The 111,961-nt window shown below is 65.7% G+C and carries 108 protein-coding genes, 1 tRNA gene and 5 pseudogenes (2 of these 114 running past the window's edge); 56 read left to right on the top strand and 58 right to left on the bottom strand.

All coding sequences use genetic code 11. The features are described 5' to 3' along the window. From ACNKFW_RS06240 to ACNKFW_RS06220, 5 genes are all read left to right on the top strand, one after another. Positions 1-552 carry the 3' portion of an adenine phosphoribosyltransferase gene (locus ACNKFW_RS06240; protein WP_024845068.1) on the top strand. Its footprint begins 12 nt before the window's first position, so 552 of the gene's 564 nt are visible here — the last part of the coding sequence; the start codon falls outside the window, past its left edge; its stop codon occupies positions 550-552. Between the two features lie 39 nt (positions 553-591). Further along, on the top strand, positions 592-1,542 hold the full coding sequence (ispH, locus tag ACNKFW_RS06235) for a 4-hydroxy-3-methylbut-2-enyl diphosphate reductase (protein WP_024845067.1): 951 nt from the start codon (positions 592-594) through the stop codon (positions 1,540-1,542). A gap of 77 nt (positions 1,543-1,619) precedes the next feature. Further along, positions 1,620-2,225 carry a glutathione S-transferase family protein gene (locus ACNKFW_RS06230; protein WP_024845066.1) on the top strand — a complete coding sequence of 202 codons (606 nt, stop codon included), beginning with the start codon at positions 1,620-1,622 and terminating at the stop codon, positions 2,223-2,225. Continuing rightward, positions 2,222-2,689 (top strand): ribonuclease HI, encoded by a 468-nt coding sequence (gene rnhA / locus ACNKFW_RS06225; RefSeq protein ID WP_024845065.1) that lies wholly within the window; start codon positions 2,222-2,224, stop codon positions 2,687-2,689. Before ACNKFW_RS06230 ends, rnhA begins: the two co-directional genes overlap by 4 nt. Beyond that, complete coding sequence (locus ACNKFW_RS06220) at positions 2,686-3,318, top strand: trimeric intracellular cation channel family protein (RefSeq protein WP_147428034.1); 633 nt, start codon at positions 2,686-2,688, stop codon at positions 3,316-3,318. Before rnhA ends, ACNKFW_RS06220 begins: the two co-directional genes overlap by 4 nt. A gap of 6 nt (positions 3,319-3,324) precedes the next feature. Here the strand turns inward: ACNKFW_RS06220 and ACNKFW_RS06215 are convergent, their stop codons facing one another. After that, entirely contained in the window at positions 3,325-3,648 is a 324-nt protein-coding gene (locus tag ACNKFW_RS06215; protein WP_147428035.1) for a VOC family protein, read from the bottom strand. Between the two features lie 48 nt (positions 3,649-3,696). Then, positions 3,697-4,098 (bottom strand): group III truncated hemoglobin, encoded by a 402-nt coding sequence (locus ACNKFW_RS06210; RefSeq protein ID WP_024845062.1) that lies wholly within the window; start codon positions 4,096-4,098, stop codon positions 3,697-3,699. 270 nt (positions 4,099-4,368) lie between these two features. On the opposite strand from ACNKFW_RS06210, the gene ileS reads away from it, so the two are divergent. Further along, positions 4,369-7,299: an isoleucine--tRNA ligase gene (gene ileS, locus ACNKFW_RS06205; RefSeq protein WP_147428036.1), complete on the top strand. Its 2,931-nt coding sequence runs from the start codon at positions 4,369-4,371 to the stop codon at positions 7,297-7,299. Between the two features lie 64 nt (positions 7,300-7,363). On the opposite strand, the gene ACNKFW_RS06200 is transcribed toward ileS, so the two are convergent. Further along, entirely contained in the window at positions 7,364-8,551 is a 1,188-nt protein-coding gene (locus tag ACNKFW_RS06200; RefSeq protein WP_147428037.1) for a hypothetical protein, read from the bottom strand. 331 nt (positions 8,552-8,882) lie between these two features. Between ACNKFW_RS06200 and ACNKFW_RS06195 the strand changes: the two genes are divergently transcribed. The 8 genes from ACNKFW_RS06195 (at position 8,883) to ACNKFW_RS06160 (ending at position 16,386) form a co-directional block, all read left to right on the top strand. Continuing rightward, positions 8,883-9,524 carry a CsbD family protein gene (locus ACNKFW_RS06195; RefSeq protein WP_407672829.1) on the top strand — a complete coding sequence of 214 codons (642 nt, stop codon included), beginning with the start codon at positions 8,883-8,885 and terminating at the stop codon, positions 9,522-9,524. 216 nt (positions 9,525-9,740) lie between these two features. Beyond that, positions 9,741-12,158 (top strand): endopeptidase La, encoded by a 2,418-nt coding sequence (gene lon, locus ACNKFW_RS06190; protein ID WP_024845058.1) that lies wholly within the window; start codon positions 9,741-9,743, stop codon positions 12,156-12,158. A 106-nt stretch (positions 12,159-12,264) separates the two neighbouring features. Further along, complete coding sequence (locus tag ACNKFW_RS06185) at positions 12,265-12,522, top strand: HU family DNA-binding protein (protein ID WP_231486843.1); 258 nt, start codon at positions 12,265-12,267, stop codon at positions 12,520-12,522. A 56-nt stretch (positions 12,523-12,578) separates the two neighbouring features. Beyond that, positions 12,579-12,653, top strand: a tRNA-Val gene (locus ACNKFW_RS06180). Positions 12,654-12,980: 327 nt separating this feature from the next. Beyond that, on the top strand, positions 12,981-13,445 hold the full coding sequence (locus ACNKFW_RS06175; protein WP_418024826.1) for an NAD(P)/FAD-dependent oxidoreductase: 465 nt from the start codon (positions 12,981-12,983) through the stop codon (positions 13,443-13,445). Positions 13,446-13,523: 78 nt separating this feature from the next. Continuing rightward, a complete protein-coding gene (istA, locus tag ACNKFW_RS06170) occupies positions 13,524-15,023 on the top strand; it encodes an IS21 family transposase (RefSeq protein WP_418024080.1) in 1,500 nt (499 codons plus the stop codon). Continuing rightward, positions 15,023-15,751: an IS21-like element helper ATPase IstB gene (istB, locus tag ACNKFW_RS06165; protein WP_062562743.1), complete on the top strand. Its 729-nt coding sequence runs from the start codon at positions 15,023-15,025 to the stop codon at positions 15,749-15,751. Before istA (ACNKFW_RS06170) ends, istB (ACNKFW_RS06165) begins: the two co-directional genes overlap by 1 nt. A 512-nt stretch (positions 15,752-16,263) precedes the next feature. Continuing rightward, a complete protein-coding gene (locus ACNKFW_RS06160; RefSeq protein WP_258553454.1) occupies positions 16,264-16,386 on the top strand; it encodes a hypothetical protein in 123 nt (40 codons plus the stop codon). Between the two features lie 213 nt (positions 16,387-16,599). Here the strand turns inward: ACNKFW_RS06160 and ACNKFW_RS06155 are convergent, their stop codons facing one another. Continuing rightward, on the bottom strand, positions 16,600-16,833 hold the full coding sequence (locus ACNKFW_RS06155) for a hypothetical protein (protein ID WP_028710934.1): 234 nt from the start codon (positions 16,831-16,833) through the stop codon (positions 16,600-16,602). A 42-nt stretch (positions 16,834-16,875) separates the two neighbouring features. Here ACNKFW_RS06155 and ACNKFW_RS06150 point away from each other — a divergent pair, with 42 nt between their 5' ends. The 4 genes from ACNKFW_RS06150 (at position 16,876) to ACNKFW_RS06135 (ending at position 21,710) form a co-directional block, all read left to right on the top strand. Then, complete coding sequence (locus ACNKFW_RS06150) at positions 16,876-17,091, top strand: type II toxin-antitoxin system Phd/YefM family antitoxin (protein ID WP_197029483.1); 216 nt, start codon at positions 16,876-16,878, stop codon at positions 17,089-17,091. Beyond that, positions 17,088-17,489 (top strand): type II toxin-antitoxin system VapC family toxin, encoded by a 402-nt coding sequence (locus tag ACNKFW_RS06145; protein WP_036765849.1) that lies wholly within the window; start codon positions 17,088-17,090, stop codon positions 17,487-17,489. The genes ACNKFW_RS06150 and ACNKFW_RS06145 overlap by 4 nt, the downstream gene beginning before the upstream one ends. Positions 17,490-18,249: 760 nt before the next feature. Continuing rightward, positions 18,250-19,167, top strand: a complete 918-nt coding sequence (locus ACNKFW_RS06140) for a hypothetical protein (protein WP_418024089.1) — start codon at positions 18,250-18,252, stop codon at positions 19,165-19,167. A 773-nt stretch (positions 19,168-19,940) separates the two neighbouring features. Next, positions 19,941-21,710: a recombinase family protein gene (locus ACNKFW_RS06135; protein ID WP_244314583.1), complete on the top strand. Its 1,770-nt coding sequence runs from the start codon at positions 19,941-19,943 to the stop codon at positions 21,708-21,710. Positions 21,711-21,978: 268 nt separating this feature from the next. Here the strand turns inward: ACNKFW_RS06135 and ACNKFW_RS06130 are convergent, their stop codons facing one another. The 12 genes and pseudogenes from ACNKFW_RS06130 to ACNKFW_RS06075 form a co-directional block, all read right to left on the bottom strand. Next, positions 21,979-23,283 (bottom strand): TRAP transporter large permease, encoded by a 1,305-nt coding sequence (locus tag ACNKFW_RS06130; protein WP_028710931.1) that lies wholly within the window; start codon positions 23,281-23,283, stop codon positions 21,979-21,981. Between the two features lie 5 nt (positions 23,284-23,288). Beyond that, positions 23,289-23,798 carry a TRAP transporter small permease gene (locus ACNKFW_RS06125; RefSeq protein ID WP_147428039.1) on the bottom strand — a complete coding sequence of 170 codons (510 nt, stop codon included), beginning with the start codon at positions 23,796-23,798 and terminating at the stop codon, positions 23,289-23,291. A 62-nt stretch (positions 23,799-23,860) separates the two neighbouring features. After that, a complete protein-coding gene (locus tag ACNKFW_RS06120) occupies positions 23,861-24,841 on the bottom strand; it encodes a TRAP transporter substrate-binding protein (protein ID WP_147428040.1) in 981 nt (326 codons plus the stop codon). A 46-nt stretch (positions 24,842-24,887) separates the two neighbouring features. Further along, positions 24,888-26,090 carry a pyridoxal phosphate-dependent aminotransferase gene (locus ACNKFW_RS06115; RefSeq protein WP_147428041.1) on the bottom strand — a complete coding sequence of 401 codons (1,203 nt, stop codon included), beginning with the start codon at positions 26,088-26,090 and terminating at the stop codon, positions 24,888-24,890. Between the two features lie 4 nt (positions 26,091-26,094). Beyond that, positions 26,095-26,865 (bottom strand): HpcH/HpaI aldolase family protein, encoded by a 771-nt coding sequence (locus tag ACNKFW_RS06110; RefSeq protein ID WP_322789442.1) that lies wholly within the window; start codon positions 26,863-26,865, stop codon positions 26,095-26,097. Next, positions 26,865-28,571, bottom strand: coding sequence for a hydantoinase B/oxoprolinase family protein (locus ACNKFW_RS06105; protein ID WP_147428042.1), 1,707 nt, complete (start codon positions 28,569-28,571; stop codon positions 26,865-26,867). Before ACNKFW_RS06105 ends, ACNKFW_RS06110 begins: the two co-directional genes overlap by 1 nt. Further along, complete coding sequence (locus tag ACNKFW_RS06100; RefSeq protein ID WP_147428043.1) at positions 28,564-30,687, bottom strand: hydantoinase/oxoprolinase family protein; 2,124 nt, start codon at positions 30,685-30,687, stop codon at positions 28,564-28,566. Before ACNKFW_RS06100 ends, ACNKFW_RS06105 begins: the two co-directional genes overlap by 8 nt. Before the next feature lie 90 nt (positions 30,688-30,777). Beyond that, the gene (locus ACNKFW_RS06095) at positions 30,778-31,683 is read right to left on the bottom strand and encodes a LysR family transcriptional regulator (RefSeq protein WP_147428044.1); all 906 of its coding nucleotides are present in this window, start codon (positions 31,681-31,683) and stop codon (positions 30,778-30,780) included. Positions 31,684-31,817: 134 nt separating this feature from the next. Next, positions 31,818-32,320 (bottom strand): annotated as a pseudogene (locus ACNKFW_RS06090) (IS5 family transposase); the annotation flags it as partial. Positions 32,321-32,568: 248 nt separating this feature from the next. Beyond that, positions 32,569-34,071 carry a UxaA family hydrolase gene (locus tag ACNKFW_RS06085; protein WP_147428045.1) on the bottom strand — a complete coding sequence of 501 codons (1,503 nt, stop codon included), beginning with the start codon at positions 34,069-34,071 and terminating at the stop codon, positions 32,569-32,571. Then, complete coding sequence (locus tag ACNKFW_RS06080; protein WP_147428046.1) at positions 34,068-35,150, bottom strand: mannitol dehydrogenase family protein; 1,083 nt, start codon at positions 35,148-35,150, stop codon at positions 34,068-34,070. The genes ACNKFW_RS06085 and ACNKFW_RS06080 overlap by 4 nt, the downstream gene beginning before the upstream one ends. Next, positions 35,143-36,135 carry a zinc-binding alcohol dehydrogenase family protein gene (locus tag ACNKFW_RS06075; protein ID WP_147428047.1) on the bottom strand — a complete coding sequence of 331 codons (993 nt, stop codon included), beginning with the start codon at positions 36,133-36,135 and terminating at the stop codon, positions 35,143-35,145. The genes ACNKFW_RS06080 and ACNKFW_RS06075 overlap by 8 nt, the downstream gene beginning before the upstream one ends. Positions 36,136-36,259: 124 nt before the next feature. On the opposite strand from ACNKFW_RS06075, the gene ACNKFW_RS06070 reads away from it, so the two are divergent. Beyond that, the gene (locus ACNKFW_RS06070; protein ID WP_147428048.1) at positions 36,260-37,162 is read left to right on the top strand and encodes a GntR family transcriptional regulator; all 903 of its coding nucleotides are present in this window, start codon (positions 36,260-36,262) and stop codon (positions 37,160-37,162) included. A 23-nt stretch (positions 37,163-37,185) separates the two neighbouring features. Next, on the top strand, positions 37,186-38,133 hold the full coding sequence (locus ACNKFW_RS06065) for a sugar kinase (RefSeq protein WP_147428049.1): 948 nt from the start codon (positions 37,186-37,188) through the stop codon (positions 38,131-38,133). A 55-nt stretch (positions 38,134-38,188) separates the two neighbouring features. On the opposite strand, the gene ACNKFW_RS06060 is transcribed toward ACNKFW_RS06065, so the two are convergent. The 6 genes from ACNKFW_RS06060 to ACNKFW_RS06035 form a co-directional block, all read right to left on the bottom strand. Further along, positions 38,189-39,460 (bottom strand): TRAP transporter large permease, encoded by a 1,272-nt coding sequence (locus ACNKFW_RS06060; protein WP_147428050.1) that lies wholly within the window; start codon positions 39,458-39,460, stop codon positions 38,189-38,191. Further along, positions 39,457-39,930: a TRAP transporter small permease gene (locus tag ACNKFW_RS06055; protein WP_167521771.1), complete on the bottom strand. Its 474-nt coding sequence runs from the start codon at positions 39,928-39,930 to the stop codon at positions 39,457-39,459. The genes ACNKFW_RS06060 and ACNKFW_RS06055 overlap by 4 nt, the downstream gene beginning before the upstream one ends. A 52-nt stretch (positions 39,931-39,982) precedes the next feature. Next, on the bottom strand, positions 39,983-40,960 hold the full coding sequence (locus ACNKFW_RS06050) for a C4-dicarboxylate TRAP transporter substrate-binding protein (protein WP_147428052.1): 978 nt from the start codon (positions 40,958-40,960) through the stop codon (positions 39,983-39,985). 21 nt (positions 40,961-40,981) lie between these two features. Beyond that, positions 40,982-42,256, bottom strand: coding sequence for an L-fuconate dehydratase (locus ACNKFW_RS06045; RefSeq protein WP_147428053.1), 1,275 nt, complete (start codon positions 42,254-42,256; stop codon positions 40,982-40,984). Next, positions 42,253-43,095, bottom strand: coding sequence for an ureidoglycolate lyase (locus ACNKFW_RS06040; protein WP_147428054.1), 843 nt, complete (start codon positions 43,093-43,095; stop codon positions 42,253-42,255). Before ACNKFW_RS06040 ends, ACNKFW_RS06045 begins: the two co-directional genes overlap by 4 nt. Positions 43,096-43,189: 94 nt before the next feature. Next, positions 43,190-43,927 (bottom strand): SDR family oxidoreductase, encoded by a 738-nt coding sequence (locus tag ACNKFW_RS06035; RefSeq protein WP_147428055.1) that lies wholly within the window; start codon positions 43,925-43,927, stop codon positions 43,190-43,192. A 147-nt stretch (positions 43,928-44,074) separates the two neighbouring features. On the opposite strand from ACNKFW_RS06035, the gene ACNKFW_RS06030 reads away from it, so the two are divergent. Further along, entirely contained in the window at positions 44,075-44,869 is a 795-nt protein-coding gene (locus tag ACNKFW_RS06030) for an IclR family transcriptional regulator (protein ID WP_147428056.1), read from the top strand. A 36-nt stretch (positions 44,870-44,905) separates the two neighbouring features. Here ACNKFW_RS06030 and ACNKFW_RS06025 read toward each other — a convergent pair. After that, positions 44,906-45,055: pseudogene (locus tag ACNKFW_RS06025) on the bottom strand (IS5/IS1182 family transposase); the annotation flags it as partial. A gap of 255 nt (positions 45,056-45,310) precedes the next feature. Between ACNKFW_RS06025 and ACNKFW_RS06020 the strand changes: the two are divergent. The 5 genes from ACNKFW_RS06020 to ACNKFW_RS06000 all read left to right on the top strand — a co-directional run bounded on the left by ACNKFW_RS06020 (position 45,311) and on the right by ACNKFW_RS06000 (position 50,240). Then, entirely contained in the window at positions 45,311-45,829 is a 519-nt protein-coding gene (locus ACNKFW_RS06020) for an NYN domain-containing protein (RefSeq protein WP_244314582.1), read from the top strand. Between the two features lie 326 nt (positions 45,830-46,155). Continuing rightward, the gene (locus tag ACNKFW_RS06015) at positions 46,156-47,655 is read left to right on the top strand and encodes a tripartite tricarboxylate transporter permease (RefSeq protein WP_147428057.1); all 1,500 of its coding nucleotides are present in this window, start codon (positions 46,156-46,158) and stop codon (positions 47,653-47,655) included. Positions 47,656-47,701: 46 nt separating this feature from the next. Further along, positions 47,702-48,706 carry a tripartite tricarboxylate transporter substrate binding protein gene (locus ACNKFW_RS06010; protein WP_208852076.1) on the top strand — a complete coding sequence of 335 codons (1,005 nt, stop codon included), beginning with the start codon at positions 47,702-47,704 and terminating at the stop codon, positions 48,704-48,706. Beyond that, entirely contained in the window at positions 48,703-49,173 is a 471-nt protein-coding gene (locus tag ACNKFW_RS06005) for a tripartite tricarboxylate transporter TctB family protein (protein ID WP_147428058.1), read from the top strand. Before ACNKFW_RS06010 ends, ACNKFW_RS06005 begins: the two co-directional genes overlap by 4 nt. Further along, on the top strand, positions 49,170-50,240 hold the full coding sequence (locus tag ACNKFW_RS06000) for an AbrB family transcriptional regulator (protein WP_418024088.1): 1,071 nt from the start codon (positions 49,170-49,172) through the stop codon (positions 50,238-50,240). The genes ACNKFW_RS06005 and ACNKFW_RS06000 overlap by 4 nt, the downstream gene beginning before the upstream one ends. Before the next feature lie 232 nt (positions 50,241-50,472). Here ACNKFW_RS06000 and ACNKFW_RS05995 read toward each other — a convergent pair whose 3' ends face one another. The 6 genes from ACNKFW_RS05995 to ACNKFW_RS05970 all read right to left on the bottom strand — a co-directional run bounded on the left by ACNKFW_RS05995 (position 50,473) and on the right by ACNKFW_RS05970 (position 56,009). Beyond that, the gene (locus ACNKFW_RS05995; protein ID WP_147428060.1) at positions 50,473-50,667 is read right to left on the bottom strand and encodes a hypothetical protein; all 195 of its coding nucleotides are present in this window, start codon (positions 50,665-50,667) and stop codon (positions 50,473-50,475) included. 180 nt (positions 50,668-50,847) lie between these two features. After that, positions 50,848-51,903, bottom strand: coding sequence for a 4-oxalomesaconate tautomerase (locus ACNKFW_RS05990; protein WP_208852075.1), 1,056 nt, complete (start codon positions 51,901-51,903; stop codon positions 50,848-50,850). A gap of 2 nt (positions 51,904-51,905) precedes the next feature. Further along, positions 51,906-53,603 (bottom strand): tannase/feruloyl esterase family alpha/beta hydrolase, encoded by a 1,698-nt coding sequence (locus ACNKFW_RS05985; RefSeq protein WP_147428061.1) that lies wholly within the window; start codon positions 53,601-53,603, stop codon positions 51,906-51,908. Beyond that, positions 53,596-54,267 (bottom strand): 4-carboxy-4-hydroxy-2-oxoadipate aldolase/oxaloacetate decarboxylase, encoded by a 672-nt coding sequence (locus ACNKFW_RS05980; protein WP_147428062.1) that lies wholly within the window; start codon positions 54,265-54,267, stop codon positions 53,596-53,598. The genes ACNKFW_RS05985 and ACNKFW_RS05980 overlap by 8 nt, the downstream gene beginning before the upstream one ends. 3 nt (positions 54,268-54,270) lie before the next feature. Next, on the bottom strand, positions 54,271-55,233 hold the full coding sequence (locus ACNKFW_RS05975; RefSeq protein ID WP_147428063.1) for a VOC family protein: 963 nt from the start codon (positions 55,231-55,233) through the stop codon (positions 54,271-54,273). Between the two features lie 47 nt (positions 55,234-55,280). After that, positions 55,281-56,009, bottom strand: a complete 729-nt coding sequence (locus tag ACNKFW_RS05970; protein ID WP_147428064.1) for a PIG-L deacetylase family protein — start codon at positions 56,007-56,009, stop codon at positions 55,281-55,283. Between the two features lie 280 nt (positions 56,010-56,289). Here ACNKFW_RS05970 and ACNKFW_RS05965 point away from each other — a divergent pair, with 280 nt between their 5' ends. The 4 genes from ACNKFW_RS05965 to ACNKFW_RS05950 all read left to right on the top strand — a co-directional run bounded on the left by ACNKFW_RS05965 (position 56,290) and on the right by ACNKFW_RS05950 (position 60,103). Next, complete coding sequence (locus ACNKFW_RS05965; RefSeq protein WP_147428065.1) at positions 56,290-57,261, top strand: TRAP transporter substrate-binding protein; 972 nt, start codon at positions 56,290-56,292, stop codon at positions 57,259-57,261. Positions 57,262-57,264: 3 nt separating this feature from the next. Further along, positions 57,265-57,765 (top strand): TRAP transporter small permease, encoded by a 501-nt coding sequence (locus tag ACNKFW_RS05960; RefSeq protein ID WP_147428066.1) that lies wholly within the window; start codon positions 57,265-57,267, stop codon positions 57,763-57,765. Further along, positions 57,765-59,069 (top strand): TRAP transporter large permease, encoded by a 1,305-nt coding sequence (locus tag ACNKFW_RS05955; protein ID WP_147428319.1) that lies wholly within the window; start codon positions 57,765-57,767, stop codon positions 59,067-59,069. Before ACNKFW_RS05960 ends, ACNKFW_RS05955 begins: the two co-directional genes overlap by 1 nt. 104 nt (positions 59,070-59,173) lie before the next feature. Then, the gene (locus ACNKFW_RS05950; RefSeq protein ID WP_208852074.1) at positions 59,174-60,103 is read left to right on the top strand and encodes an NAD(P)-dependent oxidoreductase; all 930 of its coding nucleotides are present in this window, start codon (positions 59,174-59,176) and stop codon (positions 60,101-60,103) included. Here ACNKFW_RS05950 and ACNKFW_RS05945 read toward each other — a convergent pair. Together ACNKFW_RS05945 and ACNKFW_RS05940 are read right to left on the bottom strand one after the other, a co-directional pair. Then, positions 60,070-61,230, bottom strand: coding sequence for a LysR family transcriptional regulator (locus ACNKFW_RS05945; protein WP_147428067.1), 1,161 nt, complete (start codon positions 61,228-61,230; stop codon positions 60,070-60,072). The two genes, ACNKFW_RS05950 and ACNKFW_RS05945, sit on opposite strands and share 34 nt — an antisense overlap. A 64-nt stretch (positions 61,231-61,294) precedes the next feature. After that, positions 61,295-64,129 carry an FAD-binding and (Fe-S)-binding domain-containing protein gene (locus tag ACNKFW_RS05940; protein WP_244314581.1) on the bottom strand — a complete coding sequence of 945 codons (2,835 nt, stop codon included), beginning with the start codon at positions 64,127-64,129 and terminating at the stop codon, positions 61,295-61,297. Positions 64,130-64,189: 60 nt separating this feature from the next. On the opposite strand from ACNKFW_RS05940, the gene ACNKFW_RS05935 reads away from it, so the two are divergent. Continuing rightward, a complete protein-coding gene (locus tag ACNKFW_RS05935) occupies positions 64,190-65,107 on the top strand; it encodes a LysR family transcriptional regulator (protein ID WP_147428068.1) in 918 nt (305 codons plus the stop codon). Between the two features lie 89 nt (positions 65,108-65,196). On the opposite strand, the gene ACNKFW_RS05930 is transcribed toward ACNKFW_RS05935, so the two are convergent. The 6 genes from ACNKFW_RS05930 to ACNKFW_RS05905 all read right to left on the bottom strand — a co-directional run bounded on the left by ACNKFW_RS05930 (position 65,197) and on the right by ACNKFW_RS05905 (position 70,868). Continuing rightward, positions 65,197-66,150 carry an amidohydrolase family protein gene (locus ACNKFW_RS05930; protein ID WP_147428069.1) on the bottom strand — a complete coding sequence of 318 codons (954 nt, stop codon included), beginning with the start codon at positions 66,148-66,150 and terminating at the stop codon, positions 65,197-65,199. Positions 66,151-66,211: 61 nt separating this feature from the next. After that, positions 66,212-67,720 carry a tripartite tricarboxylate transporter permease gene (locus ACNKFW_RS05925; protein WP_147428070.1) on the bottom strand — a complete coding sequence of 503 codons (1,509 nt, stop codon included), beginning with the start codon at positions 67,718-67,720 and terminating at the stop codon, positions 66,212-66,214. Between the two features lie 15 nt (positions 67,721-67,735). Further along, positions 67,736-68,164, bottom strand: a complete 429-nt coding sequence (locus ACNKFW_RS05920) for a tripartite tricarboxylate transporter TctB family protein (protein ID WP_208852073.1) — start codon at positions 68,162-68,164, stop codon at positions 67,736-67,738. A 32-nt stretch (positions 68,165-68,196) separates the two neighbouring features. After that, complete coding sequence (locus ACNKFW_RS05915; protein WP_147428072.1) at positions 68,197-69,153, bottom strand: tripartite tricarboxylate transporter substrate binding protein; 957 nt, start codon at positions 69,151-69,153, stop codon at positions 68,197-68,199. A gap of 32 nt (positions 69,154-69,185) precedes the next feature. Continuing rightward, the gene (locus ACNKFW_RS05910) at positions 69,186-69,869 is read right to left on the bottom strand and encodes an RraA family protein (protein WP_167521770.1); all 684 of its coding nucleotides are present in this window, start codon (positions 69,867-69,869) and stop codon (positions 69,186-69,188) included. A 12-nt stretch (positions 69,870-69,881) separates the two neighbouring features. Then, the gene (locus ACNKFW_RS05905; RefSeq protein WP_147428074.1) at positions 69,882-70,868 is read right to left on the bottom strand and encodes a hydroxyacid dehydrogenase; all 987 of its coding nucleotides are present in this window, start codon (positions 70,866-70,868) and stop codon (positions 69,882-69,884) included. Between the two features lie 111 nt (positions 70,869-70,979). Here ACNKFW_RS05905 and ACNKFW_RS05900 point away from each other — a divergent pair, with 111 nt between their 5' ends. Continuing rightward, entirely contained in the window at positions 70,980-71,867 is an 888-nt protein-coding gene (locus tag ACNKFW_RS05900; RefSeq protein WP_147428075.1) for a LysR family transcriptional regulator, read from the top strand. Positions 71,868-72,257: 390 nt separating this feature from the next. Here ACNKFW_RS05900 and ACNKFW_RS05895 read toward each other — a convergent pair whose 3' ends face one another. Together ACNKFW_RS05895 and ACNKFW_RS05890 are read right to left on the bottom strand one after the other, a co-directional pair. Continuing rightward, on the bottom strand, positions 72,258-72,563 hold the full coding sequence (locus tag ACNKFW_RS05895; protein ID WP_276330375.1) for an MFS transporter: 306 nt from the start codon (positions 72,561-72,563) through the stop codon (positions 72,258-72,260). Between the two features lie 119 nt (positions 72,564-72,682). After that, positions 72,683-73,054 (bottom strand): annotated as a pseudogene (locus ACNKFW_RS05890) (ATP-binding protein); the annotation flags it as partial. A 119-nt stretch (positions 73,055-73,173) separates the two neighbouring features. Between ACNKFW_RS05890 and istA (ACNKFW_RS05885) the strand changes: the two are divergent. Together istA (ACNKFW_RS05885) and istB (ACNKFW_RS05880) are read left to right on the top strand one after the other, a co-directional pair. Beyond that, the gene (istA, locus tag ACNKFW_RS05885) at positions 73,174-74,673 is read left to right on the top strand and encodes an IS21 family transposase (protein ID WP_418024080.1); all 1,500 of its coding nucleotides are present in this window, start codon (positions 73,174-73,176) and stop codon (positions 74,671-74,673) included. Then, complete coding sequence (gene istB / locus ACNKFW_RS05880; RefSeq protein ID WP_062562743.1) at positions 74,673-75,401, top strand: IS21-like element helper ATPase IstB; 729 nt, start codon at positions 74,673-74,675, stop codon at positions 75,399-75,401. The genes istA (ACNKFW_RS05885) and istB (ACNKFW_RS05880) overlap by 1 nt, the downstream gene beginning before the upstream one ends. 129 nt (positions 75,402-75,530) lie before the next feature. Here the strand turns inward: istB (ACNKFW_RS05880) and ACNKFW_RS05875 are convergent. Continuing rightward, a pseudogene (locus ACNKFW_RS05875) lies at positions 75,531-76,001 on the bottom strand (helix-turn-helix domain-containing protein); the annotation flags it as partial. Positions 76,002-76,278: 277 nt separating this feature from the next. Here ACNKFW_RS05875 and ACNKFW_RS05870 point away from each other — a divergent pair. The 11 genes from ACNKFW_RS05870 to ACNKFW_RS05820 all read left to right on the top strand — a co-directional run bounded on the left by ACNKFW_RS05870 (position 76,279) and on the right by ACNKFW_RS05820 (position 85,845). After that, entirely contained in the window at positions 76,279-76,461 is a 183-nt protein-coding gene (locus ACNKFW_RS05870; RefSeq protein ID WP_418024087.1) for a type II toxin-antitoxin system prevent-host-death family antitoxin, read from the top strand. A gap of 107 nt (positions 76,462-76,568) precedes the next feature. Then, entirely contained in the window at positions 76,569-76,892 is a 324-nt protein-coding gene (locus ACNKFW_RS05865; protein WP_111576407.1) for a type II toxin-antitoxin system HigB family toxin, read from the top strand. Then, positions 76,882-77,262, top strand: coding sequence for a helix-turn-helix domain-containing protein (locus tag ACNKFW_RS05860; protein WP_176024895.1), 381 nt, complete (start codon positions 76,882-76,884; stop codon positions 77,260-77,262). The genes ACNKFW_RS05865 and ACNKFW_RS05860 overlap by 11 nt, the downstream gene beginning before the upstream one ends. A gap of 13 nt (positions 77,263-77,275) precedes the next feature. Continuing rightward, complete coding sequence (locus tag ACNKFW_RS05855; RefSeq protein WP_418024086.1) at positions 77,276-79,042, top strand: recombinase family protein; 1,767 nt, start codon at positions 77,276-77,278, stop codon at positions 79,040-79,042. Between the two features lie 233 nt (positions 79,043-79,275). After that, positions 79,276-79,836, top strand: a complete 561-nt coding sequence (locus ACNKFW_RS05850) for a TetR/AcrR family transcriptional regulator (protein WP_223191456.1) — start codon at positions 79,276-79,278, stop codon at positions 79,834-79,836. Between the two features lie 3 nt (positions 79,837-79,839). Continuing rightward, positions 79,840-80,985, top strand: a complete 1,146-nt coding sequence (locus ACNKFW_RS05845; protein WP_147427918.1) for an efflux RND transporter periplasmic adaptor subunit — start codon at positions 79,840-79,842, stop codon at positions 80,983-80,985. After that, positions 80,982-82,115 (top strand): ABC transporter permease, encoded by a 1,134-nt coding sequence (locus tag ACNKFW_RS05840; protein ID WP_147427917.1) that lies wholly within the window; start codon positions 80,982-80,984, stop codon positions 82,113-82,115. Before ACNKFW_RS05845 ends, ACNKFW_RS05840 begins: the two co-directional genes overlap by 4 nt. 1 nt (position 82,116) lies before the next feature. Beyond that, positions 82,117-82,809: an ABC transporter ATP-binding protein gene (locus ACNKFW_RS05835; RefSeq protein WP_147427916.1), complete on the top strand. Its 693-nt coding sequence runs from the start codon at positions 82,117-82,119 to the stop codon at positions 82,807-82,809. 76 nt (positions 82,810-82,885) lie between these two features. Then, positions 82,886-83,368: a cytochrome b/b6 domain-containing protein gene (locus tag ACNKFW_RS05830; RefSeq protein WP_062562808.1), complete on the top strand. Its 483-nt coding sequence runs from the start codon at positions 82,886-82,888 to the stop codon at positions 83,366-83,368. Between the two features lie 96 nt (positions 83,369-83,464). Beyond that, positions 83,465-83,845 (top strand): hypothetical protein, encoded by a 381-nt coding sequence (locus tag ACNKFW_RS05825; protein ID WP_062562807.1) that lies wholly within the window; start codon positions 83,465-83,467, stop codon positions 83,843-83,845. Between the two features lie 59 nt (positions 83,846-83,904). Then, positions 83,905-85,845, top strand: coding sequence for a heavy metal translocating P-type ATPase (locus tag ACNKFW_RS05820; protein WP_418024085.1), 1,941 nt, complete (start codon positions 83,905-83,907; stop codon positions 85,843-85,845). A gap of 15 nt (positions 85,846-85,860) precedes the next feature. Here ACNKFW_RS05820 and ACNKFW_RS05815 read toward each other — a convergent pair whose 3' ends face one another. The 3 genes from ACNKFW_RS05815 to ACNKFW_RS05805 all read right to left on the bottom strand — a co-directional run bounded on the left by ACNKFW_RS05815 (position 85,861) and on the right by ACNKFW_RS05805 (position 88,787). Then, positions 85,861-86,511 carry a DUF924 family protein gene (locus ACNKFW_RS05815; RefSeq protein WP_167521776.1) on the bottom strand — a complete coding sequence of 217 codons (651 nt, stop codon included), beginning with the start codon at positions 86,509-86,511 and terminating at the stop codon, positions 85,861-85,863. 73 nt (positions 86,512-86,584) lie between these two features. Then, entirely contained in the window at positions 86,585-88,504 is a 1,920-nt protein-coding gene (locus ACNKFW_RS05810) for a heavy metal translocating P-type ATPase (protein ID WP_104494091.1), read from the bottom strand. A gap of 64 nt (positions 88,505-88,568) precedes the next feature. Continuing rightward, entirely contained in the window at positions 88,569-88,787 is a 219-nt protein-coding gene (locus tag ACNKFW_RS05805) for a heavy-metal-associated domain-containing protein (RefSeq protein ID WP_028714023.1), read from the bottom strand. 107 nt (positions 88,788-88,894) lie between these two features. Here ACNKFW_RS05805 and ACNKFW_RS05800 point away from each other — a divergent pair, with 107 nt between their 5' ends. After that, positions 88,895-89,800, top strand: a complete 906-nt coding sequence (locus tag ACNKFW_RS05800) for a LysR family transcriptional regulator (protein WP_028714024.1) — start codon at positions 88,895-88,897, stop codon at positions 89,798-89,800. Between the two features lie 33 nt (positions 89,801-89,833). Here the strand turns inward: ACNKFW_RS05800 and ACNKFW_RS05795 are convergent, their stop codons facing one another. The 8 genes from ACNKFW_RS05795 to ACNKFW_RS05760 all read right to left on the bottom strand — a co-directional run bounded on the left by ACNKFW_RS05795 (position 89,834) and on the right by ACNKFW_RS05760 (position 96,060). Further along, on the bottom strand, positions 89,834-90,307 hold the full coding sequence (locus ACNKFW_RS05795) for a hypothetical protein (RefSeq protein ID WP_028714025.1): 474 nt from the start codon (positions 90,305-90,307) through the stop codon (positions 89,834-89,836). 142 nt (positions 90,308-90,449) lie between these two features. Then, positions 90,450-91,442 (bottom strand): FAD:protein FMN transferase, encoded by a 993-nt coding sequence (locus ACNKFW_RS05790; protein ID WP_028714026.1) that lies wholly within the window; start codon positions 91,440-91,442, stop codon positions 90,450-90,452. Beyond that, complete coding sequence (locus ACNKFW_RS05785) at positions 91,423-93,630, bottom strand: PepSY domain-containing protein (RefSeq protein WP_147427914.1); 2,208 nt, start codon at positions 93,628-93,630, stop codon at positions 91,423-91,425. The genes ACNKFW_RS05790 and ACNKFW_RS05785 overlap by 20 nt, the downstream gene beginning before the upstream one ends. A 9-nt stretch (positions 93,631-93,639) precedes the next feature. Next, positions 93,640-94,110: a DUF2271 domain-containing protein gene (locus ACNKFW_RS05780; protein WP_147427913.1), complete on the bottom strand. Its 471-nt coding sequence runs from the start codon at positions 94,108-94,110 to the stop codon at positions 93,640-93,642. Positions 94,111-94,136: 26 nt separating this feature from the next. Beyond that, on the bottom strand, positions 94,137-94,517 hold the full coding sequence (locus tag ACNKFW_RS05775) for a PepSY domain-containing protein (protein WP_147427912.1): 381 nt from the start codon (positions 94,515-94,517) through the stop codon (positions 94,137-94,139). 111 nt (positions 94,518-94,628) lie between these two features. After that, entirely contained in the window at positions 94,629-94,931 is a 303-nt protein-coding gene (locus ACNKFW_RS05770) for a PepSY domain-containing protein (RefSeq protein WP_147427911.1), read from the bottom strand. Positions 94,932-95,120: 189 nt separating this feature from the next. Beyond that, positions 95,121-95,753, bottom strand: coding sequence for a cytochrome b/b6 domain-containing protein (locus tag ACNKFW_RS05765; RefSeq protein WP_104494095.1), 633 nt, complete (start codon positions 95,751-95,753; stop codon positions 95,121-95,123). Further along, a complete protein-coding gene (locus tag ACNKFW_RS05760; protein WP_104494098.1) occupies positions 95,746-96,060 on the bottom strand; it encodes a PepSY domain-containing protein in 315 nt (104 codons plus the stop codon). The genes ACNKFW_RS05765 and ACNKFW_RS05760 overlap by 8 nt, the downstream gene beginning before the upstream one ends. Positions 96,061-96,201: 141 nt before the next feature. On the opposite strand from ACNKFW_RS05760, the gene ACNKFW_RS05755 reads away from it, so the two are divergent. The 3 genes from ACNKFW_RS05755 (at position 96,202) to ACNKFW_RS05745 (ending at position 98,616) form a co-directional block, all read left to right on the top strand. Next, positions 96,202-96,861, top strand: a complete 660-nt coding sequence (locus ACNKFW_RS05755; RefSeq protein ID WP_028710783.1) for a response regulator transcription factor — start codon at positions 96,202-96,204, stop codon at positions 96,859-96,861. Further along, on the top strand, positions 96,858-98,228 hold the full coding sequence (locus ACNKFW_RS05750; protein ID WP_104494096.1) for an ATP-binding protein: 1,371 nt from the start codon (positions 96,858-96,860) through the stop codon (positions 98,226-98,228). Before ACNKFW_RS05755 ends, ACNKFW_RS05750 begins: the two co-directional genes overlap by 4 nt. 85 nt (positions 98,229-98,313) lie before the next feature. Then, positions 98,314-98,616, top strand: coding sequence for a LysR family transcriptional regulator (locus ACNKFW_RS05745; RefSeq protein WP_418024084.1), 303 nt, complete (start codon positions 98,314-98,316; stop codon positions 98,614-98,616). On the opposite strand, the gene tnpC is transcribed toward ACNKFW_RS05745, so the two are convergent. From tnpC to ACNKFW_RS05720, 5 genes and pseudogenes are all read right to left on the bottom strand, one after another. Further along, positions 98,565-100,064, bottom strand: coding sequence for an IS66 family transposase (gene tnpC / locus ACNKFW_RS05740; protein WP_418024083.1), 1,500 nt, complete (start codon positions 100,062-100,064; stop codon positions 98,565-98,567). The two genes, ACNKFW_RS05745 and tnpC, sit on opposite strands and share 52 nt — an antisense overlap. A gap of 59 nt (positions 100,065-100,123) precedes the next feature. Next, on the bottom strand, positions 100,124-100,471 hold the full coding sequence (tnpB, locus tag ACNKFW_RS05735) for an IS66 family insertion sequence element accessory protein TnpB (protein WP_018000156.1): 348 nt from the start codon (positions 100,469-100,471) through the stop codon (positions 100,124-100,126). 29 nt (positions 100,472-100,500) lie between these two features. Next, positions 100,501-101,031, bottom strand: a pseudogene (locus tag ACNKFW_RS05730) (replication initiator protein A); the annotation flags it as partial. Positions 101,032-101,049: 18 nt separating this feature from the next. Continuing rightward, complete coding sequence (locus tag ACNKFW_RS05725; protein WP_012092626.1) at positions 101,050-101,331, bottom strand: helix-turn-helix transcriptional regulator; 282 nt, start codon at positions 101,329-101,331, stop codon at positions 101,050-101,052. A gap of 608 nt (positions 101,332-101,939) precedes the next feature. Next, on the bottom strand, positions 101,940-102,401 hold the full coding sequence (locus ACNKFW_RS05720; protein ID WP_147427910.1) for a c-type cytochrome: 462 nt from the start codon (positions 102,399-102,401) through the stop codon (positions 101,940-101,942). 94 nt (positions 102,402-102,495) lie between these two features. Between ACNKFW_RS05720 and ACNKFW_RS05715 the strand changes: the two genes are divergently transcribed. The 7 genes from ACNKFW_RS05715 (at position 102,496) to ACNKFW_RS05685 (ending at position 110,355) form a co-directional block, all read left to right on the top strand. After that, on the top strand, positions 102,496-102,876 hold the full coding sequence (locus tag ACNKFW_RS05715) for a hypothetical protein (protein ID WP_244314528.1): 381 nt from the start codon (positions 102,496-102,498) through the stop codon (positions 102,874-102,876). Positions 102,877-102,949: 73 nt separating this feature from the next. Further along, positions 102,950-104,458 (top strand): multicopper oxidase family protein, encoded by a 1,509-nt coding sequence (locus tag ACNKFW_RS05710; RefSeq protein ID WP_147427908.1) that lies wholly within the window; start codon positions 102,950-102,952, stop codon positions 104,456-104,458. A gap of 158 nt (positions 104,459-104,616) precedes the next feature. Next, positions 104,617-107,001, top strand: coding sequence for a heavy metal translocating P-type ATPase (locus ACNKFW_RS05705; protein WP_147427907.1), 2,385 nt, complete (start codon positions 104,617-104,619; stop codon positions 106,999-107,001). Positions 107,002-107,109: 108 nt separating this feature from the next. After that, positions 107,110-107,595, top strand: coding sequence for a DUF411 domain-containing protein (locus ACNKFW_RS05700; protein WP_147427906.1), 486 nt, complete (start codon positions 107,110-107,112; stop codon positions 107,593-107,595). 115 nt (positions 107,596-107,710) lie between these two features. After that, positions 107,711-108,121 (top strand): hypothetical protein, encoded by a 411-nt coding sequence (locus tag ACNKFW_RS05695; RefSeq protein WP_147427905.1) that lies wholly within the window; start codon positions 107,711-107,713, stop codon positions 108,119-108,121. A 131-nt stretch (positions 108,122-108,252) separates the two neighbouring features. Further along, positions 108,253-109,806, top strand: a complete 1,554-nt coding sequence (locus tag ACNKFW_RS05690) for a DUF305 domain-containing protein (RefSeq protein ID WP_244314529.1) — start codon at positions 108,253-108,255, stop codon at positions 109,804-109,806. A 129-nt stretch (positions 109,807-109,935) separates the two neighbouring features. Next, complete coding sequence (locus ACNKFW_RS05685; RefSeq protein ID WP_147427903.1) at positions 109,936-110,355, top strand: c-type cytochrome; 420 nt, start codon at positions 109,936-109,938, stop codon at positions 110,353-110,355. Between the two features lie 266 nt (positions 110,356-110,621). On the opposite strand, the gene ACNKFW_RS05680 is transcribed toward ACNKFW_RS05685, so the two are convergent. Continuing rightward, positions 110,622-111,698 carry a DUF2793 domain-containing protein gene (locus ACNKFW_RS05680; protein ID WP_147427902.1) on the bottom strand — a complete coding sequence of 359 codons (1,077 nt, stop codon included), beginning with the start codon at positions 111,696-111,698 and terminating at the stop codon, positions 110,622-110,624. A 9-nt stretch (positions 111,699-111,707) separates the two neighbouring features. Next, positions 111,708-111,961, bottom strand: partial view of a baseplate multidomain protein megatron gene (locus tag ACNKFW_RS05675; RefSeq protein ID WP_147427901.1) — the final stretch only. 3,712 nt of this gene lie beyond the right edge of the window; only the last 254 of its 3,966 coding nucleotides appear in the window; its start codon lies off the right edge, out of view; its stop codon occupies positions 111,708-111,710.

Below are 111,961 nucleotides of genomic sequence, written 5' to 3'. Positions count from 1 at the left end.
CCCGAAAGACGCCGCCGCGACAGCCGCACGGTGCGCGACTATATCCGCACCATCGTGGATTTCCCGCATGAGGGCATCCTGTTTCGCGACGTGACCACGCTTTTCGCCGATGCGCGCGGCTTTCGCATGGCGGTGGACCAGCTGCTGGCCGCCTATGCCGGCGAGGATATCGACAAGGTGGTGGGGCTGGAGGCGCGCGGTTTCATCCTGGGCGGCGCGGTGGCGCATCAGCTTTCCGTGGGCTTCGTGCCGATCCGCAAGAAGGGCAAGCTGCCCGGCGCGGTCATCAGCCAGGCCTATGCGCTGGAATATGGCGAGGCGGTGATGGAGATCCATGACGACGCGCTGAAACCCGGCGAGCGGGTGCTGATCGTCGACGATCTTCTGGCCACCGGCGGCACCGCCGCGGCCGGCATCTCGCTTTGCCAGCGGCTGGGGGCCGAGGTGGTGGGCAGCGCCTTCGTGATCGAGCTGCCCGAGCTGGGCGGGCGGGCATTGCTGGAGGGGCTGGGCCACGAGGTCCATGCCCTGACCAGTTTCGAGGGCGCCTGATCCCTTGCGGCAGGCCCTTGCCGGGGTTAGGTGAGGCCCATGGACAAGAAACCGCCCCTGACCCTTTACCTGGCCGCGCCGCGCGGTTTTTGCGCCGGCGTGGACCGCGCCATCAAGATCGTCGAGATGGCGCTGCAGAAATGGGGCGCGCCGGTCTATGTCCGCCACGAGATCGTGCACAACAAGTTCGTCGTGGACAGCTTGCGCGACAAGGGCGCGGTCTTTGTCGAGGAGCTGGACGATGTGCCCTCCGACCGGCCGGTGATCTTCTCGGCCCATGGCGTGCCGAAATCCGTGCCGGCCGAGGCGCGGCGGCGCGAGATGGTCTTCGTGGACGCCACCTGCCCCTTGGTCAGCAAGGTCCATGTCGAGGCCGAGCGCCATCATGCCGAGGGCCTGCAGATGGTGATGATCGGCCATGCCGGCCACCCGGAGGTGCTGGGCACCATGGGGCAATTGCCCGAGGGCGAGGTGCTGCTGGTCGAGACGGTCGAGGACGTGGCCATGATCGCGCCGCGCGATCCCTCGCGGCTGGCCTTCATCACCCAGACCACGCTGTCGGTCGATGACACCGCCGCCATCGTCGCGGCGCTGCAGGCGCGGTTTCCGGGCATCGTCGGCCCGGCCAAGGAGGACATCTGCTATGCCACGACCAACCGCCAGGCCTCGGTCAAGGCCATCGCCGGGCGGATCGACGCGCTGCTGGTGATCGGGGCGCCGAACAGCTCGAACTCGCGCCGGCTGGTCGAGGTCGGCAGCGCCGCCGGCTGCGCCTATTCGCAGCTGGTGATGCGGGCCGACCAGATCGACTGGCGCGCCATCGCGGGCGCGCGGGCGGTTGGCGTGACCGCCGGCGCCTCGGCCCCCGAGGTGCTGGTCGACGAGGTGGTCGCAGCCTTTGCCGAACGCTACGACCTGACCGTCGAGATGGTCGAGACGGCGCGCGAGAATGTCGAGTTCAAGGTGCCGCGGGTCTTGCGCGAGGCCTGAGCCTCGCCCGTGGGGGCCTTGCCCCCGCCCCTGCGGGGCTCCCCCAGGATATTTGGACAAGAAAGAAGGATTGCGGGATGAAACTGTGGTCGATGCCGTCATCCGGCAACAGCTACAAGGTACGGCTGCTCTTGGCGCTGCTGGGGCGGGATTGCGAGATCCTGGACGTGGAATACCAGACCGAGGCGCTGGAACGCGCCAAGGCCGAAGGGCGGCTGCCCTTTGGCAAGGCGCCGGTGCTGGAGCTGGATGACGGGCGGCTGTTGCCGGAATCGAACGCGATCCTGTGCTGGCTGGGCGAGGGCACACGCTTCGTGCCGAAGGATGCCTTCGGGCACGCCGCCATGCTGGGCTGGATGTTCTGGGAGCAGAACCAGCACGAGGGCGTCGTCGCCGTGCGCGCCGCCCTGCGGACCTATCCGCACCGTCGTGCGCAGGCGACGCCCGAGCGCATGGCGGAGCTGCTGGAACGCGGCCATGTCCTGCTGCAGGTGATGGAGGACCGGCTGGCCGGGCATGACTGGCTGGTGGGCGATGCCCCGAGCCTCGCCGATATCTGCCTTTACGGCTATACCCATACGGCGGGCAGCCTGGGCGGCTTCGACATGGCGCGTTTCCCCGGCATCGGGCGCTGGCTCGACCGCATCGCCGCCCTGCCCGGCTACGAGGGGCTGGAGGCATGAGCGTGCTTCATGCCTGGACTGACGGCGCCTGCAGCGGCAATCCCGGCCCCGGCGGCTGGGGGGTGCTGATGCGGGCCATGGAGGGCGAGAGGGTGCTGAAGGAGCGCGAACTGTCGGGCGGCGAGGCCATGACCACCAATAACCGCATGGAACTGATGGCCGCGATCTCGGCGCTCGAGGCGCTGACCCGGCCGAGCGAGATCACCGTGACCACCGACAGCGCCTATGTGAAGAACGGCGTCACGCAATGGATCCATGGCTGGAAGAAGAACGGCTGGCGCACCGCCGACCGCAAGCCGGTGAAGAATGCCGAGCTGTGGCAGCGGCTGGACGCGGCGCAGGCCCGCCACCAGGTGCGCTGGGAATGGATCAAGGGCCATGCCGGCCATCCCGAGAACGAGCGCGCCGACGCGCTGGCGCGGGCGGGGATGGCGCCCTTCAAGCCGGCGAAGGTCTCGGGGTGAGCGTCGAGGCGCTGATCCCGCTGCTGGATTATGCCAGCGTGCTGGTCTTTGCCCTGACGGGCGCGCTGGTCGCCAGCCGCGGGCAGCTGGATGTGGTCGGCTTCATCTTCTTCGCCACGCTGACCGGGATCGGCGGCGGCACCCTGCGCGACCTGGTGCTGGGCCGGGCGCCGGTGTTCTGGGTCGGCCGGCCGGAGCTTTTGCTGCTGACCGCCGGGGCGGCGATCGTGGTGTTCTTTACCGCGCATCGGCTGGAAAGCCGCTATCGTGCCATCCTGTGGCTGGATGCCTTTGCCCTGGCCGTGGCGGTGCCCGCGGGCGTGGGCGTGGCGCTGGAGGCGGGAGTAAGCCCGGTGGTGACCGTGCTGATGGGGGTGATGACCGGCACCTTCGGCGGGCTGATGCGCGACGTGGTCGGCAACGAGGTGCCGCTGGTGCTGAAGCAGGGCGAGCTTTACGTCACCGCCGCCTTTGGCGGGGCGGTGGCGGCGCTGCTGCTGCTGGGCCTGGGCACCGGGCGCGGCTGGGCGCTGATCGGCTGCGCGGCCATGGTGCTGATGCTGCGCGCCGGGGGCCTGGGCTTCGGCTGGCGGCTGCCGGTCTACAAGGCGCGGCCGCCGCGGCAGTGACCGGCGTCAGCGTTCGGACCAGACCGCCATTTCGGTGCCGCCCGGCTCGCGGAACTGGAAACGGCGGCCGCCGGGAAAGTCGAAGATCGGCCGGGTGATCGTCGCCCCCGCCTCGGTCACGCGGGCCAGCGCGGCTTCCAAGTCGTCGGCCTTGAGGATCACCAGCGGCGGCGCCAGGGCAGCGGCAGCAATACCGCCCGCGATTCCGGCATCGGCGAGTTCCTGGTATTCGGGGCCGTAATCGTTGAAACCCCAGCCGAAGGCTTCCCTGAAGAAGGCTTTCGTGGCCGGCAGGTCGGGCGAGGAAAATTCGAGATAGTCGATCTTCATCGGGAAGTCCTTTCAAATGTTCCCGTTTTGTTTACCCTCGCGCGCCGCCTAGCGCAAGGCCGGCGGGCCGGGACGGCGCTCGCGCAGATCCTCGACCCCCATGCGCAGGCCGGCGCCGATGCGATGCGCCAGCGCCGACCAGGCCCTGGCCGTCTCGGGCGGCAGGGTGCGGCGCAGGGTTTCGTCGAAAAGCATCAACCAGGGCGAGAAATGCTGCGGTTGCACGTCGCCCGCGCGCATGTGGACCTGCATCGGATTGCCGTCATAGCCGCGTTCGTAGAGAATGGCATTGCGCCAGAAGCGGGCGATCCTGGCCTCGTGCTCGGGCCAGTCGGCGACATGGGCGGCAAAGACCGGGCCCAGCACCTCATGCCGGCGAATCGCGGCGTAGAAGGTGGCGACGACGCGGTCGATCTGTTCGGGGGTGACGTCAAAGCGCGGCGGGATCATGCGGCGGATATGGGCCGGAACGACCGGGCCCGCAAGCCCGAGGCGGCCCCGCTCGGCGCGGCATGGCAGCGCAGGCGCGATGCGGCAAAGGCACGGGCCCTGCCTGCTGGCGGGGCGGTGCAAGCGGCGCTTGCAGGGTCCGGGGCGGTTTCCTATAACCCGCGCATGTTCAGCAGGGCGCGGATTTTCCGAATTATTCGCCCGGCGGCGTAGGGAGCCCTCGCCGCCGGGTCATGCATGCCTGCCCTGCCAGCGAAGGATTCCCGCCAGATGAGCGACACGACCACCGAGACCCAGGCCGCGACCGATTACCGCGACACCGTCTTCCTGCCCCAGACCGATTTCCCGATGCGCGCCGGCCTGCCGCAACGCGAGCCCGAATGGCTGGCCCGCTGGGAGCGCATCGGCATCTACGACCGGCTGCGCGAGAAGGCAGCGGGACGCGCGCCCTTCATCCTGCATGACGGCCCACCCTATGCGAACGGCAACCTGCATATCGGCCACGCGCTGAACAAGACGATCAAGGACATCATCGTGCGCAGCCACCAGATGATGGGCCGCGATGCGCGCTATGTGCCGGGCTGGGACTGCCACGGCCTGCCGATCGAATGGAAGATCGAGGAGAAATACCGCAAGGCCGGCCAGGACAAGGACGCGGTCGACGTGGTGGAGTTCCGCCAGGAATGCCGCCGCTTTGCCGAGCATTGGGTCGATGTCCAGCGCGAGGAGTTCAAGCGGCTGGGCATCACCGGCAAGTGGGACGATCCCTATCTGACCATGGACCATCACGCCGAGGCGGTGATCGCGGCCGAGTTCATGAAGCTGTTGATGAACGGCGCGCTCTACCAGGGCTCGAAGCCAGTGATGTGGTCTCCGGTCGAGAAGACCGCCCTGGCCGAGGCCGAGGTCGAGTATCACGACCATACCAGCCACACCATCTGGGTGCGGTTCCGGGTGGAATCGTCGCAGGGTATTTGGGAAACGGAAAGCCCGGCCAGCGTGGTGATCTGGACCACGACGCCCTGGACCATCCCGCAGAACCGGGCCGTGGCCTATAATCCGGCCATCGCCTATGGGCTTTACCGCGTGGGCGGGGTGGCCGAGGGGGCCACGGCGCGCCCGGGCGAGCTTCTGGTGCTGGCCGATGCGCTGGCCGAGAGCGTGAAGCAGGCCGGCAAGATCGAGGACTGGCAGCGGGTCCGCGACGTGGCGGCCTCGGATCTGGAGGGGCTGCTGCTCGCGCATCCGTTGCGCAGCGTCGAGGGCGGCGCGGGCGAATGGGATTATGACGTGCCCATGCTGCCGGGCGATCACGTCACCGAGGACGCGGGCACGGGCTTCGTCCATACCGCGCCCAGCCATGGCGACGACGATTATCAGCTTGGGCTGCGCTTCAAGCTGCCGATGACCTATAATGTCGAGCCGGACGGCTCCTATCGCGCCGACCTGCCGCTGTTCGGCGGCCAGGCGATCATCGCGCCCGACGGCAAGGAAGGCCCGGCCAATGTCAGCGTCATCAAGCAGCTGGCCTGGGCCGGCGCACTGCTGGCCAAGGGCAAGATCAAGCATTCCTATCCGCATAGCTGGCGGTCCAAGGCGCCGCTGATCTATCGCAACACGCCGCAATGGTTCGCGGCCATCGACCATGCGCTGGCCGATGGCATGGGCGAATATGGCGACACCATCCGCACGCGGGCGCTGACCAGCATCGACAGGCTGGTGAAATGGTGGCCGCAATCGGGCCGCAACCGCATCCATTCCATGGTCGAGAACCGGCCCGACTGGGTGCTGTCGCGCCAGCGCGCCTGGGGCGTGCCGCTGACCTGTTTCGTGAAGAAGGGCGCCAAGCCCGGCGACCCGGAGTTCCTGCTGCGCGACCAGCGGGTGAACGACCGCATCATCGAAGCCTTCGAACGGGACGGCGCCGATGCCTGGTATCGCCCCGGCTTTGCCGCCGAGGTGCTGGCGGGCGTGGCCGATCCGGCCGATTACGAGCAGGTCATGGACGTGCTGGACGTGTGGTTCGATTCTGGCTCGACCCATGCCTTCGTGCTGCGCGACCGCGCCGACGGGGCGCCGGACGGCATCGCCGATGTCTATCTGGAAGGCACCGACCAGCATCGCGGCTGGTTCCAATCCTCGCTGCTGCAGGCCTGCGCGACCAAGGGGCGGGCGCCCTATCGCAACGTGGTCACGCATGGCTTCACCCTGGACGAGAAGGGCATGAAGATGTCCAAGTCGCTCGGTAATACCATCGTGCCGGCCGAGGTCATCCAGCAATACGGCGCCGACATCCTGCGGCTCTGGGTGGCGCAGACCGACTATACCGCCGACCAGCGCATCGGGCCCGAGATCCTCAAGGGCACCGCCGACAGCTATCGCCGGCTGCGCAACACGCTGCGCTTCATCCTGGGCAACCTGGCCGGCTTTACCGAGGCCGAGCGCATCGATCCGGCCGAGATGCCGGAACTGGAGCAATGGGTGCTGCATCGCCTTGCACAGATCGACCGGCAATTGCGCCATGGCTATGACGGCTTCGACTTCCAGGGCGTGTTCCAGGCGGTATTCCAGTTCGCGACGGTGGACCTGTCGGCCTTTTATTTCGACATCCGCAAGGATGCGCTTTACTGCGACGCGCCCGATGCGCCGCGGCGGCGGGCGGCGCGCACGGTGCTGGACCTGCTGTTCCACCGGCTCGTCACCTGGCTGGCACCGATCCTGCCCTTCACCATGGAGGATGTCTGGCTGAGCCGCTTCCCCTCGGAGGAGGACAGCGTGCATCTGCGGGACTTCCCCGTCACCCCGGCGGAATGGCTGAACGAACCGCTGGCGGCGAAATGGGACACCATCCGCCGCATCCGCCGCACCGTGACCGCCGCGCTGGAGATCAAGCGCACGGACAAGGTGATCGGCGCCAGCCTGGAGGCCGCACCGGTCGTGCATGTCGAGGAGCCCGAGGATCTGAAGGCGCTGAAATCGGTGGATTTCGCCGATATCTGCATCACTTCGGACCTGAGCCTGACCGGCGATCCGGCGCCGGGCGAGGCGTTCCGGCTGTCGGACGTGCCCGGCATCGGCGTCGTCTTCGAGCCGGCGGAGGGCGAGAAATGCCAGCGCTGCTGGAAGATCCTGCCCGATGTCGGCAGCCACCGCCATCCGGGCACCTGCGCCCGCTGCGATGCGGTGCTGTCCAAGGGATGAGGGCTGCGGTCCCGGCAGCGCCCTGCCCACCGGGAACCGCCGCGGCGCGGCGCGGGTCTGGCTGCTAGCGCAGCCAGAGGCCGGCCTTCTTCAGGATCTGCCGCGTGCGGCCTTCGTTCAGCGGCAGGCGACGGTCGAACATGGGGCGGATGCGGTCCCGGCCGATGCCTTCCAGCACGATCTGGCGGGCGGGTGCCCATGCCTCGGCCAGCGGGGCCAGCCGCGGATCGCGCAGCACCGTCTCGGCCGTCTCGACGGCAAGGTCGCTTTCCCGCGCGTAAAGCAGCGGCAGGTCGCGATAATGGCAGGTCACATCACCGTCGAGCCCCGCCAGGCCGGGGCCGGGACGCCCGCCGCCAAGCGCATGGATCACCAGCGGCAGCGCCACCTGGTCCAGCAGCACGTCCAGCTTCTGGCTGGCCAGCGCCTCGCCTGGGTCGTCGCGGATGGCCAGCGCCCAATCCAGGAAGCGCCGGCCGAATTCCTGCGGGTCGGCACCGAAGAACCAGCCGGCGTTGAAATACAGGTAACGCTCCCAATGCTCGTCGGGCTGGCTGGTGTCCAGCGAGCTTTCGTAATCCAGCCCGAAACGGTCATAGAGCGATTTCCAGATCGCGCCATAGCCCGGACCGTAGAGCGGCGGCTCGGGCCAGGTCGCCGTGCGGCGCATCGAGGCCGAGGGGCGCGAGAAGTCGAAGGGCAGCCGGTCCAGCGGCCCGGTGACAAGCGTGTCGCTGTCGAAGAAGATGAAGGGTTCGCCGGGCGGCAGCACCGACAGCGCCTCGATCTTGTTGCCGAAGGGATAGCTGGCGCCGAAATGCCGGGCGGCAAAGGGCAGGATCTCGGCCCCGAAACCCAGAAGCGCCAGGCGGATCGGGGCCGGTATCCGGGTCCGCGCGCCGGCCCAGGCGCCCTCGGGGCTGGGCTCCGCGACGATCAGCCTGCCGTGCCAGCCGGGCGCGTTCCGGCGCAGGCTGGCGGCAAACAGCGCCGCCTCCATGCCCAGGCGGATGTCCTGGCCGACCAGCAGGATGTTGAAGGGGACAGCCTGCACCGGCGCGGGTGGAGCGGCCTTGGGCTTGGCTTCTGGCTTGGCCTTGGCTGCCGTCTTTCCGCGCTTTGCGGCGCGCTCGGCCTGACGCAACTGGCGCCGCGCTTCGCGCTCGGCGCGGTTGGCCGCCTGCCGCGCGGCCTGCTTGCTGATCCTGGCCGGGTCCGCGCGATCCTCGTCTTTTCCCTTGTCCTTGGCCACGTTGCACACACCCTGATTGCGAATCTTTACCGCAAAGGGTTTAGCAACAGGACAGGGTTTCATTCCAGAGGCGAATTGTATTTTCCATATTCAACCGCCATGCGACACGATGGAATAAACCGGAAACGGAAACACGCCTGAATTGCATCAAATACGGAAATTCATCGGAAAACCTCACCAAAAAGGCAGGTTCCCGCTCAACGGCTTTCATTGCAGGGTTACTTCAGCCGTTGAACGATTTCCGCTTTTACAGGTACGGCAAGACCGGGTGAGACGTGGGCACCGTGCTCATCCGGTCGCTCTTTCCCGAATTTGGCATCAAGCTTAGGACTTGTCGATCTTTTCGGTAAATCCACGGCGCTTTTCCGCCGATATGCTGGTGCAGGTTTATCCGATCCCGCGCTGCACAACCGGATGCGTCACCGGACGTGTCGGGATCGTTCCGCGCACCGACGCGACGCCGCCCCCCGCGATCCGCCAGCAGGCCATAAGAGTCGTGCATATCCCGATGGTTGAAGCACCGCGCCGTGGCCCGCGCATGATTGTCCCAGCGGCCGGAGGCGTCGCCGTGCTCGTTGTCCAGGCCAAGGCAGGCTGCCGCCTGTCGCCCTGCCCGGCCATTCCCATATCGATCCGCCTTGCCGGAAAACGGCCGCGCTTCGACATCCACGACGGGAATCACGGGGGATCTCCGGCCCGGTGCGGGAACCTCTGCCATGGAACGGTCGTTCAATTCCCACATGCGGACACAAACCGCTCGAAAGGAGTAGCGATGAACTGGGATATCATCGAAGGCAAATGGAACCAGCTCAAGGGCAGCATCCGCGAGAAATGGGGCGACCTGACCGATGACGAGTTGACCGAAGTCGCGGGCAAGAAGGACAAGCTTGCCGGCAAGTTGCAGGAGAAATACGGCTGGACCAAGGAAAAGGCCGACGAGCAGATCGACCATTTCTTCCGCGACAAGACCTGACCTTCCCCTCGCCTTTCCAGGTCGGACGACCGCCAGGGCCTCCGGTTCGCGCCGGGGGCCCCTTTTCTTGCCGCAAACCCGGCCGCGCGCGGGAACAAAATGCGAACCAATCCCCCATTGAACCTCTTGCGCCGGCTTCCTATCTTGTCTGCCAGCAGGGGGCGCAGACTGCCTGTCTTTAGGGGTTGCGCCTCTTGGCGAGAAAGGACTGATTCCATGAACGAATTCGCCCAAACCACCCATCCGGTCCTGCCCTTGCGGGACATCGTGGTGTTTCCGCACATGATCGTGCCGCTGTTCGTCGGGCGCGAGAAATCGGTGCGGGCGCTCGAGGCCGTGATGGAGCAGGACCGCCCGATCCTTCTCGCTGCCCAGAAGGATGCCGCGGTCGACGAGCCCGCCGCCGAGGGGATTTTCCGCACCGGCGTTCTGGCCAATGTGCTGCAACTCCTGAAACTGCCCGACGGGACCGTCAAGGTTCTGGTCGAGGGGCGCGAGCGCGTCAGCATCACGGATTTCGTCCCCAATGACGCCTATTTCGAAGCCCGCTGCGAGTTGCTGCCCGAAGAGCCGGGCGACGAGGAGACGCTGGCCGCCTTGACCCGTGCTGTGGCCGAGGAGTTCGAGCGTTACGTCAAGGTGCGCAAGAACATCCCCGAGGAGGTCGTCTCGGCCGTGGCCGAGGCGCGCGATTCCACCCGCCTGGCCGATCTGGTCAGCGGCCATCTTGGCATCGCGCTGGACAAGAAGCAGGAACTGCTGGAAACCCTGGTGACGGCCGAGCGGCTGGAAAAGGTCTATGGCCTGATGCAGGGCGAGATGTCGGTGCTGCAGGTCGAGAAGAAGATCAAGTCCCGCGTCAAGACGCAGATGGAGAAGACCCAGCGCGAATACTATCTGAATGAGCAGATGAAGGCCATTCAGAAGGAGCTGGGCGACGGCGAGGACGGCTCGAACGAGATCACCGAGCTGGAGGAAAAGATCGCCGCGACCAAGTTCAGCAAGGAGGCCCGCGAAAAGGCCGAGGCCGAGCTGAAGAAGCTGAAGTCGATGTCGCCGATGTCGGCCGAGGCCACGGTCAGCCGCAACTATCTGGACTGGCTGCTGTCGCTGCCCTGGGGCGTCAAGTCGCGCATCCGCAAGGATCTGGGCAAGGCCGAGGAGGTGCTGGACGCCGATCACTACGGCCTGGAAAAGGTCAAGGAGCGGATCGTCGAATACCTGGCGGTGCAGAACCGCTCGACCAAGCTCAAGGGGCCGATCCTGTGCCTCGTCGGGCCTCCGGGCGTCGGCAAGACCTCTCTGGGCCGTTCGGTGGCGCGGGCCACGGGGCGCGAGTTCATCCGCATCAGCCTTGGCGGGGTGCGTGATGAAAGTGAAATCCGCGGCCACCGCCGGACCTATATCGGCTCGATGCCCGGCAAGATCATCCAGGCGCTGAAAAAGGCCAAGACCACGAATCCGCTGATCCTGCTCGACGAGATCGACAAGATGGGCCAGGATTTCCGCGGCGACCCGGCCTCGGCCATGCTCGAGGTGCTGGATCCCGAACAGAACGCGAGTTTCGTGGACCACTATCTTGAGGTGGAATACGACCTGTCGAACGTGATGTTCGTGACCACGGCCAACAGCTACAACATGCCGGGCCCCCTGCTCGACCGGATGGAGATCATCCCGCTGGCAGGCTATACCGAGGACGAGAAGCGCGAGATCGCGCGCCAGCACCTGCTGCCCAAGCAGATCAAGGCGAACGGGCTGCGCAAGGGCGAGTTCGCGGTCAGCGACGAGGCCCTGACCCATGTGATCCGCTACTACACCCGCGAGGCGGGCGTGCGGTCGCTGGAGCGCGAGATCGCCAAGCTGGCCCGCAAGGCCGTAACCGAGATCCTCAAGGGCAAGGTCAAGTCGGTCGAGGTCACGCCCGAGAAGGCCGAGGAGTACCTGGGCGTGCGCCGCTATCGCTATGGCCTGGCCGAACAGGACGACCAGGTCGGCGTGGTGACGGGCCTGGCCTGGACCCAGGTCGGCGGCGATCTGCTGCAGATCGAGGCGCTGAAGCTGCCCGGCAAAGGCCGCATGAAGACGACCGGCAAGCTGGGCGAGGTGATGAAGGAATCGATCGACGCCGCATCCTCCTTCGTCCGCTCGATCAGCCCCGAACTGGGGGTGAAGCCGCCGAAATTCGAGAAGGTGGACATCCATGTCCACGTCCCCGAAGGCGCGACGCCCAAGGACGGTCCTTCGGCGGGCATCGCCATGGTGACCTCGATCGTCTCGGTGCTGACGCAGATCCCGGTCCGCAAGGACGTGGCCATGACCGGCGAGGTCACGCTGCGCGGCAACGTGCTGGCCATCGGCGGGCTCAAGGAAAAGCTGCTGGCGGCGCTGCGCGGCGGCATCAAGACCGTGCTGATCCCGGCCGATAACGAAAAGGATCTGGCCGAGATCCCGGCCAACGTCAAGGAAGGGCTGAAGATCATCCCGGTCAGCCATGTGCGCGAGGTGCTGCAGCAGGCGCTGGTGCGGATGCCCGAGCCCATCGAATGGGACGAGGCCGCCGAGGAGGCGGCCGAGGCCAGCCGGTTGGCCGCGACCCGCGACCAGGGCAGCGGCGGCGCGGCGGTCGCCCATTGACATTTGACCGCGCGGGCCATCCCGCGCGGTTTTTTTCTTGACCGAGGCTCCAGCAGAAAGGAGTTCGCTCATGGCAAGATCGGAGGGAAAGCCGAGAAGGGAAAGCATGGCCGAGCCGGAGCCGGCAAGGGTTCTGCAAAAGCGGCAGCTTCTGGCCCAGGTCGCGCGCCGGACCGGGCTGCGCAACAGCGAGGTCAAGGCCGTCGTCGAGGCCACCCTGGCCGAGCTGGACGAGGCCATCGCCGCCGGCATGACGCTGGCGCTGCCGCCGCTGGGCCGGGCACGGATCAGCCGGCGCAACGACAGTTCGGGCGGCGAGGTCATCACCCTGCGCCTGCGCCGCCGCACGACGGGCGAGGCGTGATTTTTCCGCCAAAGCCTCTTGCGGCCCGCCGCGGCTGCGGCTATCTAGCGCGCATCGGGCGATTAGCTCAGCGGTAGAGCGCTTCGTTCACATCGAAGATGTCAGCGGTTCAAATCCGTTATCGCCCACCATTATTTTCAACGACTTAGGCCAGCGCATACGAAGCGCGCCTAAGTCGATTGAACCCTTCCCTGCGGACGCAATCACAGAACTCGCGCAATTCAGCGCGCGATTCTCCACGCCCCACCACAGCCATCCTCTCTGCTGCTGTGGTCGGGGTGGCGTGGTCAATGTCATGGTCCGAGAAGGCGCGCCACGAGCCGCCATGCTCTTGCCGAGGCCCGAAGCGCAGGTGATCACCGCAATAGTGGGCAGCATCTGGGCATAGGTCATGGCGGTGGTCAGTTCCCGGGCCACGCGCGTCTGAAGAAAGCCGGGCGCCTGAGGGCGATCACCACATCCTCGACTACGCCAAACAGCTCGACCAACTGGGCGAAGCCTACCGGCTGCTGGACCACGCCGAGATCGCGGAAGTGACCGGCTCGCAGGCGTTCAGCTCGGCGATCTTCATGCCGGGCACGGCCATCGTCCAACCCGCCGCCTATATCCGCGGGCTGGCCGATGCGCTTGCCGGCAAGGTGACGCTTTACGAGCAGTCGCCGGCGATGTCCTTCGAGCCCAAGGGCAATGGCTGGCGGGTCGAGACGCCCGGCGGGTCGGTCGCGGCGGGGCGGATCGTCCTGGCCAATAACGGCTATGCCGAGCGCTTCGGCTTCTTCCGCGGCCGGCTCATGCATGTCTATACCTATGCCTCGATGACCGAGTCTTTCTCGCCGAACCGCCTCGGCGGGCTCAGGGACTGGGCGGCGACGCCGTCCTCGCCTGTTGAGCGGCGTGGAATAAGGACCCCGCTTCTGGGGTGATCGGCGTCCAAAAGGGACCCCACCGACCGGGGGTTGGGTCCATTGTGCTTCCGAGGATTATCGGAGGCCGAGCGCGGGATGCTGATCGTGGAGACAATCGCAAAAATCAGGCGGCTGCATTTTACCGAGGGCAAGGGGATCAAGACGATCTGCCGCGACCTGAAGCTGTCGAAGAAGGTGGTGCGCAAGGTGATCCGCACCGGGATAACGGAGTTCACCTACACCCGGACGGTTCAGCCACGCCCGAAGCTGGGCGCCTGGCTTGAGGAACTGAGCCGGCTGTTGGCGATCAACGCGGCTCGTGGGCGCCGGGAACGCCTGACGCTGATCCAGATCTACGAGGAACTGCGCGGCCTTGGCTATGAAGGCGGGTATGATGCGGTCCGCCGCTACGCCTCGGTCTGGGCGCGCACTCAAAGCTCCGGTGCCTCGTCCGCCTTCGTGCCGCTGAGTTTTGCCCCCGGCGAAGCCTATCAGTTCGACTGGAGCCACGAGGTTGTCCTGATCGATGGGGCGACCACCACGATCAAGGTGGCCCATGTTCGCCTGTGCCACAGCCGGATGTTCTTCGTGCGGGCCTATCCGCGCGAGACGCAGGAGATGGTGTTCGATGCCCATGATCGGGCTTTCGCCTTCTTCAAGGGCACCTGCACCCGCGGGATCTACGACAACATGAAGACGGCGGTGGAGACCATCTTTGTCGGCAAGGAGCGCCTCTACAATCGTCGGTTCCTGCAGATGGCCAGCCACTATCTGGTCGAGCCCGTCGCCTGCACCCCGGCCTCGGGCTGGGAGAAGGGTCAGGTGGAGAGCCAGGTCGGCACGGTTCGCCAACGGTTCTTCTCACCCCGGGTCAGGGTCAAGAGCTACGAGGAACTGAATGCCTGGCTGCTGGACAAGTGCATCGCCTCGGCCAGGAGCAGCAAGCATCCGGAGTTGACGGACAAGACCATCTGGGAAGTCTTTCAGGAAGAACGCCCGCACCTCGTCCCTTATGCCGGGCGCTTCGACGGCTTCCACTCGCTGCCTGCGGCGGTATCGAAGACCTGCCTCGTGCGGTTCGACAACAACAAATACTCTGTCGCGGCAACGGCTGTCGGGCGGCCGGTCGAGATCAGGGCCTATGCGGAACGGATCGAGATCCGGCAGGAAGGGCGGCTGGTCGGGGACCATCCCCGTCACTTCGGGCGGGACCGGACAATCTACAATCCCTGGCACTATGTGCCTGTCCTGCTTCGCAAACCCGGGGCGCTGCGCAATGGCGCACCGTTCAAGGACTGGGTTCTGCCCGGCGCCCTCGAGCAGATCCGTCGCAAGCTGCAGGGCTCCTCGGACGGTGACCGCCAGATGGTGAAGATCCTCGGCGCCGTGCTGACGGAGGGAGTTCCCGCCGTGCAGAAGGCCTGCGCCGAAGCGCTCTCGCAGGGCGTCCACTCCGCCGATGTGATCCTCAACATCCTGTCCCGCAGGTGCGACCCGGAGCCGCCACCCTTGCTGCTCACCTCTCCGGCCTTGCGCCTGACCCATGAACCGGTGGCCGACTGTGCCCGCTATGACCTGCTGCGGAGGGCCGGCTGATGGATCGTGCAGAGATCATGGCAGCGATGGGCGAGCTGAAGCTCTACGGCATGCGCGCCGCTTACGACGAACTCATGGCGGTGGCTGTGCGCCGCCAGCACGAACCCCGCCAGATCGTCGGAGATCTTCTGGCCGCCGAGATCAACGAGAAGAAGGCGCGCTCGGTCAAATACCAGATCACCACCGCCAAGCTGCCCTATGCCCGGGAGATCGAGGAGTTCACCTTCGATGATACGCCGATCAACGAGACGCTGGTGCGCGACCTGGCCAGCGGGGAATTCCTCAGCCAGCAGCGCAATGTCGTGCTGGTCGGCGGCACCGGGACCGGCAAGACCCATATCTCCGTGGCGATCGCGCGCGCCGTCATCCGCAACGGCGCTCGCGGCCGCTTCTTCAACGTTGTGGACCTCGTGAACAGGCTGGAGGCCGAGGGCCGTGCAGGGCGGGCCGGCCGGCTGGCCGAGCATCTCATGCGGCTCGACTTCGTCATTCTCGATGAACTCGGATATCTGCCATTCGCGCAGTCCGGCGGCCAGTTGTTGTTCCATCTGATCAGCAAGCTCTACGAGCAGACTTCCGTCATCGTCACCACCAACCTCGCATTCGGAGAGTGGCCGACCGTCTTCGGAGACGCGAAGATGACCACCGCGCTGCTCGATCGTCTCACCCACCACTGCGACATCGTCGAAACCGGCAACGACAGCTGGCGCATCAAAACAAGAGCCTGACCGCCCTCCAAAACGCAGGCCCGCGTCGGCTGCGCCAGCTGAAAAGCTACGCCGCCACGGGCCTGCTCACCACATCGCCAGAGGGGTCCCTTTTGGACGCCGATAAGGGGGCACCATTCAACGCCGATTGACAGTCCTGGGCACCACACGGCCCGAGCGCATCGCCGAGGCAGCGGCAGGCTCGGACATCCCGCTTACCCGCGCTGAGTGGTACGGGCTGATCCAGGCAGCCGGTCACAATGTCCCGTGACCGCTGAACCGTAACGCTCGAAGGGCGGTGGGTTCGAGGTGACGAGGTTTCGCGAGGCGATCTCGTAGGTACCGGCCGCATCGTCGATAGCTGGACGCTCTGTGTGGAGCCTGACGACGGGCTAGCAAACTATAGCGACCGGATGATCGGCACGTACAACTTCTCCATATCCGATGCGGTCGGCCATAAGCCAAGCGATTATTCGCTTTGCCTTTTGCGGTAAGCGCTTCCTCCAACCGACCAAACCGAAATCGGCAGCATCATGATCGACACCTACTCCTCCACCGCCGCCAGTTTTACTGCCGAACTTCTGCACCCTGATGCTGCCGGGGTGCCGATTTTTGGATCGTTCACGCACCGTCGAAAAGTATCACTCATGAAATAAACTCATAACAGCATGCAACCTGCATGCCCTAAACCTTCTAGATTCTTTAAGGTATAGTTCAATCATAGCGTGTTTCTTTTTTTTATCGTCAGCCTCCCTATCGATACCGCGACCGCCTTTGTTGCCAGACAACGACAATTCGACACCGGATCAGCGTGCAGAGACCAGGGGCCGTGTATCAGGAACTCAAGCCAGCAAGCCGTCCTCACCCCGTCAGAACGGCGCGATCTGCTGGAAATCCTCGAGGACCGGGGCCCATGCCGCATCGGCGTTGGCCAAGAGCGTCAACCCGGTCCCGCCGCCAAGTGCCATGCGCAACGCGCCGTCAGCCCCACCTCCGATCAGCACGCCGCTGACCGCTTGGTAGCCCCTACGGTAAATGTTGATGAATCCAAGGAAGCGTCTCGATAGGCGCTGCCTGTTGACTTTTACGCCGACATGGACCATATGTTGGTCCATGTTCCGTGGAGGTTCGTCATGACAGTGCAAATGAATATTGCCGAGGCCAAGGCCAGGCTCTCCGAGCTTGTCGCGGCGGCGGAAAATGGCGAAGAAGTGATCCTTGCCCGCAGCGGGCGCGCCGTTGTGCGGATCGTTCCGGTCGCCAGTCGCCGTTTCCGAATCGGAATGATGGACGGCATGGTGGAAAAGATTCCGGACTTCCTTGAGCCGATGTCCGAGGAGGAGCTGCGGCTTTGGGAGTGAACGCAATCCTTATCGACACCCATACCTTTGTCTGGGCGTTATACAAATCCAACGACCTCAGCGCCACGGCCAGAGAGGCAATCGAAAGCGCGGGAGAGGTCTATGTGCCGCCCTGCTCATTTCACGAGATCGCAATGAAGCATCGGGCGGGAAAGTGGCCGCTGCCAGACGCTGACGTTCGACTCCTGCCTCAGCTCTTGAGCAGACAAGGCGGTCTAGTGGCGCCATATACTGCTGCGATGGCTATGCTCGCGGGGGCGCTTGACTGGGAACACCGCGACCCCTTCGACCGCATGATCGCGGCAACAGCCATCGAGATGGCCTGCCCACTGGTCTCAAAGGATGCAGCCTTCGATGGGCTCGACGAGTCTACCGGATGGAAGGAAAGAATCTGGTGAAGCGCCAAACAAAATATTGATAAAGGATAAATTCTTCCCAGCACCATTGATTCTGCCGATCGTAGCCTCACTTTTGGGACGGCCCTTGGCATCGAACGGATCCGGCCGGACGACGAACTGGTCGCACAAGGGATTGCAGTAGAGGTTGACGATGAAGGGACCGGCAGTCTCTGGAAAACCACACTTCCGTTCCGTCGAAGATTTCCTCGGGAGTTGAATGGCGGCACTGCCCCTCTAACTCCTTGTTTTGAGGCGTTGAGAGCCGGCAGCAAAGTGGCGGCTCTCCCGAGATTCAACATTTATCGTAGGAGCTGGGGTGACGCCCGCCCCACTCGATGGCGCGTCACCCTGTCGAACCAGCCTCTCACGAACAAAAATCCAAAAACAAAAACGGCGCTCCCTGCGGCGGGCACCGCCCGCCGCCCAACACCATTCTCCCTAAAGAATAAAGAAAGAGAAGAAAAAACCAAAAGACAAAAGACCCAGGAAAGCCTCTGGTAATTCGGCCCACAGCGCAACAGTTCAAAAAGAGAAAGATCAGGCACAAAAAAACAAAGAGATACGGCACGCCAGAAGCAAATCGTCGGCATCCCCCCGGAACTCGAAGATCCCGAGGCGGCATACGCTGCCCGCCCCGCAGATCCGATTATCCCCGGACATTGTCTTGAACCCCTGACAATCTGCTCATGCGACATGGAAGGCCGCCATTGATGTCCTGAACCATATCTCCCGGATATTCCCCCAGACGAGGAAACCAGCCATGATCCACCATCCAAATCCAGCGACCTGGATCCCTCTGGTGATCCACCTCATCGAAGCCAACCTGCCTGTCCTCGATCGCAAGGGCGAGGAATGGGACCACATGTTCACCTCCGCCTATCAGTTCGGCTGTGATGCGCTGATCGCCCTCGGCCAGGCCGAGGAAACCGGGCGCGGAGCCCGGCCGCTGGCTCACCCCCGGCTGCCGGAGATCCTGCCGAGATGGGACGATATCTGCGTCACCGTCCTCAGCCTCGCCCATCAATGCGGGCTTCTCTCTTACAGACTGCCCGACGGGCGCGAATCCCCCGAGGCCGCCGCATGGTGGGGCCGGCACGAGGACGAGATCATGCCGCCCCCGAACATCATCGCCGCGCATGGGCTTGGCCCGGCCCGGGGCGCCCCAGAGGTGCTGCCGGTGCTGCGCGCGCTTGGCCTGGTCGAAGCCGACCGATGGACCGCAGCCGCGGAGCCGTTGCTCTGGCGCAAGGAGCCGCCGGAATGGGATCTCGACATTAGCGCCGATCCGCGCTTCCGGCAGGCGCTGGACCGGACCATCATCGAGATGCCCGCAGGCATCCGCCACGAGTTGGACCGGCTGGTGAACATCACCGAGGCGGACGTGACCGAGGGGATGATCCGCCGCGCGGCCCATCAGGAGGGGCTGCGCGCGCAACACGGTGCCAACCGGGTGATCTGCCTGCCGCTCACCCGGGAATCCGTGCAACAGGGGCTGGTCTTCCTGCGGATCCATGAGCTGGACTGGCTGTTTTTCTCGAGCTGGCGGCTGCCGGATGGCTGGCTCTCCCCGCCAGAGCGGAAACGGGCCATGGAGATCTTCCACGACAGCCTCGCCATCCGCATGCGCAGGGCCGTCGTCGCGCAACTCTACCCGGACCTGCCGGAGTTTTCCGGGTGAGGGCCCGATGATCCGCAAGGCGTCTATGACCATCGCATCACTGCATCCTTGCGCGGAAGTGCCGCCATTTCAGAGAGTGCGCAGGACAAGCCCCGACGCCCCGGCTGATCCGCGTTCACAGGGATCGCAGGACGGAAATCCGGACCGACAACAACGCACTCCCGCTATGGCCCGTCCCCAAGGTTCCATGAGATCAAGAGGCAGAGCCAAGCCAGGTCACGCGTCCTGTCCTGTAAAATCCGGATAATTCGCACCCGATGTTTCGTTGCGCCCAGGCTCTCTCCGCGCCCGACCCAAGATAGGACAGCTCGCCCCCATGGCGGGCTCCTGCCATCTCCGGCTCACCCCCCTGAAGAGTGAGATTTCCGTATTTCCCGGTGGTTATCCATATTCATGCGACCCGAGAACCGTGTTTCCCGCTTAGAGAGCCTATCCCATGCCCTATGATCATCTGAGCAGCAGCGGGCGCAGCCCCGCCCAGGATCATCATCAGCAAACGCCGGTGGGCCCTGCCCTCCGGCGCAGGGAGCAGCTTGGCCCATGGCGCGAGACCGGAGAGATATTGCCGACAGGGAGGGCGCCGCGCGGACGGCGGACTCCGTTTCGGCACCTCCGGCCGACAAACCCTTGCCGGGAACCGGCAACCCGCGCAGCATCACGACCAGCTGCTTGCCCTCGTCCGGGCGCTGGCCCGCGATGCCGCACAAGCCGATCACGCTGTAGAACGCGGCGCCCCTGACGATTGACCTGCCCCTCCGCACGGAGATCCGCCCATGACCCTGCGCGCCGTCATCTACGCCCGCTACTCCTCCGACCTGCAATCGGCCTCGTCGATCGAGGACCAGTCCCGGCTCTGCCGCGAGCGCACCGCCCGCGCCGGCTGGCAGATCGTGGGCAGCTACGAGGATGCCGCCACCTCCGGCGCCTCGCTGATGCGTCCCGGCATCCAGCGCCTGCAACAGGATGCCCGCGAGCGGCGCTTCGACGTCGTGATCTCGGAAGTTCTCGACCGGCTGTCGCGCAACCAGACCGATATCGCGGCGCTCTACCAGAACCTCACCTTTGCCGGCGTGACCATCGAGACCCTGGCCGAGGGCCGCATCGACGAGATGCATATCGGCCTGAAAGGCACGATGAACGCCCTGTTCCTGAAGGATCTCGCCGCCAAGACCCGCCGCGGTCTGCGCGGCCGCGTCGAGAAAGGCAAATCCGGCGGCGGCAATGCCTTCGGCTATACGGTGCTGCGCAGCCTGACCGAGGACGGCGAGATCAGGCGCGGTGACCGCCAGATCAATGAGGACGAGGCCGCCATCGTGCGGCGCATCTTCCATGCCTACGCCGAAGGGATGTCGCCGAACCGGATTGCCGACCAGTTGAATCGCGAAGGCATCCCCGGCCCCCGCGGCCGGGCCTGGGACAAATCCACCATCCACGGCAATCCCAAGCGCGGGACCGGCATTCTGAACAATGAGATCTACGTTGGGTGTTTGGTCTGGAACCGGCAGTCCTTCGTGAAGGACCCCGCCACCGGCAAGCGCCAGGCCCGCCCGAATCCGGAAGCCGAATGGATCGTCACCGAGGTTCCGGAACTGAGGATCATCGACCAGTCCCTCTGGGACCGGGTCAAGAACCGCCAAGAGGGCCGCAAGATCGAACAGACCGACCGAGAGGCCTGGGAACGGCGCAAGCCGCGCTTCCTGCTCACCGGCCTGGTCAAATGCGGCTGCTGTGGTGGCGGCTTCTCGACCATCGGCAAGGACCGCTTCGGCTGCTCGAACTCGCGCAACAAGGGCAAGTCGGTCTGCACGAACCGCACCGGTATCACCCGCCAGGATCTGGAGGGCCGGATCCTGACCATCCTCTCCGAGCGGCTGATGGACCCGGAACTGGTGAAGGTCTTCGCCGAGGAGTACATCGCCGAACGCAATCGCCTGGCCGCCGCCCATGTCGATGACCGCGCGGTCAAGGAGAAGGAACTGGCGAAGGTGATCAAGGAACAGGATGCGTTGGTGAACGCGCTGCTCTCCGGCCTGCCGCCCGAGCGCATCAAGGCCAAGATGGAACAGCTCGAGACCCGCCAGAAGCAGATCGAGAAAGACCTCGCCACCGCCCCTGCCGCGAACGCGACCCTGCGGATCCACCCGAAGATGGCCGAAACCTATCACGACCGCATCCGCGCGATGATCGCCGCCCTTTCCGTGCCGGATCACGAATCTGAAGCCCGCGAGGCGATCCGGGCTCTGATCGAGAAGATCGTGGCGACGCCGGTCCCAACCAAGGGCAAGCGGATGCGCCTCGAACTGGTGCTGCACGGCGATCTGGCGGGCATTCTGGCGCTGAGCCTGAACGCGGATCGGCTGACCGGACAGAAAAAAACCTCCTGCGAACAGGAGGTTGTAGAAAGTGCAGGATTTCTGGTTGCGGGGGGCGCGCAACTACCGAGACCAACACTCACTCGAAGTCATTGTATAGAAAGAGATAATAGCCTTTCGGCCACTCTTCGTAAGCGCAAGAACCAAACTCGAACATGGGAAGAGCCGTGACTGGCCCCCATCGCTTGACCCTAGCACAAAAAAATCAGCGCTACCCAGCATGCCACAGACAAAGGCGGGAAACGCCGTCTGCAAAATCATTCCTCGCGCGTGGGGAGCAGAAACCACAGCAAATATCCCCCACGGCAAAGAAGCAAGAGTTCCACCGCCCAGCGTGGCCGTCAGGAGTGTCAGCCTTCTCCGGTTGCCAAGAACCACTAGCCAGCCTCTCTGGCGCATCTGAAGCACGTCGGGGCAAGATCGATTGGGCCTGGAACGGTTAGGAATACATCAGATCAGGCAGAAAGGTCACCAGCGCCGGAAACAGCCAGAACAGCACGATCGCCGCAAGCAGCAGCAGCAGGAACGGTAAGGTATCGCGCGCGATCTCGCCGATCCCCTTGCCTGTCATCGACTTCAGCACGATCAGGTTGAACCCGACCGGCGGCGTGATCTGGGCACATTCGATCACGATGACCGAAAATATCCCGAACCAGATCAGGTCGATCCCCGCCGCCTGAACCATCGGCAATACTACTGACGCTGACAGAACGAGGATCGAAATCCCCTCCAGAAAGCAGCCAAGCACCAGAAAGAACAGCGTCAGCACAAGGATCAGCATTGCCGGCGACAATTGCAGGCTGTCGACCCATGCAGCGGTCACCCGCGGGATATCGGCAAAGCCGACCGCGATGGACAGGCATGCGGCGCAGGCGATAATGAATGAGATCATGCACGATATCCGCGTCGCAGCCCGAAGGCTGTCGACGAACATCCGGCGGCTCATCGTTCGGTTGATCACCGACAAGATGAAGGCGCCGGCAATGCCGATGGTGGCGGCCTCGGTCGGGGTTGCAAAGCCGCGATAGATCGAGCCAATGATGGCCACGATCAGCAGCACGACCGGGATTAGGCCGCGCGCCTCGCGAAGCTTTTGCGCCAGCGTCATCGGCGGCAGCGCCCGGCCACGCCTGTCGGGGTTCAGCATCGCCCACAGCGCGATATAGCTCGAGAACAGCAAGATCAGCACCAGTCCCGGCACGATCCCGGCGACGAACAGCCGGGCGACCGATTGCTGGGCGACGACGCCGTAGACGATCATGATGATCGAGGGCGGGATTAGCAGACCAAAGGTGCCGGCCCCGGCCAGTGAGCCGACCATCATCCCCGGATCATAGCCGCGTTCGCGCAGTTCGGGGATGGTCATGCGTCCGACCGTGGCACAGGTCACTGCGGAGGACCCCGCGACCGCCGCCATCACCCCGCATCCGGCGATGTTGACGTGCAGAAGCCCGCCCGGCAGGCGACCGAACCATGGCGCGAGGCCCCGGAACAGGCTTGCCGACAGACCCGCGCGCATCAGGATCTCGCCCATCCAGATGAACAGCGGCAGCGCCGTCAGCGCCCAGTTCCAACTTGCGTCCCACAGGGTCGAGGACAGGATCGACCCGGCATCCACCGGGGTAAAGAACGCAAACATCACCACCGACACGGCCAGAAGCGACAAGGCGATCCACACGCCGCTGCCCAGAAACAGCGCCAGGCTCAGCACCAGCACCAGGACAGAAAGACCAACCGTTTCCATGTCGCTTACTCCCCGGTGCTGTCGATATTGGCTTCATAGCCCGGCGTCCTGCCGGCCCAGACCAGCGTCGCCTGCTCGATGATGCCAAGGCACATCACAGCAAGCCCAAAGCTGATCGCGGCCTGTGGAAGCCATAGCGGCATGGCCAGCATCCCGGGGCTGAGCTCGCCAAAGCGCCAGGTCTCGAGCGCGAACAGGAAGGTGTGCAGCGCCGCGTAGGCGGTGATCAGGGCCGCGATCGCGCAGCACCATAGCTGAAACCAGCGATAGACCGAGGGGGAGCAAAGCTGGGCGATGATCTCGACGCGGACATGGCCGCCATTCACGAAAGTATAGGCCAGCCCCAGAAACGTCGACGCCGCCAGGAAAAAGCCCGACAGCTCGGTGGTCTCGATCGGCATTCCCAACTGGCGGCCGACGACCTGGCATAATGTGGCGACGGCGATCCCGGCCAGAAATGTCGCGGCAGCATAGCCGCAGAAAAGATACAGTCTGTGAAGAATTGCGCGGACCATCTGTGCTCCCCCTCAGGATGGAAATGCAACCGGGCGACAGCCCGGCCGCGTCGGTGAAAGCTTCAGTTCCCCGATGCCAGATAAGCGTCGAGCACCTCCACCTCGTCGGACGAGGCCTCGGCCCTCCATTCCTCGGCCATCTGTTCACCGATCTTCGACAGTTTTTCCTGCAGCTCGGGCGAGGCCGGGGTGACGGTGATCCCGCGCTTCGACAACGCCTTGACCTGAGCTTCGCCGGCCTGCTCGCTCAAGGCCCAGGCGGTTTCAGTGGCTTTTTCACCGGCGGCAATCACTACCTGCTGCATCTCTTCGGGAAGGCGGGACAGGGCGCGATTGTTGACGATAATGGCGTTCTTGTTGAACATCGTGCCGGTATAGGTGAAATGCGAGGCATAGTCCCATGCCTGGATATCCACCCCGGTCTGGGCCGAGGTGAACATCGCCTCGATCAGCCCGGTCGAGAAAGCCTGCGGAATCTCGGCAAAGGGCAGGATCGTGGTTTCAAAGCCTAAAAGTTCCCCCATGCGCTGCGTCGCGGGGGAATAGATGCGCAGCTTGACGTCCTTGAACTCGGACCCGTCCGTCACGGGGAACTTGGTGTAGAACCCCTGTCCCGGCCAGGGCAGATAGCTGAGAATTGTCATGCCCGAGGCGCCGAATTCCTTGTCGAACCACGGTTTCTGCACGTCGGTCAGACGCTTCTCGGCCTGATAGTCATTGGCAAGGTTCGGCACGCTGTCCAGGATATACATCGGGCTTTCATTGCCATAGACGCCGAAGCGGATTTCACCCAGTTGAATCTGCCCCGACTGCACGGCGCGGCGGATGGCATCCAGTTTGATCAGTTCACCGTTCGGGCGCAGGTCTATCTTGACCTCGCCATTGGTGCCCGCCTCGACATCGGCGATGAACTGGCGGATCGTCTTAGTAAAGAAGCTGTCTTCGGGATAGCCCGAGGCCATCACCCATTTGGTCTCGGCCTGAGCGGCCGAGGCAAGGCAGGTCAGGGCGAGGGCTGCGCCCAGTCTGGTGATCGCATTCATATCGGATACTCCTCTGTCGGGTGGTTATATTTATTTCATGACGACATCAGGCGGGTGCGTGCGGCGCGGCGCTGGCGGCGCGAAACGTCGCGGCGGCCTGCGCGATCCGGCGCATGGCGTCGTCCAGAACCCCGGTCGCGCATGCGGTCGAAATCCTGAAATGCCCCGGCATTTCGTAGACGCTGCCGGGCACGGCCGCAACGCCGGCATTGTCCAGCAAATGGCGCACGAAGGCCTCGTCATCGCCGGTCAGGGCCGAACAATCGATTAGCGCGTAAAAAGCGCCATCCGGCCGCACCAGCGTCAGATCGGCAATGCCGGCAACCGCCGACACCACCAGATCGCGCCGTTCCCGGAAGGTCGCCACAAACTGCGCCACGCTGTCCTGAGGGCCGTGCAGTGCCGCCGCCGCCGCCGCCTGCGCGACGCTGCAGGCCCCCGACGAGATCTGCGATTGCACCGTGGTCATTGACCGGATCAGCGCCGCCGGCCCGGCCCCGTAACCGATGCGCCAGCCCGTCATCGCATAGGCCTTGCTGACGCCGTTCACGGTCAGGATGCGGTCGGCCAGATCGGGGCAGGTCGCGGCAAAGGCGACATGCGGATGGCGGCCGAAATGGATGTGTTCGTAAATTTCGTCCGACAAGATCGCGACATGCGGATGACGCGCGAGAACGCTCCCCAAGGCCCGCAATTCGTCGGCGTCATAGACCGTGCCGGTCGGGTTCGATGGCGCATTCAGGATCAGCCAGCGCGTGCGCGGACCGATCGCCGCCTCAAGATCCTCGGGCCGCAAGCGGAAGCCGTCCTTGGCGCGGCACGCGACGACCTTTCGGCGCCCGCCTAGCAGCGCGATGATGTTGCGATAGGCGTCGAAATAAGGCGCGCAGAGGATCACCTCGTCGCCCGGTGTCAGCGTGGCCATCAGCGCGTCGAAGATGACCTGCTTGGCACCATTCGACACGATGATCTGCTCGTCGCTGAACTCCAGCGCGTTGTCGCGGGCGAATTTCGCGCGGATTGCGGATTTTAATGCAGCCGTCCCGCTGGTCGGCGGATAGCGCGTCTGGCCGTCACGGGCCGCTTGCATGGCCGCTTCGATGATATGGGGCGGCGTGTCGAAATCCGGCTCGCCCAGCCCCAGGTCGATCACGTCCTTGCCCGAGGCGCGTAACTTCTTGGCGCGCAGGCTGATCGTGGCCGAGGCCGAGGGGCAGACGGATTTCAGATATTCGGTGGTGAATTTCACTGGATCATTCCCTCATCTTGCGCGCCAGTGCATCGGCGCCGCGCGCCAGAATGCCGGTATCGACGCCGCAGGCGACGAAACTGAAACCTTCCTCGGCGATCAGGCGGCGGGCGAAGTCGACATCCGACACCAGCGTGCCGACCGGCACGCTTGCGGCGATCAGGCGTCGCGCGGCCGGCAGCACAGTGTCCCAGACATCGGCATGCATCGGCTGACCAAGCCGGCCAAGATCGGCGGCGATATCGGCCGGCCCAAAGAAGACGCCATCGACGCCATCGGTCCGGCCGATGGCGTCGACCTGCAGGATCGCGGCGCGGGTCTCGACCTGCACCAGAACGGCGGTCTCCTCTTCGACATGGGCCAGATAGTCGGGGATGCGACCGAAATCATTGGCCCTTGTGGTGCTGCTGAATCCGCGGATGCCGTGCGGCGGATAACGCGTTGCGCGAACCGCCGCCTCGGCTTCGGCCGGGGACTGGACCATGGGAAACAGCAGTCCCGGCGGGCCGATATCCATCAGCCGCTTGACCTTGACCGCATCGTTCCAGTCCGGCCGCACGATTGGCACCGTCCGGCGCCCCGAAAAGGCCTGAAGCTGACTCAGCACGGTGCCGATCTCGCTTGGGGAATGCTCGGTATCCAGCAGCACCCAGTCGAAATCCGCCCCCGCGACGATCTCGGCCGCCAGCCCCGAGCAAAGCGTAATCCACAGGCCGATCTGCGGTTGACCACTACGAATCGCTGCCAGAAACGGATTCTTGCGCATTACGGTCATCAGAACACTTCTCCCAGACGTGCGCTTGCGGTGATCACGGCAATCTCGTCATCGGCAAGCCCGTAGTGATCCCGCGCGAAGGCTGGGCTGATATAGCCAAGCGCAAGGTCACGGCGCACCAGCTCCTGCGGGCGTTCGGCGGGCGGGCCATATCCGGCGCCACCGGGCAGTCCCAGCATCACCTTGCGGCCGTGGGGCATGAACTGCTTGCCCTTGCACTTCATGGCTTGGCCATCGTCGCGCCCAATGGTCATCGGCGCACCGTTGCCGCCGCCGCGCCGCCCGCGGGCGGGATGGTCCACCCGGTCGAACATGGCCTGAAAGTCGAACTCGTGCCCGTCGCGGGCGCCGACCTCCATCAACTGGCCAAGGCCGCCGCGGAAGCGCCCGGCGCCGCCGGAATCGGGCCGCAGTTCCTTGCGCCAGAAGATCACCGGTCCGACTTGCTCAGTGGCCTCGACCGGCATGGTCATCACGCCCGAGGGAAAAGCCGTCGCATTCATCCCGTCAAGGCGGGGGCGCGCGCCCGAACCACCCGAGTTGAAGGCCAGCACCTCGGCGCGGCGGGTCCCTGCAGGTGCCGGCACATCGCTGCGCGGCCTGACCGAGACCTGAAAATTGCACAGGCAGCCCGCGCCCTCGGCGTGGACGGTGTCGGGCAAAAGCTGGTCCAGCGCACCATAGATGGTGTCGGGCAGCATATGGCCGATCACATGGCGCAAGCTGACCGGCGCGGGATGCAGCGCGTTGACGATGCTGTTTTCCGGCGCGATGATCTCGAACGGAGCCAGCGAGGCCGCGTTATTGGGGATTTCAGGCGCGATGGCGCATTTCAACGCGTAGCAGGTATAGGCCTTGGTATAGACCAGCGGCACGTTGATGCCCTTGCGGTCGATCCCCGAGGTTCCTGCCCAATCCGCGACGATCCGGTCCTTTTCGATCAAGATCTTAACCCGCAGGTCGATGGGCTGATCATAGCCGTCGATCTGCATTTCGCCGCTGGCGCTGCCCATGGGCAGGGCGTTGATCCGCTCGAGCGTCGCGCGGCGCGAGTTTTCAAGGATGAAGCGAGAGATCCCGGCCAGATCGGACAGGCCGAACTCCTCGATCATGCCGATCAGGCGGCGATGGCCGACTTCGTTGCAGGTCGCCAGGGCATAGATGTCGCCGACCAGTTGATCGGGTTCGCGGACATTGCTGCGAATGATGCGGATCAGAGTGTGGTCGATCGCCCCGCGTTCGGCCAGCTTCATGATCGGCAGATACAACCCCTCTTCATAGACCGAGTTGCCATCCGCGCCAAAGCCGCGCCCGCCGATGTCCACGATATGGGCGGTGCAGGCAAAGAAGCCAACCAGACGACCCTGATGAAACGACGGCGATACCACGGTGATGTCATGCAGGTGGCCGGTGCCCTCCCATGGGTCGTTGGTGATGTAGACATCGCCTTCCAAGATGTTCTCGCGGCCGATCCGGCGGATGAAATGCGGCACCGCATCGGCCATGGCGTTCACATGGCCCGGCGTACCGGTAACGGCCTGCGCCAGCATCTCGCCCGTCTCGTTATAGACGCCGGCCGACAGATCACCTGCCTCGCGGACGCTGGTCGAGAAGGCGGTGCGCACCAGTGCCTGCGCTTGCTCCTCGACAACCGAGATCAGGCGGTTCCACATCACTTGATAGGCGACTTTTCCGATCTCAGACATTGGCGGTTTCCTTTCGGGCGGCTGGCGCAGCGGCGGCGCTGGCGTTGATGGTGATATCCAGACAGCCGTCAGACTGCGCGATCAGGCTGCGGCTGGCGGGCAGGACCAGCGTCGTTTCCTCTTCGATGACGACGGCCGGGCCATCGACGCGCTGGCCATCTGCAAGCGCGTCGCGCAGGACCGCGGCGGCATCTGTCATCCGCCCAAGCGCTGCGTCAAAAAGCTGGCGGCGACCGCTGACCTTGGCCGGGCCGGCCGGCGCGGGGGGCACGACCGGATGAACCGGGGCTGGGGGCGTGAAGGCATTGACCGACCAGACGACGATCTCGACTTGCAGCCCCTCGACCGGGCGGCCGAACAGCTTGCCATATTCCGCCTCGAACAGACCAAGAAGGGTCTGCGCGTCGGGCGCGGCAGCCTGTTCGGGTGTCAGGACGACAGGAATTTCCCAACCCTGCCCGGAATAGCGCATATAGGCCTTGTATTCGGTCAGGATATCGGCCGAGCCATCGCAGCCCCGGACGAAACTGATCGCCTCTTGCTCCATGTCCGCAAACAGTGCCTTGACCGCAGCCACATCGAAATCATCGATCTTCATGAAGGATGAGCGCGTCGCCTCAAAGCTGAAGGGCGCGCGCAGAAATCCGATGGCCGAGCCGACGCCCGCGCCTTGCGGGATCAGGCAGCGCGCGATCCCCAGCTTTTCGCACAGGCGACCGGCATGCAGGGGCGCCGCACCGCCAAAAGCGATCATCGTGTATTCGCTGAGGTCCTCACCATTCTCGACGGCATGGACGCGGGCGGCATTCGCCATGTTTTCGTCAACCACCTCGGCCAGACCCCAGGCGGCTTCGATCACCGGCATTGACAGCCGCTGACCCAGATCGCGGTCCAGCGCGGCCTCGGAATTCGCGGGATACAGCTTGATCGTACCGGCGGCGAAATTCTCGGGGTCCAGCTTGCCCAGCACCAGATCGGCATCGGTCACCGCCGGGCGCTGGCCGCCGCGCCCGTAACAGGCGGGCCCCGGCTCGGAGCCGGCGCTTTCCGGTCCGACCCGGATCTGGTTCATCGAGTCGACATGCGCCAGACTGCCGCCGCCGGCACCGATCTCGACCATGTCGATGACCGGAATCGAGATCGGCATTCCCGACCCTTTCTTGAAGCGATAACTGCGCGCCACTTCGAAGACACGGGCGGTCTTGGGCATGCTATTTTTGATCAAGCAGATCTTGGCTGTGGTCCCGCCCATGTCAAAGCTCAGCACCTTGTCCAAACCGTGCCGCGCAGCGATGTCGGCGGCAAAGACGGCGCCGCCCGCCGGGCCAGATTCGACCAGCCGCACCGGGAATTCAGCGGCCGTGTCGATGTCGATGACGCCGCCGCCGGAGTGCATCAGAAAGACCGGGCAATCGGCGCCCTCGTCGCGCAGGCGCTGCGCCAGCCGACCTAGATAGGATTTCATCAGCGGCTTGATATAGGCGTTGGCAATGGTGGTGTTGAAACGCTCGTATTCGCGCATCTGCGGCGAGACCTCGCAGGACAGCGAGATCATCACATCGGGCAGTTTCCGCGACAGGATCCCGGCGATCCGGCGTTCATGCGCGTCGTTGACATAGGCATGCAGCAGGCCGATGGCCACGCTGTCATAGTCGCCTTCGGCGAGCGTCGCCGCCAGCGCCTCGACCTCAGCCTCGTCCAGAGGGATCAGCACATTGCCATCGGCATCCATGCGCTCGGCTACGGTATAGCGGCGGTTTCGCGGCAGCAGCGGCTCGGGCAGGACAAGGTTCAGGTCATATTGTTCGAACCGGCTTTCGGTACGCATCTCGATGACATCGCGAAAGCCTTGGGTCGTGATCAGCGCCGTTTTGGCCCCGCGCCGCTCGATCAGGGCATTGGTGGCCAGGGTCGTGCCGTGGATAATCTGTCTAATCTCTTGCGGCGCGATGCTGGCCTTGGCACAGACCCGGTGCATCCCTTCGATGATCGCATCCTCGGGTGCAGCATAGGTCGTCAAGACCTTGGTGGAGTGTCGCGCGCCGCCCGTTTCCAGCACCACATCGGTGAAGGTCCCGCCGATATCGACGCCGAGTCGTGTCTTGCTGTTCGCCATCGCTTCCTCGCATGTCAGCTTTGAACCGAGGCTAGGGGCGGCGCAGGATATTAAAAAATTGTTTGTTTTTATTTATAGTATGCAATTTTCTTATTCTATGCTCGCCCTGGGTGGAAACAGCCGATGCGCGATGGCCACCGCCTCGCTCAGATAGGGCGGCGCGGGATCTACGAGATAGCGCGCGAAAAACGCAAGATTTTCAGGACGCCAAGCGTAATCGACGCAGATCAGCCGCTGTTCGGAAAGCGCCTCGTCCAGCATGGCGGCGGGCAGACAAGCGACACCAAGACCGTCCAGCGCCATTTGCAGGCAACTGCCCATATAGGAGGAAGAAACCAGCCGCACCGGCTGGTTGATGCTTTGAAAATGTGCCGCGATCTGCTGATAGGCGCGCGAATTTCGCGAATGTGTGAGAATCGCGTGGCTGGCAAGTTCCTTTGCCCCGACGGTACCTTTTCGAAACCCAAGATCCGGCGAGGCCACCCAATAATGCGTGGTCTGTCCCAGTTCCACGGACTGGCGTGCCACACGATCGAACGGCGCGTTCTGCAAGGTCAGGTCCAGATCGCGATCGAACAGCGCCCGGCTGAGATTCGCGCTCATGTCGATGGTCAGGTCCACATCGATCTGCGGGAAACGTACCTTCATCTCACGCAGGAACTGCCGCAGCCAAGAATGCGCAACCATCTCACTGATGCCAAGCCGCAGAATACCCTGAAACTTCGTCTCGTCACCAGTCGCAACCACGAAGGTATCTGCGGCCGCGATGAGCGCCCGCGCCGGTTCCAGAAGCGCCTGCCCGCGGGGCGTCAGCTGCACCGATCCGGCATCACGCTCCATCAGTCGATGACCAATCTGGTCCTCAAGCTGCGCGATCCTGTTTGAAATGTTTGGCTGCGTCGTCGCCAGACGTTCAGCGGCACGGCGAAATGTGCCCTGATCGGCAACCTCCAGGAAAGCTTCGATGTGTTTCAGATTGAACCTGTAGCGGGACATATTCTGTTCTCCGATATACCACGCTATCCGTGCAGCTGATCGTCACGACTGAGACAAATTGTGGCAGTCGTCAAAAGAAATCAAAGATTTTCTCTGTCGGTAGCTTCGCCCCGGGTCATCTATGCTACCTTGTCGCTCGAGGTGAACTCCACCGCGCAGATGTCACCGCTGGCCGTGTCCATCGCCAGATGCGCCTTGCAATACTGGCGCCGACGGTGTGTACCATGCTTGCGTGCCAGCCATTCTCCATCGCCGAGAAACTTGATCCCCGTGCTGTCCACCAACAGGTTCAGCGGCCCTGACACACGGCGGGTCGTGATCTGCACCTCCATGGTCTGCTGCCGACGGCTCAGGGTAGAGGAGTCAGGCGCGGGCCAATCCAGCCCCGCCATCGACAGGATGCTCTCCACCATCCTGTCGTTTTCCGAAGCAGCAGCCCGAACAGAACCTTCATCGTCAGGCAAAACTGGATAGCAGCATCGCTGAACACCGGAGGACGGCCATTGCGACCAGCCTTCGGGGCAAGCCACGTCCTGTCCTTGTCCAGCCAGGCCAGAAAAGAGCCTCGTCGCCTCAGCGCAGCGTTGTAGCTCTTCCTGTTCGTCGTGCGGTAGCGGGCAGGATCAGGCTTCGTCATGACAGAAGACTAACCGCGTGGATTCCTGATCGGAATCCGGATGGAACGAAGCTTTTCAGCAACGCCCTTGCGATTGGTCGAAGGGCAGATCCCAAAGCTCGCAGCTTGATTTACCTGTTATTCTTCACCGAAACCCTCTTACATGTCAGATCCGCGGCGCGTTCACCTCCGCCGCAGGGCTGGGCCGCGCTATTCAGCAATGTCCATCCTTGCCAATGGGGCGGTCCCCCGCATCATAGGGCAGGGCGCTACAGCGTGGCTCCGATCTTCCATGGCACGAATTCATTGTCGCCATAGCCGAACTCCTCGGACTTGCTGCGCTTGCCCGAGGCCGTGTCCAGCAGCAGCTCGTAGATGCGCTGGCCCATCCGCTCCAGCCCGACGCCTTCGGTCACCACTACGCCGCAGTCGATATCCATATCCTCGGGCATCCGGCGAAACAGCTCGCTGTTCGAAGCCAGCTTGATCGAGGGCGTGGGCTTCGCCCCGAAGCACGACCCCCGCCCGGTGGTGAAGGCGATCAGGTTCGCCCCCGCCGCCACCTGCCCCGTCGCCGCCACCGGGTCGTAGCCGGGGCTGTCCATGAAGACAAAGCCGGGGATGCGGATCGGCTCGGCATAGGCGAAGGCCCCGGCCAGCGGCGACAACCCGCCCTTGGCGACCGCGCCGAGCGACTTTTCCAGGATCGTCGTCAGCCCACCCTTCTTGTTGCCAGGACTGGGATTGTTGTCGAGGCTGGCGCCATTCTTCGCGGCATAGTTGCGCCACCAGTCGATCATGGCGCGGATCTTCGCGCCCGTTTCGGGATCGGCGCGGGCGATCAGCAGATGCTCGGCGCCATAGATCTCGGGCGTTTCCGACAGGATCGAGGTGCCGCCCGCCGCCACCAGCATGTCCGAGGCCACCCCAAGCGCCGGGTTGGCGGTGATGCCCGAAAACCCGTCCGAGCCGCCGCATTGCATCCCTAGCACCAGCTTCGAGACCGGCTGCTCGCTGCGGCTGTCGCGGCTGGCCGCCGCGCAGATCGGTTCCAGCAGTTCCAGTGCCCTGCGCACGGCCGAGGCCGAGCCGCCGACCTCCTGAATATTGAAGGTGCCGAAGCGTTCCGTCGTCCAGTCATCGCGCTTGTAAAGCGTCAACTGGTTGACCTCGCAGCCCAGGCCCACGATCAGCACGCCGCCGAAATTCGGGTGGTCGCGATAGCCCTTCAGCACGCGGATCAGTGCATCGAAGCCCTCGCCCGCATTAGCCATGCCGCAGCCCTGGTCGTGGACGATGGGCGCGAAGCCGTCGATGCCCGGAAAGCGCGGCAGCAGGTCGCGATTCGCCGCCGCCGCGATGGCATGGCACACGGTCGAGGAGCAGTTGACCGAGGCGAGGATGCCGATAAAGTTCCGCGTCCCGGCACGGCCGTCGGGCCGCGCATAGCCCATGAAGCTGCGCCGCGCGGGCGGCGTGTGCATCACACCGGTATTGGTGGCACGGTCGGAATGGCTGTCCGACATGGCTGCATTGTGACTGTGGACGTGATCGCCCGGCGCGATGTCCTGCATCGCTGTTGCCATGACCTGCCCGTATTTCACCACCGGCCGCCCTTTCGCCACAGGCTTCAGCGCGAATTTGTGTCCCAGCGGAATATCGGCACGCAGGGTGACGCCAAGCCCCTCCTCTCCGGCGGTCAGCGCGCGCAGGGCGACACCCACATTGTCGGCGGGGTTGAGATGCAGGAAGGAAGGCCGGCTGGCAGTCATGCGCTTGCTCTTTCGACGATGGCTTGCAGTTGCGGGGCGGGGCCGCCGGCCCAGTCCAGGAAGGCCCTGATGCGGCGATCGGCCTTTTGCGCGTGGTTCTGGGCGATATCGGCGATGCAGTGGTCCAGGAATGGGTTGCGGAAACGGTCCAGGGTGGCAGCCAGATAGGCGCGCGCCTCGGCCTCGCGGCCCTTGCGGGCGAAGCCGGGTATCACCTCGGCCTCATAGAGTGCCAGCAGCGCGGCGCCTTCGGGACCATCCATCAATTCCCGCACCAGCGCGCCCTCGCGCGCGCCGCCTTCGCGCCAGAAATCCGCCAGCGCGGTATGACCGAGATTCAGGATATGCAGCTTCAGCCGCTCGATTTCCTCGAGATCGGGCACCATCCGCACCGCCGAGTGGATGCAGGGGGCGCCGACCCCCTCGGCCATCTCGACGGCCCACAGCGCATAGGGCTCGGCCACCGCGCCCGCGGGTTCCAGCGGCTCGGACACGATCCGGTCCACCAGGCTATTGGCGAAGGGAAGGCCCTCGACCCAACGCGCCACCTCCGGGCTATCGCGCAGGATTTCCAGCACGCGCGCCTTCAGCACCCGGCCATTCTCGGGCAGCAGTTCCATCGGCATCACCTGCAAAGCCCGCGCCCCCGCATGGAAACGCGCCGCCAGCAGATGCGCCAGCTTGGCGGGAAAGCTCATCGCCTGCGAGGGCTGCGGGTCCAGATCGGCGGGCTGCGGCTGATAGCCGGCATCGCCCGTGTTCGAGATCACCACCTCGGCCTCGTCGCAGAAGACCCGCACCAGTTCGGCCCAGTCCGTCGCGGTGGACAGCGTGCGGCGGATCGAGGTGACGCGGGTCTCGGCCTCATGGGGCTTGCCGTCCACAAGGCCCCGGATCACCACCGGATAGCCCTGGGGCGCGGCCAGAGCCGCCAGCCGCCCGGCCCGCACCGAATCGCCCGAGCTTTGCACCACCGTCACCGCGCGCGGCTGCGCGGCTTCGGAAAAGAACAGGTCGGCATGGGCTTGCAGAAAGCGCGAAGTGCCGAATTGCAGGATGGGCGTGCGGATCTCAGACACGGATGATCGCCTTGATCAGGGTGCCGCGATCCTCGGCCCACAAGGGCAGGTTCGTCACCGCCTCGTCGATGCCGGTTTCATGCGTGGCCAGGACATCGATCGGCACATTGCCATTGCGGATACTCGCCATGACATGCTCGAAATCCTCTTTCAGCGCGTTGCGGCTGGCCAGCAGCGTCGTCTCGCGCTTGTGGAATTCGGGATCGGCGAAGGTCAGGTCGCCCTTGACCACCGACAGCAGCACATAAGCCCCGCCATGCGCGACCCATTGCAGGCCCGCATTCATCGCCTTGATATTGCCGGTCGCGTCGAAAACCGTGTCATAGGCGCCCGCGGCCTCTTGCCCGACCAGTTCGTAACGCGCCTGCGGCAGCGCCGTCGCCGCCAGTTCCAGCCGCGGGGCGGAGGTGTCGCGCAGCGTGACCTCGGCCCCCTCGATGGCGGCGAAGATCGCGGCGCCAAGGCCGATCGGCCCCGCCCCCACGACCAGCACGCGCGAACCCGCCCGCACCCGCCCGCGCCGCACGCCATGCGCGCCGATGGCAAGGAACTCGACCATGGCGGCGGCCTTCTCGCTCAGCCCCTCGGCGGGATAGGCATTCGCCTCGGGGACGACGATTTCCTCGCACATGCCGCCATCGGCATGGACGCCCAGCACGGCGATGTTCTCGCAGCAATTGGGTTTGCCTATGGCGCAGGCATGACAGGCGCCACAGGTCATGTAGGGGTTCACCACCACCAGGTCGCCCGCTGCGATCCGCCCGTCGGACGAAGCCTCGACCGCGCGGCCCGAAAGCTCGTGCCCCATCACGCGGGGATAGTTCAGGAAAGGCTGCTGGCCGCCATAGATGTGATAATCCGTGCCGCAGATGCCGATATGCCCGATGCGGATGCGGATATGGCCGGGTTTCGCGTCCGGGCGAGGCCGCTCGGTGCGCTCGAGGCGGCCGGGCTCAACACAGACAAGGGCTTTCATCAGGCTCATGGCGGGGCTTTCGCTGAGAATGTCGGATTGGGCTTGTATCTTAAGACGGTTTTTTATTTAATAAAAGCTACACTCGTCAAATGAAATCTGGCGGGCGCGATTTTTTTGCAGGGGGGGGGCGTGAATGGCCCGCGACAAGAACCTGTTCAAGATGCTGGTGAACCGGCTTCTGGACCGTCTTGACGGCATGGAGACCGGCCGCGAGCTGGGCTCGGAGGGCGAGCTGGCCGCGGAACTGGGCGCCAGCCGCACGACGATTCGCGCGGTGCTGGCGCATCTGACCGAGGCCGGAGTGCTGTCATGGGACGGGCGCCGCAAGACGCTGTTGCGCGCCCCGCGCCGCTCGGACCGCTTCGACGAGGAAGAAACCCGCCCCCGACAGGAACTGGTCGAGGGACCGTTCCTGGAATGGGTGCTGCATGGCGACCTGCCCCCCGGCACCACCTTCAGCGAGGCCGAGCTTGCCCGCCGTTTCGACGTGCCGTTGGCCACGGTGCGCGAATTCCTGATCCGGTTCGAACCCCTGGGCCTAATCGAGAAAAGCCCCAACCGGCATTGGGTGATGAAAGGCTTTACCCGCGAATTCGCGCAGGAAATGTTCGCCATCCGCGAGATGTTCGAACGCCATGCCTTGACCGGGCTGGTCGCCACCTGCGTCGCCGGCGGCCCGATCCGGACCGAACTTCAAGCGTTGGAGGTCGAGCATCGCGCCCTGATGGAAGCCCCCGAGGCGGCGCTGGCCGAATTTCCGGCACTGGACGCGCGGTTTCACCGGCTGCTCTGCGCGGCGGCAAGGAACCGCTTCATCCTGGACTTCAGCCGGATGATCTCGATCATCGTGCATTTCCACTACAGCTGGAACAAGCGCGACGAACTGCGCCGCAACCGCGCCGCCGTGGCCGAGCATCTGGTGATCATCGACGCCGCGCTGGCGGGCGACGCCACCCGCGCCGCCGCCGCGCTGGACGCGCATCTGGCGACCGCCCGCCAGACATTGATGGATTCCGTCATCTGGGCCGATGCATGATGCCCCCCTTTGAGGAAGAAAGAATGCCCCAGCCCCCCGGCGCGGCCCGGCCCCCGAAGCGCATCCTGTCAGTCGGCGAATGCATGGTCGAAATGTCCCATGCGGGCGACGGGCTCTGGCGGCAGGGCTTCGCGGGTGACACGCTGAATACCGCCTGGTATCTGCGCGCGCTTCTGCCCGAGGATTGGGCGGTGGATTACTTCACCGTGCTGGGCACCGATCCGCTGTCCGAGGCGATGGTCCGCTTCATGCGGGACGCGGGCATCGGCACCGGCTGCATCCCCCGCCATCCCGACCGCGTGGCGGGGCTCTACATGATCAGCCTGAAGGATGGTGAGCGATCCTTCACCTATTGGCGTGATCGCTCGGCCGCGCGGACGCTGGCCGACGACACGACGCAGCTGCAAGCGGCAGTCGAAGGCGCAGACCTGCTCTATGTCAGCGGCATCACGATGGCGATTCTGAACGACGACGGACGCACGACCCTGCTGGATCGGATGGCGAAATCCCGCGCCGAAGGGACGCGGGTGGCCTTCGACCCGAACCTGCGGCCAAAGCTGTGGAAAGACGCGGCCAGCATGTGCCGCGTGATCGAGGAAGCCGCTGCCCGCGCCGATATCGTCCTGCCCAGCCATGACGACGAGGCCGCCCATTTCGGGGATGCCTCCCTAGGGGAAACCGCGCGCCGCTATGCCGCCCTCGGCGCGGGCGAGGTGCTGGTCAAGAATGGCGGCGGGGCGATGGCTCTGTCGCTGGCAGGTGCCGCGCCCGTGATTCTGCCCGCCCCCGGCATGGTGACGCCGCTCGACACGACCGGGGCGGGCGACAGCTTCAATGCGGGCTACCTGGCCGCCCGGCTGACCGGCTGCGATCCGCATCAGGCGATGCTGCGGGGGCACGCACTGGCCGCCCGCGTCGTGCGCCATTTCGGCGCGCTGATGCCGCATGACCGGTTGGACACGCTGCGTTAAGGAAAAAGCCGCGCACCCCGGTGAAGGGCGCGCGGCATCGTCCAGACCCCCTGCCCTAGATCAGCGCCAGCGACAGGATCGGCACATATGTCACCAGCAGCAGTGCGATCACCAGCGCGGCGACGAACAACCAGCCCTCGCGGAAAAACTCGCCGATCGAGGCCCGTGTCAGGTTGCAGACCAGCAGCAGCACCGTGCCGACCGGCGGCGTCAGCGTGCCGATGGACAGGTTCACGATGATGACGATGCCGAAATGCACCGGGTCGATGCCGAATTGCGCCAGAACGGGCTTCAGCAAAGGCACCAGCACGATCATCAGCGCGGTCCCCTCGACGAACATGCCCAAGCCTAGAAGCAGCAGGTTCACCGCCAGCAGGAAGATGTATTTGTTCGAGGTCAGCCCGGTGATCCATTCCGCCATCGCGATTCCTGCCCTCTCATTCGAGAATATCCAGGCAAGGCCGGTGCTGGTCATGATCACCAGCATGATCGAGGCGGTCTGGCGCGCGGTCTCGCCCAAGGCGCGGCCCACGTCGCCGATCTTCATGTCGCGATAGAGGAAGAAGCCGATCAGCAGCGTAAGAACGATCGCGACCGCGCCCGCCTCAGTGGGCGTGAACACGCCCATGCGGATACCGCCCACGATCACCACGACCAGTGCCAGCGCCGGCCATGCCTCGAAGAGCACGCTTCTGGTTTCCGAGGCGGTGGGCCAGGTGGTGCGCGACGGCGGGATGCCCCGGCGCCTGGCGTAGATATAGACCGCGACCAGCAGCAGCGCGCAGCAGAGCAACCCCGGAATGATCCCGGCCATGAACATCGACCCGATCGAGACATCGGCGACCAGCCCGTAGATGATCAGCGCGATCCCCGGCGGAATGATCGGCGTGATCAGCGAGGCGCAGGCGGTGATGGCCGTCGCCGATCCACGCGAATAGCCCTGCCGGATCATCTGCGGCACGATCATCCGCGTCGCCATCGCCGCGTCGGCCAGATTCGAGGCCGAGATCCCGCCCATCAGCGTGGACAGCATCACGTTGGTATGGCCCAGCCCCCCGGTCAGCCGCCCGACCAGCAGATCGGCCAGCGCCAGCAGCCTCTTGGCCACGGCGGTCGCGCCCAGAAGCGTGCCAAGCAGGATGAAGAACGGGATCGCCAGCAGCGAGACGTTCTGCGTTGGCGCCACGATGCGCTGCACCGCGATGGCCAGCGGCAGGTCCGAGAAGAACAGGAAATAGGTCAGGATGCCGGCGAACATCGCCAGGTAGATCCGCATGTTCAGCGCGAACAGCACGAACATCAAAAGGATTGCGACAAGCCAGCTCATTGCCTGGACTCCTGTTCCGCGTCCCCGACACCGGCGTTGAAGATCCTCATCAGGGTCACGACCGCGATCAGCAGCCCGCCCAATGCCACTGGCAGATAGATCCAGAACCACGAGACCTTCAGGATACTGGTCCGCCGCATCGCCGAGGCATCCGCCAGCACCCAGCCATACCAGCCGATCACCAGCAAAAGCCCGATCGAGGCCAGCCCGACCACGGCGGCCAGCACCCGCCGCATGGCGGGCGGGAGATAGTGTTCGATGATGTCGATGGTCAGATGCCCGTCCCGCGCCTCGCAGGCGATGGCCGCAATCATGACGATCCAGACCATCAGAAGGCCCGCGGCCTCCTCGGTCCAGGCGATGGGCTGCCCCATCGCGTAGCGCGCGAAGACCGAGCCCGCCACGATGGCGACCAGTATCGCGAGACAAGCGCCGCCGACAAGCGTGGCGGCCCTTTCAATCCAACGCATGTTTCCCCCCGATTGAAACGGCCGGCGCGTGATGCGCCGGCCTTGTCCCCGTTCAGCCTGCGATCTCGGCCTGGATGCGGTCGTAGAGCCCCTCGCTCCATTCCGGAAACTGGGTGTAGAAAGGCTTGGTAATCTCGCGGAATGCCTCGACATCGGGGCTGATGACCTCGACGCCCTGCGCCTTCATGCCCTCAAGCGCCCTGGCCTCGTCGGCGGCGGCGGCCTTCTGGCTTTCCAGCCCGATCTCGTAGCCGGTTTCCTCAAGCACCGTCAGAACCTCGGGATCCAGCGAGGACAGGTAGGCTTCGCCGCCCAGCCAGAAGGCGGTATTGGTCAGGTAGCCCACCAGCGAAAGCTGCTTGGCCTGCTCGTCCAGCTTCTGGCCGTGCAGCACGGTCAGCGGGTTTTCCACCCCGTCGATCACGCCTTGGGTCAGCGCCGGATAGACGTCGCCCAGGGGCATCGGCGTCGGCGTGCCGCCCATCAGCTCGATCGCCTTGATCTGCATGTTGTTGTTGGGCGTGCGGATCTTCAGGCCCGCCATGTCGGCGGGAGTCTCGATCTTCTTTTTGGCGAGAATGTGGCGCGTCCCGTACATGTAGTTCGGGATCACGATGCGGATGCCGTGCGACTTCAGCACCTCGTGCTTTTCCTGGAACCAATCGCCTTCATAGAGGCGGAACAGGTCCTGGGCGTCCTCGGTCAGATAGGGGCCGTAGAGGATACCCAGATCGGCGTCGTAATCGATCAGGAAGCCCGCATCGGCGATGGTGATGACGTTCACCCCCATCTTCGCCTGCTCGATGATGTCCTCTTTCGAGCCGAGCTGCGAGGACGGATAAAGCTCAAGCGCAACCGCCCCTTCCGAGCGTTCGGCGACCAGTTCGGCCCATTTGTTCATCAGCACGTCCACCGGCTCGCCGGGGTTGTTCTCATAGGCCACCTTGACGGTGACATCCGCCGCCAGGCCGGGCAGCGCAAGGGCGACGGCCATCGCGGCCCCCAGCCCGAGTTTCTTCATAAGCGACATTGGGTCTCCTCCCGTTGGGTGTCAGGCGCCGCGAAAGCGGTATTCCTCCAAGCTTTGCGGCTTCATTTCGATGGAAAATCCAGGCATTTCCGGCGGCATGTAAGCCGCGTTCTGGATCCGCACGGGGTCAAGGAAATGCTCGTGCAAATGGTCCACATATTCGATCACCCGGCCTTCGCGGGTGCCCGCGATGCAGAGGTAATCGATCATCGACATGTGCTGGACATATTCGCACAGGCCGACGCCCCCGGCATGGGGGCAGACCTTCAGCCCATATTTCGCGGCCATCAGCATCACCGCCAGCACCTCGTTCAGCCCGCCCATGCGGCAGCTGTCGATCTGGACGACGTCGATGGCGCCTTCCATGATGAACTGCTTGAACATGATGCGGTTCTGGCACATCTCGCCGGTGGCGACCTGCACCGGGGCGACGCCCGCGCGGATCTTGCGGTGGCCGGCCACGTCGTCGGGGCTGGTCGGCTCCTCGATAAACCAAGGGTTCACGAAGGCCAGCTTCTTCACCCATTCGATGGCCTGATCGACTTCCCAGACCTGGTTGGCGTCGATCATCAGCCTGACGTCCGGGCCGACCTCGTCGCGGGCGATGGTCAGGCGGCGGATGTCGTCCTCCAGATCGCGGCCGACCTTCATCTTGACATATCTGAAACCCGCATCCACGGCCTCGCGACAGAGGCGGCGCAGCTTGGCGTCGTCATAGCCCAGCCAGCCCGCGCTGGTGGTATAGCAAGGATAGCCCTCGCGCAGCAGGGTTTCCACCCGTCCGGGTTTGGTCTCGGCCTGCTTCGTCAGGAAGTCCAGCGCCCATTCCGGGGTGATGCAGTCGGTCAGGTAGCGGAAATCGACACAGCGCACCAGCTCCTCGGGCGTCATGTCGGCGACCAGCTTCCAAACCGGCTTGCCCTCGGCCTTGGCCCACAGGTCCCATGCCGCATTGACCACCGCGCCGGTGGCCAGATGGATCGCGCCCTTGTCCGGGCCGATCCAGCGCAACTGGCTGTCGCTGGTGACATGGCGCCAGAAGCGGCCCATGTCGGCGGCGATCCAGTCCAGTTCCAGCCCCACGACCAAGGGGCGCAGCGCCTCGATGGCGGCGGTGCAGATCTCGTTGCCGCGCCCGATGGTGAAGGTCAAGCCGTGGCCCTCATGGGGGCCGTCGGTTTCCAGAACCACATAGGCGGCGGAATAGTCCGGGTCCGGGTTCATCGCATCCGAACCGTCCAGCCCCTTGCTGGTGGGGAAGCGCACATCAACAGTGCGCAGGCCGGTGATCTTCATGCCTTCACGACCTTCTGGGTCTGCTCGCCCAGCCCTTCGATGCCGAGGCGCATCACTTCGCCGCCCCTCAGATAGACCGGCGGCTTCTGCCCCAGCCCCACGCCCGGAGGCGTCCCGGTCGAGATCACGTCGCCCGGTTGCAGCGACAGGAAGCGGCTGAGATAGGAAATGATCTGCGCCACGCCGAAGATCATGGTCGAGGTCGAGCCGTCCTGATAGCGGTGCCCGTCCACCTCCAGCCACATCTTCAGGTCGCCGATGTCGCCCGCCTCATCCGGGGTAACCAGCCAGGGACCGATGGGACCGAAGGTGTCGCAACCCTTGCCCTTGTCCCAAGTGCCGCCACGCTCAATCTGCCATTCGCGCTCGGACACGTCGTTGACGACGCAATAGCCCGCGACATGGGACAGGGCGTCGGCTTCCTCGATATATTTGCCGCCCTTGCCGATCACAACGCCCAGTTCCACCTCCCAGTCGGTCTTGACCGAGCCGCGCGGGATCTCGATATCGTCGTCGGGACCGCAGATGGCACTGGTCCATTTGTTGAAGACCACCGGCTCGGACGGGATATCGGCCCCGGTCTCGGCGGCGTGGTCGGCATAGTTCAGGCCGATGCAGATGAACTTGCCCACGCGGCCCACGCAGGGGCCGATGCGGGGGCTGCCCTGGACCAGCGGCAGGCTGGCGGGATCGATGGTCGCAAGGCGGGCCAGCCCCTCGGGGGTCAGCGCCTCTCCGGCGATGTCGTCGACATGGGCCGACAGGTCGCGGATGGCGCCGGCTGCGTCCAGGACGGCCGGACGTTCCTGCCCCGAGGGGCCGTAGCGTAGCAGTTTCATGTTGACCTCGTCATGGGTTCGGCTAGACCGGCGGCACGCGCAGGTTTCGCCGCGCGCCCGTCCAGGTTCGATTGCCGGTGTCAGGGGGTTCGGTTCATATCGTCACGCCGCCATCGACCAGTAGGGCCTGCCCGCTGACGAAGCGGCTTTCATCCGAAAGCAGATAGACAATCATCGGGGTGATGTCGTCCACGGTGGCAAGTCGGCCCATCGGCTGACGGGCGATGAAGTTCTTTTCCGCTTGCACCGGGTCCACCGCCGAGGCGATGCGCCCACGCAGCGAGGGCGTGTCCACCGTGCCGGGGCAGATCGCGTTGCAGCGGATGCCCTGCTTGACGAAATCGGCGGCGACCGCCTTGGTCAGACCGATCACCGCAGCCTTGGTCGTGCCATAGGCGGTGCGGTTCGCGAAGCCTTTGATCGAGGACGCCATCGAGGCCATGTTCAGGATCGAGGCGCTGCCGGTCTCGGCCGCGCGGTCCAGCATTCCGGGCAGGAAGGCACGGGTCATCCGCATCATCCCCGTCACGTTCAGGTCCAGCGCAAAAGCCCAGTCCGCATCGGTCACGTCCAGCACGGTCCCGTCATGGACGATGCCGGCGCAGTTGAACAACCCGTCCAGCGGCCCGGTCTCGGCGGCGATGGCCTGGATGGCCGCGGCGTCGGTGACGTCCAGCACCCGCGTCTCGATCCCCTCCAGCCCCTCCAGCAACGCCGCGTCGCGGTCGGTGGCGATAACCCGCGCGCCCTCGGCCGCGCAGGCAATGGCGCTGGCTCGACCAATGCCCTGGCCCGCCGCGGTTATCAGGACGGTCTTCCCCCTCAACCTCATCAAATCCCCCTCCTCACCTGAAGTGAAGTTTGTATATAAAATTATTATTCATATCTGAATGATTGAATCAAGCCGATTCGCGACCGTTCTTGCCTGGGGGCGGTCGCGCGGCTAAATCCCCGATGCGCGGGGCAAGATGGTGATCGGATGAGCGGCGGGGATGCAGGGGCGGATATATCGGCAGCGGATCGCTATCGCGCGCCGGCGCTGGACAAGGGGCTTGATATCCTCGAGGTCCTGGCCAGCCATGTCGGCGGGCTGACGCGGGCCGAGATCGGCCGCGAACTGGGCCTCAGCGCCTCGCAGCTTTACCGGATGCTGGAACGGCTGGTCGCGCGCGGCTATGTCGCGCGGGTCGGAGGCGGCGACCGCTATACCCTATCGATGAAGATGTTCGTGCTTGCCACACGCCACCCGCCCTTCCGGCGGCTGACGGCGCAGGCACAGCCGATGCTGGACGAATTCGCCGCCGAAATGAACCAGTCCTGCCATCTGGTCGTGCCCGATCACGGGACGGGCCTGATCATCGCGCAGGCCAGCCCGGTTTCGCATTGGGAATACCGTGCGCGGGTGGGCGCACAGATGGATCTGTTTTCGACCGGCTCGGGGCTGACCCTGCTGGCATGCCAGCATCCCGACCGCAGCGTCGAGACCTTGGGTCAGTGGGGGATCGCCAGCGCCGAGGACAGGTTAAGGCAGGTCGCCCCCGAACTTCGCGCGATCCGCGCCGCCGGCTATCGCATGGCACCCTCAATGCAGATTGTTGGCGTTACCGATATCAGCGTGCCCGTCCGAGGACCGGATCAGGATGCCGTGGCGGTCGTGACATGCGCGCATCTGGAACACCCGGATGCCCCCAGGCAGGATCTGCACGGCGAAATCCTGGAGAGGCTGAAACGCCTCACGGACGCGCTTTCCCTGCCGATCGCGCCCGGCCGGTAGATCAGCGCCAGATCAGCAGCTAGAGGGCGTCTTCATCTAGGCGATCCAAGCCATAGCGCAGGCGAGGTCGATCAACGCCTTGAACGCAGCGGGGGTCTTTTCGCATCGGAGCGCGATGCGACGGAAGCGTTTTATCTTGTTAAAGAAACACTTGACGAGATGGTGTTCCTGATAGAGCGTCCGATCCAGAGGACTACTTCCGGCGCGGCTGCCCGCGGACAATTCCTTCTCGTATTTCTGCACCTGCTGGAAGGTTACGCCAAGCGCCGCACCGAGATCCTCCTGGCAAATCCCCGGAAGACGGCCCCAGGCCTTAATCTTCTTGCAACCGCTACGTCGGCATTCTTCATGTCGACGGTTATACCGGCTTCGAGACCTTGACGATGGCGGGAAACATCAGGCTCGCCGCCTGCTGGGCACATACGCGGCGCAAGTTCTACGATGTATTCCAGTCCTCCGGATCGCCGAAGAAGCACTGCGGCGGATCCGCGACATTTATCTTGTCTGGAATTCGAGCGGCGCGGCAAGCTGATCCGCGCCTATTACTATACGGCGCTGCTGGAAAACGAGGATTATTCGCCGATCCGCCCGCTGGTCGACTGGCTGCATTACAATGGCTATTCCATGGTAACGAAGCCCGCCCGCGAATATACCGACGCGCTGGGGCGCCGCAAGGTCAAGGGCAACATGGATGTCGAGCTGGTGATCAACGCCATGGAACTGGCGCCGCGGCTGGACCATGAGGTGCTGTTTTCCGGCGACGGCGACTTTTGTCCATTGGTCGAGGCGCTGCAGCGCCAAGGCGTGCGGGTCTCAATGGTCTCGACTATACGTTCGCGACCGCCAATGATTGCCGACGAATTGCACCGCCAGGCCGACAACTTCATCGAGCTGGACGGATTACGGGGGATGATAGGCCGGCTCCAGCGGGATCGGGAAGAAGGCAATCATGAATGTTGATGTCAGCGCATGACCGCACTCCTGCGTGATGCCGTTGGTCGACGAATGGGAAGCGGGTCGAGCGGACCGTCCAGTCGTCCCAAAAGCGCATGCACTTCACCGCGCAGTCACTCGACTGTTCGAGCGACACGGCGATCCAGACACATTGTTGCAGGGCTCCGACCAACTCGGGAAACCTCCGGTCAAGGCGATTCCCTATAGCATCTGCTTATCGCGAGGCCGCTTCTTCTGAATTGTCCCGCGCGGCCCTGGAGGACACAACGGGCAAGACGGCCGGGCCGCGGCGGAAGAGCGGCGCCCCGCCCGATGTCCAAAGGGAGGAAACGATGGACGGGATCATCCAGTCTTTGGGGGTCATCTTCAGCCTTTCTGGCCTAGCGGTGCTGCTGGTCGGCGCGCTGCTGGGGGTCGTGATCGGGGCGCTGCCCGGACTCGGGCCGTCAATCGGGCTGAGCCTGCTGATCCCCTTCACCTATACGATGTCGCCCGAACTCAGCATGCTGCTGATGATCTCGTTATACACCTCGGCCGAATATGGCGGCTCGATCAGCGCGATCCTGCTGTCGACACCGGGCACAGCGGCGGCGGCGGCAACGGCCATCGACGGCTATGCCATGGCGCAGAAAGGCCGGGCCAATGAAGCGATCTCGATCTCGCTGACCGCGTCGACGGTGGGCGGTGTGATCGGCGGGCTCGCCCTGTTGCTGCTGGCGATGCCGCTGGCCAAGCTGGCGCTGCAATTCGGGCCGGCGGGCTATTTCGCGGTCGGTCTGTTCGGCCTGACCTCGGTCGCGGCCCTGTCGGGCGGATCGCTGGTCAAGGGCCTGCTGGGCGCGGTGCTGGGGCTGGCGCTGGCGACGGTGGGAATCGACCCGATCTCGGGGACGCCGCGCTTCACCTTCGGCCATTTCGAGCTGTACGAGGGCGTGCCGTTCCTAGCCGCGCTGATCGGCCTCTTCGCCGTATCCGAGGCAATCGCCCTGGCCGAGAAGCACGCCCGCGGCCCCAAGCCGGGCAAGGACCGCGTGGGCCATGTGTTCATGTCCCGTGCCCTGCTGAAGGAAACCTGGCGCTCGATGCTGTCGGGCTCGGTCATCGGCACGCTCCTGGGCATCCTGCCGGGCGTCGGCGGGAATATCGCCTGCTGGGTGGCACGCGATTATGCCCGCGCTCGCGACAAGCATCCCGAGGAATACGGCAAGGGCGCGGCCAACGGTATCGCCGCACCCGAAGCCTCGAACAACGCCACGGTCGGCGGGGCGCTGGTACCGCTGCTGTCGCTGGGCGTTCCCGGCTCGCCCACCACGGCGATCATGATGGGGGCGCTGATCATGCACGGCCTGCATCCCGGCCCGCAGCTTTTCGACGAGCAGCCGACGCTGGTCTATGCGATCCTGTTTGGCGTCATCATCGCGTCGCTGGTGCAATATCTGGTCGGCTCGCTGTTCCTGCCGCTCATGGCGCGGACCGTGCTGCTGCCCGACGGGGTCATCGCTGCGGGAATCCTGGCCTTCGCTGTCCTCGGCGCCTTCGCCATCCGCAACCTGATGTTCGACGTCTGGATGACGCTGGCCTTTGGCCTGGTCGGATACCTGATGAAGAAGCTCAGCTTCCCGGTCGCGCCCGTCATCCTCGCCATGGTTCTGGGCTACCTGATCGAATCGAACTACCGCACAGCGATGGTGTCGTCGCAGGGCAGCTACATGGTGTTTCTGACCGATCCGATCAGCGTGCTGTTCCTGATCCTCAGCCTGATCAGCATCCTGGTGCCCCTGCGCCGCGTCTGGCGCGCGCGGCGGTGCCCACACCGGGGCGCGGCGGTCTAGACCGCCCGCCACGACCGCAAGCCATCAATCCAGGGAGAGAGAATCGATGCGACACACCACCTTCACCGCCCGGCCGGGTCGTTTCGCGCGGCTGGTCCGCGGGACCGTCACCGCACTCTGCATGGCCGCCGGCACGGTGCTGGCCCTGCCGCAGAGCGCGGCCGCCGATTTCCCCGACAAGCCGGTGACGCTGGTCGTCTGGTCCGGGGCCGGCGGCGCGCTGGACACCTATGGCCGCAAGCTGGCCGAGCTGCTGGAGAAAGAGGCCGGCTGGACCGTCAAGGTCGACAACCGTCCCGGCGGCAGCGGCGCGGTCGGCCTGTCGCAGATCGCGACCCAGCCCGCCGACGGCTACAATATCCTGGTGCTGACCGGTACACTGACCTTCGGCATCGCCCAGGGGCTGATCCCCTTCAAGCTGGACGATCTGCGCCTGCTGCGCGCCATGCAATCCGAGCCCTCGTCGCTGGCGGTGCGGGCCGACAGTCCCTTCAAGACCGTCGAGGACTTCGTGGCTTACAAGAAGGAGCATCCGAACGAGTTGAAGGTCGGCGGTCACTCGTCAGGCGGCTTCCACCAATACATGCTTTATCAGCTGATGAAGCAGGGCGGCTTCGAAAGCGGCTGGATCCCGCATGACGCCTCGGGCAAGGTCACGCTGGGCCTGCTGGGCAAGCATATCGACGCCGCGATGATGACGCCATCCACCGGGCTCGCGCAGGTCAAGAACGGCGAGATCCGCCTGCTGGGCGTCACCACCGCCGAACGCTCCGCCTTCCTGCCCGACGCACCGACCTTCAGGGAACAGGGCTATGAACTGGAAGGCGCGATCTGGCGCGGCATCGCCGTCAAGGCTGGCACCCCCGATGACGTGGTCGATGCCATCCAGGTTGCGATCGACAAGGTGACCGCCTCGGCGGAATGGCGGACGTTCCAGGAAGAGCAGTTCCAGGACAGCCCCGACTGGGCCGAGGCCGAGTTCACCCAGCGGGTGCAGAAGGATCTCGAGCAGCAGGCAGAGTTCCTGAAATCGGCGGGCTTCGTGCAATGACCGGCCGCAGCGTCCTCGGGGCAGGCCAGGGCTTTCCCGTCGGCGACGTCATCGCCGGCGTGATCTGCCTTGCGGGCTGCATCACCTTCCTGTTCATGGCGCTGGCCCTGCCCGCCGGGCATTCGACCGGCGACACCGGGCCGGGCGCCCTGCCCGAGCAGGTGGCGGTCTTCGGCACGGTTTGTTCCGCCGCCTATCTGGTACTGGCCCTGCGCCGGGCCTTTGCCCACGAGCGACCGGATTTCTCGGCAAGCGGGCGGGCGCTGGCGGCATATGCGATCTTCCTCGTCTGCATGTCGGGCGCGGGCTGGATCGGATTGCCCCTTGCGCTCGCCTTGGCCTCGGCTCTGGTCACGCTGCTTTTCGCGGGCGAGCGCCCGCTGATCCGGGCTGCGGCCACCGGGGCAGGGATCTGGCTGATCGCGGTCCTGCTGTTCGGGAAACTGCTGGGATTGCCCATGCCATGATCCCGGCCGACGCCCGCCGCCCCGCCGAAGGGAACCGCCCCTTGCGGCTGGCGCTCGCCTATTCTCTGGCCATGCTGGCCGGCTGGATATCCGCGCGGCTGCACCTGCCGCTGCCCTGGATGATCGGTCCACTGCTGACGACGGCGGCCCTGTCCCTGTCGGGGCTGGTCGATCGCCCGCTGCCGGTGCGCAGCCGGCCATTCGGACAGGCGGTGGTGGCCACCACGGTCGGACTGGCCTTCACGGACGAAGCCCTGGCCGTCGTCCTGAAGATGCTGCCGCTGCTGGCCGGCATGGCGGCGATGACGACGGTATTGGCACTGGCCGTCTCGGTCGTGCAGGCACGGCTGGCCGGCGTCAGGCTGTCGCGCATGGTGCTGGCGACCTTTCCCCTTGCGCCGGTCGAGGCCGCGGTCATCGCCGAAAGCTGCGGCCTGCCGCCCGCCCCCGTCGTCGTAGCCCAGTCGCTGCGGATCGCCGCCATCGTGGTGCTGGTGCCTGCGCTGCTCTATGCCTTCGACGGCTTTGTCCGGCCCGACACCGCCACCGTTGCGGGGGCCGAGGCGTTCGACGATCCGCGCCTGCTGGTGCTGCCGCTGATCGGCCTGGCGGGCGGCGCGCTGTTCCGCCGGCTGGGCTGGGCCAATCCCTATTTCCTCGGCCCCCTCGGCCTTGCAGCGGCGCTGACCGCGGCCGGCGTGACGCTGCCGCAATATCCGCATGTGGTGCTGGCCGCAGCGCAGCTGGTCCTTGGGGCCTGGCTGGGCTCGACTTTTCAGGCGCAAATGCTGCGGGCCGCCCGGCGCGAGCTTGCCATCTCGATGCTGGGAACATTGGGCCTGCTGGCCCTCACCTGCGGCTCTGCGGCGGCGCTGGCGCGTTTCACGCCACTGGACTGGCGCAGCGTCGTCCTGGGAATCGCGCCGGGCGGCGTGACCGAGATGGCGCTGACCGCCCAGTTCCTGAATCAGGACGTCTCGCTCGTCACCGCCGCGCATGTGGTGCGGATCTTCCTGCTGATGCCGCTGGCGCGGCCGCTGATCCGCCTGACCGAACGCCTCGGCTAGGATCTCAGCACCACCAGGAACAGGCGCGAAAAGCGCGGCAGCGCCTCGGCCCTTCGCCTCGGGATGGAAGCGGGCGATGGTGGTATTCGCCCGGGAAGACCTGCAGCCCGGGCGTGATGAAGGCCGCGAGTCCGGGCCACAGGGCCGAGCCGTGAAACCATTCGACGACACCCGCGCCGGGCAGTTCGTGGTAATACGCGGTGCGCAAGATGGTCCGCCCGGCACAAGCGCCTCAGCAGACATGCATCCGCCCTGGCACCGTCAGCATCGAACGCACAGCCCGCGCGCCAGCCAACCGGTCGATCAAAGATGGATCGCGATCCAGCCGCTCCAGCATCCGATGCACGGGCTGATCCAGATCGCCGGACATCCGGACCGCCAGCACGCCACCCGGCGCCGGGTAGGCTCGCCCGAACCGGTCGATCATATGCGGATCGGAATCCGACCCGGGGATACCGAGGTCGGGATAGCGGGGCGGCCGCCCAGATTAACCGCCTCGGCAGACCACTGCACAGGCCAGCAGACCGCTTGCCGCGCGGTCGCGGTTCCCCGAGATTTTCAGGTATTGTCCCGATCCCCGGCCATCCAGCCTCTTGCCGTGGCAGGATCAATCCCGCGGCCAGACCAGACCATCCATCAGCTTGCGGGCGGTGCGCAAGGTGCCGGCGGCGGTGACCCGGCCCTGCCCGTCCCGCTCGATCAGCACCTCGGCCGCGCCGGTCGGATGCTCGATCAGAAATCGGCCATCCGCGGGCAGGCTGGCCAGCGCGGCGGCCGGCGTTCCCTCGAGCGTGCAGGCGGTGGCGACGCTGACCGCGGCAAAAACCCCGATCGAAGCATGGCAGCGATGCGGGATGAAGCTGCGCGTGCCGATGGTGCCGCCCTGGGTGGGGGCCGAGACCAGCGTCATCTTGGGCACGGATTTTTCCGCCACATCGCCCAGCTTCATCAGCGGCCCCGCCTTCAGGCGGATCGCCTCGATCCGCGCCTTGAGCGCGGCGTCGCCGTCCAGCGCCTCGCGGCTTTCCTGCCCGCTCAAGCCGAAATCGCCGGCGCGCAGGATGACGCAAGGCATGCCGTTGTCGATCAGCGTGCATTCGAACCCGTCGATGACGTCCACCGCACGCCCCGAAGGCAGCAGCGCCCCGCACATCGACCCGGCGATGTCCTGGAACATCAGCGGGATTGGTGCCGAGGCAAAGGGCACGCCGTCGATCATCGCAGTCCCCTTGTAGCTGACGCGGCCCTGCGGGGTGCGGATCCGGGCCAGCGCCACCTCGCCGGTGTTCAGCATGTGGATACGGACCGGAGTCTCGTCGCCGATGGCGGGCAGCAGGCCGCGCTCGATGGCGGCGGGGCCGACCCCGGCCAGGATATTGCCGCAGCCCTGGGCATCCGACACCAGGGCCTGATCGACAAAGACCTGCAGGAACAGATAATCCACATCGGCATCCGCCCGCGAGGATGGCGACAGGATCGCCACCTTCGAGGTAAGGGGATCCGCGCCGCCGATCCCGTCGATCTGGCGCGGATCGGGGCTGCCCATTATGCGCAGCAGCAGCGCGTCACGGCTGGCGGGATCGGCGGGCAGGTCGCGGGCCAGGAAATAGGCCCCCTTCGAGGTTCCGCCCCGCATCCACAGGCAGGGAATGCCGTCGCTCATGATCACTCCGTAGAGGTATAGGGTGCGAACAGGTCGGAACCGGGCCAATCGCGCGTGCTGACGATGGCGGCATCCGGGCCACGGGTCCAGCTGTCCGCCTTGGTGTAGTCGGCGCCGGGCCTCAGCGCGGCGGTCGCGGGCCAGGGCCAGACCGGGCGCGTCATCGCCGGCAACGGCGGGATCCCCAGATCCTTGATCGCCATCCCGCCGCCGCGCCCTTCATCCCCTTCAGGCTGGCCGAAGCTCGACACCGCGGCGGTGCTGGAGGTCAGGATGGCTTCCGGGGCCTCGTCGCCCTCGACCCAAGCCATCATCGGCGTCAGCAGGTCCAGGTTCGACGGCCCCTCGCCGCCGCTGCAATGGCTGACGCCGGGCAGCAGGTACAGCCGCTCGAACCCGGCAAGGGTGTCCGCGCCCATCACCTCCAGCATCGCCTTGTGCAGGGCCAGCGTGTTGGCGGGGGCGATATGGGGATCGGCCAGCCCGTGCCATAGGATCAGCTTGCCGCCGGCCTGCTGAAAGGCCGACAGGTCGGGATTGGTCGCGTCGAAAAGCGGATGGCGCGGGCGCAGGGCGTCCAGCGTGGCGATGGTGAAGTGCAGATCGTCCAGGGTCATCTGCGGCCGGGCTGGCTCGAAGGCCAGATAGCGCAGCACCGGGTCCACGATCATCGCGCTGAAGGGCTGCTGGTCATGGCTGTCGGGCACGAAGACGCCCTGCCAGTTCAGCTCGGACCCCGGCAGCTGCTGGCCCGGCGTCAGGGGGGCGCTGGTGACCGCGTCGCGGGGACCGTCATAGACCTTGGCCGCGACCTCGGCCTCGGCAGCGGTCAGGCAATCGCCTGCCGGCCCGTCCTTGCAGACCAGCACCGCCGGATCGAAGCTGCAGGCCGCAGGCTGACTGATCAGCCCGTCCCGGACCCCGTCAGCCGTGTCGCAAGCGGCGACGACGGCGCGATGCAGCAGGGGCAGCTTGTCCGACAGCAGGATGGGCTTGCCATCCGCGCCGGTATTGGCGCGCGCCAGCCAGCCGTGATGCAGCGTATTCTGGACCTGGAACAGCATGGCGGGGGCGCCTGCAATGATGCCGTCGAAATCCTCGGGGAAGCGCATGGCCTCCATCAGCCCCTCGCGTCCACCGTCCGAGCAACCGTTGAAATAGCTGTAGCGCGCGTCCTGGCCATAGAAGGCGCGGATCAGCGTCTTTGCGGCCTGTGCCGTGACATGCTGAGCGCGATAGGCGAAGTCCCGGCGCTGCTGATCATCCAGCCCCCATTTGCCGTCTTGGCCGGTATGGCCCATGTCGGTCGCGGCCATGACGAAGCCGCCATCGCTCAGCACCTTGCAGCCCGCCGAGGCGCCCGATTGCAGCGTGATCCGCCCGCAAAGCCCGCCACAGCCGACCTGGAGGTAACGCTGCGTCCAGCTCTCCAGCGGCAGCAGGATCTGGAAATTCACCTTGGGCGCCAGCGTGCCGATGATCGAGCAGACAGGAACGCCGTCGCTGGTGGTTTCGACGGCTTCGGTCACGGCGCTGCCCGGTCCGCCGATGCCGGTCATGTCCGTTCCGGCCAGACTGGCGCATGAGGCGACAGGGGCGACAACCGCCAGATCGGCAGGCGCCGCCCGGCCGCCCACCGGCAGCGACGCCAGCAGCGCCGCGACTAGAAGCGAGGCAGACCGGATCTTGGGCCTAGACATATTTCAGCCCCTTGGCCTCCAGCCTGGGCCGCATGTCGTAGATGTCGAGGCCGAGCTCGCCCGCAGCCAACCGCTGGCGCTTGGCCTCCTCGGCTGCCATGCGCTTGCGGGCGGCGGCCAGCACCGCCTCGGCATCGGCGCGGCGCACCACGCAGACGCCGTCGTCATCTGCGACGATCACGTCGCCCGCCTCGATTCTCTGGCCGGCGCAGACGATGGGCACGTTGACCGAGCCGAGCGTCTCCTTGACCGTGCCCTGGGCGCTGACGGCCCTGGACCAGACCGGGAAACCCATCGCCGTCAGGTCGCGCACATCGCGCACGCCGGCGTCGATCACCAGCCCGCGGCAGCCCCGCGCCATGGCGCTGGTCGCCAGCAGGTCGCCGAAATAGCCGTTGTCGCAAGGGCTGGTCGGAGCGAGGACCAGCACGTCGCCCGCGCGCAGCTGCTCGATGGCAACATGCAGCATCCAGTTGTCGCCGGGCGGCGCGCTGATCGTCACCGCCGATCCGGCGATTCGCGCACCGGCCCAGATCGGCCGCATGTGGCTGGCAAGGCAGCCGATGCGGCCCTGCGCCTCGTGCACGGTGGCGACGCCCGCCTCGGCCAGGCCGGCGATGGTCGCGGCATCGGTGCGCTGGATGTTCTGGACGACTTTTGCCATGGCTCAGCCTTTCCGCACCGGAGGGGTGCCGTGGGTGTGGAATGTCTCGATGGTCTTCAGCCCCCAGGCCTGGCCCTTCCGGCGGTCGGCCTCGGTCCAGATCACCGGCTGCCAGTCGGGCGCCAAGATCAGCCGCGCCCCGGCATTGGCCAGTTCGACCCGGTTGCCGGCGGGCTCCCAGACATAGAGGAAGAAGGTGCCCTGGATGGCGTGCTTGTGCGGCCCGGTCTCGATATGGACGCCGTTCTGCAGGAAGATGTCGGCGGCGCGCAGGATGTCCTCGCGCTGGTCGGTGGCATAGGTGACGTGGTGCAGCCGTCCTTGGCCGCCGCCATGTTCCTCGGTGCAGGCCAGGTCATAGGTCTTGTTGTTGACGGTGAACCAGCAGCCGCCGATGCGGCCGTTGTCGAGCTGGATCAGTTCCGTGACCCGGCTGCCCAGGCAGGTTTCCATGAAACGGCGGAATTCGGTCACGTCCTCGGCCAGCAGGTTCAGGTGATCGAGCCGGCGCGGCGCCGCGCCGGTGAAGGCGCTGGCGGTGTTCTTCAGCGCCGCGCGCTCGGCCTCGGCCTGCGGCTGGTACCAGACGGTATCGTGATAGATCTCGAAGACATGGCCGAAGGGATCCTCGAAGCGGAAGGCGCGGCCGTGGCTCTGGTCGCCATCAATCCAGCCGTGGGTCTTGTAGCCCGAGGCCTCGATGGCGGCCACGCGGCGCTCCAGCGCCTCAGGGCTCGCGGCGCGATAGGCGATATGGCCGACGCCGGTGGTCCCGGCGCGGGTCAGCTTGAGCGAGGCATATTCGTAATCGTCCCAGGCCCGCAGATAGGCGCTGTTCTCGTCCTGCCCCGACAGTTTCAGCCCGTAGACGCGGGTAAAGAAATCCAGGCTGTCCTCGAACCTGTCGGTCAGCATCTCGACATGCGCCAGATGGGCGATGTCCTGGCTGGGATTGGTGGGGGTCATCTCGTCTCCTCCTTGCCCATGCGGGCTATCCGGCCGCCCCTGCAGGGTCAGAGTTCGTCAACCGTGCGCGGGAAGATCGACTGGAATCCCTCGGCATATTTGCAGTCGCGCCCGCCGGACTGGCCGCCCGAGTTGCGCTTGAAGTGATTGGCGCGGTTCTGGGCGACGCGGGTGTAATAGTCCCACAGGTGTTCCTGCCCCGCCATGCATTCGATGGCGGCGCGCTTCTTGTCCCAGACCGGGGTGATGTCGAGGAAGGTGTCGGGCTTCCAGCCCATCTGCTCGGTCTGGTGCGGCTCGAACAGGTAGAGCTGCGGCGCACCCAGCACCTTCTGGCCCGGATTGTGGCCCCAGGCCTGCGCGATCATCCGGCATTCCAGCGCCACCTGCGTCGTATACATGTGGTCGGTATTGTAGGGGTCAAACTGGCTGTGGCTCAGCATGAAGGAAGGCTGGACGTTGCGGATCACATCCACCACGCGGTCCTTGTCGGCGCGGGTCAGTTCCAGCGGGTAGTCGCCCAGGTCGAGACAGACCAGGTCATGCACGCCAAGGGCCTCGGCTGCCTTTTCGGCCTCGGCCCGGCGGGCGTCCTTGACGCGGTCCAGCGTCATGCCCGGCTCTTTCCACAGCTTGGCGCTTTCGCCGCGTTCGCCGAAGGACAGGCACAGCACGGTGACCTCATAACCCTTGGCCGCATGCAGCGCGATGGCCCCACCGCAGCGCCAGACGAAATCGGCAGCATGGGCGGATATGACAAGGGCAGTCTTGGGCATGATGTTCCTCCGTTCCGGTTGCCGCCAGTTTCGGTCCCCGCGGCCCCCGGTTCAAATTGGAAGCACGGCCGGCTTGATAAGTTTTTGCTATTGCGGTCCTTGCTCCGGCCGCGACCGCCACAACCCCCGCCGGCCGCAAGGACGGTGCGGCTGAGTCAGCGCCTCGTCTCTATAGCATAAATTTATGCCAGAGCCCGGCCTTTGAATTGGCGCCTCGCCACCTTTCGGCCTTATCCCCGGGTCAGATGGGCAGACATGCCCCGCAATCCGGGAGGATCACATGAAGCATATGCTGACACTTGCAACGCTGTCGCTGTCGCTGCTGCCTCCGGCAGCGATGGCCGAAACGCTCAAATTCGCCAATTACATGGCGTCAACACATCCCTATGTAGAGGGCGCCTTCGAACCCTTCGCCCAGGCCGTCCAGCAGGGCACCGAGGGCGCGCTGACCGTCAAGCTTTATAATGGCGGCGAGCTGGGTGCCGGTCCGGTCGAGCAATATTCCCGGGTCGTGGACGGCGTGGCCGAACTGGCGGTTTCGCTGCCCGGTTATACCGCCTCGCAATTCCCGCTGACCCTGACCGCCGAACTGCCCGGCCTCCTGGACGAGGCCGACGGCACCCGGACTCTGTGGCAGCACCTGGACGTGCTTGCCCCGGACTACCGTAGGGTCAAGTTGGTGGGCCTGTGGTCCAGCGCCGAAAACGTGCTCTTTACCCGTGCCAAGCCGGTGCGCAGCCTCGACGACGTCAAGGGCATGAAGATCCGCGTGCCCTCGCGCAATACCGGCCTGCTGGTCGAGGCCTGGGGCGCGACCCCGGTCTCGATGCCGGTATCGGAGATCTACAACGCCTTGCAGACCGGCGTCATCGACGGCGCCATGATCGACGGCACCGCGGTCAACGCCTTCAAGCTGGGCGAGGTCGCCAATTACATCACCAAAGGGATGAAAACGACGAATTCGCCCTTTTTCATCCTGATGAACCGCGATGCCTATGCCGATCTGTCGCCGGAACAGCAACAGGTCATCGACGAGGCCGGCAAGCAGGTCTCGCTGGACGGCCAGAAGGTCCAGCTGACCGTGGCCGAAAAGGGCTTTGCCGATTTCGCCGCCGCCGCCGGCAAGGAGGTCATCACCCTGACCGAGACCGAGGCCGCGCCCTTCGACGCGGCAGCCGAAAAGGTGACGGCGGATGCGATCGCCGCAACCGAGGGCGGCCAGGCCGTCGCCGATGCATTGAAGGCGCAATAGGCTATGCAGGCGCAACGCCCCCTGCCCGGCCTGGGCTGGCTCGACCGGGCGACGAGATGGCTGGCCGTGATCGCGGCCGTCGCCCTGATCTTTCTGGTGGTCGTGATCTCGGCCGGGGTCGTGCTGCGCTATGCCTTCGGCACGCCCGTCCTTGGCCTGAACGAAATCAACCAGATGACCGCCGTGGCATTGGTCATGGCCGCGCTACCCTATTGCACGGAACAGCGCGGCCATGTCGGCGTCGACGTCTTCGACAACGCCCTCGGCCGTTGGGGCCGGCTGGCGGGCGACCTGGGCTCGCGCCTGCTTTCGGGCTTCGTGCTGTCGGTGCTGGTCCAGCGCGCCGTGCTGAAGGCGCTGGACGCCCGTGAATTCGGCGACACCACCAACATGCTGGCCCTGCCGATCTGGCCCTTCTACGGCATCCTGGCCCTTGGCATGGCGCTGTGCGTCCTGGTCCTTCTGGCGCAATTCGTCGCGATCCTGCGCAGCGGGGGTGAATGATGGAACCGACCACTGTCGGCCTGCTCGGCATCCTCCTGCTGTTCTTCCTGATGATCTTTCGCACGCCGGTCGCCTTCGCGATGCTGCTGTCGGGCTTTTTCGGCATGTGGGCGCTGGAGGGGTTACGTACGGCAGGCGCGCTGATCCTGACCGAAAGCTATTCCGCCGTCGCCAGCGAAACCCTGATCGTGGTCCCGATGTTCGTGCTTCTGGGCAACATCGCCTCGGCCGCCGGCTTCTCGCGCGGGCTTTACGACGCGGCCTTCGCCTGGGTCGGGCATTTCCGGGGCGGGCTCGCCTCGGCCTCGGTCCTGGGCTGCGCGGCCTTCTCGGCCGTGTCGGGCTCGTCGGTCGCGACGGCGGTGACCATCGGCAAGGTCGCCCTGCCCGAGATGAAGCGGCTGGGCTATGCCGACGGGCTGGCCACAGGCTCGGTCGCGGCGGGCGGCACGCTGGGCTTCCTGATCCCGCCCTCGACCGGCTTCGTGCTTTACGCGATCCTGACCGAGCAATCCATCGGCCGGTTGTTCATGGCGGGCATCCTGCCGGGCCTCCTGCTGATGGTGCTGTTCATGGCGACGGTCTGGCTGGTGGCCCTGCGCGACCCTGCCCAGGCACCGGCTGGGCCGAACGTCCCCATCTCCGGGCGACTGCGCAGCCTCGGGCAGGCCGGGCCGCTGCTCGCGGTGATGGTGCTGACCATCGGCGGCATCTATGTCGGCGCCTTCACCCCGGTCGAGGCCTCGGGCATCGGCGCGGCGCTGGTGATCCTGCTGGCGCTCGCATCGCGCCGGCTCAGCTGGGCGGGCTTCGCCGATGCGGTCATGGATACGCTCAAGACCTCGGCCATGCTCTACATGATCGTCATCGGCGCCAATGTGCTGAACCCGTTCTTCGCCGTCACCCAGATCCCGGCGCTGCTGGGCGAGGGATTGCAGGGGTCGGGCCTTGGCCCCTATGGCACGCTGGTCGTCATCATCCTGGTCTATGTCGTGATGGGCATGTTCATGGACGGGTTGTCCATGTTGGTGATCTCGATCCCGATCGTCTTTCCGGTCGTCACCTCGCTGGGTTTCGATCCGATCTGGTTCGGCGTGATCGCCGTGATCGTGATCGAGATGGGGATGATCACCCCGCCGGTCGGCCTGAACGTCTTCGTCGTCCGTGGCGTGGCGCAGGACGTGCCGCTGACCACGGTGTTCCGCGGCGTGATGCCCTTTCTGCTGGCGATGATCCTGGGCCTGGTGCTGATCATCCTGATGCCGCAGATTGCCTTGCTGATCCCGAATACGATGTTCGGCTGAGGCGGCCCAAGGCACATGGGCGCGGCATAAGCGCAGGCTATTTCCGGTCTGCCCTTGGCCGCGTCGCACCTTCCGGAATTCAACTGAAATGCGAGGAGAAGACCATGAGCGACGAGCGATTGCCAAGGATCGCCTTCATCGGTTTCGGCGAGGCGGCCGAAGCCTTTGCAAAGGGCTGGGGCCGCGACCTGTCCGCCGGGCTGCACGCCTATGACGAGAAATGCGACGATGCCCAGGCGCGGGCCCTGCCCGCCGGGCGGGCCGAGGCGACGGGCGTCACCCTTGCCGCCGACCGCGCCGGGGCCTTGCGGGATGCCGGCGCCGTCTTCTGCCTGGTGACGGCGGATCGCGCAGTGCTGGCAGCCGAACAGGCGGCGCCGCACTTGGCGCCGGGGGCGCTCTGGCTGGACGGCAACAGTTGCTCGCCCGGCGCAAAGCGCCGCGCCGCCGGCATCGTCGAGACGGCCGGCGGGCGCTATGTCGATGTCGCGATCATGGCGCCGGTCTATCCCCGGCTGCACCGCACGCCGCTGCTGATCGCCGGCCCCCATGCCGGGCAGGCGCTGGCGATGCTGGAGGCGCTTGGCATGACGGCGCAGGTCTCGGGGGCCGAGGTGGGGCAGGCCTCGGCGATCAAGATGATCCGCTCGGTGATGATCAAGGGGATGGAGGCGCTGACCGCCGAATGCCTCCTGGCCGCGCGCCGGGCCGGGATCGAGGACCGGGTACTGGGCTCACTCCAGGCATCGAATCCCGATATCGACTGGCCACGCCAGGCCGCCTACAACCTTGAGCGAATGATGGTCCATGGCCGCCGTCGCGCCGCCGAGATGCGCGAGGTCGCCGCCACGCTGTCCGAGCTTGGCCTGCCGAACGGGTTGGCCAACGCCACCGCCGATTGGCAGCAGCGCATCGGCGACCTGGGCCTGCCGGCGGGCACCGACAGCTATCCCGAGCGCGCCGATGCCATCCTGGGCCGGTTCGCCGGGCAGGACCGGGATCAGGACAGCAGCGCGGCCGTGCGGCAAAGCTGATCCATGAAATCCCGCTGCGTCCGCGTCGGCTCCCAGCCGGCGCGGGTGGTGATGCCGATTGGCCGCATGGCGTTGGGCAGCCGCACCGGCAGGATCGACAGCGCCTCGGATTCCACCTCGGCCTGCATCCGCGACACCCCGCCCAGATGATCGCTCTCGCGCAGGATCTCGCGCATCATGATGACGGAGGAGGTCTCGACGATGTCCACCGGCGCGCGTGCCGCGAAATAGGTGTCGAGGATCCGCCGGAGCGGCGTCGAGCGGCGCGGCATTACCCAGGGATAGGCCGCAAGGTCCTGGATGCCCGGATCAGCCTTCCAGATCAGGGGATGGTCCCGCCGCGCCACGACCACCACCTCATCGTCGAAAAGCCGCCTCTGCTCGATATCCTCGATCGGGCTGGGCAGGCGCAGCGCACCCAGCATCATGTCGATCTCGCCCCGGCGCAGCCCCAGAAGCAATTCGTCGTAGCGCCCGTCGATGACCTGAAAGGGAAAGCTCGGCCGGGCCTTGCGAAAGGCCAGGATCGCCCGTGGCAGCCAGCCTGAGCGCGACAATGGCAATGCCCCGATCACGATGCGCCCGACCTCGCGGCCGTCGAGCGCGGCGAGGTCGGATTCCGCCTGTTCCAGTTCGGCCAGGGCCAGCCTTGCGGCCTGCGCCAGTTGCAATGCCGCGCGGGTCGCGATCAGGCCATGCGCGGTGCGCTGGAAAAAGACCGTCCCGGCCGCGTCCTCCAGCATGGTGGTCGAGCGGTGGACGGTCGGCTGCGCCAGACCCAGCCGGCGCGCGGCCAGGGTAAAGTTCTCGGTCTCGGTCACGGCGATCAGGGCGACCAACTGCTGCCAGGTCGCCTGGATGCGGATGGCGCGGTCCATGTCGGCCATGGCCCTGTCCAGCATCCGCAGCGCCCGGTCGGCGCGATGGTGCAGGATCTCGCCGGCCTCGGTCAGGAACAGGCCCTGCGGGCTGCGCTGGAACAGCGCATGGCCGCTGTCCCGCGCCAGCTTGGCCATGGCCTGCGTGACCGCCGGTTGCGAGACATGGTTCGACTCGGCCGCGCGGGTGACGGAATTCGTGCGCCCCAGAACCAGGAACATCCTGAGATGGCGGATACTGGCGGCCATGGTCGTTCTCCTTCCCGCTCAGGTTATGGGCGGTGGGCGCGGCCGGCAAGTCGCCGGCCCTTGCTTATCTCAGGGCCTCGGCGATCAGGCCCAGCGGATGCGCCGGAACCCGCCCCGCCAGCCGTTCGGCCTGGCACCGGCAGGAGAACCCGGCGGCAAGCACCGTCTCGCCCGATTCCAGGTGCTCGCGCCATGACAGGTCGAACAGCTTGCGCGACATGGCCTGGTGCCGGTTCTGGTGGCCGAACAGCCCGGCCATGCCGCAGCATCCGGTCGCCGGGGTCTGGACCTGCATGCCCAGGGCCTGAAAGACGCGCGCCCAAAGCGCCCCTGCCTCGGGCAGTCCGGTCGCCTCGGTGCAATGGGACAGAAGCCGCGCCGTCTGCCCGGCGCGGGCCTGCGGAAAGCGGCGGCGCCTGGCCTCGGCAGACAGGAATTCCTGCGGCAGCAGGACCGGCGGCGGGGCAAAGCCCGCCCTAGGATAATCCTGGCGCAGCATCATCGCAAAGGCGGGCTCGAAGGCGACCAGCGGCGCGCCGGTCGCTGCCGCGCGGTCAAGCCGCCGGACCAGGGTACGCGCCATCGCCTCGAACCCGGCCCGGTCGCCCGCCCCCTGCGCCGCCTTGCCGGCCGGGCGCATCCGCAGCAGCCTGGGCCGATAGCCCAGCACCCGCAGCCCGGCGATCACCTGGTGCTGAACCCGGCCGTCGAAAAGCGCGGTGAACCAGTCCTGGACCAGAATCACGCTGCCCTCGGGCAAGGCGTCCGCCAGATCGGCCTCGTCCAGCCAGAGATCCCGCGGCAGGCGCGCGATCCGCCGGGGCAGGTCGCGGCTGCCGGTCAGCCATTCGGCAAGCCGCGCGGCCAGGGGCCAGAGGGGCGCCAGCACTGGGGCAAAGCGCAGGGCCAGCGGGCTGAACCGCTCGGCCGCCAGGATCAGCCGGTCGGCCATCGGCCGGGCATGACGGGCGAAATAATCCGCCAGGAAGGCCGCGCGCATGGTCGGGATGTCCACCTGGACCGGACAGGCGGAGGCACAGGCCTTGCAGCCCAGGCAGGTGTCGAGAACGGCGCGCAGGTCGGCCTCGCGGCGCGGCAGGTCGGGGCCTTCCTCTTGCCGGGCCTTGTGCCAGGCGCGCAGCGCATCGGCACGCCCCTTGGGGCTGTGGCGCAGGTCGGCGGTGGCCTTGAAACTGGGACACATCGGCGTCGCGGCCGCATAGCTCAGGCATTGCGCATTGCCATTGCAGCGAAAGGCGCGCTCCAGCGGGTCGCCCTCGGGCGCGTTGAAATCGCGAAAGGGCGTCGTGGCGATCCCCATGATCGCACCGCCATTGCTGACCAGCTTGCCGGGGTTAAAGCGTCCCGACGGGTCGAAGGCGGCCTTGACGCCTTGCAGCGCCGCATAGGCTTCGGGCCCGATCCATTCGCGCAGATAGGCGCCGCGCAGCCCCTTGCCATGTTCGCCCCAGAAGATGCCGCCATGCTGCCGCGTCAGGGCGAATACCGCGTCCGATACGGCGACCAGCCGCGCCCGGTCCCGCGGGCTGTCGATGTTCAGCGCCGGGCGGATATGCAGGCAGCCCACATCGACATGGCCATGGATGCCGAACCCCAACCCGTTGCGCGACAGGATGTCCAGGAAACCGTCGATGAAGGCGGGCAGGTTCTCGGGCGGCACTACCGCATCCTCGACGAAGGCGATGGGCCGCGCGGCACCGTCCACCTTGCCCAGCAGCCCGACACCCGCCGAGCGGATCGCCCAGAGTTCGCGGATCTCGGCCGGGTCGGCGGCCACATGCAGGGCGCCGGCATCGGGCAATCCCCGCAGGATCCGGCGGCAATGGTCTAGTTTTCGGTCAAGCAGCGCGGCATCATCGCCATTCAGCTCGATGAAGAGATAGGCGACGCGACGTTCCCTTCCGGCCCGCAGGCCGGACGGCAACCGCCGCAGGATGCCGGCCTGTTCGGCGATGGCCTGCACGGTCTCGTCCATCACCTCGATGGCCGTCGGATCGGCCGCCAGCAATGGCGAGGCCGCGGCCAGCGCCCCGCGAAAACTGTCGAAGCCGACGACGATCAGGCGCTTTTCGCGCGGGATCCGGCGTAGCCGGACGCGGATGCGGCTCAGCAGGCCCAATGTGCCCTCGGCCCCAAGAAACAGCCGCCACCACTGAAAGCCGCCCTGGTCAGGGCAGGCGCGTTCCAGGTCATAGCCGGTGAAACGGCGGTTCAGGCGGGGCGTATTGGCGACGAAGGCCGCGCGGCCGGCCCTTGCAGCGGCCTCGGCGCGGGCCAGCATGCCGCGCGCCCAGTCCGGCGGGGCGGCCAGGCTATCCAGCAGCCCCTGCGGCCGGGCGATCTGCAATCCCAGGATATTGTCCGAGGTCTTGCCATAGATGCGCGATCCCTTGCCCGAGGCATCGGTGCCAACCATCCCGCCGATGGTGCAGCGGCTGGCAGTCGAGGTCTCGGGCGCAAAGAACCAGCCGGTTTCACGGATCTGCTCGTTCAGGTCGTCCAGCACCATGCCCGGCTGAACATCGGCCCAACCCGCCTTTTCGTCGATGGCGATCAGCCGGTTCATGTGGCGGCGCATATCGACGATCACACCCCGGTTCAGGCTTTGCCCGTTGGTCCCGGTGCCGCCGCCCCGCGCCGTGACGGCGATGCCGGCGAATGCGGGCTGCTCAACGACCCGAAGCAGTCGCACCAGATCGTCGGCATCGCGAGGCGCGACGATCAGGTCCGGGAAAATCTGGTAGACCGAATTGTCGGTGGACATGGCGGCGCGCAATGCGCTGTCGACCTCGATCTCGCCGGCAAAGCCGGCCCGCCGCAGCGCGGAAGCGAGTTGGTCGAAAGTTCCCGATGCGATTGCGCCGTCCAGCATGGCCATCCCCAAATCCGTGTCCCGGACAGTTGACCACGGATCATAAATTCATAAAAATGCAAATAAATGAAACTGAATGCAGATAATCTGAACATAAACCTGCGCCATCTGCGCGCCCTTCACGCCATTGCGCAGGAGGGCAGCTTCAGCGCGGCGGCAGCGCGGCTGGGCATCGTGCCGTCCGCCCTCTCGGCCCTGATCCGCCATCTCGAGGAGAGCATCGGCGCGGCGCTTTTCGACCGCAGCATCCGGCCCGCGGCGATGACGCCCTTGGCGCACGCCTTTCTCGATGACACGGCGCCGCTGCTCGAAGGCATGGATCGCGCGGTCACGCGACTGCGGCAAAATGCCGGGCTGGAGACCGGATCGCTTGCCATCGGTGCTTCACCCTCTGCCATTTCAGAATTGCTGGCGCCGCTGCTGGCGGACTTCCTGGCCGACAAGCCGCAGGTGCGATGCCTGCTGCATGACGACATCGCCGAGAACCTGGCCGGAATGGTGGCCGACGGCCAGCTGGACATGGCCATCGCCGGGCGCGCGCTGTATTCCCCGGACCTGCGCCAAAGCGAGGTTCTTCGCGACGAATTCGGCCTGGCCTGCCGCCGCGACGACGACCTGGCCGGGGGGCCGGTGCGATTGCGCGATCTGCGCGATCGCGTGCTGATCGGGCTTTCGACCCAGACCGGCACCCATCGGCTGCTGGCGCAAAGCGGCTTGCCCCAGGCCCTGCTGGATACTCGCCTCATCGCCCATTCCACGGTCGCGCAGCTTTGCATGATCCGAGCCGGAATGGGGGTGGCGCTGCTGCCGCGCAATGCAGTGCACCTGTTTCGCGATCCGCAGATCGGCTTCCTTCGCATCGAGGATTTCGAGTTGCAGCGCGTGCTTTACCTGATCGAACCGGCACGCCGCCCGCTGTCGCCAATCGCCGCCGCGTTCATCCGCCTGTTCCGGGCGCATATCGCGTCGCGGCATCCGGAATGAGGCGTGGCCGGGGCAGTGGGCATCCGGCCGGCCGGACGAACCCGTCCTTGATGATCTGGATAGCCACGGCATCAGCGCGGCAATCCGGATCAGGTGTCGAAGCGGTAAAGCGTCGCCGGGTTCTCGACCAGGATGCGTTCACGCAGGGTTTCATCCGGCACCCATTCGGACAGGAGGTCGATCAGGGTGGCATCGTCGGGATAGGCTGCCTGACCGCGATGTGGCCAGTCGCTGCCCCAGACCATGCGCTCGGGCGCGACAGCGGCAAAGGCCTTGGCGACCCGCGTCGCATCGGCATAGGCAGGCGCGCCCGTTTCCGTGTTCAGATAGGCGCCAGACAGCTTGAGCCAGGTGTTGCCGCCGTCCAGAAGTCGTTTGATGGTATCGAAGCCTGGATGATCCGTGCCTAGTTCGGCTGGCAGGCGCCCCAGATGGTCGATGACCAGCGGGACCGGAAGACTGGCCAAGATCGCGCCCATTGCGACGATCTGGTCGCCTGTCGCATAGATCTGGACATGCCAGCCCAGCGGCGCGATCAGACGGCAGGTTTCCTGCAGACGCTCGACGGTGGTTTCACCCCAAGACTGCGCCGAAACGAAGTTGACGCGTGCGCCGACAGCGCCCCGATCCGCCATCTCGCGCAACTCGTTTTCGGCAATGTCGAGATCGATGACAACGACGGCCCGCGCATCTGTGCCCATCTCTTGCACCGCCTCAAGCGTGCAGCGGTTATCCGTGCCATAGGTCGAGGGGTTCACGATCACCGTGCGGCCGGTGCCAATCCTGGCCTGAAGCTTGCGATATGCGGCTACCGTCGCGTCCTCGACCGGCTGCCCCTTCCAATGCGGCGAGGCAGGAAACCGGGTGTCGAAAATATGGATATGAGAGTCGCATGCATTTTGCGGAACACGCAGCCGCGGTGCTGCGTCACCCGAGGAAAATGGCGCCGCCTGTGCGCTTGCCCTGTTACCCAGTGCAAGAAGGGCCGCGGCCGCGCCGGCGGCCTGAAGCATCGCCCGACGGCTTATTGCATTCATGGTCATGTAAGTTCCTTCCGAGCGATTGGAATGAAAACGGCCGGAGGCGTCTCCGGCCGTTGCGATTTCACGCCTCTTCCTCCTGGAAGGCCTCCTCGCGCTTCTTGCGGAAGCTGGGCAGGATCATCAGCGCCAGCAGGATCACGGTCGCGATCAGCATCACCAGGCTGATCGGACGCTCGACGAAGATGCTCGCATCGCCCTGGGTGATCAGCATGGTGCGGCGCAGGTTCGATTCCAGCAATGGACCAAGCACGAAGCCCAGCAGCAGCGGACCCGGCTCGCATTTCGCCTTGCGGAAGGCATAGCCCAGCAACCCGAAGCCGGCAGCCAGCAGCACGTCGAAGATGCGATTGTTCATCGAATAGACGCCGACGCAGCAGAACAGCAGGATTGCCGGATAAAGCAGGCGGTAAGGCACGGTCAGCAGCTTTACCCACAGTCCGATCAGCGGCATGTTGATGATGACCAGCAGCGCGTTGCCGATCCACATGCTGGCGACCAGGCCCCAGAAGATTTCGGGCTGGTTGGTCAGCACGCTGGGTCCCGGCGTGATGCCGTGGATCATGAAGGCCGACAGCATCATCGCCATCATGTTGTTGGACGGGATGCCCAGCGTCAGCAGCGGGATGAAGGACGATTGCGCGGCTGCGTTGTTGGCAGCCTCGGGCGAGGCGACGCCCTCGACCACGCCGGTGCCGAACTTTTCCGGCGTTCTCGACACCTTCTTTTCCAGCGAATAGGCGCTGAAGGACGCCAGCGTGGCGCCGCCGCCCGGCAGGATGCCGAGGAAGGTGCCGATGCCGGTGCCGCGCAGCACCGCGGGCCAGGCGCGGCGGAAATCCTCGCGCGTCGGCCACAGCCGGGTCAGGCGGGCAACCGTCACGCCGGCCGAGCCGCTGCGTTCCAGGTTCGCGATGATCTCGGAAAAGCCGAACAGGCCGATGGCGATGACGGTGAACTCGACCCCGTCGAACAACTCCAGCGATCCGAAGGTCAGGCGCTCGGCCCCGGTGGCCTGATCGGTGCCGACCATGCCGAACAGCAGGCCGATCAGGATCATGCCGATGGCCTTCAGCACCGGGCCGCTGGCCAGGATCGTCGCGGCCAGCAGGCCGAAGATCATCAGCGAGACATACTCGGCCGGCCCGAAATTCAGCGCAAAGCCCGCCAGCATGGGACCGGCGATGGCGATGCCGAAGGTCGCGACCGTGCCGGCAAAGAACGATCCCAGCGCCGCGACCGCCAGCGCCGACCCCGCCCGGCCCTGTCGCGCCATCTGGTAGCCGTCCAGCGTCGTGACCACGGCCGAGGCCTCGCCCGGTAGGTTCACCAGGATGGCCGTGGTCGAGCCGCCGTATTGCGCGCCGTAATAGATGCCCGCCAGCATGATGATCCCGGCAAGCGGCGGCAGGAAGAAGGTGATCGGCAACAGGACCGCGATGGTTGCGGTCGGGCCGATCCCCGGCAGCACCCCGATCAGCGTGCCAAGAAGCGCACCGATCAGGCAGAACCCGAGGTTTGCGGGGCTCATCGCCTCGGAAAACCCCAGCAACAGAAGATCAAAGATTTCCATGATGTTTTCCTCGGCTCAGAACGGCCAGATCTTCATCTGGACGCCAAGGCCGTAGATGAAGACCAATGCGCCAAACAGGGTCAGGCCGCCTGCCAGCAGCAATGTCGTGCGCCACCGCCCACCGGGATCGGCCAGCGATCCGGCGATGATCAGCCACAGCGACGCGACGACGAAACCGGCATGTTCGGCAAGATAGGCAAAGCCGACGATCGACAGCACGATCACCGCCAGCGGCCGCAGCTTCATCGCCTCCAAGGGCTCACCCTGGCGATGCAGGGCCGAAAAGCCGATGACGGCGCCCAGGACGATCAGCCCCCCGCAGACAACGCGGGGCAGAAAGCCCGGCCCCATCTGCGCCAGCGTTCCCTGATCCAGCGGCCGCGAAAGCCACAGGCCGAGCACGCCGAATCCGATGAATAGCGCCGCCGTCAGAAGATCGGGCATGTCCCCTCTTTTCGTCGTGCCCGGCCCGGTCATCACTGTCCCTCTTTGATCAGCGCGAAGATATCGCGGTAGCGCTCGAGCCGTGCAGGCATGGCTTCCTTCCACTCGGCACCCGACTGGAACGCCAGGGGCAGGGATTGTTGCTTGGCCTGGGCCTGGAATTCGGGGTTGGCCAAGGCCGCGTCGACGGCCTCGGCCAGGCGGGCGCGGATTTCCTCGGGCACTTCGCAGCGCGCGGCAAGGCCACGCTCGGAGGACATGATGACGTCGAAGCCCTGTTCCTTGGCGGTCGGCAGATCCTCGGCTAGGACCGAGCGTTCCTCGGCGAACTGGGCCAGCGCGCGCATCGCGCCCTTGTCGGCGGTGGCGTATTCGCCGACATTCAGTCCGATGGCGGTGATGTGGCCGCCCAGAAGCGCGGTCTTGGCCTCGTTGGCGCCGGCAAAGGGAACTGCCGTCAGGTCCACGCCCGCCGAACGCTCCAGTTGCAGCATCGCCAGATGCTCGTCGGTGCCGACGCCGGTGGTGCCGATGGACACGGCACCCGGGTTTTCCCTGGCATGGGCGACGAGATCCTCCAGCGTCTGGAAGTCCGAGCCCGCGGGAACGATGAAGGTGCCGGGGTCCTCGACGATGCGCGCGATCGGGCAGATCTCCTCGGGGTCGAAGCGCGGCTTGCGGTCGATCTGCATGGTCAGGAAGCCGGGCGTATTCAGCGACGAGACGGTGTAGCCATCCGGCCGCGCCTGCGCCAGCGCGGTATAGGTGATCTCGCCTGCCGCCCCGGGACGGTTCAGCACCGGAAACTGCGTGCCCAGTTCCGCCTCAAGATAGGGAGCAAGGGTGCGCAGCATGATGTCGGTGCCGCCCCCGGGAGCGAAGGCGACGATCATCTCGATTGGTCGATCGGTCGGCCAGTCGGCATGGGCCATGGTCGCGGCCGATGCGAACAGCGCCGCAGCAAGCGGCAGACTCGTTTTAGCGGACATAGGTTTCCTCCCTTTGGTCCTGGCTGTTGGACTTAGATCCCTTCAGGGATCTCGCAGCCCAGTTTCTTCAGTGCGGCATCAACCCAGGAACGGTCGTTCGTCCCGGCCTCGATCGCCGCCATCTGCTTGGTTTCGGCGTCCTGCTTGGCACTGGTCCTGGCATAGACCTCTTCCACGATGTCGAAGGGGACCGCCAGCACGCCGTCGCTGTCGCCCAGGACCAGGTCGCCCGGCTCGATCACCATGCCGTCGATGGCGATGGGCACGTTGATCTCGCCCGGGCCGTCCTTGTAGGGACCGCGATGGGTCACGCCTGCGGCAAAGACCGGCAGGTTGGTGGAAAGGAACGCGTCCGCATCGCGGATCGCGCCGTTCAGCACGAAGCCCGCCACGCCGCGCTTGACCGCATGGGCCAGCATCAGCTCGCCCATCAGCGAGTTGGTCAGGTCGCCGCCCGCATCGACGACGATGACGTCGCCGGGCTGGGCCATGTCGATGGCCTTGTGCAGCATCAGGTTGTCTCCCGGGCGGGCCTTGACGGTGATGGCCGGGCCGGCAAGCTGGCCGTCGCGGTGCATCTTGGCCAGACGCGGCCCGGCGGCGGTCATGCGGTGCATGCTGTCGCTGACATTGGCGACGGGCAGTTTCAGAAAACGCCGCACCACGTCGGCGGAAACGGCGCGTTCGCGTTTCAGGACACGAAATCCGGTTGCCATGAAAATGTCTCCTTAGACGCTGATCTTCAGTTCTGCGCGGTTGACGATGCGCGCTTCGGGCACGGGACGGCCCTCCAGCATATCCACGATGCCCTGCGCGGCCTCGACCCCGACGCGGATGTTTGCGGCCTTGGTGACGCCGCCGATATGCGGGCTGAGGACAAGGCGCGGCTCTGTCCAGAACGGATGTTCGGCGGGGGGTGGCTCTTGTGCGAAGGTATCAAGCCCGGCGCCGGAGATCCGGCCGCTTGCCAGTGCTTCGGCCAGCGCGGGCTCGTCGATCAGCCCGCCCCGCGCGGTGTTGATGATGATGGCGCCCGGTTTCATCCGCGACAGGCGCTGGGCGTTGACCATGTTCTTCGTCGCGGGCGTCAGCGGGCAATGCAGGCTGATGATGTCGCAACTGGCGAACAGTTCGTCCAGATCCTCGACCCGCTCGACCCCCTCGGCCGCAAAGGCCTCCGTGGGCGAGAACGGATCGTGGGCGCGGACGCTGATGCCGAGCCCCTTGGCAAAGCGCGCGGTTTGGCGAGAGATGGCGCCGAATGCCACCAGCCCCATGACCGAGCCCGCCAGTTCGCGGCCCTGGAAGCCCGGCTTCTCCCAGCGGCCCTCGCGGATGCCGCGATCGAGCGGGATGATCCGCTTTGCCACGGCAAAGAGCAGCGCCATGGCCTGCTCCGCCACCGAGACCGCATTGGCGCCCGCCGCGTTCAGCACCGGGATTCCCCGGGCCGTGGCGGCCTCGACGTCGATATTGTCCACGCCCGCACCGTGCTTCGAAATCACGCGAAGCCGGGGCGCCGCCGCGAACACGGTTTCATCGATCCGACCCATGCGCGCCAGGATGCCGACCGGATCGGCCATGCGCACGACCTCGATCAGACCCTCGCCGTTGGTATAGGGCGGAACGTAGACCGGAACATAACCCGCTCGCGTCAGCACATCTGCGGCGGCAGGTGCCAGGCTTGGCCCCGTGATCAGGATATTCTGTGACATGATCCTCCGTGTGCCACACCCCGTGGCAGCTCCTCGGCCTGGAATTTATCAGTTGGATATCTGAATGAAAGCGGATAAAACTGTTTGATATATTCAGAAAAACTGCATCAAATGGATACGCGCCAGCTAAAGACACTTCTCGCCATTGTGGAAACCGGCAGCTTCGCCCGTGCCGCGAACCGCGTTGCGCTGACGCCCTCGGCGGTCAGCCAGCAGATCCAGGCCCTTGAAAACGAAGTCGGAGTTTCGCTTTTCAACCGCGAGAACCGCCCGCCGACGCTGACCGCGGCGGGACAGCAGATGGTCGAGGCGGCGGCAGAGCTTGTCAGGGCGGCGGAAAACGCCATCGATGCGATTTCAGGCCGCCGGATCGTGGGAAAATTCGTCATCGGCTCGGTCCGCACCAGCGCGATAGGGTTGCTGCCGCAAGCGGTATCGCGCGTCGTGGCGAATCATCCCGGCCTCAAGATCCGGCTTCTGGTCGGGAACTCGGAAAATCTGGTCCAGGATGTCTATGCCGGCAGGCTGGACGCCGCGATCATCGCCGAGAACAGCCTGTCCTCGCGCGATCTCGACTGGTCGCCCTTTATCCGCGAGCCGCTGTTTCTGATCGCGCCTCCGGGAACCCCGGTCGTTGATGTCCGGCAGGCGTTGTCGGCGCTTCCCTACGTGCGGTTCCGCAGCAACGTGCCCCTGGCGCGGCTGATCGAAACCGAGCTGGGCCGGATGAACCTGCCGCTGAACGACATCGCCGAGATGGACACGATTTCGGCGGTGACCGCCTGTGTCGAAAACGGGCTCGGGGTGTCGATCGTGCCGCGGATCGCCGCGATCGAGCGCGGGGTGGACCTGGTCATGCTGCCCTTCGGCGATCCGCCGGTCTTTCGCCAGATCGGGCTGCTACAACGCCCGAAAGGGCCTCGGGCCGGGCTGATCGCCGAATTGCACGAGCAACTGGCACTGGTCAGCGGCGAGTATGGGGTGCGAAGGCTTGTCTGATCCGCTTGCCAGGCCACCGATCGCTTGCATCGCGCGTTGGATTTCTCGGCGGTCTATCTTGAAACGGCGATCATGAAGGCGCTCGCTGCCCGTTCCGCCAGCGCAATCGGCCTTTGTCCTAATCGCGCGGACTGGATGGCCTCCTTCCTGCCGACCGACGCGGCAGTACGGCGGAAAGCCGTGCACGTCCGGTGCATCGACCAGACCGAGCGTCGCGTGCGCGCCGGTGCGGCCAAACCCTGCAAGGCCTTCGTCACCACCCCGATAGGTGGTTGGTGCAAGGGTCGAAGCTTCAGACAGAGGATTACAGAAATGATCGAGGGAAACGTCGTGGATCCCGATGTCGCTCCTCCCGCAAGTTCCTGTTTTACATCGCTCGACGCCGGGCAGTCAGGTCCGGTCAGGCAAGGCGCCCTTCTGTTCACGCATGACGAGCGCAACGATCGTGCCCGACAGCAAGCTCACGGCGGCGATGGCCGTGATGGCCGCGCCGAAGCCGAAGCGGTCCGCAATCAGCCCGGCAGACAGTGCCCCGATGGCATAGCCGAGATCCCTCCAGAAGCGGTAGACGCTGAGCGACCGGGCACGCCATGTCGGATGCGAGGCGTCCGAGACGGCAGCGATCAGGCTCGGATAGACCATCGCCGTGCCGGCACCGAGCAGAACGCTGTCAACGGCGGTGCAATATCCGGCCACGCGGCGGAGTAAAATCCGGCCACGCGGCGGTGACCGGCGCCATGGCGCGCGCGCTTACCAGATAGCTGGCGCGTGCCATGGCGCATTGGCCCCTTGGGCCAAAACAGCACCATCTGATTTCAGGACTTTTGTTGCTGCTTTCGGGCAGTGCTGTTGGCGAGACGATAACTCTCGCCGTTCATCTCGAGGATGCTGACGTGATGGGTCAGCCTGTCGAGCAGTGCGCCGGTGAGGCGCTCGGAGCCGAAGGTCTCGGTCCATTCATCGAAGGGCAGATTGCTGGTAATCAAGGTCGCGCCGCGCTCGTAACGTTGCGAGATCAGCTCGAACAACAATTCGGCGCCGGTCTTGGACAGCGGCACAAAGCCCAGTTCGTCGATGATCAGCAACTTGTAACCGGCCATTTGCTTCTGAAAGCGAAGCAGACGGCGCTCGTCGCGGGCCTCCATCATCTCACTGACCAGGCTCGCGGCGGTGGTGAAGCCCACGGAGTGTTGAGCGGCGTGGAATAAGGACCCCGCTTCTGGGGTGATCGGCGTCCAAAAGGGACCCCACCGACCGGGGGTTGGGTCCATTGTGCTTCCGAGGATTATCGGAGGCCGAGCGCGGGATGCTGATCGTGGAGACAATCGCAAAAATCAGGCGGCTGCATTTTACCGAGGGCAAGGGGATCAAGACGATCTGCCGCGACCTGAAGCTGTCGAAGAAGGTGGTGCGCAAGGTGATCCGCACCGGGATAACGGAGTTCACCTACACCCGGACGGTTCAGCCACGCCCGAAGCTGGGCGCCTGGCTTGAGGAACTGAGCCGGCTGTTGGCGATCAACGCGGCTCGTGGGCGCCGGGAACGCCTGACGCTGATCCAGATCTACGAGGAACTGCGCGGCCTTGGCTATGAAGGCGGGTATGATGCGGTCCGCCGCTACGCCTCGGTCTGGGCGCGCACTCAAAGCTCCGGTGCCTCGTCCGCCTTCGTGCCGCTGAGTTTTGCCCCCGGCGAAGCCTATCAGTTCGACTGGAGCCACGAGGTTGTCCTGATCGATGGGGCGACCACCACGATCAAGGTGGCCCATGTTCGCCTGTGCCACAGCCGGATGTTCTTCGTGCGGGCCTATCCGCGCGAGACGCAGGAGATGGTGTTCGATGCCCATGATCGGGCTTTCGCCTTCTTCAAGGGCACCTGCACCCGCGGGATCTACGACAACATGAAGACGGCGGTGGAGACCATCTTTGTCGGCAAGGAGCGCCTCTACAATCGTCGGTTCCTGCAGATGGCCAGCCACTATCTGGTCGAGCCCGTCGCCTGCACCCCGGCCTCGGGCTGGGAGAAGGGTCAGGTGGAGAGCCAGGTCGGCACGGTTCGCCAACGGTTCTTCTCACCCCGGGTCAGGGTCAAGAGCTACGAGGAACTGAATGCCTGGCTGCTGGACAAGTGCATCGCCTCGGCCAGGAGCAGCAAGCATCCGGAGTTGACGGACAAGACCATCTGGGAAGTCTTTCAGGAAGAACGCCCGCACCTCGTCCCTTATGCCGGGCGCTTCGACGGCTTCCACTCGCTGCCTGCGGCGGTATCGAAGACCTGCCTCGTGCGGTTCGACAACAACAAATACTCTGTCGCGGCAACGGCTGTCGGGCGGCCGGTCGAGATCAGGGCCTATGCGGAACGGATCGAGATCCGGCAGGAAGGGCGGCTGGTCGGGGACCATCCCCGTCACTTCGGGCGGGACCGGACAATCTACAATCCCTGGCACTATGTGCCTGTCCTGCTTCGCAAACCCGGGGCGCTGCGCAATGGCGCACCGTTCAAGGACTGGGTTCTGCCCGGCGCCCTCGAGCAGATCCGTCGCAAGCTGCAGGGCTCCTCGGACGGTGACCGCCAGATGGTGAAGATCCTCGGCGCCGTGCTGACGGAGGGAGTTCCCGCCGTGCAGAAGGCCTGCGCCGAAGCGCTCTCGCAGGGCGTCCACTCCGCCGATGTGATCCTCAACATCCTGTCCCGCAGGTGCGACCCGGAGCCGCCACCCTTGCTGCTCACCTCTCCGGCCTTGCGCCTGACCCATGAACCGGTGGCCGACTGTGCCCGCTATGACCTGCTGCGGAGGGCCGGCTGATGGATCGTGCAGAGATCATGGCAGCGATGGGCGAGCTGAAGCTCTACGGCATGCGCGCCGCTTACGACGAACTCATGGCGGTGGCTGTGCGCCGCCAGCACGAACCCCGCCAGATCGTCGGAGATCTTCTGGCCGCCGAGATCAACGAGAAGAAGGCGCGCTCGGTCAAATACCAGATCACCACCGCCAAGCTGCCCTATGCCCGGGAGATCGAGGAGTTCACCTTCGATGATACGCCGATCAACGAGACGCTGGTGCGCGACCTGGCCAGCGGGGAATTCCTCAGCCAGCAGCGCAATGTCGTGCTGGTCGGCGGCACCGGGACCGGCAAGACCCATATCTCCGTGGCGATCGCGCGCGCCGTCATCCGCAACGGCGCTCGCGGCCGCTTCTTCAACGTTGTGGACCTCGTGAACAGGCTGGAGGCCGAGGGCCGTGCAGGGCGGGCCGGCCGGCTGGCCGAGCATCTCATGCGGCTCGACTTCGTCATTCTCGATGAACTCGGATATCTGCCATTCGCGCAGTCCGGCGGCCAGTTGTTGTTCCATCTGATCAGCAAGCTCTACGAGCAGACTTCCGTCATCGTCACCACCAACCTCGCATTCGGAGAGTGGCCGACCGTCTTCGGAGACGCGAAGATGACCACCGCGCTGCTCGATCGTCTCACCCACCACTGCGACATCGTCGAAACCGGCAACGACAGCTGGCGCATCAAAACAAGAGCCTGACCGCCCTCCAAAACGCAGGCCCGCGTCGGCTGCGCCAGCTGAAAAGCTACGCCGCCACGGGCCTGCTCACCACATCGCCAGAGGGGTCCCTTTTGGACGCCGATAAGGGGGCACCATTCAACGCCGATTGACATAACAGGCGTCGCTGTGCGGCAGATCCAGAACAAAGAAGTGGGCCTTCTGCTCGACACCGCCGATCCTGACCATCGCCTCGCCGAAGTCAGCCTGCGCATGGCCCGGGGGATGCGCCAGCGGCACGAACACTTCCTGGCCCCGCCGTTCCCGCTCCCGAATGTAGTCCTTGATGATCGTGTAGCCGCCGGTGAACCCGCATTCGTCACGCAGCCGGTCGAACACCCGCTTCGCGGTGTGCCGCTGCTTCCGCGGCATGGAGCGATCCGCCTCAAGCCAGCCCTCAATGATCGGGATAAAGGGATCAAGCTTCGGCCGCCTGACCTCGGCCGTCCGCCGGTAGCCCGGTGGCACCGAGAACGTCATCATCTTCGCAACCGTATCACGGGAGATGTTGAAGGCCTTCGCCGCCTGACGCTGGCTCATGCCCGCCGCGCAGGCCTGGCGAACCCTGAGATATAGTTCCACGCTGAAAATCCTCCCGCCCTCCCTGCTGTCGCAGAAAGGGAAAAGGTGGACGACTTTTACGCCGCCCGCAGCAGCTCCATGCCGCCGCTTCCGTGGCCTAATTTCTCACCGCCGTTCTCAGAACGCAGGGTACAGAAGAAGCGCCCAGCAGGCGAGGATGCGTGATGCCTGTGGTTTCAGGCACCGGGTTTGTTCAGGATGGAGTCATGACCACTGTTGATTCCATTCCGTCCAGCCCAGTCCCGAAGAACTTTTGCATCAGGCGCGACAAGCGCCGGTGGAGATCACCCGGCACTGTCGCCGCGAATTCGTGCTGATGCGCGCCGACCACTATGACTGGCTCCGGGCTACCGCGCAGCGACGTAACCGCACGGCGGAAGCTGCCAATATCGTCATCGACGCGGTTGAGCGTGCGGGGATGGACGCCGGGCTCACGCCGCTGGACGCCCTGCTCTGGTAGAAGATCAGAGCACCCCGCACGTCCGTCATCACCTCGTCGCGACATCCGCGCCGCTGCATTCGCATATTCTTCTTGTGACCATTTTGGTCCCGTGATATAGGTAGGCTATGAGGATCATTGCCCGCCGCACCTTGCGGCAGTTCGTCGACAGCCTCGCGGGGCAGAAGGACCAGCCGGCGGTCAAGGCCGCGCTCGACGCCTGGTTCGACGAAGTCAGCAAGGCGGACTGGAAGAGTTCGGCGGATGTGAAGCGGCTCTACGCAACGGCCAGCATCGTCAGCGCCGAACGCATCGTCTTCAACATCAAGGGCAACGATTATCGCCTCGTGGTGGCGGTCGACTTCGAGAAGGCCATCGTCTGGATCAAGTGGATCGGCACCCACAAGGCGTATGACGGGATCGACGTGACGGAGGTCAGACATGGCGACTGAACTGAAGCCCATCCGCACCGAAGCGGATTACGATGCGGCACTTGCCGAGGTGGAACGGTTGTGGGGCGCGAAGAGCGGCACGCCGGATGGCGACCGGCTCGACGTGCTGGCGACACTGATCGAGGTTTATGAAGCGAAGAACTATCCGATGGATCCGCCCGATCCGATCGAGGCGATCCGGTTCCGCATGGAGCAGCAGGGCCTGACCCGCAAGGACCTGGAACCGATGATCGGCCCGCGTAACCGGGTAGCCGATGTCCTGAACCGCAAGCGGGGATTGTCCATCGAGATGATCCGGCAGTTGCACGACCATCTGGGCATCTCGGCCGAGGTGCTGATCCGGCCGAGCCGCTTCGACAAGGTTGCCTGAAGGAGTCTATCTCATGACGCGCGTCGCCCTTTATGCCCGCTATTCCTCCGATAACCAGCGCGAGGCGTCGATTGAAGACCAGTTCCGGATTTGCCGGGAGCAGGCGAAGCGCGAGAAGTGGAAAGTCGTTGGCACCTACAAGGATGCGGGGATTTCCGGGGCGAGCATGATCCTGCGGCCCGGCATTCAGATGCTGTTGCAGGACGCGCAGGCAGGAAAGTTCGACATGGTGCTGGCCGAGGCGCTGGACCGGATCAGCCGCGACCAGGCCGATGTGGCGACGCTGTTCAAGCATCTGCAGTTCGCCAGCGTGCCCATCGTCACGCTGGCCGAGGGAGAGATCAGCGAGTTGCATGTCGGCCTGAAGGGCACAATGAATGCGCTGTTTCTAAAAGACCTTGCTGCCAAGACCCACCGCGGCATCCGTGGGCGTGTCGAGGAAGGCAAGTCGGGCGGCGGGCTTTGCTATGGCTACAACGTCGTGAAGCAACTCGACGCGCGCGGCGACCCGATCCGGGGCGACCGCGAGATCAATAAGGCCGAGGCCAATGTCGTACGACGCATCTTCCACGAGTTTGCCGCTGGCATCGGCCCGCGCAGCATTGCGCGCAGGCTGAACGAGGAAGGCGTGCCCGGCCCGAATGGCAAGCTGTGGAGCGACACCACCATCCGCGGCCACGTGAAGCGCGGCACCGGCATCATCAACAATGAACTCTATATCGGCCGGCTGATCTGGAACCGGCTGCGCTACGTCAAGGATCCGTCAACCGGCAAGCGTGTCTCCCGGCTAAACCCCGAGGCGGAATGGATCGTCAGGGAGGTGCCGGAACTGCGGATCGTCGATGACCAACTCTGGCAGGCCGTTCGCACGCGTCAGGGCGAGATCGCCGAGAAGTTCGCCAATGTTACCGAAGCCGTGCGTGCCCACCACAAAAAGAACCGGCTGAACGGCGCGCGGCGTCCGAAGTCGCTGCTGTCGGGCTTGGTGTTCTGCGGCTGTTGCGGAGGCCCCTACTCACTTCGCGGGGCCGAGCGCTTTGCCTGCTCGAACCACATCAGCAAAGGCACCTGTACAAACAGCCGCACGATCCCACGCACTGAACTCGAAGCCCGCGTGCTGACCGGCCTGAAGGAGCGGATGATGACGCCCGAGATGGTGGGAGAGGCGATGCGCGCCTACGCCGAAGAGACAAACCGCCTGAACCGGGAACGCCGCGCGAACGGTGAAGCATGGAAAGCCGAACTGGCAAAGGTTGACAAACAGATCGAGCAGATTGTCGAAGCCATTGCAGACGGCATGTATCATCCCTCGATGAAGGAGAAGATGGATGTGCTGGAGACGCGTAAGGCGGAGCTGGCCTCACTTCTGGCCGATGCCCCGGAAGACACCCCCGACATTCTGCCGAGCGCAGCAGCGGTCTACGCCAGGAAGGTCGCCCGGCTCACTGCCGCCCTGAATCGCCCCGAAGAGCGCCAGCAGGCCGCCGAGGCCCTGCGGATGCTGATCGAGAAGATCGTGCTCACTCCCGGCCGGGAACGGGGGGAGATTTTCGCAACGCTGCACGGCGAGTTGCGGACGATCCTCGACTGGACGGAGCGTCAAGCCGTTGGCAAAGCTGGTAAAATGACAAAATCCGCCGCTGGTGCGACGGATTTGTCGGTATCGTTGGTTGCGGGGGCGCGCAACCATCTTTATCGGCGCTCCCCCGCACCAAACGTAATCCTCCTAATTAAACAACTTGAACCAGATGGTTCTGCACTTTTCAGAGCTGCGGCTTAGCTTCCGTTAGACGAACTTACGTGTTGTCTTCCGTATTCGCGGCGTCGGGGGCAGAGATAGGCCGGCCTCCCTCTTGCGCACCTAGTTCCCGGTGTCGCGGCAATCAATGCATGCAGAAAATGATGCCCAGTGATTGACGCATCGCATGAGGCAGCCTAAATATGTTTGTGACCACTCACTAACTAACGAGGTGCCCCGTGCGAAAGCCAGCGGAGCTTCGCAAGGCCGAGATCGTGGCCACCGTGCTCGACCTGGCCGACCGGATCGGGCCGGACCGGGTGACGACGGGGGCGGTCGCGTCGCAGATCGGCGTCACGCAGGCCGCGCTGTTCCGGCACTTCCCGACCAAGGCGGCACTCTGGCAGGCCGTTGCCGAGCATGTAGCCGAGGGGCTGGCAACGGCGTGGGAGGATGCATTGTGCCTCGGAGACACGCCGGTCGTCAGGTTGCGCGCCCTGATTTCCGCGCAATTCGCGCAGATCGACGCGACCCCCGCGCTGCCGATGCTGCTGTTCTCGCGCGAACTGAACGTCACCAACGCAAAGCTGCGCGCCACCTTTCACGGCAGGCTCACGACCTTCCACAGCCTTCTGGCGATGGAGGTCGGGGCCGGCCAGAAAACCGGCGCGTTGCGCGGCGACATCGCCGCAAACGATGCGGCGGCGCTGCTGACGTCGCTCGTGCAGGGCGTGGCGATCCGCTGGGCGCTCGGCACTCGCGATTTCGACTTGCGAGCCGAGGGGCTGCGCCTGTTCGACGCACAGTGCCGGCTTTTGGCTGCGGAAGGAGAATAGACGATGCGGCGCATTTGGCTGTCGAGTCTTCTTCTGGCGGCGGCTGTCGCTGCCGGCTTTCTGTTCTTCACCGAACGCCCGCTGACGGTGGTGGTCGTTCAGTCCGAACATGATGTGGACCTTCGCATCTACGGGCTCGGCACCGTCGAGGCGCGCATCCTCAGCCGCGTCGGCTTCGAGGTGGGCGCCGCCCTGACCTCGCTGGCCGCCGATGCAGGGGACAGCGTCACCAAGGGGCAGGAACTCGCCGTCCTTCACTCGGCCGAGCAGGAGGCGCGTGTCGCCCGCGCGGACGCAGCGGTGACGGCCAATGAGGCCAATCTTGCCAAGGCCACCGCAGCCGTGGTGCGCGCCCGTGCCGTTCTGGCCGAGCGCGAAGCGGCGAACCGCCGCCAGCAGGGGTTGGCGCAGCGCGATGTCGCCTCGGTCCAGCGCGCCGAGGAGGCGCAGCGCGACGATGATGTGGCCCGCGCCGATCTGGCGGTAGCCGAGGCCGATGTCGCGGTGATCCGGGCCCAGGGCATGGATGCGGCGGCAGCCCTGCGGCAGGAGGAAACCCTGCTGGCCCATCACCGCCTGATCGCGCCCTATGATGCGCTGGTCGTTGCCCGCCATGCCGAGGCGGGAACCGTGGTCAAGGCCGGCGATCCTGTCCTGACCCTGATCGACCCCGCGACCGTCTGGATTCAGGCCTATGTCGACGAGGAACGCGCCGGCCAGCTTGCCCTTGGCCAGCCCGGCACGATCCGCCTGCGCTCGCAGCCCGCGGCCGAGTTTCACGGCACCATTGCCCGCATCGGCATCGAAAGCGACCGGGTGAACGAGGAACGCCGCGTCTGGCTGACCTGCGCCGACTGTCCCGCGGAGATGTTTCTCGGTGAACAGGCCGAGGTGCGCATCCTGACCGGCACCCGCGCGACCGCGCTGATGGTACCCGAACTGGCGATCACCGGCTTCGACGGGCATCGCGGCACGGTCTGGACGGTTGTGGACGGACGCCTGACCCGCGCGGAACTGACCTTCGGCGCCCGCGACAATCGCGGTCGGGTCGAGGTCATCGGCGGCCTGCCCGAAGGAGCCACGATCGTCGCCCGGGTGCCGAAGGGCGCGGCCGAGGGCCGGCGCGCGCGCATTGGGGAGGCGCCATGAACCTCGCGCTCAAGGACATCCGCCACGGGCTGTTCCGCTTCGTGCTGACCTGTTTCGGGCTCGGGCTGCTGATGACGGTCGTGCTGGCGATGATCGGCATCTACAACGGCCTCGTCTCGGACGCGCTGGCAGTGGTGAAGGCGCCCGCCGCGGATGTCTGGGTGGTGGAGGCCGGAACCAAGGGCCCCTTCGCCGAAGCCTCCAGCATTCCCGCCGATACGCGCGATGCGGTGGCGCGGATGCCCGGCGTGGCCGAGGCCGGCGCGGTCAACTACCAGAACGTCGAGGCGCCGCATGGCGGGCGCACCCTGCGGCTCTATGTTGTCGGCTACGAGCCGGGTCGCCCGGGCGGGCCGCGGGCAATCGCCGAGGGGCGCGGCATTGGCGCCAGTCATTTCGAGATGGTGGCCGACCGCAAGACCGGCCTTTCGCCGGGGGAGACCATCCGGCTCGGGCGCGACCGCTTCACCGTGGTCGGGCTGGTGGAAGGCGCGATGAACTCGGGCGGCGATCCGGCGGTCTATGTCACCCTTGCCGACGCGATGGCGCTTCAGACCGAACTCGACCCGGCCGCCCAGCGGGTACAGGCCGCGCGCGGGGCTGTCTCCGTCAAGTCCGCCTCCGTCGCCGCGGTCATCGCCCGCATGGCACCGGGCGCCGACGTGGGCCTGCTGACCGCGACCGTGCGCCAGTGGAAGCACCTTGCCGCGATGACGCAAGGAGAACAGGAGGAATTGCTGCTGGCCTCCGTGGTCGACAAGGCGCGCCGCCAGATCGGGCTGTTCCTCGGCATCCTTCTGTCCGTCAGCGCCGTGGTGATCGCGCTCATCATCTACACGATGACGATGGAGAAGCTGAAGCAGATCGCCACGCTGAAGCTGATCGGCGCGCCCGACCGCACCATCGTCGCGCTGATCGTGCAGCAGGCGCTGATCCTCGGCGCCTCGGGCTGGGCGATCGGCCTGATATTGATCCTGACCGTCAAGGACTACTTCCCCCGCCGCGTGGTGCTGGAGCCGTTCAACGCCGTGGTGCTGGCCGGCATCATCGCTGCGGTCTGCCTGCTCTCCTCGGCGCTCGGCGTGCGGGCGGCGATGAAGGTCGATCCGGCCACCGCGCTCGGGAGCTGACATGGCGCTCGGCGACATCCTCATCGAGGTTTCGGGCGTCGCCAAGCATTTCGGCGAGGGCGAAACCCGCGTCGATGCCCTGCGCTCGGTTGATCTCACCGTGCGCGCCGGCGAGGTGATCGCGCTGCTCGGGCCGTCAGGTTCGGGCAAGACGACGCTACTCAACATCATCGGCTGCATCCTCGCCCCATCGGCGGGACGGGTGGTGCTGGACGGCGAGCCGGTCTTCGACGGCAAATGGCTGCGGCGCGACCTGAGGCGTCTCAGGCTCGACAAGATCGGCTTCATCTTTCAGAGTCACAACCTACTGCCCTTCCTGACGGCGCAGGAAAATGTCGCGGTCGTGCTCGATCTTGCCGGTCTGCCCGCCGAGGAAGGCCGGACACGGGCGCGCGAACTGCTGGACTATCTGGAAGTCGGCCATCGCGCCACGGTCAAGCCGGCGCTGCTGTCGGGTGGCGAGGCCCAGCGTGTGGCGATCGCCCGCGCGCTGGCCAACCGCCCCCGCATCATCCTTGCCGACGAACCCACCGCAGCCCTCGACGGCGCCCGCGCCGGGCTGGTGATGGACCTCATGCGCAAGCTCGCGGTCGAGCAGGAAGCCTGCATCGTGACCGTCACCCATGACGAAAAGATCTTCGACCGTTTCGACCGCCTGATCCACCTGCGCGACGGCCATCTGGTCAGCACATGACGGGCAGGATTCAGGAGGCAGACATGACCACAAGACCCCGCACGCCGATCCTCGCCCTTGAAAAGGTATAACCAAGATGCAGCCGACATCCTATTCCAGAACCCAGATCGCCCTGCACTGGACGATTGCTGCCCTCGTTTTTTTCCAGATCCTCATGCATGACGGCATCGTCAAGGTATGGGACGGGCGGATGGAGGGCACGCTCCCGAACCAGCCGACAATCAATCCCCATGCCATTGCCGGCGCGCTGATCCTCGTTCTCGTTCTGTGGCGGCTGGTGCTGCGCCGTCGGCGCGGCGTCCCCGGCCTGCCGGAAGGCGAGCACCCGGCCCTGAAAGTTCTGGCCACGGGCATGCATGCGGCTCTCAACCTCCTGCTGATCCTGATGGCGCTTTCGGGAATGGCGGCGTGGATTTCCGGCGTCGAGGCGATCGGCGAAGCCCATTCCATCGCGCGGCTGGCGCTGGTTCCGCTGGTCCTCCTGCATGTCCTCGCCGCACTTTACCATCATTTCTGGCTCAAGACCGATGTGCTGCGGCGCATGCTTGGCCGGGCCTGAGGCGGGGTCCGTTCCGCGCGCCGCAACCCGCAACCCATGGCAGGCCGGGCCACACCCGCCCGGACGCTCCCCAAACCCCGAACTTCGGAGGCAGACATGACGAGACGACCGCGCAGCCAGACCGTTGCCGCCGCCGTCGCGGTAATCTTCGGCCTGCTGACCATCGTTTCGGGCGGCAGGGCGCTGTTCGGCGGCGTCGATATGGGCGCAGTGGTGCCATTCGTGCTGTGGTTCAACTTCTTCGCGGGCTTTGCCTATGTCCTGGCCGGGATCGGCCTGTGGCGCGGCGCGGGCTGGGCGCCGATGCTGGCGATTGCCATTGCCACGGCCACGGTGGCCGTCTTCGCTGCCTTCCTGTGGCATGTCGGTGCCGGCGGCGCATGGGAAGCACGCACCATGGGCGCGATGATCCTGCGCAGCGCCATCTGGATAGCCGTCGCGGCCTTTGCATTTCGGTGCCATAAGCCATCCGATTGATACTCACCCAGCCAGCGATGGCGGCTGCCAGCCGCGACCTCGCCAGCCAGGAGCCTGACATGAAGCGATTTCCAACTATTGACCTGTCACTGACCCTATCGCTCGTCACCGTGCTCGGCATGGCAATGGCGGCGGCCGGCAGGTGGCTGCCAAGCGGAGCTTTCGACGCTCTGGAGCTGCCGGGACTGGTGCTGGTCTATCTGGCTGGCGGCCTGCCCACCGGCTGGCGCGCACTGTCGGAACTGTGGCGCGCGCGCGTGCTTGACATCGACCTGTTGATGATCGTCGCGGCAATCGCCGCCGCAATCGTCGGCGCCCCGTTCGAGGGTGCGGTACTGCTGACGCTGTTCAGCATCTCGACCACGCTGGAGGAACGCGCGCTTGGCCGCGCCCGCCGCGCCATCGAGGCGCTAATGGCGCTGCGCCCCGAGACCGCCTTGCGCAAGACCGCGGGCGGCGCTGTCGAGGAAGTTCCCGCCGGGGTGCTGACCGTTGGCGAAGTGGTGGTGCTGCGCCCCGGCGCCCGGGTGCCCAGTGATGGCGTGGTCACCGCCGGGCGGGGCGGCATCGACGAGGCCAATATCACCGGCGAATCCATGCCGGTGTCGAAAGAGGCCGGTGCGCAGGTGTTCGAGGCCACAATCAATCTGGACGGCGTGCTGGAGGTCGAGGTTACGCGCAGCGTCAGCGACAGCACCATCGCCCGCATGATCCGGCTGGTAACCGAGGCACAGGCCGCCCGCGCGCCCTCCGAACGGTTCAGCGAATGGTTCGGGCAACGCTACACGGTCGCGGTGCTGGCGGGTGCGGTGATCGCCTTTGCCACGTTCTGGTGGCTGGGCGGCGACTGGGAACTGGCGCTTTACCGCGCCGCCACGCTGCTGGTCGCCGCCAGCCCCTGCGCCATCGTCATTTCCGTCCCCGCCGCGATCCTGTCGGCCCTTTCGGCGGCGGCGCGGGGCGGTGTTCTGTTCAAGGGCGGCGGCGCGCTGGAGACGCTGGCCGAGGTCGATATCTTCGCCTTCGACAAGACCGGCACCCTGACCACCGGCCGCGCCGAGGTGACGGAAATCGTCGCGCTGGATGGCGACCAGGCCGGGTTCCTGTCGCTGCTGGCTGGGCTGGAGGCGCATTCCGAGCACCATATCGCCGCCGCGATCCGCCGTGAGGTCGCCAGCCGCGGGCTTGATCCGGCGCAGGTGGCCGATGTGAACGCCCGGCCAGGCATCGGCATCGAAGGGTCCGATGCGCTTGGCCCGGTTTGGGCGGGCAATGCCTATCTTGCCGAGGACATGAAGGCCGCAACGGATCACCCCGCGTTGCAGGCGCTGGCGGATGGCGCCAATACGGTCGTCTATCTGGGTCGCGGCGCCACCGTGCTGGGCGCCGTCAGCGTGGCGGATGAGGCACGGGCCAGTTCCGCCGGGGCGATCGCGGCCCTGCGCGACAGTGGTGTCCGCCGCATCGTCATGATGACCGGGGATCGCAGGTCGGTGGCGCTGCGCATCGGCGCCCGGCTTGGGCTGGGGCCCGAGGAGACTCACGCCGAAATGCTGCCACAGGACAAGGTTCGCGCGGTTGGCGAACTGGCCGCAACCGGCCGCGTCGCCTTTGTCGGCGACGGCGTGAACGACGCCGCGGCGCTGGCCCGCGCCGATGTCGGCATCGCCATGGGCGCGGCCGGGTCCGAGGTGGCGCTTCAGGCCGCCGATGTGGCGCTGCTGTCCGAGGATATGGAGCGGCTTGCGGACGCGCACCGCCTGTCGCGCCGAACGTCAAGGGTGATCCGGCAGAACCTGACCTTCGCCATCGGCGCCATGGTGGTTCTGGTCATCGGCGGGCTGTTCTTTGATCTGCCGTTGCCGCTGGTGGTGATTGGCCATGAAGGCGGCACCGTGCTGGTGGTGCTGAACGGGCTGCGGTTGCTGTCGGACCCGATTCGCCGGCCGAAGGCGTCTGTTGCCGGACAGGCGCTGACGGGTGTCGCGCAGCCCACCTAAACCGTAGGGATGCGCTCACCCCCGAAAGACGCGCAGATGCGGAAACGCGCCCTTTTCCAGATAGGCTTCCTCCTCGGGCGTCGATCTGCGGCCAAGGATGGCGTTGCGGTGCGGGTGGCGGCCAAAGCTGGCGATGATGCGGCGCACCTGCCCCGCTTGATCGACGAGCGAGGCATAGAGCGGCCGCAACGGCGCCGGCGCGCGGGCGGCGATGTCGCGGCGCAGGGCGATCAGCCGGTCGATGCGGGCCAGATGGTCCGACCCCTCTGCATGGCCCAAAGGCTGGGTGAAGGCGATCTGGAACCACGGCAGGCCAAGTGCCGCCCAGTCTCCGTTTTCCAACCCTTCCAGCGCCTGCGCCAATGCCGCCGGGTCTTGCGCCCAGGCCCGCGGGCTGCCCCGCCACAGCGAGCGCGGGAACTGGTCCAGCACCACGATCAGCGCCAGCCGGCTCTCGGGCGTCCCTGCCCAATGATCGAGGTCCCCCGCCGCGCCGCGTTCGGTCAGCGGGCCAAAGCGCGCCGCAATCGCACCATCCGCGCCGCCATGCATCCGCCAGCGCCAGTGCTCGGCATGGCGGTCGGGGTCAATGTCCAGCGCGCGGCCCTCGGGGAACCAGAAATCCAGAACCTCGCCGATCTGTCTGGCATCATTGCTATCGGCCATGTCATCCCCCCATTGAAAACGCCCCCGCGCCATGGGCACGGGAGCGGATTTGCCGATGAAGCACAAGCGCGCTCTATGCCGTCGCGGGCACCGTTGCCGGCACAGGTCGGCGCCCGCCGGGCCCGCGCGGGACGCGCAGCAGGCGCATAGCGTTGGCGATCACCACCAGTACCGAAAGCTGATGGATCAGCATGCCCTCGGCCATATGCACATCGCCGTTGAACACGCCCGCCAGCAGCCCGGCCACAGTCAGCAGCGCGATGGCCAAGTTCTGGCGCATATTGCGCAGCGTCGCGCGGGAAATCGCCATGGCCTCGGGCAGTTTCTCCAGATCGTCGGCCATCAGCGCAATGTCGGCGGTCTCGATCGCCACGTCCGAGCCCACGGCCCCCATGGCAACGCTGGTGTCGGCGGCAGCCAGCGCCGGCGCGTCGTTGATGCCGTCGCCGATCATGGCGACATGGCGGCCCTCGGCCTGAAAGTGGCGGATCAGCTCCAGCTTGTCCTCGGGCAGCAGCCCGGCATGAACCTCGTCGATGCCGATTTCGGCGGCGATGGCGTGGGCGGCCTGCGGCTGGTCGCCGGTCAGCATGGCGATGCGCCCCACCCCGATATCGCGCAGCCGGGCGATGGCGCTTTGGGCCGAAAGCCGGGGCTGGTCGGACAGCCCGAAGATGCCCGCGATGCGCCCGTCCAGCGCCACGATGATCGGCGTGCAGCCGCGGCCCAGAACCCCGGCCAGCGCGGCCTCGGCCTCGGCGTAGAAACCGATGCCCAGCCGGTCGAACAGCCGCCGGTTGCCGGCCGCGACCTGCCGCCCCTCGTGGTGGACCACCAGACCCATGCCAGCCACTTCCTCGACCGTCTCGGGCGCGGGAATCTCGCCCTCGGCACGGCCGGCCTCGATAATCGGGCGGCCCAGCGGGTGGTCCGAGCCGGATTCGGCGATCGCCGTCCAGTGCAGCAATTCGGCACGATCGATGCCGCCAAGAGGCACGATCTCGACCAGGCTGGGGCGGCCCTCGGTCAGGGTGCCGGTCTTGTCCAGCGCCAGCATGTCGATGCGGCCGGCGCTTTCCAGATGCTGCCCGCCCTTGATGAGGATGCCCGAGCGCGCCGCCCGCCCGATGCCGGCGACGATGGAGACCGGCGTCGAGATCACCAGGGCGCCCGGACAGGCCACCACCAGAAGGGTCAGCGCGAGGCGAATATCCTGCGTCACCGCCCAGGCACCCAGCGCCAGCATCATGATGCCGGGCGTATACCATTGGGCGAAACGCTCGATCATGCGCTGGCTGGGGGCGCGTTCCTCCTGCGCCTCTTCGACGCGGCGGATGATCCGGGCCAGCGTGGTATCGGCGCCGATGCCGGTGGCGCGGATGCGCAGCACGCCATTTTCCGCGATGGTGCCGGCATGGACGTGGGAGCCGGGGGCTTTCTCGGCCGGGATCGGCTCGCCGGTGATGGCGGCCTCGGACACGGCGGCGTTACCGTCGATCACCTCGCCATCGACGGGGATGCGGTTTCCGGCGCGCACGAGCACGACCTCATTCGGCTGGACGGCACTGGCGGCAATCTCGACCGGCTGGCCGTCGCGGATCACGGTGGCGACCTCGGGCGCGGCCTTCAGCAGATCGGCCAGTGCGCCACGGGTCTGGCGCAGGGTGCGGGCCTCAAGCCAGGCGCCGAAGCTGAACAGGAAAGTAACGGCGGCCGATTCCCAATATTCGCCGATGAACAGCGCGCCAATAGCCGCAACGGTCACCAGCAACTCGATCGAGAAATGGCGAATGCGCAGCGCGTGGTACGCCCGCCAGGCGATGTCAGAGCCGGCGACAAAGGCCGCCACCAGCATAGATGCCGCCCAGAGCCCGCGCAGGTCGAACCCGTAAAGGGCGATCAGGCCCAGCACGATCAGGCTGCCGCTGATGATGGTCAGCCACTTCCTGCGGCTGGCCGGCTGGTGAAGAATTGTCAGGATAGGGGTCAACATGCGGGGCCTCATGATGTGAAGGCCCGGCAGCGCGGGCAGGCACGGCCGGGCTGGAAGGGATGGGTCAGAATGCGGCGGGGCGGGCCTCGTAGCCGGTGGATTTCACCACCGAGACAAGGGCCTCGACCGGGGCGGATGCGGGGTCATGCTCGACCTCGATGCGGCCGGTGTTGAAGTGCACCTTGGCGGCGGTCACGCCAGGAGTTGCCGCCAGCGCCTTTTCGATTTTGGTGACGCAGGAGGGGCAGGAAAATTCGTCGCTGCGCAGGATGGTCTTGGTCATGGCTGGTTCCTTTCATGTCGCCGCCCGGTGGGCGGTCATTGCTTGTGAACTCAAGATATGCTGTCCTTTCAGGATCAGGATTGGCAACTCAGGCAAAGATTCATTGCATGAATGCACAGGCGCAGGATTGGGACGATCTGCGGTTGTTTCTGGCCGTGGCACGGGCGGGGTCGCTCTCGGGGGCGGCGCGCAGCCTTGGCGTTACCCATTCCACCGTCTTCCGCCGCATCGGCGCGTTCGAGGCGCGGCTGGGGGTGCGCCTGTTCGACCGGCTGCCCGGCGGTTACGCGCTGACCCAGGCCGGCGAGGAGATGCGCGATTCCGTCATCCGCATCGAGGAAGAAATCACCGCGCTGGCGCTGAAGGTTACCGGACAGGACCAGCGGCCCACTGGGACGATCCGCATCACCACGACCGACCTGCTGGCGGTGGGGGTGCTGCCCCGCCATGTCGCCGCCTTCCGCGCCGAATGGTCCGAGATCGAGATCGAGGTAATCGTTGCGGATACGGTGCTGGACCTGACCCGGCGCGAGGCGGACGTGGCCCTGCGCATCGGCAATCCGGGACAGGAAACACTGATCGGGCGGCGGGTCGGGCGGTTGGCCTTTGCCGCCTATGGTGCGGCGGACCGGCCGCCGGGCGATCCTGCCAAGGGTGACTGGATCGGCTACGGGTCTGCGCATGGCCCGCTCAGCCGCAATCTGACCCGCTGGTGGCCGGATGCGCGACAGGTTTACCGGACAAACTCGATCATCGCCGCCCATGCCGGTGCGAAGGCGGGGATCGGACTTGCTGCCTTGCCTTGCGTGATTGCCGATTGCGACCCCAGCCTGATCCGCGCCGCCGCGCTGCCCGAGGATTTCATGCTGGACCTGTGGTTGCTGATTCACGAGGATCTGCGCCAAACCGCGCGCATCCGCCTGTTTCTGGACTTCATGGCGACGGCCCTGGCGGCCGATGCCGACCTGCTGGAGGGGCGCTGCCCGTGCAAGACAAGGCCGGCGCAGGCGTAACGCCCGCGCCGGCCCATGCCTGCGCCCGTGGCGTCAGTCGATCATCTGCCAGCCCGGATGCTCGAAATGCTCGCCATATGCGTTCAACGCCTGAACGATCGTCACCGCGCCAGTCTCGACCTCGCCGGCCTCCAATGCCGAGATGCCGGTCATCACCTCACCAAGGACGATATGGAACTGCTCGTCCACCTCGGGTTCCAGCACACAGTTCTCGACCATGAAATCGACCTGCTTCTGGACATCGGCAGCGACCCCATTCGCGGCATCGGCCGGCAGGGTGCCGTTGTGGATCGCGTCCAGGTTCGCGGCCATGGTTCCGTGAATCGCGGTCATGCCGGTGATCATGTTCTGATCGCCCTGCCATTTGGCGCCATCGTTCAGCGTGATCTCGATAGCCCCCGCGCCATGGCTGTCATGATCATGGGATTGCGCGGCTGCAATGCCAGCTGACCCCAGCGCAAGGGCGAGAGCAACAGCGACGGCGGTGAAAGATTTTACAGTCCTCATAGTGATCTCCTGTATCTGCCAAGTGGTTCTGGCCGCAGCGGGCATCGACAGACGCCGCCGGGCTTGGGATAGACATAGGCTGTCCGTTTTCGCACGAGAATTGACGAAAACTGCAAAGACCCATTGCACGAATGGACAGACCTCAGGCACGAACCAGACCCTCGCGGCCTGCCGCCGATACCATCGGGCTGTCGAACAGCGCCCCGACGGCATGGGTCCGGATGCCGCCTGCCTCGCGCATCAGAAACAGCGCATCGAGGTCGAGACGCGCGGCGAGTTCGCCGCCAGCTTGCGGACCCAGCACCATCAGCGCGCTAGCCCAGGCATCGGCCTCCGCACAGGTTCCGGCGACGACCGTAACCGAGGCCGGTGACGAGCGCAGCGGGCCGCCTGTCGCGGGGTCCATGGTGTGTGACAGGCGCTGGCCCCGAACGGTCACATGATGCCGGTAGTCGCCCGACGTGGCGACGGCAGCATCCATCAGCGTCAGGATGGAGCGGGGCGCGCGGCGTTCGGGATCCGGCGTCTCGACGGCGACCGTCCAGGGCATGCTATCGGGCCGTAGTCCGGATGCACGCATTTCGCCGTCGATGCCGACGAGGAAAGCCGTGATGCCGAAGCCTTGCAACGTCCCTGCCAGCTTGTCCACGCCGAACCCCTTGGCGATCCCGTTCAGGTCCAGCGTGATCGGCGTGTGTTTCCGGACTAGCCCGGCCGCGCGGTCGATCTCCAGCACCTCATGCGCGGGCCAGCGCGCAGCAGCCATCACCGCGCGGATGGCCCCGGCGCTGACCGCCTCGGGTCCAAACCCCCAGGCCCGCACCGCATCGCCCATGCCGATGTCAAAAGCACCGCCCGATAGAGCGCCGATCCTTACCCCAAGATCGAGCACTTCGGCCAACCCAGCGGGAACGGCCACCCAGACATTTTCGGACGTCCGGTTCAGGCGCATCAGGTCACTGTCGGGTTTCCATGTCGACATGGCGGCATCGACCTCCGCCACGGCCGCCTGCAAGGCCGCCTGCACCGGGGCGGGGTCCAGCCCGGCATCGGCATGGAAAAGCGCCGACCAGCGTGTCCCCATGGTCGGGCCATTCAGCGCGTGGCGGATCGGGTCAGTAGACGTCTTCGGCATAGCGTCCCTCCGTTTTCAGCGTGAGCGGGGTGAGGCCGACCGGCGCGAGAATGTCCGTCAGCGCCTCGGCCACGCCCGCCGCCATGTCGCGCCCGCCGCAGACCATGATGCGCGCCCCGTCCCGGATCAGCCGGATCAGTTCAACGCTCTCAGCGCGCAGCACGTCCTGCACATAGCGCGGCTTCGCTCCCCGCGAGATGGCGGTGGTCAACTGGGCAAGACGGCCATCGGCCTGCCAGGCGGCCAGATCCTCACGATAGAGGAAATCGCTGTCGGGGTGGCGCATCCCGAAAACGAGATGAACCGGCCGCTTCCCACTGTTGCCCCGGATGAACCCTGCAAGCGGGCCGATCCCCGTGCCGGCGCCGATCAGGATCAGCGGCGGCTTTCCTCCTTCGTTATGGAAAGCAGGATTGTGCTGGACGAAGGCGTGGATCGCCTGATCGGGCTCCAGTGCCAGAAGCTGCCCGGAGCAGAGGCCGCCGGGATGCTTGCGCACCACGATCTCGACGAAGCCGTCGCGCCATCCGGACGCCAGCGAGTAGAAGCGCGGCAGATCCGCACCCTCGGGCAGAACGCCGAGGAGATCACCGGCCTGAAACCGGCCAAACCCCCGACCTGTCAGCCGTTGCAAAAACGTCGCCTCGGGTAGGGCAAAGCGCAGGATCGTGGTCGGCGCCTGCACCTCCGCCCCGTAATCACGGCGCGAGATCAGGGTGAGCCGCCCCGTCACGGGCGGGGTTGGCACATGTTCGAGCGTAAGCTCGATCCCCAGCGCCGCCCCCAGCGCGCGGCCCCAGCGGGCGAAATCCTGCGGCGACTGGCGATCGACCGTGTCGAAGGGCATCAATTGCGCCCAGCCTTTGGCAGCAGCCCGACTCCCGACTTCATCGGCGAACGCGCAGAACGCGGGAAAGCTGCGATCGCCGAAACCAAGCACCGCAAGCGGGGCCTCAGGGACAGATTCCAGCGCCGCGAGGCGTTCAATGAACCCCTTCGCCGTGGCGGGAGCCTGTCCCTCGCCCCAGGTGGCGGCAAGAATGACGAACCGTTCGGCCTGCGGATAGCGCGCCGGCTCGAAACCGGACATTGGCGCGACATGAACATGCTGGCCCGCCGTGGTCAGCGCATGTTGGAGCGTCGCAGCGAAACCCCAGGTGCTGCCGCCCTCCGAGCCCACCAGCAAGATGGTCGCAGCGCGGTTTGCAGGATGATTGCCACGGAGACGCGGTCTTGACCGCCGCCCCGCGAACCAGAGCACAAGACCACTCACCCCCATTGCCGGCACGCCGAGCGCCAGCACACCCAGCACGAGGCCGAGAGATGCGGCCCCCTGCCCGGTATGCAGCATGTAGATGGTTTCAGATATCTGTTCCCACATCGTCAGCTCGGCCCAGGCCAGAAGCTCACCCGTCCCCTGATCGAGATAGCCGGTGCCGCGATCCGTCTTCAGAGTGAAGGCGTCCGTGGCGTCGCCAGGATAGGGAAAGCTCAGCTCGCGCAACTCCGTGACAGCAATCACGGAGAGCGGCTCCATCGCAGCAAGCGAGACCCCAGTGCTTCCGCTGACCTCAGTCGGAAAGGTCGGCGGTGCGGCTCCATCCGGCAGAAGATCGAAGGTCGAGGCGGCCATCCACAGTGCAGTCGCCGAGGACAAAACCAGCCCCGTGACCGCCACGCGGGCGATCCCGGTATGGATGCGGCTCGACGCCGGCCCGCGCAAAGGGGCGAACCAACGCCGCCAGCCGCCCATGCGCCGCGCGACTAGCATCGCGCCGGAGACCGACAGGATCAGCATCGCCACGGCGCCAATGGCCATGGCGATACGACCGGCATCGCCTAGGAATAGCGAACGGTGAAGGTTGGTCAACCAGCGTTTGACCGGATCGGGATCGGCGCTGGCGATACCCTTGCCGGTCGCCGGGTCGATTACCGCCGCGCCGGGCGTGCCGTCGTCGAACCAGAACGCGGTGATCCGGCCCGACGGCGCGCGCCGGATCTGCTCCACCCCCGGATAGGCAGCCAGGATACGTCCTGCGAGATCGGCGACGGTCAGCCCGGCCTCGGCCTGCGGCGTGGAAAGCCGCTCGGCCGCGGGAAAGACCGAGAGCGCCGCGCCGCTCAACGCAAGGGCCATGACGAGAATGAGGGCCAGCAGACCCGACCAGCGATGCAGCGTGCGGATCATGGCGTTGCCTCACATGTCGTAGCGGAGGCTGGCGACATACCTGCGGCCGGGCGCAGGCTTTCCCGCTCCTGCCGTCGTCAGCGGCACGGCGATGTCGTTCGGGCTGTCGCGCATTTCCTCCACGGCGGCGTCGACATGCAGCGTATAGCCCGCATCGAACAGCGCATCGGCAAGGTCGAGGGTGATTTCGAGTGACCGGCCCGCGCCGACACTGGCGCCGGTGATGCCGTCGACCTGCGCCAGGTCGCCGCCGGTGGCGCGATACCAGTCGCTGAGATGTTCGTAATACTTCGACTTGCCGCCGGCCATCCACAGGGTTCCGGCATACGCCCCCTGCGCATCGGTGACGTAGAGGACGAGATAGGCGCCATCGCCGCCGTAAGTGTTCAGGGTGGTGGTGAGGGTGACCGGCCGGGCCATGGCAAGGCCGGGCGCTACAATGGCCGAGGTCAGTGCAAGGGCTGCGAGGATGGATTTCATGATCCTGCTCTCCTTTGTCCAATGCTTCAGTTCACCCGCACCATCGGCGGGGTGCCGTTCTGGAACAGCGGATTGGCGGGCGGTGTCGCCGGAGCGGCGGCGGGTGCGCGGTCGCGATCCCGCGCGCGGTCGTCTTCGCCGTCGCGGTGGCGCAACTTGACGACCTGCAACGTCGCGGGATCCAGTTTGGCCTTGATGCGACGGCCCTGGGCATCGCGCCCCTTGACCTCCCAGCAGCCGTCGTCGGCCTCGATTTTCTCGACCCGCCAGCCGAGGCCCGTCGCCGCCTGCATCGCCGCCTCGCGCTGCTGCCAAGCACTGCGCGGCACATGGCAGTCGTCGTCGGCAATCGCCGCCACGGCGGGCAATACCGCGAAAGCGGCTACGGCGAGCAATAGAGTTTTCATGGTTCGAATGTCCTTTACGATCATCTCGGGGGGACTTTCCCGGCTATGGCCGAGGCGAACGCCCGTGTGGAAAGAGGTCAGCCTCCGTAGCGAGGCGGACCCTTGTGGCCATCAGTTGCGCTTTTCGGGCTTGGTGCCGTCGCTCCAGCGTTTGACCTTGCCGTCGATCACCTCGAGGGTTCCGGGATCGACGGTCATCTTCAGGGTGTTGCCACCCTGGTCGATGACGTTCAGCTCGTAGCAGCCATCATCAAGTTCCATTTTCGAGATGCTCCAGCCGAATTCGTCGGTCACTTGGATAAGGGCTTCCCAGGACTGCATGTTCTCGGTCGGCACGTTGCATTTCTCGTCGGCGAGCGCGGCCCCGGCGGGGATCGCGAGGGCGAATGCGGTGGCGGTCAGGATGGTTTTCATGGCTATGCTCCTCAGCCTTGGTTGCCTGATGAAACCAATCTGGAGGGCGCGGCTGACGTGATCCTGATCGCCGCGGAAAACCTGCGTCAGCTTTCCGTCAGCCTGCCCCGACGAACCGCAACGGTCGCGCAAAACAAACCGGCCCCGCCAGACAGACGGGGCCGCAACAACAGTGGGAATGCGTAATGTTCAGGTCACGTCATTTGCGCCAGGGGGGCGCTTTCGGCCCGTGACCATGGCACGGGGCAGGTTCTCCCGATGGCGCCATGAGGTGAGCGCCACACCTCCGACATGCAGGGCCACGAGGACCAACGCCAGGTTGGCCAGCGTTTCATGCACCTCCTTCAAGGTCTTGTCCCCCCTGACTTCCCGGCCGCCATGCTCGCCCACAACCCTCACGGCACGGGCTTCCTCGATCGACTGTTCGAGCAGCCAGCCGCTTAGCGCGGTGCCGGAAAGCGTAACCATAAGTGCCACGATCATCGCGGCGCCGGCCGGGTTGTGCCCGAGATGGCGCCGCTCCCGCCCGCGCAGCATGTCTCCGAGATAGACCAGCGTTGCGGCAGGGCCACGCATGAATTGCGCGAAGCGGGCATGGTGACTGCCGACAAAACCCCAGATCAGGCGGAGCACAAGCAATGCCGCCACCGCATAGCCGGCCGCCTCGTGAAGCGGCCGCACCTCGTCAGCCGCGAGCCATGCCACTGCAAAGGCGGCAACCAGGCCCCAATGAAAGCTGCGCACCACCGGATCCCAGACCCGCACCATGCGCGTGGTATCGGCAACGTCCGAAATACCGCCGTCCCTTTTCGCCTCAATCATGTTTGCGTCCCCTGCCCTCACGGAAGTGCCGTTCACCTCCGTCCTCGTATTCGACCTCGATTACCTGAAGCGTGCCGGGATCGACCGTCACCTCGATGCGGCGTCCTTCCCGGTCCGTGCCTTTTATCTCGTAGCAGCCGTCGTCGATCTTGATGCGCCGCACCACCCATCCGTTTTCTTCCGCGAGCCGCACCACCGCGCTTCTTGGCTGCCAGTCTGCCAGCGGCACGGCACAGTCGTCGCCGGCAAGTGCAGCCCCGCACGGAAGGGCCGCGAGAAAGGTCAGAATTGTCAGCGATCTCTTCATGGACCACACTCCGCATAACGGCCATCGGATGACATTCTGCGTCGCGAACCTGACGGGATGCTGAAGCCTGGGGCGTCCCGCCATCAGCTTTGCGTCAGCCCGGATCGCCATAATGGCCAGAGGCAAATGAGTAGGAAGATCATGCGAATCCTGCTGATCGAGGACGACACCGTTCTGGGCGCCGCCGTGCGGGACCAGATCGCCGCGGGTGGCCAGTCGGTGGACTGGGTCACGCGCCTGGATGCGGCCGGCGATGCGATGGCCGGCGCCGGCTATGATCTGGTATTGCTGGACCTCATGCTGCCCGACGGACGCGGCATCACCTTCCTTCGGTCGCTGCGCGCCGGCGGCGACGTGACGCCGGTGATCATCCTGACCGCGCTGGACCAGATCTCGGACCGGATCGAAGGCTTGAACGCCGGCGCCGACGACTATCTGGTCAAGCCCTTCGATCTGGCCGAGCTTTCCGCGCGCATCGGCTCGGTCGCGCGGCGCTATAGCGGCAATCCCAACCCGATCATCGTCCACGGCGCGCTTGCCGTCGACCTTGCCTCGCGCAGCATCCGCCGCGACGGCCGGCCGGTGCAACTGACGGCGCGCGAATGGGCGCTGTTCGAGGCGTTCCTCACGCGCCCCGGCCAGCTTCTGTCCAAGGCACAACTTGAGGAAAAGCTTTATGCCTTCGATACCGAGGTGGAAAGCAACACCATCGAGGTCCATGTCAGCCGGCTGCGCAAGAAGCTGGGCGCCGAGGTGATCGAGACCGAGCGCGGATTGGGCTACCGGCTGGGTTCGCCATGACGATGCCACGCAGCCTTCAGATGCGGTTGGGGGTGTCTCTGGGCATCCTTCTGACGCTGCTGTGGATCGCCGCCGCCGCCACCACGGCGGTCATGCTGCGGCACGAGATGGACAGGATCTTCGACTCGTCACTACAGGAGGCGGCGCAGCGCCTGTTGCCGCTGGCCGCTGTCGAGATCGTCGGACGTGAGGAGGAAGGTGTGACGCAACACCTTGCCGACCTGCGCGACCACGACGAATTCCTCACCTATATCGTGCGGGATGACATGGGGAGAATCCTTCTGCAATCGCATGAGGCCGACCCCTCCATCTTCCCGGAATGGGATGGGCCGGGCTTTCACACGACCGCAACCCATCGCCTGTATGGCGAGGACGCCCTGCAAGGCACGATCCGCCTCACGGTCGCCGAGCCGCTTGCCCATCGCGCGGCGGCGGCACGCGATGTCTGGGCGGGCCTGGGACTGCCACTGCTGGTGTTCATCCCGGCCGCGCTGCTGGCGATCGTATTGACCGTCCGCTCGGGCCTGGCCCCGCTGCGCCGCTACCGCGACCGGCTGGCCGCGCGTTCACCGCGCGACCTTGCCCCCGTCGCCTGCAACGATCTCCCCGTCGAGGTCACCCCGGTGGGGCTGGCGGTCAATGTGCTGCTGGCGCAGCTCAAGTCCACATTCGAGGCCGAACGCACCTTCGCCGCCAACGCAGCGCATGAATTGCGAACACCGCTGGCAGGCGCAATCGCGCAGGCCCAGCGGATACAGGTGGAAACGAAAGATACCGGCGCCGGCCACAGGGCCGCCGAGATCGAGGCCTCGCTGAAGCGGCTGGCCCGGATCGCCGAGCGGCTGCTGCAACTGGCTCGGGCGGAGGGCGGGCGGTTGCGGCTCGATCACCTATCCGATCTTCGCATCACCGCCCGTCTGGTCGTGGACGATATCGAGAGGACCGCACCGAACCGGATCGCACTCGCTCTGCCGGAGCACCCGGTAATGTCCGACCTCGACCCCGATGCGTTTGGCATCATCTGCCGCAACCTGGTCGAGAACGCCCTGCGGCACGGCGCATCTGACGAGCCGATCGAGGTAAGCCTCGGTGAGGATGGCACGTTCCGCGTCGCCAATGACGGCCTTGTTGTGCCGACAGAAGCACTTGGCCGGCTGGCCCGCCGTTTTGAGAGGGGGACAACCGGAACGGAAGGCAGCGGGCTTGGCCTTGCCATCGTCGCCAGCATTGCGGACCGGATTTCGTCAAAGCTCACCTTGCAGTCGCCGAGACCGGGAAGCTCGTCTGGCTTTGAAGCGGCGGTGGTTTTGCCGACAGCTTCAAAGCAACCAATACCGCCCAGCCAGGCGAGCGCAGTCTTTCGTTGAGCCGATAGCCGGCCAGCAGATCTGAAAACTATTGGGCTGGCTGTGTCCGCCGGAACAGGATGCATCTGTATATAAGGGGCGCAGAATGTTGATCTCGAAAGGAGAAAGCCTAGCGCGCGCCCGTGGTGACAGTAGCCCTGCCGACAAAGGCGGACGAGGCAGCATGACCAGAAAATTGGTTACATCTTCGGATGCTATTGAATTTCGCCACCTACGTTACTTCATAGCCGCTGCCGAGCACGGCAGCTTCCGAAAGGCAGGAAATTCACTGGGTCTGTCGCAATCGGCAATCAGCCGCTGCATTGCCGACCTCGAAGTAAGCGTCCGGCCTGAGCGCTACCCGGGCCATTTCCAAGGCAGCAGGTCATCGACCTTTGTGATCTTGTAATCAGGGATACGGGCCAGGGTGTCGGCGAGCCAGGCATGGGGATCGCTGACGTTGAGCTTGGCTGTTTCGATCAGGGTGTAGGCGATGGCGGCGGCCTTTCCACCTGCCTCGGAACCGACGAATAGGTAGTTTTTCCGCCCGAGGGCGATGGCGCGCATGCCGCGTTCGGCGGCGTTGTTGTCGAGTTCGAGGATGCCGTTGTCGAGGTAGGGGCGCAGGCGTTCCATCCTGGTGAGGGCGTATCGGATGGCGGCCGCTAGCGGGGATTTCCCCGAGATCGTGGTGAGTTGCATGGCCAGCCAGACTTCCAGGTCATCGAAGACCGGGGCGGCATGTGCCTTACGGAGTTCGGCGCGGCGGTCCGGTGGCGAACCTCGGACTTCCTTCTCGACGGCATAGAGCCGGGCGATGCGGCCGATGGCCTCCTCAGCGATCGGCGAACCTTGCGATCGGTGGATGTCCACGAACTTGCGCCTGACATGGGCCATGCAGGCGACCTCGCGGATGGCGCCGGAACGGTAGAGATCCTCGAACCCGGCATAGCCGTCGGCATGCATCCAGCCGCGGAAACGGGCCAGATGATCCTTGGGGTGCTGACCCTTGCGGTCGCCCGAGAAGCGATACCATGCGGCAGGCGGAGCATCGCCATCCCATGGGCGCTCATCGCGGGCATAGGTCCAGAGCCGGGCCGTCTGGGTCTTGCCGGTGCCGGGCGCCAGCATCCGCACCGGCGTATCGTCGGCGAAGATCGCCTCGGCCGACAGGACATGGCGCCCGATGGCCTCGGCCAGTGGCTCCAGAAGGGTGGTGGTCTTGCCGACCCAGTCGGCCAGGGTCGATCGGTCGAGATCGAGCCCTTCGCGGCCGAAGATCTGGCTCTGGCGATAGAGGGGGAGATGGTCGGCATACTTGCTGACCAGCACATGGGCCAGCAGACCCGGCCCGGGGCGACCGCGCTCGATCGGGCGCGACGGCAGCGGGGCCTGGACGAAGCGTTCGCAGCAAGCGCAGGTCAGCCGGGGGCGGACAATCCGGTTCACGATGAAGCGCCCAGGAACATACTCCAGCTCTTCCGTGACGTCCTCGCCGATCCGGCGCAGGCGACCGCCGCAATCGGCACAGGCATCGGCGCCGGGCATCAGTTCCACCTCCATCCGGGGGATATGATCCGGGATCGGACGGCGCTTGGGTTTGCCCTTCTCCTCGATGTCCGGCAGACGCATCCGCGCCGTCATCGCGGCGGCCGCGATCTCGCTGGCCTCAAGAGCCAACTGAAGCTGTTCTGCCGTCTCCGAGGACGCGCCGAACCGGTGTGCCCGGTGCCCGGCCAGTTGGTGCCGCAGCCTCTCGATCAGGATCGCCTGCGCCTTCACCTCGGCCAGAAGCCGCGCGGTGAAGCTGCGCAACTCCTCGGGATCTTCCGGCAGGGTCAGGGTCTGATCGAGCATGCAAGGAGTTTATCCCACGGGATTCCTTATGGGAATCATTCTCTTGTGGCCCCCCCTGATTATCCCGCTGCCAAGGGCCGCCACGTTCGCTCCGGGGCACGCCAGTCGATCCCTTCCAGGAGCATCGACAACTGCGCCGGTGTCAGCGCCACCTTCCCCTCCTTGGCCGAGGGCCAGACGAACCGGCCCCGCTCCAGCCGCTTCATGAACATGCAGGCCCCCTGGCCATCCCACCAGATGACCTTCACCAGATCACCGCGACGGCCGCGGAAGACGAAGAGATGCCCGCCGAAAGGATCCTGCTTCAGCACCGCCTCGGCCTGCGCCGCCAAGGAAGCAAAGCCCTTGCGCATGTCGGTGACCCCGGCAGCCAGCCAGACCCGCGTGTTGGCCGGAACCGGGATCACGCCGAAAGTCCCCGGATCAGCCGCGCCAGCGCCTCCAACCAGTCCGGCACGATCATTTCGATACCATCGGGCCGACCGCTACGGTCGGTGCGCTCCTGCCACTCGTTGATCCACGAGAAGCGATGCCGACGGCCTTCGACCGGCTGGCGGATCGAGGTGGAAATCGTGGTCGATTGCAGCCGGTCGAGCGCCGCCTTCAGGCGCTGATAATCGCGCAAGCCGGTGCCGCGCCCGACATAGGTGAGGATCTCATAGGGCGTGGCGGCCATCAGCCGAGAGGTGCGAAGGCCACTGTCGCGGGCTTCGACGATCTGACTGGCCGCCCAGATCAGGATATCGGCGTCCCAGATCGTGGCCATGCCGTGATCGGGAACAGCCTCGACCCGGATGGAGACATTGCCGGCTGCGAAGTCGATCGGCGCGATGCGCTTCGACTTGGCGAGGGAGAAGAAGGGATAGGCCATGAGATCCTGTGCGTCTCGTGGCGCGAAATCGCCGGGGAGCGCCCTGAACAGATCCAGTTGCCCACGCTCGGAAAGGGATCGACGTCGCACCGTCATGAAGGAAACCGCGAGAGATCAGCGGGCGTAACGACCGGCCTGCGGGCCGGACGGAAACGCATGACGCTTGGCGGGCAGCACGGAGCCGCGCGGATCGGAGGTCGAGGTCACCGCGCCGCGTTCGGTCCAGGCTTCGAGATCGTCGATGGCATAGACGACGCGGCCGCCGAGCTTGCGATAGGCTGGCCCGGTTCCATAGGTGCGGTGTTTTTCGAGCGTCCGGGCCGAGAGGCTCAGAAAGGTCGCGGCCTCCTTGGTCCGTAGAAAACGCGGCGGCAGGACGACGGGTTCATGTGGCATGATCGGGCCTCCGTGGTGTTGCAAACGGCCACTGCGGATCAGCGGCGGGCAATGACCACGGTGGCGAAGGAAGACCGGCGAGGTGCAGGGCGAAGTTGGGGGGTATCGAAATCGCCCACCATCAGGGGCGAAAGATACCCCCTCCGTATCCGCGACGAGAGCAGCACGGAACTATTCTGAGGGCGATAGCTCGATTTATTCTCCCCCTCACGAACGCCACCGGCATCGAAGTATTCGGGCCGGCGATCCCGAAAAGCCGAAAAGCACACAATTTCAGCTTGCTGTAAGAAATTCACCAACCGGCACAGTCATCAGGTCAGGAGAATATCGGCCCCGAGAGACCGATTTCGGGCATCTTGGAACTGGGGGCAGTGCTCAGCCGCTCCCGCATAACCCTCGAAAACAACGGGAAAATCCGGCCGCGGCCGGATCGGGAGACACCTTTCGCGAGGGCAAGTGGCGGAGCGGATGGGCCTGGCGTCCAACCTTCTCTATCTTCTAAATTATTGTTTTAAAATAATTTTACGACCCGCGCGGCAGCATGGACCCATCCGCAACGACTGCTGCGCGGCGCGGATTGACCGCGATAGGGAAGCGGCCGCGGCATTTCAGTCGCGGCGGGAAACCTCCTTCTGATATCCGCGCTCGCGCTCCGGCCAGGTGCTCTTGATATAGGCGAGGACAGCCTGGATCTCGGCGTCGCCGAGGACATCGGCAAACCCCGGCATGTCGCTCTCATAGCCGCCCCCGACAATGGCGGCCGTGCCTTCCTTGACAATGCGGAACAGGATGTCATCGGGATGGTGCCATGTGTGGCCGCCGGCATCGTGCGGTGGCGCCGGGAGACGCCCGGACGGAAGCGGCGTCTTCCAGTCCGGCTGCCCCTCGAGCTGCGCACCGTGGCAGGACGCACATTGGTCTGCATAGACCTGCCGGCCCTGTTCGATGACTTTCGCAGAAGACGCGGTGGTGGATGCAGTACGGACCTGATGCCATCCGACGAGGATCGCCAGGATCAGGCCGCCGAGGAGCAACCCGAGCCACAAGATAGTACGAAGTTCTTTGCGCATGAGTTGAATGATTGCTGGTGAAGAATTTCAATCGGCTACATGCCGAAATTGAACTTCTGCCAGAGGCGTGACGCCGGAGGCAATGGACATTCCTGTGACCAGCGCCTATCTTCCCGGCATGTTCGCCCGTCTCGTAGCCCTGCTTGCCGTGCTCGCGATCACCGCCATGACGACGGTGACGTCCGCGCATGCGGCGCGCTTGAGCGCAGAGCCGGATCACGCGGTGCATGTCACCGAAATGATGCAGGTTGCTGTCGGCAGCGAAAATCCCTGTGATGGCGACCAGCACTGCGGATCGGGTCACGTCGCAAGCTGTGAGATGCTTTGCGCCGGCCTTTCGGTCTCCCTGACATCCCCGAGCGAAAGCTCAGGCCGCGATTACGCGCCTGCCAGCCATGACCTCCCCACCGGCGTGATCCTTGCCGGTCGGGCGCCCGGGTTGAACGAACGACCTCCCAAGCTCCGTCTCCTCTGATCGCGCCCGGGCTGAGGCCTGTGGCGTCCCATCGGCTTTGATGAACGGGACTGGCTGTCCCGAGGAGACGACCATGAATACCATTTCACGACGCGGCTTTCTTGCCGCTGGCGCCGCCATGCTGGCTTATGCGCAGTTGCCCCGGATCGCGGCAGCGCAGAGCGTGGCCCCGCTGTCTTTGCAAGCCGCCAGCCGGGTGCTGGACATCGACGGCCGCGCGGCCGCCGTCTGGGGTCTTGCCGGGCCGGCCGGACAGGGCCTGACGCTCGACCCCGGCGAACGGTTCCGGGTGGATCTGCGCAACGATCTCGATACCGCCACCCTGATCCACTGGCACGGCCAGATCCCGCCCAACGCGCAGGACGGTGTGCCCGACATGCCGCTGCCCATGCTCGCCCCCGGCGAGACCCGCGCCTATGACTTCGCGCCGCTGCCCGGCACCTACTGGATGCACGCGCATGTGCCGCTGCACGAGATGCGCCTGCTGGCCGCGCCGCTGATCGTGCGCAGCGCCGAGGATATCAGCGCCGACCGGCAGGAGGTGGTGCTGTTCCTGCATGATTTCTCGTTCAAGGCGCCCGAGGAGGTGCTGGCCGAGATCCTCGGCGGTCACGGGACCGCGGGCGGTCACGCTGGCGGCCAAGGTGCAGGCATGGGTGGCATGGCCGGCATGAACCACGGCGCGCTGGGGAACATGCCGATGGGTGGCATGGATCACGGCGCCATGGGCGGCATGATGGGGACGGGCGCCATGGGTGGCATGGCGATGGACCTCAACGATTACGACTGGGACGCCTATCTGGCCAACGACCGCACGCTGTCGGATCCCGAGGTGGTGCAGGTCGAGCGCGGCGGGCGCATCCTCCTGCGGGTGATCAATGCCGCCGCGGCAACGGTGTTCTGGATTGAGACCGGCGAGCCGCAGGCCCGGCTTGTCGCGGTGGACGGACATGCGGTTCAGCCCGTTCCGGGGACGCGCTTCGGCCTGGCGATGGGCCAGCGGCTGGATCTGGAGATCGACCTGCCGCAGCAGGGCGGCGCCTGGCCGATCCTCGCGCTGCGGGAAGGCGCGCGCGAGCGCACCGGCCTGATCCTTGCCACGCAGGGCGCCGAAATCCGGCGCATCGACACCATGGCAGAAGCCGAAGCCCCCGCCTTCGACACCGACCTGGCGCAGGAGCAGCGCCTGATTGCCGCCGACGCCCTGCCGGATCGGCCGGTGGACCGCAGCCACATGGTGATGCTGGGCGGCTCGATGCAGCCCTATGTCTGGACCATCAACGGTGCCGTCTGGGGCCAGCATCGCCCGATTGCCGCGCGCGGCGGTGAGCGGGTGGTGCTGTCCTTCCACAACATGTCGATGATGGGCCACCCGATGCATCTGCACGGGCATGTGTTCCAGGTCGTCGGTCTGAACGGACGTGCCGTCCGGGGCGCGCTGCGCGACACGGTATACGTGCCGCCGATGTCGATGGTCGATGTGGCGCTCGACGCCGGTGAGGCGGCGCGCTGGATGCTGCATTGCCACCACATGCCGCATCTTGAGACCGGCATGATGACCGAATTTGCCATCAGCGCATGATCGTATGATGCTGGGGGCGCCCATGCCAGCGCCCCCAGCGGGAAAGCTGCAAAGGGCAATATTCCAAGCCTCCTGATCGCCTCTTGACCTTCCAGCGGTTGGAAAGTGCAGAACAGGTGAAACGCAAGCTCAGGATGAAACGCCGAGGAGGCGTAAAAATGAACAGCAAGATCGAACACGATCACCAGAACCACGCTCATTCGGCCAACGATCACGCACATGACCACGCCGCCGCGTCGGACACAGCCCACAAGGTCAAGGACCCGGTCTGCGGCATGATGGTCGATCCGCACATGACCGAGCACAAGGCCGAGCACGCCGGGCGGCCGTATTACTTCTGCTCGGCCGGGTGCCGGGGGAAATTCCTGGCCGATCCGGAGCGCTATCTCGGTCCGGCAGCGGCGGCCACGAAGGCCGAACCGGTTCCGGAGGGGACGATCTACACCTGCCCGATGCACCCCGAGGTCCGGCAGGTCGGCCCGGGGTCATGCCCGATCTGCGGCATGGCGCTGGAGCCGGTGCTGGTCAGCCTCGAGGCCGGGCCGAACGAGGAACTGATCGACATGACGCGTCGGTTCTGGATCGGGCTGATCCTGACGCTGCCGGTGTTCGTGCTGGAGATGGGCGGCCACCTTCTCGGTCTGGACCACCTCATCAGCCAGCGGACGTCGAACTGGATCCAGATGCTGCTGGCGACGCCTGTGGTGCTGTGGGCGGGCTGGCCCTTCTTCCAGCGCGGCTGGCAGTCGCTGGTCAACCGCAGCCTCAACATGTTCACCCTGATCGCGATGGGCACCGGGGCGGCCTGGGTCTACAGCATGGTGGCGACACTCGCGCCCGACATCTTTCCTGACCAGTTCCGGCAAGCCGACGGCTCGGTCGCGGTCTATTTCGAGGCGGCGGCGGTCATCACCGTCCTTGTCCTGCTCGGGCAGGTGCTGGAACTGCGCGCCCGCGAAAGCACCAGCGGTGCGATCCGGGCGCTCTTGGACCTTGCCCCCAAGACCGCGCGGATCATTCGTGACGACGGCAGCGAGGAGGAGGTGCAGCTCGATACCGTTCATGTCGGCGACCGGTTGCGGGTCCGGCCCGGCGAGAAGGTGCCCGTCGATGGCGAGGTGCTGGAAGGCCGCAGCGCTGTCGACGAGTCGATGGTGACAGGTGAGTCGATGCCGGTCACCAAGGAGGTCGGCGCCACCGCCATCGGCGGCACCATGAACCAGTCCGGCGCGCTGGTGATCGAGGCCCGCAAGGTCGGCCGCGACACCATGCTGTCGCAGATCGTCCAGCTTGTCGCCGAGGCGCAGCGCAGCCGCGCGCCGATCCAGCGGCTGGCCGATCAGGTCTCCGGCTGGTTCGTGCCGGCGGTGATCGTGGTCGCGGTGCTCGCCTTCGTCGCCTGGTCGATCTGGGGGCCGGAGCCGCGCTTCTCCTTCGGTCTCATTGCCGCCGTGTCGGTCCTGATCATCGCCTGTCCCTGTGCGCTGGGGCTGGCGACGCCGATGTCGATCATGGTCGGCGTCGGCCGTGGCGCACAGGCGGGCGTGCTGATCAAGAACGCCGAGGCGCTGGAGCATATGGAGAAGATCGACACCATCATCGTCGACAAGACCGGCACGCTGACGGAAGGGCGCCCCGCCGTCACCGCCATCGTGCCGGCGCCGGGGTTCACCGAGGAAGAGGCGCTGCGGCTTGCCGCCAGCGTCGAGCGGGCCAGCGAGCATCCGCTGGCAATCGCCATCGTGCGCGCCGCCGAGGAACGCGGCATCGCGATGGCACCGGTTGCGGATTTCGACTCGCCCACCGGCAAGGGTGCCTATGGCACGGTCGAGGGCAAGCGCATCCCCCTCGGCAACGCCAAATTCCTCGCCGAACAGGGCGTCGATGTGGCGCCGCTGGCCGAGGAGGCCGACCGGCTGCGCGAGGATGGGGCGACCGCGATCTTCATGGGCGTGGACGACCGCGTCGCCGCGATCTTCGCCATCGCCGATCCGGTCAAGCCCTCGACGCCCGAGGCGCTGGCGGCGCTGAAGGCGCAGGGCATCCGGGTGGTCATGCTCACCGGTGACAACTGGACCACGGCCAAAGCCGTCGCCCGCCAGCTTGGCATCGACGAGGTCGAGGCCGAGGTCCTGCCCGACCAGAAAAGCGCGGTGGTGCAGCGGCACAAGGCAGCGGGCGAGGTGGTGGCGATGGCGGGCGATGGCGTCAACGACGCCCCGGCGCTGGCCGCCGCCGATGTCGGCATCGCCATGGGCACCGGCACCGATGTGGCGATGGAAAGCGCGGGGGTCACGCTGCTGAAAGGCGATCTGACCGGCATCGTCCGCGCCCGAAAGCTGTCGGAAGCGGTCATGGGCAACATCCGCCAGAACCTGTTCTTCGCCTTCATCTACAACGCGCTTGGTGTGCCGGTCGCGGCGGGCGTGCTCTATCCGTTCTTCGGCATCCTGCTGTCGCCGATCATCGCCGCCGCCGCCATGGCGCTGTCCTCGGTCAGCGTGATCGCCAATGCAGCAAGGCTGCGGAGGGTGAAGCTGTGATGTTGGCGGAGCCATCAGCCGGCCCGCACGGGCGCCGGCTCACCCCTTTCCTGCGTCGCGCCCGGACCGTGACGGTGAGACAATGAATCCATGCAACGAGGTTTGACGATGAGAGACAATCGCAGCATCAGCCGACGCGCCATTCTTGCCGCTGCCGGCGCACCTCCCTTGCTGATGGCCACCGCAAGCTGGGGGCAGGCAGAGCCTCTGCCGCTGGTGAACGTCAGCAAGGATCCCTCCTGCGGCTGCTGCGACGGCTGGGCTGCGCATATCGAAGCCGCAGGGTTCCCGGTGCGGGTGGTGGAATCCGCTGATATGGCCAGCCTCAAGCAGCGGCTCGGCGTGCCGGCCGATCTGGCATCGTGCCATACCGCCGAGGTCGACGGCTATGTGGTCGAGGGCCATGTGCCCGCCGAAGCGATCCGCCGCCTTCTTTCCGAGCGGCCCGAGGCAACAGGGCTGGCCGTTCCCGGCATGCCCGCCGGCTCGCCCGGCATGGATTTCCCCGGCGTCGACCCCGAGCCCTATGAAGCGTTCCTGTTCGGCCCGACCACCCGGCGCTTCGGGCGCTTCCTCGGCCCGCGGGAAATCTGACACGGGGTATACCGACATGACCGCCCGGCTTGCGAATGATCCGAAACAGCACCTGACCGAGGCGGCTTGCCTCCGTCAGCGGGGCTGTCTCGCGGCGTCGAGTAGGAGACGGCGCATGACCGGGCAGGCGCATTCTGCTTTCCGGGCGGGATACAGCCGATGGCGCCGGTTCGCGATCTGCATCCTGCTGCTTGCCATCGGCGCCCTGGTTCTGCAGGTCCCGGTACATGCCGGCCCCGCCCGACACGCCATCCACCAGCAACAGGCCGCCGCCACGGCAAGCCACTGCGCCGAGCACCACATGCCGGACGGCCATGGCGCAGGTTCATCCGCGGGCTGCGTCAGTGATGACATCGGCTTCAGTCTGGCCGACTGCTGCCCGACCTGTCTGACCGCCGCGGTTCTCGTCGCGCCGCCGACGGTCGGCCCGCCCGTGCGCGGTGAGGTTTTCACGGTTGTGCGCCCTGATCCGCACGACCGATCACCCGAAGGCATCCTGAGGCCGCCACGTCTCATCGCTGCGTGATGCGCAGGGATCGGCGCGAGAACGAGAGATGTCTCCGGCCGCTCCGGCGCAACCCGAAAGACCAGCGACCACAACGGAGACCTGCGTCCGCGAATCCGGGCCGGCGCTCCGGAAACCAAAGGATGAAATCAATGAACAGAACCGCAATCGCACTTTCCGTCGGCATCCTGGCAGGCCTGCCGGGCACTGCCCTCGCGCAGGCCGGGCACGACATCCACCATCCGGGGACCCCGCCCGCGCAAGCGGAGCAGGCTCCATCGCCGACGCCTCCCTCGGGCCAGATGCCCGGCATGCAAGGGATGATGCCCGAGCAGTGCCAGGCCATGGTGCAGGCCATGACCCCGGAATGCATGGGCGCGATGCAGCAGATGATGCAGGGAATGATGAACGGAGGGATGATGGGCACGCCGCAGGCCGCGACGACCCCGGCGAAGGAAAGCCTGCCCGACTTCACACAGGCCAACATCGACGCCATGAACGCAATGCACGGGCCGATGATGGACGGGGTCATGGCCGACGACCCGGATGTCGCCTTCGTCCGGGGCATGATCCCGCATCATCATGGCGCGATCGACATGGCCAGGATCGTCCAGCAATACGGGGACGACCCGCAAACCAGGAAGTGGGCCGGCCAGATCATCGCGGCGCAGGAACTTGAGATCGCCGAAATGCAGGCCTGGCTGGTGGCGAACGCCGGCGAGACGCCGGCGGCGCTGGGTCAGACCGGCGGAACCGTCTGGTCCGCCAATGAAGGCGGATATTCCATCAGCGCCATCGATCTCGGCACCGGAGCAGTCGATACGGTCTCGATCCCCGTCGCACCGCACAACGTCGATCTGACGCCGGACGGCAAGCTGCTGCTGGCGGTCGGCGATCCCGCCGCCGAGGGAGATCACGGGTCCGGCGGGCACGGTCACGGCGCGGAAGGCGCGGCCGAGGGTCAGTTGGTCATCCTCGATCCGCGGAACCTCTCGGTGCCCACGGCGATTGTTGCAGTAGGCTTGCATCCGGCGCACGTGGTCGCTGACCGGCAGGGGCGCGCTTTTGTCTCGCTGGCCGGCGGCGACGAGATCGCCGTGATTGACCTTGCAAAGGCCGAGGTCATCGGGCGCATCGCGACCGGGGATTATCCGCACGGCCTGCGGCTCAGCCCGGACGAGGCCGAGCTTTACGTCGCCAATGTCGAAGACGGGTCCGTGTCCGTCATCGACACGCAGGCGCTTTCCGAGGTCGCGCGCATTCCGGTGGGCGCGGCACCTGTCCAGGTCGGGTTCACGCCCTCGGGCGCTCAGGTCTACGTCTCGCTGCGGGATGAAAACCGCGTGGCGGTCATCGACACATCGTCCCGTGAGGTGACGAACAGGATCGACGTTGGACCGAACCCGATCCAGATGTTCGTGACCCCGGACGGAGCCCATGTCTACGTGGCAAACCAGGGCACCGACGCGGAGCCGAACGACACCGTGTCCGTCATCGACACCGCGACCGGAGAGGTGGTGAAGACCCTCACCACCGGCGGCGGCGCCCATGGCGTCTCAGCATCGGCGGATGGGGCATTCGTGTTCGTAACCAACATTGCCGACGATACCGTGTCGATCATCGACGTGGGGAGCCAGGAAGTGGTCAAGACAGTGCCGGTCGGCGATCGGCCGAATGGCATCGTCTACGGCGGCCCGACCCGCTGAGCGATCGGCGCCGGAGCCCGCTCCGGCGCCAAGGCAATCGAGACTACCTCACCAAACCAGACCCTTCCGGCACTGCTCGCGCGGCTCTCCATCCGCGCGAGCAAACCCGAGGAAAGGAGGAAAGACATCATGCGAACTGTTCTTGTCGTGGTGATTGCCGCGATCGCCACAGGCGGTGCCTGGTGGCTCTGGGGCCAGCCCGATGCCGCAAACCCGGCAGAAGAGGGCCAGGCTCTTGTTGCTGTAACTCTGCCGGCCACGCTGTCACCCGAAGCCGAAGTCGGTCAGCAGGTATTCGCCGCCAACTGCGCATCCTGCCACGGCACCAACGCTGAAGGACGTGCGGGGACCGCGCCCCCGCTCATTCACAAGATCTATGAGCCGGGCCACCACAGCGACATGGCTTTCGTCATGGCAGCACGCAGTGGAGTGCGCGCCCATCACTGGCCCTTTGGAAACATGGCCCCGGTGCCGGGACTCACGGATCCAGAGCTGTCCAACATCATCCGTTTCGTGCGCGAGGTTCAGGTTGCAAACGGCATTCGCTAAACCGCTGATCTTTGGTGACCTGGCCGTGATCGAGTCCGTGTCCCGGCTGGGGCCGTGGCGCATACTTCGCCACCGATCGTCGAGAAGGCCAAGGACCGCCTCGTATGGCAAATCGACGTGATCACCCAGCAGGCCGTCAGCACGGTACCGGACGGAGATCGGTCGAGCGGCATTCTCTACGGTGGTCCGGCCCGCGGCGATCGGCGCCCGGCATGCGCACATAGCCCTCGAATCGGGGTGGTGTCATCGAGTCCTCCCTCCGCCGCTCAACCCACCTTCGTTCCCCAGAAGGACGTGTGATCGGCGGCGAAATACCCGTCGGCGGCACGAAAGGTGCCCTGCAGTTCGACCGTGTCGCCTTGGGCGAGCGGCACCATGGTCTGCAGCCAGAGCGCCGTCGCTTCGGAGTTATGCGCGCCGGAAACCTCGCCCCGCGAGCCCCGGATTTCGGTCGAGCCGTTCAGCACCAGCCGCCCGCGCATCCGCGCATTGGTGCTGGAATTGATTTTGTAGAGCAGCGTCGCGCCGAAGAGGTAGGTGCCAGCGACGGGCGCGACGAAGCGGTTGTTGGCTGCGTCAAACGCCCCCTGATCGTTATAGTCGGTGTTGTTGATGCCGATTTTCGTCCAGCTGTCGATGGCGACGTAGTTGTCGTAGTTGGTGTAGCCCTTGAAGCGCGGCAGCCGGGGCTGGTCGACGATGCCGGTGGCGTTGTCGACAATCAGCCCGTCGAAGAAGCTGCTGCCGTCGGCGGAGACCGCCAACCGGAACCGGTCAGAGCCGAACAGGCCGACCAGCGCCTTGGTCACGAAGCCGGTCTGGAGGGTGAGGCCGAGATCGTCGGCCGCAGTCTCCTTGTTCATGGTGTAGAACAGATCGCCGGTCCCGCCCTCGGCGATGGTCTTCGCGGTCCAGAGCGCCGCATTGAGCTTGGCGGAGAACGGGTTGGCCGGGTCGGCGGTGGTGCCAACGCCAAGCAGCGCCATGTTCTGCAGCGTCGCAGGCGTAGTGCTGTTCCAGCCCGAGCCGTCGTAGACCAGCAGCAGACTCTCGTCCTCGACCCATGCCCGCCATCCGGCCCGCGGCGGCAGGCGAAGCCAGGCACCATCGGTCCAGAGCGCGACGTTCAGGTCCCACCCCGCCCACAGGCCGGTGGCACCCGAGGCGACGATGTAGCGGTCGCCATCGGCGGGGCTGGCGGGCGGTGCAGTCAGGTCGCGGTCATGGACGGAGAGATGGACGAGCCCGTCGAGGAGGCGCAGCGCCTCGTTGTGGGTGATGTGCTTCTGTGCCTGCGCCGCGAGGATGTAGGGCAGCAGGAGATGGGTCGTGGTGTCGGACATGGGATGGCCTCAGAACGTGAGCGTGATGGTCTCGGGCGCGCCCCGCCCCACGAGGGCGGAGAGCTGGGAGATGCGAATGGTGAGCGTGTCGCCAGGCCCGAGCGGCGCGCCCCAGTCGGCGGTCTGCTGGGCGGCGGTGTAGAGCGCGTTGGTGGCGCCCGTGCCGAGCACCCGCTTCACGGTGGCGCCGTCGAGGATCTCGACCTCGTAAGCTTCAACTTCCTCGGCGAGCGGCACTTCGACCGCGCCCCAGTTGTCGGCCG

Source organism: Paracoccus sp. TD-10, from assembly GCF_048270675.1.
Classification (GTDB): Bacteria; Pseudomonadota; Alphaproteobacteria; order Rhodobacterales; family Rhodobacteraceae; genus Paracoccus; species Paracoccus pantotrophus.
Note: the sequence above shows the minus strand (reverse complement) of the source record. Positions and strands in the feature narration are given on the sequence as shown.

Coding starts and splice junctions, on each gene's coding strand:
- ACNKFW_RS05690 (WP_244314529.1), top strand. CDS start 108,253: ATGAACAGAACCGCAATCGCACTTTCCGTCGGCATCCTGGCAGGCCTG.
- ACNKFW_RS05685 (WP_147427903.1), top strand. CDS start 109,936: ATGCGAACTGTTCTTGTCGTGGTGATTGCCGCGATCGCCACAGGCGGT.
- istA (WP_418024080.1), top strand. CDS start 73,174: ATGCTGATCGTGGAGACAATCGCAAAAATCAGGCGGCTGCATTTTACC.
- ACNKFW_RS05810 (WP_104494091.1), bottom strand. CDS start 88,504: ATGTTGACCCCTATCCTGACAATTCTTCACCAGCCGGCCAGCCGCAGG.
- ACNKFW_RS05925 (WP_147428070.1), bottom strand. CDS start 67,720: ATGGAAATCTTTGATCTTCTGTTGCTGGGGTTTTCCGAGGCGATGAGC.
- ACNKFW_RS05680 (WP_147427902.1), bottom strand. CDS start 111,698: ATGTCCGACACCACGACCCATCTCCTGCTGCCCTACATCCTCGCGGCG.
- ACNKFW_RS05820 (WP_418024085.1), top strand. CDS start 83,905: ATGAAGCGATTTCCAACTATTGACCTGTCACTGACCCTATCGCTCGTC.
- ACNKFW_RS05840 (WP_147427917.1), top strand. CDS start 80,982: ATGAACCTCGCGCTCAAGGACATCCGCCACGGGCTGTTCCGCTTCGTG.
- ACNKFW_RS06105 (WP_147428042.1), bottom strand. CDS start 28,571: ATGTCTGAGATCGGAAAAGTCGCCTATCAAGTGATGTGGAACCGCCTG.
- ACNKFW_RS06070 (WP_147428048.1), top strand. CDS start 36,260: ATGGCCCGCGACAAGAACCTGTTCAAGATGCTGGTGAACCGGCTTCTG.
- ACNKFW_RS05845 (WP_147427918.1), top strand. CDS start 79,840: ATGCGGCGCATTTGGCTGTCGAGTCTTCTTCTGGCGGCGGCTGTCGCT.
- ACNKFW_RS05725 (WP_012092626.1), bottom strand. CDS start 101,331: ATGCCACATGAACCCGTCGTCCTGCCGCCGCGTTTTCTACGGACCAAG.
- ACNKFW_RS05830 (WP_062562808.1), top strand. CDS start 82,886: ATGCAGCCGACATCCTATTCCAGAACCCAGATCGCCCTGCACTGGACG.
- ACNKFW_RS05985 (WP_147428061.1), bottom strand. CDS start 53,603: ATGTCTAGGCCCAAGATCCGGTCTGCCTCGCTTCTAGTCGCGGCGCTG.
- ACNKFW_RS05765 (WP_104494095.1), bottom strand. CDS start 95,753: ATGATTGAGGCGAAAAGGGACGGCGGTATTTCGGACGTTGCCGATACC.
- ACNKFW_RS05920 (WP_208852073.1), bottom strand. CDS start 68,164: ATGCCCGATCTTCTGACGGCGGCGCTATTCATCGGATTCGGCGTGCTC.
- ACNKFW_RS06020 (WP_244314582.1), top strand. CDS start 45,311: ATGTATTCCAGTCCTCCGGATCGCCGAAGAAGCACTGCGGCGGATCCG.
- ACNKFW_RS05930 (WP_147428069.1), bottom strand. CDS start 66,150: ATGACCATGAATGCAATAAGCCGTCGGGCGATGCTTCAGGCCGCCGGC.
- ACNKFW_RS06015 (WP_147428057.1), top strand. CDS start 46,156: ATGGACGGGATCATCCAGTCTTTGGGGGTCATCTTCAGCCTTTCTGGC.
- ACNKFW_RS06065 (WP_147428049.1), top strand. CDS start 37,186: ATGCCCCAGCCCCCCGGCGCGGCCCGGCCCCCGAAGCGCATCCTGTCA.
- ACNKFW_RS06230 (WP_024845066.1), top strand. CDS start 1,620: ATGAAACTGTGGTCGATGCCGTCATCCGGCAACAGCTACAAGGTACGG.
- ACNKFW_RS05790 (WP_028714026.1), bottom strand. CDS start 91,442: ATGCCGAAGACGTCTACTGACCCGATCCGCCACGCGCTGAATGGCCCG.
- ACNKFW_RS05760 (WP_104494098.1), bottom strand. CDS start 96,060: ATGAAGAGATCGCTGACAATTCTGACCTTTCTCGCGGCCCTTCCGTGC.
- ACNKFW_RS05770 (WP_147427911.1), bottom strand. CDS start 94,931: ATGAAAACCATCCTGACCGCCACCGCATTCGCCCTCGCGATCCCCGCC.
- ACNKFW_RS06215 (WP_147428035.1), bottom strand. CDS start 3,648: ATGAAGATCGACTATCTCGAATTTTCCTCGCCCGACCTGCCGGCCACG.
- ACNKFW_RS06130 (WP_028710931.1), bottom strand. CDS start 23,283: ATGGAAACGGTTGGTCTTTCTGTCCTGGTGCTGGTGCTGAGCCTGGCG.
- ACNKFW_RS05785 (WP_147427914.1), bottom strand. CDS start 93,630: ATGATCCGCACGCTGCATCGCTGGTCGGGTCTGCTGGCCCTCATTCTC.
- ACNKFW_RS06035 (WP_147428055.1), bottom strand. CDS start 43,927: ATGAGGTTGAGGGGGAAGACCGTCCTGATAACCGCGGCGGGCCAGGGC.
- ispH (WP_024845067.1), top strand. CDS start 592: ATGGACAAGAAACCGCCCCTGACCCTTTACCTGGCCGCGCCGCGCGGT.
- istB (WP_062562743.1), top strand. CDS start 74,673: ATGGATCGTGCAGAGATCATGGCAGCGATGGGCGAGCTGAAGCTCTAC.
- ACNKFW_RS06005 (WP_147428058.1), top strand. CDS start 48,703: ATGACCGGCCGCAGCGTCCTCGGGGCAGGCCAGGGCTTTCCCGTCGGC.
- ACNKFW_RS06210 (WP_024845062.1), bottom strand. CDS start 4,098: ATGATCCCGCCGCGCTTTGACGTCACCCCCGAACAGATCGACCGCGTC.
- ACNKFW_RS06030 (WP_147428056.1), top strand. CDS start 44,075: ATGAGCGGCGGGGATGCAGGGGCGGATATATCGGCAGCGGATCGCTAT.
- istB (WP_062562743.1), top strand. CDS start 15,023: ATGGATCGTGCAGAGATCATGGCAGCGATGGGCGAGCTGAAGCTCTAC.
- ACNKFW_RS06010 (WP_208852076.1), top strand. CDS start 47,702: ATGCGACACACCACCTTCACCGCCCGGCCGGGTCGTTTCGCGCGGCTG.
- ACNKFW_RS06110 (WP_322789442.1), bottom strand. CDS start 26,865: ATGACCGTAATGCGCAAGAATCCGTTTCTGGCAGCGATTCGTAGTGGT.
- ACNKFW_RS05900 (WP_147428075.1), top strand. CDS start 70,980: ATGGATACGCGCCAGCTAAAGACACTTCTCGCCATTGTGGAAACCGGC.
- ACNKFW_RS05940 (WP_244314581.1), bottom strand. CDS start 64,129: ATGGCCATGCTGGACGGCGCAATCGCATCGGGAACTTTCGACCAACTC.
- rnhA (WP_024845065.1), top strand. CDS start 2,222: ATGAGCGTGCTTCATGCCTGGACTGACGGCGCCTGCAGCGGCAATCCC.
- ACNKFW_RS05905 (WP_147428074.1), bottom strand. CDS start 70,868: ATGTCACAGAATATCCTGATCACGGGGCCAAGCCTGGCACCTGCCGCC.
- ACNKFW_RS06075 (WP_147428047.1), bottom strand. CDS start 36,135: ATGAGCCTGATGAAAGCCCTTGTCTGTGTTGAGCCCGGCCGCCTCGAG.
- ACNKFW_RS06000 (WP_418024088.1), top strand. CDS start 49,170: ATGATCCCGGCCGACGCCCGCCGCCCCGCCGAAGGGAACCGCCCCTTG.
- ACNKFW_RS05750 (WP_104494096.1), top strand. CDS start 96,858: ATGACGATGCCACGCAGCCTTCAGATGCGGTTGGGGGTGTCTCTGGGC.
- ACNKFW_RS05755 (WP_028710783.1), top strand. CDS start 96,202: ATGCGAATCCTGCTGATCGAGGACGACACCGTTCTGGGCGCCGCCGTG.
- ACNKFW_RS06125 (WP_147428039.1), bottom strand. CDS start 23,798: ATGGTCCGCGCAATTCTTCACAGACTGTATCTTTTCTGCGGCTATGCT.
- ACNKFW_RS05965 (WP_147428065.1), top strand. CDS start 56,290: ATGAAGCATATGCTGACACTTGCAACGCTGTCGCTGTCGCTGCTGCCT.
- ACNKFW_RS05855 (WP_418024086.1), top strand. CDS start 77,276: ATGACGCGCGTCGCCCTTTATGCCCGCTATTCCTCCGATAACCAGCGC.
- ACNKFW_RS06135 (WP_244314583.1), top strand. CDS start 19,941: ATGACCCTGCGCGCCGTCATCTACGCCCGCTACTCCTCCGACCTGCAA.
- ACNKFW_RS06095 (WP_147428044.1), bottom strand. CDS start 31,683: ATGTCCCGCTACAGGTTCAATCTGAAACACATCGAAGCTTTCCTGGAG.
- ACNKFW_RS05835 (WP_147427916.1), top strand. CDS start 82,117: ATGGCGCTCGGCGACATCCTCATCGAGGTTTCGGGCGTCGCCAAGCAT.
- ACNKFW_RS05745 (WP_418024084.1), top strand. CDS start 98,314: ATGTTGATCTCGAAAGGAGAAAGCCTAGCGCGCGCCCGTGGTGACAGT.
- ACNKFW_RS05825 (WP_062562807.1), top strand. CDS start 83,465: ATGACGAGACGACCGCGCAGCCAGACCGTTGCCGCCGCCGTCGCGGTA.
- ACNKFW_RS06060 (WP_147428050.1), bottom strand. CDS start 39,460: ATGAGCTGGCTTGTCGCAATCCTTTTGATGTTCGTGCTGTTCGCGCTG.
- ACNKFW_RS05775 (WP_147427912.1), bottom strand. CDS start 94,517: ATGAAAACTCTATTGCTCGCCGTAGCCGCTTTCGCGGTATTGCCCGCC.
- ACNKFW_RS05800 (WP_028714024.1), top strand. CDS start 88,895: ATGAATGCACAGGCGCAGGATTGGGACGATCTGCGGTTGTTTCTGGCC.
- ACNKFW_RS05915 (WP_147428072.1), bottom strand. CDS start 69,153: ATGTCCGCTAAAACGAGTCTGCCGCTTGCTGCGGCGCTGTTCGCATCG.
- ACNKFW_RS06155 (WP_028710934.1), bottom strand. CDS start 16,833: ATGGTCCATGTCGGCGTAAAAGTCAACAGGCAGCGCCTATCGAGACGC.
- ACNKFW_RS05980 (WP_147428062.1), bottom strand. CDS start 54,267: ATGGCAAAAGTCGTCCAGAACATCCAGCGCACCGATGCCGCGACCATC.
- ACNKFW_RS05695 (WP_147427905.1), top strand. CDS start 107,711: ATGACCGGGCAGGCGCATTCTGCTTTCCGGGCGGGATACAGCCGATGG.
- ACNKFW_RS06040 (WP_147428054.1), bottom strand. CDS start 43,095: ATGAAACTGCTACGCTACGGCCCCTCGGGGCAGGAACGTCCGGCCGTC.
- ACNKFW_RS05935 (WP_147428068.1), top strand. CDS start 64,190: ATGAAACTGAATGCAGATAATCTGAACATAAACCTGCGCCATCTGCGC.
- ACNKFW_RS05720 (WP_147427910.1), bottom strand. CDS start 102,401: ATGCGCAAAGAACTTCGTACTATCTTGTGGCTCGGGTTGCTCCTCGGC.
- ACNKFW_RS05960 (WP_147428066.1), top strand. CDS start 57,265: ATGCAGGCGCAACGCCCCCTGCCCGGCCTGGGCTGGCTCGACCGGGCG.
- ACNKFW_RS05795 (WP_028714025.1), bottom strand. CDS start 90,307: ATGAGGACTGTAAAATCTTTCACCGCCGTCGCTGTTGCTCTCGCCCTT.
- ACNKFW_RS05955 (WP_147428319.1), top strand. CDS start 57,765: ATGGAACCGACCACTGTCGGCCTGCTCGGCATCCTCCTGCTGTTCTTC.
- ACNKFW_RS06160 (WP_258553454.1), top strand. CDS start 16,264: ATGATCGACACCTACTCCTCCACCGCCGCCAGTTTTACTGCCGAACTT.
- ACNKFW_RS05970 (WP_147428064.1), bottom strand. CDS start 56,009: ATGCCCAAGACTGCCCTTGTCATATCCGCCCATGCTGCCGATTTCGTC.
- ACNKFW_RS05945 (WP_147428067.1), bottom strand. CDS start 61,230: ATGGCCGCCAGTATCCGCCATCTCAGGATGTTCCTGGTTCTGGGGCGC.
- ACNKFW_RS06085 (WP_147428045.1), bottom strand. CDS start 34,071: ATGACTGCCAGCCGGCCTTCCTTCCTGCATCTCAACCCCGCCGACAAT.
- ACNKFW_RS05975 (WP_147428063.1), bottom strand. CDS start 55,233: ATGACCCCCACCAATCCCAGCCAGGACATCGCCCATCTGGCGCATGTC.
- ACNKFW_RS06045 (WP_147428053.1), bottom strand. CDS start 42,256: ATGAAGATCACCGGCCTGCGCACTGTTGATGTGCGCTTCCCCACCAGC.
- ACNKFW_RS05910 (WP_167521770.1), bottom strand. CDS start 69,869: ATGGCAACCGGATTTCGTGTCCTGAAACGCGAACGCGCCGTTTCCGCC.
- ACNKFW_RS06140 (WP_418024089.1), top strand. CDS start 18,250: ATGATCCACCATCCAAATCCAGCGACCTGGATCCCTCTGGTGATCCAC.
- ACNKFW_RS05865 (WP_111576407.1), top strand. CDS start 76,569: ATGAGGATCATTGCCCGCCGCACCTTGCGGCAGTTCGTCGACAGCCTC.
- ACNKFW_RS05990 (WP_208852075.1), bottom strand. CDS start 51,903: ATGAGCGACGGCATTCCCTGCCTGTGGATGCGGGGCGGAACCTCGAAG.
- ACNKFW_RS06150 (WP_197029483.1), top strand. CDS start 16,876: ATGAATATTGCCGAGGCCAAGGCCAGGCTCTCCGAGCTTGTCGCGGCG.
- ACNKFW_RS05710 (WP_147427908.1), top strand. CDS start 102,950: ATGAATACCATTTCACGACGCGGCTTTCTTGCCGCTGGCGCCGCCATG.
- istA (WP_418024080.1), top strand. CDS start 13,524: ATGCTGATCGTGGAGACAATCGCAAAAATCAGGCGGCTGCATTTTACC.
- ACNKFW_RS05950 (WP_208852074.1), top strand. CDS start 59,174: ATGAGCGACGAGCGATTGCCAAGGATCGCCTTCATCGGTTTCGGCGAG.
- lon (WP_024845058.1), top strand. CDS start 9,741: ATGAACGAATTCGCCCAAACCACCCATCCGGTCCTGCCCTTGCGGGAC.
- ACNKFW_RS05780 (WP_147427913.1), bottom strand. CDS start 94,110: ATGAAATCCATCCTCGCAGCCCTTGCACTGACCTCGGCCATTGTAGCG.
- ACNKFW_RS05815 (WP_167521776.1), bottom strand. CDS start 86,511: ATGGCCGATAGCAATGATGCCAGACAGATCGGCGAGGTTCTGGATTTC.
- ACNKFW_RS05700 (WP_147427906.1), top strand. CDS start 107,110: ATGAGAGACAATCGCAGCATCAGCCGACGCGCCATTCTTGCCGCTGCC.
- ACNKFW_RS06100 (WP_147428043.1), bottom strand. CDS start 30,687: ATGGCGAACAGCAAGACACGACTCGGCGTCGATATCGGCGGGACCTTC.
- ACNKFW_RS05705 (WP_147427907.1), top strand. CDS start 104,617: ATGAACAGCAAGATCGAACACGATCACCAGAACCACGCTCATTCGGCC.
- tnpC (WP_418024083.1), bottom strand. CDS start 100,064: ATGCTCGATCAGACCCTGACCCTGCCGGAAGATCCCGAGGAGTTGCGC.
- ACNKFW_RS06185 (WP_231486843.1), top strand. CDS start 12,265: ATGGCCGAGCCGGAGCCGGCAAGGGTTCTGCAAAAGCGGCAGCTTCTG.
- ACNKFW_RS05860 (WP_176024895.1), top strand. CDS start 76,882: ATGGCGACTGAACTGAAGCCCATCCGCACCGAAGCGGATTACGATGCG.
- ACNKFW_RS05995 (WP_147428060.1), bottom strand. CDS start 50,667: ATGATCGACCGGTTCGGGCGAGCCTACCCGGCGCCGGGTGGCGTGCTG.
- ACNKFW_RS05805 (WP_028714023.1), bottom strand. CDS start 88,787: ATGACCAAGACCATCCTGCGCAGCGACGAATTTTCCTGCCCCTCCTGC.
- ACNKFW_RS06055 (WP_167521771.1), bottom strand. CDS start 39,930: ATGCGTTGGATTGAAAGGGCCGCCACGCTTGTCGGCGGCGCTTGTCTC.
- ACNKFW_RS06050 (WP_147428052.1), bottom strand. CDS start 40,960: ATGTCGCTTATGAAGAAACTCGGGCTGGGGGCCGCGATGGCCGTCGCC.
- ileS (WP_147428036.1), top strand. CDS start 4,369: ATGAGCGACACGACCACCGAGACCCAGGCCGCGACCGATTACCGCGAC.
- ACNKFW_RS06120 (WP_147428040.1), bottom strand. CDS start 24,841: ATGAATGCGATCACCAGACTGGGCGCAGCCCTCGCCCTGACCTGCCTT.